General features: G+C 69.6%; 101 protein-coding genes and 7 pseudogenes (1 of these 108 cut by a window edge). 45 read left to right on the top strand and 63 right to left on the bottom strand.

Going from position 1 to position 112159, the window contains the following annotated elements; all coding sequences use genetic code 11:
• The 6 genes from ACZ5DS_RS12360 to ACZ5DS_RS12335 all read right to left on the bottom strand — a co-directional run.
• Nucleotides 1-516, bottom strand: partial view of an ABC transporter permease gene (locus tag ACZ5DS_RS12360; RefSeq protein WP_468236690.1) — the 5' portion only. The gene continues 225 nt to the left of window position 1, outside the view; 516 of the gene's 741 nt are visible here — the first part of the coding sequence; the start codon lies at nucleotides 514-516; the stop codon falls past the left edge of the window.
• Entirely contained in the window at nucleotides 513-1442 is a 930-nt protein-coding gene (locus ACZ5DS_RS12355) for an ABC transporter ATP-binding protein (protein ID WP_468236688.1), read from the bottom strand. Before ACZ5DS_RS12355 ends, ACZ5DS_RS12360 begins: the two co-directional genes overlap by 4 nt.
• A gap of 139 nt (nucleotides 1443-1581) precedes the next feature.
• Nucleotides 1582-3855 (bottom strand): hypothetical protein, encoded by a 2274-nt coding sequence (locus ACZ5DS_RS12350; protein ID WP_468236685.1) that lies wholly within the window; start codon nucleotides 3853-3855, stop codon nucleotides 1582-1584.
• A 155-nt stretch (nucleotides 3856-4010) separates the two neighbouring features.
• Nucleotides 4011-4427 (bottom strand): DUF6113 family protein, encoded by a 417-nt coding sequence (locus ACZ5DS_RS12345; protein WP_468236682.1) that lies wholly within the window; start codon nucleotides 4425-4427, stop codon nucleotides 4011-4013.
• Entirely contained in the window at nucleotides 4424-5290 is an 867-nt protein-coding gene (gene mshB / locus ACZ5DS_RS12340) for an N-acetyl-1-D-myo-inositol-2-amino-2-deoxy-alpha-D-glucopyranoside deacetylase (protein ID WP_468236679.1), read from the bottom strand. The genes ACZ5DS_RS12345 and mshB overlap by 4 nt, the downstream gene beginning before the upstream one ends.
• A 35-nt stretch (nucleotides 5291-5325) precedes the next feature.
• Nucleotides 5326-5520: a hypothetical protein gene (locus tag ACZ5DS_RS12335; RefSeq protein WP_030649813.1), complete on the bottom strand. Its 195-nt coding sequence runs from the start codon at nucleotides 5518-5520 to the stop codon at nucleotides 5326-5328.
• A gap of 201 nt (nucleotides 5521-5721) precedes the next feature.
• On the opposite strand from ACZ5DS_RS12335, the gene ACZ5DS_RS12330 reads away from it, so the two are divergent.
• Nucleotides 5722-7863 carry a S9 family peptidase gene (locus ACZ5DS_RS12330; RefSeq protein WP_468236677.1) on the top strand — a complete coding sequence of 714 codons (2142 nt, stop codon included), beginning with the start codon at nucleotides 5722-5724 and terminating at the stop codon, nucleotides 7861-7863.
• A 110-nt stretch (nucleotides 7864-7973) separates the two neighbouring features.
• Here the strand turns inward: ACZ5DS_RS12330 and ACZ5DS_RS12325 are convergent, their stop codons facing one another.
• From ACZ5DS_RS12325 to ACZ5DS_RS12300, 6 genes are all read right to left on the bottom strand, one after another.
• Nucleotides 7974-9032, bottom strand: coding sequence for an ABC transporter ATP-binding protein (locus ACZ5DS_RS12325; RefSeq protein WP_468236674.1), 1059 nt, complete (start codon nucleotides 9030-9032; stop codon nucleotides 7974-7976).
• Entirely contained in the window at nucleotides 9025-9999 is a 975-nt protein-coding gene (locus tag ACZ5DS_RS12320) for an ABC transporter ATP-binding protein (RefSeq protein ID WP_468236671.1), read from the bottom strand. The genes ACZ5DS_RS12325 and ACZ5DS_RS12320 overlap by 8 nt, the downstream gene beginning before the upstream one ends.
• 7 nt (nucleotides 10000-10006) lie before the next feature.
• Entirely contained in the window at nucleotides 10007-10987 is a 981-nt protein-coding gene (locus tag ACZ5DS_RS12315; RefSeq protein ID WP_468236668.1) for an ABC transporter permease, read from the bottom strand.
• Complete coding sequence (locus tag ACZ5DS_RS12310; RefSeq protein ID WP_468236666.1) at nucleotides 10980-11903, bottom strand: ABC transporter permease; 924 nt, start codon at nucleotides 11901-11903, stop codon at nucleotides 10980-10982. The genes ACZ5DS_RS12315 and ACZ5DS_RS12310 overlap by 8 nt, the downstream gene beginning before the upstream one ends.
• Before the next feature lie 6 nt (nucleotides 11904-11909).
• Nucleotides 11910-13538 (bottom strand): peptide ABC transporter substrate-binding protein, encoded by a 1629-nt coding sequence (locus ACZ5DS_RS12305; protein ID WP_468236663.1) that lies wholly within the window; start codon nucleotides 13536-13538, stop codon nucleotides 11910-11912.
• Nucleotides 13539-13666: 128 nt separating this feature from the next.
• Entirely contained in the window at nucleotides 13667-14029 is a 363-nt protein-coding gene (locus tag ACZ5DS_RS12300; RefSeq protein ID WP_468236661.1) for a helix-turn-helix domain-containing protein, read from the bottom strand.
• A 576-nt stretch (nucleotides 14030-14605) separates the two neighbouring features.
• Here ACZ5DS_RS12300 and ACZ5DS_RS12295 point away from each other — a divergent pair.
• From ACZ5DS_RS12295 to ACZ5DS_RS12270, 6 genes are all read left to right on the top strand, one after another.
• Nucleotides 14606-15148 carry a hypothetical protein gene (locus ACZ5DS_RS12295; RefSeq protein ID WP_468236659.1) on the top strand — a complete coding sequence of 181 codons (543 nt, stop codon included), beginning with the start codon at nucleotides 14606-14608 and terminating at the stop codon, nucleotides 15146-15148.
• Between the two features lie 316 nt (nucleotides 15149-15464).
• The gene (locus ACZ5DS_RS12290; protein ID WP_468236657.1) at nucleotides 15465-17339 is read left to right on the top strand and encodes an ABC transporter substrate-binding protein; all 1875 of its coding nucleotides are present in this window, start codon (nucleotides 15465-15467) and stop codon (nucleotides 17337-17339) included.
• A 3-nt stretch (nucleotides 17340-17342) separates the two neighbouring features.
• Nucleotides 17343-18380: an ABC transporter permease gene (locus ACZ5DS_RS12285; protein WP_468236654.1), complete on the top strand. Its 1038-nt coding sequence runs from the start codon at nucleotides 17343-17345 to the stop codon at nucleotides 18378-18380.
• Nucleotides 18377-19318 (top strand): ABC transporter permease, encoded by a 942-nt coding sequence (locus ACZ5DS_RS12280; protein WP_468236651.1) that lies wholly within the window; start codon nucleotides 18377-18379, stop codon nucleotides 19316-19318. The genes ACZ5DS_RS12285 and ACZ5DS_RS12280 overlap by 4 nt, the downstream gene beginning before the upstream one ends.
• Nucleotides 19315-20319, top strand: a complete 1005-nt coding sequence (locus ACZ5DS_RS12275; RefSeq protein WP_468236649.1) for an ABC transporter ATP-binding protein — start codon at nucleotides 19315-19317, stop codon at nucleotides 20317-20319. The genes ACZ5DS_RS12280 and ACZ5DS_RS12275 overlap by 4 nt, the downstream gene beginning before the upstream one ends.
• Nucleotides 20316-21311, top strand: a complete 996-nt coding sequence (locus ACZ5DS_RS12270) for an ABC transporter ATP-binding protein (RefSeq protein WP_468236647.1) — start codon at nucleotides 20316-20318, stop codon at nucleotides 21309-21311. Before ACZ5DS_RS12275 ends, ACZ5DS_RS12270 begins: the two co-directional genes overlap by 4 nt.
• A 109-nt stretch (nucleotides 21312-21420) precedes the next feature.
• On the opposite strand, the gene ACZ5DS_RS12265 is transcribed toward ACZ5DS_RS12270, so the two are convergent.
• The 8 genes from ACZ5DS_RS12265 to ACZ5DS_RS12230 all read right to left on the bottom strand — a co-directional run bounded on the left by ACZ5DS_RS12265 (nucleotide 21421) and on the right by ACZ5DS_RS12230 (nucleotide 32865).
• Nucleotides 21421-22569, bottom strand: a complete 1149-nt coding sequence (locus ACZ5DS_RS12265) for an ABC transporter ATP-binding protein (RefSeq protein WP_468236644.1) — start codon at nucleotides 22567-22569, stop codon at nucleotides 21421-21423.
• Nucleotides 22562-23614 carry an ABC transporter ATP-binding protein gene (locus ACZ5DS_RS12260; protein ID WP_468236642.1) on the bottom strand — a complete coding sequence of 351 codons (1053 nt, stop codon included), beginning with the start codon at nucleotides 23612-23614 and terminating at the stop codon, nucleotides 22562-22564. The genes ACZ5DS_RS12265 and ACZ5DS_RS12260 overlap by 8 nt, the downstream gene beginning before the upstream one ends.
• Before the next feature lie 11 nt (nucleotides 23615-23625).
• Nucleotides 23626-24567 carry an ABC transporter permease gene (locus tag ACZ5DS_RS12255; RefSeq protein ID WP_468236639.1) on the bottom strand — a complete coding sequence of 314 codons (942 nt, stop codon included), beginning with the start codon at nucleotides 24565-24567 and terminating at the stop codon, nucleotides 23626-23628.
• Nucleotides 24560-25489 (bottom strand): ABC transporter permease, encoded by a 930-nt coding sequence (locus ACZ5DS_RS12250; protein ID WP_468236637.1) that lies wholly within the window; start codon nucleotides 25487-25489, stop codon nucleotides 24560-24562. Before ACZ5DS_RS12250 ends, ACZ5DS_RS12255 begins: the two co-directional genes overlap by 8 nt.
• A gap of 139 nt (nucleotides 25490-25628) precedes the next feature.
• Nucleotides 25629-27257: a peptide ABC transporter substrate-binding protein gene (locus ACZ5DS_RS12245; RefSeq protein ID WP_468236635.1), complete on the bottom strand. Its 1629-nt coding sequence runs from the start codon at nucleotides 27255-27257 to the stop codon at nucleotides 25629-25631.
• 552 nt (nucleotides 27258-27809) lie between these two features.
• A complete protein-coding gene (gene typA, locus ACZ5DS_RS12240; RefSeq protein ID WP_468236632.1) occupies nucleotides 27810-29717 on the bottom strand; it encodes a translational GTPase TypA in 1908 nt (635 codons plus the stop codon).
• Between the two features lie 144 nt (nucleotides 29718-29861).
• Nucleotides 29862-30554, bottom strand: coding sequence for a hypothetical protein (locus tag ACZ5DS_RS12235; RefSeq protein WP_468236630.1), 693 nt, complete (start codon nucleotides 30552-30554; stop codon nucleotides 29862-29864).
• 127 nt (nucleotides 30555-30681) lie between these two features.
• The gene (locus tag ACZ5DS_RS12230) at nucleotides 30682-32865 is read right to left on the bottom strand and encodes an ABC transporter family substrate-binding protein (RefSeq protein ID WP_468236627.1); all 2184 of its coding nucleotides are present in this window, start codon (nucleotides 32863-32865) and stop codon (nucleotides 30682-30684) included.
• Between the two features lie 314 nt (nucleotides 32866-33179).
• On the opposite strand from ACZ5DS_RS12230, the gene ACZ5DS_RS12225 reads away from it, so the two are divergent.
• Genes ACZ5DS_RS12225 through ACZ5DS_RS12210 form a run of 4 tightly spaced genes read left to right on the top strand, consistent with a single transcriptional unit; the run spans nucleotide 33180 to nucleotide 37052 of the window.
• A complete protein-coding gene (locus ACZ5DS_RS12225; RefSeq protein ID WP_468236624.1) occupies nucleotides 33180-33470 on the top strand; it encodes a hypothetical protein in 291 nt (96 codons plus the stop codon).
• 18 nt (nucleotides 33471-33488) lie between these two features.
• Entirely contained in the window at nucleotides 33489-34310 is an 822-nt protein-coding gene (locus ACZ5DS_RS12220; RefSeq protein ID WP_468236621.1) for a hypothetical protein, read from the top strand.
• Nucleotides 34311-34332: 22 nt separating this feature from the next.
• Complete coding sequence (locus tag ACZ5DS_RS12215) at nucleotides 34333-36285, top strand: fumarate reductase/succinate dehydrogenase flavoprotein subunit (RefSeq protein WP_468236619.1); 1953 nt, start codon at nucleotides 34333-34335, stop codon at nucleotides 36283-36285.
• Complete coding sequence (locus ACZ5DS_RS12210) at nucleotides 36282-37052, top strand: succinate dehydrogenase/fumarate reductase iron-sulfur subunit (RefSeq protein ID WP_468236616.1); 771 nt, start codon at nucleotides 36282-36284, stop codon at nucleotides 37050-37052. Before ACZ5DS_RS12215 ends, ACZ5DS_RS12210 begins: the two co-directional genes overlap by 4 nt.
• Nucleotides 37053-37383: 331 nt before the next feature.
• Here ACZ5DS_RS12210 and ACZ5DS_RS12205 read toward each other — a convergent pair.
• Nucleotides 37384-38460 (bottom strand): annotated as a pseudogene (locus ACZ5DS_RS12205) (glycoside hydrolase family 18 protein); the annotation flags it as partial.
• Nucleotides 38461-38540: 80 nt separating this feature from the next.
• On the opposite strand from ACZ5DS_RS12205, the gene ACZ5DS_RS12200 reads away from it, so the two are divergent.
• Nucleotides 38541-40091 (top strand): hypothetical protein, encoded by a 1551-nt coding sequence (locus ACZ5DS_RS12200; protein WP_468236614.1) that lies wholly within the window; start codon nucleotides 38541-38543, stop codon nucleotides 40089-40091.
• Between the two features lie 599 nt (nucleotides 40092-40690).
• On the opposite strand, the gene ACZ5DS_RS12195 is transcribed toward ACZ5DS_RS12200, so the two are convergent.
• From ACZ5DS_RS12195 to ACZ5DS_RS12170, 6 genes are all read right to left on the bottom strand, one after another.
• Nucleotides 40691-43279 (bottom strand): SpoIIE family protein phosphatase, encoded by a 2589-nt coding sequence (locus ACZ5DS_RS12195; RefSeq protein WP_468236611.1) that lies wholly within the window; start codon nucleotides 43277-43279, stop codon nucleotides 40691-40693.
• Between the two features lie 250 nt (nucleotides 43280-43529).
• Nucleotides 43530-43958: an ATP-binding protein gene (locus ACZ5DS_RS12190; RefSeq protein WP_468236609.1), complete on the bottom strand. Its 429-nt coding sequence runs from the start codon at nucleotides 43956-43958 to the stop codon at nucleotides 43530-43532.
• Nucleotides 43959-44091: 133 nt separating this feature from the next.
• On the bottom strand, nucleotides 44092-44520 hold the full coding sequence (locus ACZ5DS_RS12185) for a (deoxy)nucleoside triphosphate pyrophosphohydrolase (protein ID WP_468236606.1): 429 nt from the start codon (nucleotides 44518-44520) through the stop codon (nucleotides 44092-44094).
• A gap of 50 nt (nucleotides 44521-44570) precedes the next feature.
• Nucleotides 44571-44762, bottom strand: a complete 192-nt coding sequence (locus ACZ5DS_RS12180; protein WP_468236603.1) for an SPOR domain-containing protein — start codon at nucleotides 44760-44762, stop codon at nucleotides 44571-44573.
• Between the two features lie 380 nt (nucleotides 44763-45142).
• Complete coding sequence (locus ACZ5DS_RS12175; protein WP_468236600.1) at nucleotides 45143-45895, bottom strand: GntR family transcriptional regulator; 753 nt, start codon at nucleotides 45893-45895, stop codon at nucleotides 45143-45145.
• A 187-nt stretch (nucleotides 45896-46082) separates the two neighbouring features.
• Nucleotides 46083-47306: a DUF4190 domain-containing protein gene (locus ACZ5DS_RS12170; RefSeq protein ID WP_468236598.1), complete on the bottom strand. Its 1224-nt coding sequence runs from the start codon at nucleotides 47304-47306 to the stop codon at nucleotides 46083-46085.
• A gap of 109 nt (nucleotides 47307-47415) precedes the next feature.
• On the opposite strand from ACZ5DS_RS12170, the gene ACZ5DS_RS12165 reads away from it, so the two are divergent.
• On the top strand, nucleotides 47416-48663 hold the full coding sequence (locus ACZ5DS_RS12165) for a serpin family protein (protein ID WP_468236595.1): 1248 nt from the start codon (nucleotides 47416-47418) through the stop codon (nucleotides 48661-48663).
• A 66-nt stretch (nucleotides 48664-48729) separates the two neighbouring features.
• Here the strand turns inward: ACZ5DS_RS12165 and ACZ5DS_RS12160 are convergent, their stop codons facing one another.
• Nucleotides 48730-49170 carry a transposase family protein gene (locus ACZ5DS_RS12160; RefSeq protein ID WP_468238174.1) on the bottom strand — a complete coding sequence of 147 codons (441 nt, stop codon included), beginning with the start codon at nucleotides 49168-49170 and terminating at the stop codon, nucleotides 48730-48732.
• A gap of 310 nt (nucleotides 49171-49480) precedes the next feature.
• Here ACZ5DS_RS12160 and ACZ5DS_RS12155 point away from each other — a divergent pair, with 310 nt between their 5' ends.
• The 4 genes from ACZ5DS_RS12155 (at nucleotide 49481) to ACZ5DS_RS12140 (ending at nucleotide 52716) form a co-directional block, all read left to right on the top strand.
• Nucleotides 49481-49801 carry a PadR family transcriptional regulator gene (locus ACZ5DS_RS12155; RefSeq protein ID WP_361237119.1) on the top strand — a complete coding sequence of 107 codons (321 nt, stop codon included), beginning with the start codon at nucleotides 49481-49483 and terminating at the stop codon, nucleotides 49799-49801.
• Nucleotides 49798-50643: a hypothetical protein gene (locus ACZ5DS_RS12150; RefSeq protein WP_468236593.1), complete on the top strand. Its 846-nt coding sequence runs from the start codon at nucleotides 49798-49800 to the stop codon at nucleotides 50641-50643. Before ACZ5DS_RS12155 ends, ACZ5DS_RS12150 begins: the two co-directional genes overlap by 4 nt.
• 460 nt (nucleotides 50644-51103) lie before the next feature.
• Entirely contained in the window at nucleotides 51104-51841 is a 738-nt protein-coding gene (locus tag ACZ5DS_RS12145; RefSeq protein WP_468236591.1) for a VOC family protein, read from the top strand.
• 293 nt (nucleotides 51842-52134) lie between these two features.
• The gene (locus tag ACZ5DS_RS12140; protein WP_390685159.1) at nucleotides 52135-52716 is read left to right on the top strand and encodes a Uma2 family endonuclease; all 582 of its coding nucleotides are present in this window, start codon (nucleotides 52135-52137) and stop codon (nucleotides 52714-52716) included.
• Nucleotides 52717-52825: 109 nt separating this feature from the next.
• Here the strand turns inward: ACZ5DS_RS12140 and ychF are convergent, their stop codons facing one another.
• Nucleotides 52826-53914, bottom strand: a complete 1089-nt coding sequence (gene ychF / locus ACZ5DS_RS12135; protein ID WP_468236588.1) for a redox-regulated ATPase YchF — start codon at nucleotides 53912-53914, stop codon at nucleotides 52826-52828.
• Nucleotides 53915-54094: 180 nt separating this feature from the next.
• Here ychF and ACZ5DS_RS12130 point away from each other — a divergent pair, with 180 nt between their 5' ends.
• Nucleotides 54095-54640 (top strand): DUF6542 domain-containing protein, encoded by a 546-nt coding sequence (locus ACZ5DS_RS12130; protein WP_468236586.1) that lies wholly within the window; start codon nucleotides 54095-54097, stop codon nucleotides 54638-54640.
• 11 nt (nucleotides 54641-54651) lie between these two features.
• On the opposite strand, the gene ppgK is transcribed toward ACZ5DS_RS12130, so the two are convergent.
• Complete coding sequence (ppgK, locus tag ACZ5DS_RS12125; protein WP_468236584.1) at nucleotides 54652-55404, bottom strand: polyphosphate--glucose phosphotransferase; 753 nt, start codon at nucleotides 55402-55404, stop codon at nucleotides 54652-54654.
• Nucleotides 55405-55468: 64 nt separating this feature from the next.
• Entirely contained in the window at nucleotides 55469-56494 is a 1026-nt protein-coding gene (locus tag ACZ5DS_RS12120; protein WP_468236582.1) for a 4-hydroxy-3-methylbut-2-enyl diphosphate reductase, read from the bottom strand.
• Between the two features lie 216 nt (nucleotides 56495-56710).
• On the opposite strand from ACZ5DS_RS12120, the gene xseA reads away from it, so the two are divergent.
• The 3 genes from xseA (at nucleotide 56711) to ACZ5DS_RS12105 (ending at nucleotide 58877) form a co-directional block, all read left to right on the top strand.
• Nucleotides 56711-57919 (top strand): exodeoxyribonuclease VII large subunit, encoded by a 1209-nt coding sequence (gene xseA, locus ACZ5DS_RS12115; RefSeq protein ID WP_468236579.1) that lies wholly within the window; start codon nucleotides 56711-56713, stop codon nucleotides 57917-57919.
• A 10-nt stretch (nucleotides 57920-57929) separates the two neighbouring features.
• Complete coding sequence (locus tag ACZ5DS_RS12110) at nucleotides 57930-58154, top strand: exodeoxyribonuclease VII small subunit (RefSeq protein ID WP_468236577.1); 225 nt, start codon at nucleotides 57930-57932, stop codon at nucleotides 58152-58154.
• A 132-nt stretch (nucleotides 58155-58286) separates the two neighbouring features.
• Nucleotides 58287-58877 (top strand): malonic semialdehyde reductase, encoded by a 591-nt coding sequence (locus ACZ5DS_RS12105; RefSeq protein ID WP_468236575.1) that lies wholly within the window; start codon nucleotides 58287-58289, stop codon nucleotides 58875-58877.
• A 101-nt stretch (nucleotides 58878-58978) separates the two neighbouring features.
• On the opposite strand, the gene ACZ5DS_RS12100 is transcribed toward ACZ5DS_RS12105, so the two are convergent.
• Nucleotides 58979-59503, bottom strand: a complete 525-nt coding sequence (locus ACZ5DS_RS12100) for a DUF4245 domain-containing protein (protein ID WP_468236573.1) — start codon at nucleotides 59501-59503, stop codon at nucleotides 58979-58981.
• A 127-nt stretch (nucleotides 59504-59630) separates the two neighbouring features.
• Here ACZ5DS_RS12100 and glpX point away from each other — a divergent pair, with 127 nt between their 5' ends.
• The gene (gene glpX / locus ACZ5DS_RS12095; RefSeq protein ID WP_468236570.1) at nucleotides 59631-60665 is read left to right on the top strand and encodes a class II fructose-bisphosphatase; all 1035 of its coding nucleotides are present in this window, start codon (nucleotides 59631-59633) and stop codon (nucleotides 60663-60665) included.
• A 288-nt stretch (nucleotides 60666-60953) separates the two neighbouring features.
• On the opposite strand, the gene ACZ5DS_RS12090 is transcribed toward glpX, so the two are convergent.
• A complete protein-coding gene (locus ACZ5DS_RS12090) occupies nucleotides 60954-61328 on the bottom strand; it encodes a WhiB family transcriptional regulator (protein ID WP_319147745.1) in 375 nt (124 codons plus the stop codon).
• A gap of 175 nt (nucleotides 61329-61503) precedes the next feature.
• Complete coding sequence (locus ACZ5DS_RS12085; protein ID WP_468236567.1) at nucleotides 61504-62226, bottom strand: DUF1707 SHOCT-like domain-containing protein; 723 nt, start codon at nucleotides 62224-62226, stop codon at nucleotides 61504-61506.
• 168 nt (nucleotides 62227-62394) lie between these two features.
• On the opposite strand from ACZ5DS_RS12085, the gene ACZ5DS_RS12080 reads away from it, so the two are divergent.
• The 4 genes from ACZ5DS_RS12080 (at nucleotide 62395) to ACZ5DS_RS12065 (ending at nucleotide 68738) form a co-directional block, all read left to right on the top strand.
• Nucleotides 62395-64065 carry a fumarate hydratase gene (locus ACZ5DS_RS12080; protein WP_468236564.1) on the top strand — a complete coding sequence of 557 codons (1671 nt, stop codon included), beginning with the start codon at nucleotides 62395-62397 and terminating at the stop codon, nucleotides 64063-64065.
• A 131-nt stretch (nucleotides 64066-64196) separates the two neighbouring features.
• Entirely contained in the window at nucleotides 64197-65585 is a 1389-nt protein-coding gene (locus ACZ5DS_RS12075) for a class II fumarate hydratase (protein WP_468236561.1), read from the top strand.
• Nucleotides 65586-65658: 73 nt separating this feature from the next.
• A complete protein-coding gene (gene fomD, locus ACZ5DS_RS12070) occupies nucleotides 65659-66348 on the top strand; it encodes a cytidylyl-2-hydroxypropylphosphonate hydrolase (RefSeq protein WP_468236559.1) in 690 nt (229 codons plus the stop codon).
• 281 nt (nucleotides 66349-66629) lie between these two features.
• Nucleotides 66630-68738 (top strand): SpoIIE family protein phosphatase, encoded by a 2109-nt coding sequence (locus ACZ5DS_RS12065; protein ID WP_468236556.1) that lies wholly within the window; start codon nucleotides 66630-66632, stop codon nucleotides 68736-68738.
• A 66-nt stretch (nucleotides 68739-68804) separates the two neighbouring features.
• Here ACZ5DS_RS12065 and ACZ5DS_RS12060 read toward each other — a convergent pair whose 3' ends face one another.
• Nucleotides 68805-71192 carry a transglycosylase domain-containing protein gene (locus tag ACZ5DS_RS12060; protein ID WP_468236554.1) on the bottom strand — a complete coding sequence of 796 codons (2388 nt, stop codon included), beginning with the start codon at nucleotides 71190-71192 and terminating at the stop codon, nucleotides 68805-68807.
• Between the two features lie 218 nt (nucleotides 71193-71410).
• On the opposite strand from ACZ5DS_RS12060, the gene ACZ5DS_RS12055 reads away from it, so the two are divergent.
• From ACZ5DS_RS12055 to ACZ5DS_RS12035, 5 genes are all read left to right on the top strand, one after another.
• On the top strand, nucleotides 71411-72346 hold the full coding sequence (locus ACZ5DS_RS12055) for an SPFH domain-containing protein (protein WP_468236551.1): 936 nt from the start codon (nucleotides 71411-71413) through the stop codon (nucleotides 72344-72346).
• Nucleotides 72343-72579, top strand: coding sequence for a type II toxin-antitoxin system antitoxin (locus ACZ5DS_RS12050; RefSeq protein WP_468236549.1), 237 nt, complete (start codon nucleotides 72343-72345; stop codon nucleotides 72577-72579). The genes ACZ5DS_RS12055 and ACZ5DS_RS12050 overlap by 4 nt, the downstream gene beginning before the upstream one ends.
• A gap of 93 nt (nucleotides 72580-72672) precedes the next feature.
• Nucleotides 72673-73197, top strand: coding sequence for a PadR family transcriptional regulator (locus ACZ5DS_RS12045; protein ID WP_468236546.1), 525 nt, complete (start codon nucleotides 72673-72675; stop codon nucleotides 73195-73197).
• Nucleotides 73194-73892, top strand: coding sequence for an ABC transporter ATP-binding protein (locus ACZ5DS_RS12040; protein ID WP_468236543.1), 699 nt, complete (start codon nucleotides 73194-73196; stop codon nucleotides 73890-73892). Before ACZ5DS_RS12045 ends, ACZ5DS_RS12040 begins: the two co-directional genes overlap by 4 nt.
• Nucleotides 73889-76222: an ABC transporter permease gene (locus tag ACZ5DS_RS12035; RefSeq protein WP_468236540.1), complete on the top strand. Its 2334-nt coding sequence runs from the start codon at nucleotides 73889-73891 to the stop codon at nucleotides 76220-76222. Before ACZ5DS_RS12040 ends, ACZ5DS_RS12035 begins: the two co-directional genes overlap by 4 nt.
• A 52-nt stretch (nucleotides 76223-76274) precedes the next feature.
• Here ACZ5DS_RS12035 and ACZ5DS_RS12030 read toward each other — a convergent pair whose 3' ends face one another.
• From ACZ5DS_RS12030 to ACZ5DS_RS12015, 4 genes are all read right to left on the bottom strand, one after another.
• Nucleotides 76275-76703: a hypothetical protein gene (locus ACZ5DS_RS12030; RefSeq protein ID WP_468236537.1), complete on the bottom strand. Its 429-nt coding sequence runs from the start codon at nucleotides 76701-76703 to the stop codon at nucleotides 76275-76277.
• Nucleotides 76704-76707: 4 nt separating this feature from the next.
• Nucleotides 76708-77094, bottom strand: coding sequence for a roadblock/LC7 domain-containing protein (locus ACZ5DS_RS12025; RefSeq protein ID WP_468236535.1), 387 nt, complete (start codon nucleotides 77092-77094; stop codon nucleotides 76708-76710).
• A 61-nt stretch (nucleotides 77095-77155) separates the two neighbouring features.
• On the bottom strand, nucleotides 77156-78049 hold the full coding sequence (locus ACZ5DS_RS12020) for a MarR family transcriptional regulator (protein WP_468236532.1): 894 nt from the start codon (nucleotides 78047-78049) through the stop codon (nucleotides 77156-77158).
• A gap of 190 nt (nucleotides 78050-78239) precedes the next feature.
• Nucleotides 78240-79193 carry a LysR substrate-binding domain-containing protein gene (locus ACZ5DS_RS12015; RefSeq protein WP_468236529.1) on the bottom strand — a complete coding sequence of 318 codons (954 nt, stop codon included), beginning with the start codon at nucleotides 79191-79193 and terminating at the stop codon, nucleotides 78240-78242.
• Nucleotides 79194-79329: 136 nt separating this feature from the next.
• Between ACZ5DS_RS12015 and ACZ5DS_RS12010 the strand changes: the two genes are divergently transcribed.
• On the top strand, nucleotides 79330-79884 hold the full coding sequence (locus tag ACZ5DS_RS12010) for a peroxiredoxin (protein ID WP_468236526.1): 555 nt from the start codon (nucleotides 79330-79332) through the stop codon (nucleotides 79882-79884).
• A gap of 3 nt (nucleotides 79885-79887) precedes the next feature.
• A complete protein-coding gene (locus tag ACZ5DS_RS12005; protein WP_468236523.1) occupies nucleotides 79888-80421 on the top strand; it encodes an alkyl hydroperoxide reductase in 534 nt (177 codons plus the stop codon).
• Between the two features lie 27 nt (nucleotides 80422-80448).
• Here the strand turns inward: ACZ5DS_RS12005 and ACZ5DS_RS12000 are convergent, their stop codons facing one another.
• From ACZ5DS_RS12000 to ACZ5DS_RS11980, 5 genes are all read right to left on the bottom strand, one after another.
• Nucleotides 80449-81759 (bottom strand): AI-2E family transporter, encoded by a 1311-nt coding sequence (locus tag ACZ5DS_RS12000; RefSeq protein ID WP_468236520.1) that lies wholly within the window; start codon nucleotides 81757-81759, stop codon nucleotides 80449-80451.
• A gap of 140 nt (nucleotides 81760-81899) precedes the next feature.
• Complete coding sequence (locus tag ACZ5DS_RS11995) at nucleotides 81900-82592, bottom strand: aggregation-promoting factor C-terminal-like domain-containing protein (protein ID WP_468236517.1); 693 nt, start codon at nucleotides 82590-82592, stop codon at nucleotides 81900-81902.
• 410 nt (nucleotides 82593-83002) lie between these two features.
• Entirely contained in the window at nucleotides 83003-84328 is a 1326-nt protein-coding gene (locus ACZ5DS_RS11990; protein WP_468236514.1) for a PhoH family protein, read from the bottom strand.
• A gap of 372 nt (nucleotides 84329-84700) precedes the next feature.
• A complete protein-coding gene (locus ACZ5DS_RS11985; protein WP_468236511.1) occupies nucleotides 84701-85474 on the bottom strand; it encodes an isoprenyl transferase in 774 nt (257 codons plus the stop codon).
• Between the two features lie 640 nt (nucleotides 85475-86114).
• On the bottom strand, nucleotides 86115-86936 hold the full coding sequence (locus ACZ5DS_RS11980; protein ID WP_468236508.1) for a methyltransferase domain-containing protein: 822 nt from the start codon (nucleotides 86934-86936) through the stop codon (nucleotides 86115-86117).
• Here ACZ5DS_RS11980 and ACZ5DS_RS11975 point away from each other — a divergent pair.
• Nucleotides 86818-87141 (top strand): annotated as a pseudogene (locus ACZ5DS_RS11975) (mycothiol transferase); the annotation flags it as partial. The gene ACZ5DS_RS11980 and the pseudogene ACZ5DS_RS11975 overlap by 119 nt on opposite strands.
• Before the next feature lie 93 nt (nucleotides 87142-87234).
• Here ACZ5DS_RS11975 and ACZ5DS_RS11970 read toward each other — a convergent pair.
• Nucleotides 87235-87714 (bottom strand): GNAT family N-acetyltransferase, encoded by a 480-nt coding sequence (locus ACZ5DS_RS11970; protein ID WP_468236506.1) that lies wholly within the window; start codon nucleotides 87712-87714, stop codon nucleotides 87235-87237.
• 55 nt (nucleotides 87715-87769) lie between these two features.
• A complete protein-coding gene (locus tag ACZ5DS_RS11965) occupies nucleotides 87770-88645 on the bottom strand; it encodes an LLM class flavin-dependent oxidoreductase (protein ID WP_468236503.1) in 876 nt (291 codons plus the stop codon).
• 139 nt (nucleotides 88646-88784) lie between these two features.
• On the opposite strand from ACZ5DS_RS11965, the gene ACZ5DS_RS11960 reads away from it, so the two are divergent.
• Nucleotides 88785-89177: a DUF192 domain-containing protein gene (locus ACZ5DS_RS11960; protein WP_468236500.1), complete on the top strand. Its 393-nt coding sequence runs from the start codon at nucleotides 88785-88787 to the stop codon at nucleotides 89175-89177.
• Nucleotides 89178-89239: 62 nt separating this feature from the next.
• On the opposite strand, the gene ACZ5DS_RS11955 is transcribed toward ACZ5DS_RS11960, so the two are convergent.
• The gene (locus ACZ5DS_RS11955) at nucleotides 89240-89563 is read right to left on the bottom strand and encodes a hypothetical protein (RefSeq protein ID WP_468236498.1); all 324 of its coding nucleotides are present in this window, start codon (nucleotides 89561-89563) and stop codon (nucleotides 89240-89242) included.
• Between the two features lie 92 nt (nucleotides 89564-89655).
• Between ACZ5DS_RS11955 and ACZ5DS_RS11950 the strand changes: the two genes are divergently transcribed.
• Nucleotides 89656-90063 carry a DUF3224 domain-containing protein gene (locus ACZ5DS_RS11950; protein ID WP_468236496.1) on the top strand — a complete coding sequence of 136 codons (408 nt, stop codon included), beginning with the start codon at nucleotides 89656-89658 and terminating at the stop codon, nucleotides 90061-90063.
• A 29-nt stretch (nucleotides 90064-90092) separates the two neighbouring features.
• Here the strand turns inward: ACZ5DS_RS11950 and ACZ5DS_RS11945 are convergent, their stop codons facing one another.
• From ACZ5DS_RS11945 to ACZ5DS_RS11880, 14 genes are all read right to left on the bottom strand, one after another.
• Nucleotides 90093-90716, bottom strand: a complete 624-nt coding sequence (locus ACZ5DS_RS11945) for an OmpA family protein (protein ID WP_468236493.1) — start codon at nucleotides 90714-90716, stop codon at nucleotides 90093-90095.
• A 7-nt stretch (nucleotides 90717-90723) separates the two neighbouring features.
• Nucleotides 90724-91305: a hypothetical protein gene (locus ACZ5DS_RS11940; RefSeq protein ID WP_468236491.1), complete on the bottom strand. Its 582-nt coding sequence runs from the start codon at nucleotides 91303-91305 to the stop codon at nucleotides 90724-90726.
• A gap of 16 nt (nucleotides 91306-91321) precedes the next feature.
• The gene (locus ACZ5DS_RS11935; RefSeq protein ID WP_468238171.1) at nucleotides 91322-91912 is read right to left on the bottom strand and encodes a pilus assembly protein TadG-related protein; all 591 of its coding nucleotides are present in this window, start codon (nucleotides 91910-91912) and stop codon (nucleotides 91322-91324) included.
• Complete coding sequence (locus ACZ5DS_RS11930; protein WP_468238248.1) at nucleotides 91909-92094, bottom strand: hypothetical protein; 186 nt, start codon at nucleotides 92092-92094, stop codon at nucleotides 91909-91911. The genes ACZ5DS_RS11935 and ACZ5DS_RS11930 overlap by 4 nt, the downstream gene beginning before the upstream one ends.
• Before the next feature lie 113 nt (nucleotides 92095-92207).
• The gene (locus ACZ5DS_RS11925; RefSeq protein ID WP_468236488.1) at nucleotides 92208-92966 is read right to left on the bottom strand and encodes a response regulator; all 759 of its coding nucleotides are present in this window, start codon (nucleotides 92964-92966) and stop codon (nucleotides 92208-92210) included.
• A 13-nt stretch (nucleotides 92967-92979) separates the two neighbouring features.
• Complete coding sequence (locus ACZ5DS_RS11920; RefSeq protein WP_468238168.1) at nucleotides 92980-94398, bottom strand: sensor histidine kinase; 1419 nt, start codon at nucleotides 94396-94398, stop codon at nucleotides 92980-92982.
• 16 nt (nucleotides 94399-94414) lie between these two features.
• Nucleotides 94415-95302, bottom strand: a complete 888-nt coding sequence (locus ACZ5DS_RS11915; protein ID WP_468238164.1) for a DUF5936 domain-containing protein — start codon at nucleotides 95300-95302, stop codon at nucleotides 94415-94417.
• 16 nt (nucleotides 95303-95318) lie between these two features.
• Nucleotides 95319-96263, bottom strand: a complete 945-nt coding sequence (locus ACZ5DS_RS11910) for a type II secretion system F family protein (RefSeq protein WP_468236485.1) — start codon at nucleotides 96261-96263, stop codon at nucleotides 95319-95321.
• Nucleotides 96264-96275: 12 nt separating this feature from the next.
• On the bottom strand, nucleotides 96276-97613 hold the full coding sequence (locus ACZ5DS_RS11905) for a CpaF family protein (protein WP_468236483.1): 1338 nt from the start codon (nucleotides 97611-97613) through the stop codon (nucleotides 96276-96278).
• Nucleotides 97614-97631: 18 nt separating this feature from the next.
• Nucleotides 97632-97982: a TadE/TadG family type IV pilus assembly protein gene (locus ACZ5DS_RS11900; protein ID WP_468236481.1), complete on the bottom strand. Its 351-nt coding sequence runs from the start codon at nucleotides 97980-97982 to the stop codon at nucleotides 97632-97634.
• A gap of 1 nt (nucleotide 97983) precedes the next feature.
• On the bottom strand, nucleotides 97984-98367 hold the full coding sequence (locus ACZ5DS_RS11895) for a TadE/TadG family type IV pilus assembly protein (RefSeq protein ID WP_468236478.1): 384 nt from the start codon (nucleotides 98365-98367) through the stop codon (nucleotides 97984-97986).
• Nucleotides 98368-98374: 7 nt separating this feature from the next.
• Nucleotides 98375-99610, bottom strand: coding sequence for an AAA family ATPase (locus ACZ5DS_RS11890; RefSeq protein ID WP_468236476.1), 1236 nt, complete (start codon nucleotides 99608-99610; stop codon nucleotides 98375-98377).
• 12 nt (nucleotides 99611-99622) lie between these two features.
• The gene (gene cpaB / locus ACZ5DS_RS11885) at nucleotides 99623-100327 is read right to left on the bottom strand and encodes a Flp pilus assembly protein CpaB (RefSeq protein ID WP_468236473.1); all 705 of its coding nucleotides are present in this window, start codon (nucleotides 100325-100327) and stop codon (nucleotides 99623-99625) included.
• 90 nt (nucleotides 100328-100417) lie between these two features.
• Nucleotides 100418-101245 carry a hypothetical protein gene (locus ACZ5DS_RS11880; RefSeq protein ID WP_468238161.1) on the bottom strand — a complete coding sequence of 276 codons (828 nt, stop codon included), beginning with the start codon at nucleotides 101243-101245 and terminating at the stop codon, nucleotides 100418-100420.
• Between the two features lie 384 nt (nucleotides 101246-101629).
• On the opposite strand from ACZ5DS_RS11880, the gene ACZ5DS_RS11875 reads away from it, so the two are divergent.
• The 6 genes and pseudogenes from ACZ5DS_RS11875 to ACZ5DS_RS11850 all read left to right on the top strand — a co-directional run bounded on the left by ACZ5DS_RS11875 (nucleotide 101630) and on the right by ACZ5DS_RS11850 (nucleotide 109828).
• Nucleotides 101630-103294, top strand: coding sequence for a chitinase (locus tag ACZ5DS_RS11875; RefSeq protein WP_468236471.1), 1665 nt, complete (start codon nucleotides 101630-101632; stop codon nucleotides 103292-103294).
• A gap of 206 nt (nucleotides 103295-103500) precedes the next feature.
• On the top strand, nucleotides 103501-104010 hold the full coding sequence (locus ACZ5DS_RS11870; protein WP_468236468.1) for a hypothetical protein: 510 nt from the start codon (nucleotides 103501-103503) through the stop codon (nucleotides 104008-104010).
• Nucleotides 104007-104675, top strand: a complete 669-nt coding sequence (locus tag ACZ5DS_RS11865) for a hypothetical protein (RefSeq protein WP_468236466.1) — start codon at nucleotides 104007-104009, stop codon at nucleotides 104673-104675. Before ACZ5DS_RS11870 ends, ACZ5DS_RS11865 begins: the two co-directional genes overlap by 4 nt.
• Nucleotides 104675-106093, top strand: a pseudogene (locus ACZ5DS_RS11860) (putative T7SS-secreted protein); the annotation flags it as partial. The gene ACZ5DS_RS11865 and the pseudogene ACZ5DS_RS11860, both read left to right, overlap by 1 nt.
• A gap of 550 nt (nucleotides 106094-106643) precedes the next feature.
• A complete protein-coding gene (locus ACZ5DS_RS11855; protein WP_468236464.1) occupies nucleotides 106644-109334 on the top strand; it encodes an RHS repeat-associated core domain-containing protein in 2691 nt (896 codons plus the stop codon).
• An 8-nt stretch (nucleotides 109335-109342) separates the two neighbouring features.
• Nucleotides 109343-109828 (top strand): hypothetical protein, encoded by a 486-nt coding sequence (locus ACZ5DS_RS11850; protein WP_468236461.1) that lies wholly within the window; start codon nucleotides 109343-109345, stop codon nucleotides 109826-109828.
• A gap of 328 nt (nucleotides 109829-110156) precedes the next feature.
• Here the strand turns inward: ACZ5DS_RS11850 and ACZ5DS_RS11845 are convergent.
• Nucleotides 110157-110576, bottom strand: a pseudogene (locus ACZ5DS_RS11845) (hypothetical protein); the annotation flags it as partial.
• Nucleotides 110576-110674: pseudogene (locus ACZ5DS_RS11840) on the bottom strand (ATP-binding protein); the annotation flags it as partial. The pseudogenes ACZ5DS_RS11840 and ACZ5DS_RS11845, both read right to left, overlap by 1 nt.
• Between ACZ5DS_RS11840 and ACZ5DS_RS11835 the strand changes: the two are divergent.
• From ACZ5DS_RS11835 to ACZ5DS_RS11825, 3 genes and pseudogenes are all read left to right on the top strand, one after another.
• Nucleotides 110661-110837, top strand: a pseudogene (locus ACZ5DS_RS11835) (RHS repeat-associated core domain-containing protein); the annotation flags it as partial. The pseudogenes ACZ5DS_RS11840 and ACZ5DS_RS11835 sit on opposite strands and share 14 nt — an antisense overlap.
• Nucleotides 110811-111599, top strand: coding sequence for a hypothetical protein (locus ACZ5DS_RS11830; protein WP_468236459.1), 789 nt, complete (start codon nucleotides 110811-110813; stop codon nucleotides 111597-111599). The pseudogene ACZ5DS_RS11835 and the gene ACZ5DS_RS11830, both read left to right, overlap by 27 nt.
• Before the next feature lie 150 nt (nucleotides 111600-111749).
• Nucleotides 111750-112159, top strand: a pseudogene (locus ACZ5DS_RS11825) (DUF1266 domain-containing protein); the annotation flags it as partial.

Here is a 112159-nt window from a genome sequence, read left to right as displayed (position 1 = left end):
GAAGTAGATGATCATCGTGATGGGCCGTACCGCGTCCCCGGTGGCGAGGTAGCCGATGGCGACGCCGAGCGCGGCGAAGACGAGGCTGCCGGCCCAGATGACCCCGGTGAGCGCGAGCCACTGCCAGGCGTCCAGGCGTACGTCCTTCACGACGGCGGCGACGAGGAACACCATGATGATCGACGGCAGGCTGACCACGGCCGCGCCGGCGGTCTTGGCGAGGACGTAGCCGCGCCCGGGCAGCGTGGTGAGGCGCAGCTGCCGTACCCAGCCGCTCTCGCGTTCCTTGGCGATGCGTTCGCTGTTGCCCATCAGGACGGCCGTCAGGGCGCCGAAGGAGGCCATGGAGACCATCAGGTAGGTGGCGACGGTCAGGCCGCTGCCGGTGACCTTCTCGTTCGCCCCGGCGCTGCCGCCGAAGATCAGGAAGAGGAGCGAGGGGTAGAGCACCGAGAAGAACAGGAACTTCTTGTTGCGCAGGGCGCGGGTCAGTTCGAGCTTGATGAGCGCGTTCATGACTGCTTGGCCTCCTCGGCCTCCGTGATGGCGACGAAGGCCTGCTCAAGGCCCAGACCGGCGACTTCGAGGTTGCGGGGGTAGACGCCGAGGCCGTACAGGGCGTGGACGGTCGCGTCGGCGTCGGACGACTGGATGCGGACGGTCTGGCCGGATACGTCGATCGAGGTCAGGAAGGGCAGGCCGCGCAGGGCCGCCTCGTCGATCCCGCCCTCCAGGTCGAAGGAGACACGGCGGGCGCCCGCCTTGGCCTTGATCTCGGCGGCGGTGCCGTCGGCGAGCAGGCGGCCGCGGTGCAGTACCAGCACCCGGTCGGCGATGGCGTCGGCCTCTTCGAGGTAGTGGGTGGCGAAGAGGACCGTACGGCCCTGGTCGGCCTGTTCCCGCATGGTGGCCCAGAAGGCCTGGCGGGCGGAGACGTCCATGCCGGTGGTCGGCTCGTCCAGGACGATCAGGTCGCTGTCGCCGGCGGTGGCGAGTGCGAAGCGGACGCGCTGGGCCTGGCCGCCGGAGAGCTTGTTGACCTTGCGGTCGGCGATCTGCGCGATGCCGGCGCGGGTGAGGACGTCGTCGACCTTGTACGGCTTCGGGTGCAGGGAGCAGGCCAGCTTCACCAGCTCGGTGACGGTGACCTCGTCCATCAGGCCGCCGCTCTGCAGCATGGCCCCGACCCGCCCGGCGACGATCGCCTCGCGCGGGCTGGTGCCGAACACACCGACCGTGCCGCTGTCGGGGTGCTTGAGCCCGAGCAGGAGGTCGAGGGTGGTGGACTTGCCGGCGCCGTTCGGGCCGAGGAGGGCGACGGTCTCCCCCGGGTACAGCCGGAGCGAGAGCCCGTCGACGGCCCGCACGCTCCCGTACGTCTTGGTCACCTGGTCGAACCCGACCACCGGGGTGGTGGTGGCCGGTGCCGCTGTTGTTGTCATGCCCACCATGCTCACCGAGGGGGCCCGGGGGCCGGCAGTGTCGGAGGTCCTGAGTGCCGGATGACAGATGTCATGGGCAGAAGGTGACAGAAGGAAAAGGGGCGCCCGGCGGACACCGGACGCCCCTTTCCGGGTGGCGCTAGCTCGGGTTGGTCTTGATGACGGCGACCCGGTTGGTCTTGCTCATGAGCGCCTCGCGGAGGGCGACGTAGACGTCCTGGGGCGTGACCGGCGTCTTCTTGCCGTTGCCCCGGGTGATGAGCACCCCGTCGAACGCCTGACCGTACAGCTGCTTCAGAGCGGCCAGGTCGGGCTTGTCGACCAGCTTGCCGTCGACAGCCGTCACCCTGAGGAACTTCCACAGCGAGTTCTGCGGGCTCATCGGGACCGAGTGCGCGGCGTCCGTCTGGACCGTCACCTTGGCCGACATCGCCGGCTCCGCGAACTCCTTCATCTCCCGGTCGACCTCGGCGTTCGTCACCGTCGGCTGCTTGGTGGTCGTCGGGACCGTGACCGGGTTCGCCGTGTCCGTCTCCACCAGCGTGCGGTAGGCCTGTTCGACCGCCTGGGTCGACTGGGCCGCGTCGACGCCCTTGCCCGCCTTGCCGTAGACGGCCACGGCCTTGCCGGACTCGAACTTGATGGTGCCGTCGGTGACCGAGCCGGAGCCGCCGCCCACCTGCTCGAGCGCGGCCTGGAGCTTCTCCTCGTCCACCGGCATGACCGGTTCGACCTCCCGCTTCTGCCCGAAGAGGGAGCCGATCACGGAGACCGGGTTGTAGTCGCTCTTGGCGGCCTCGCCGACCGTGCTCGGGAAGTCGAACTGCAGGCCCGCGTTGTCCGGCGTGAGGGACACCGTCCTGCCGCCGACGGACAGCTTCAGCGGCTTGTTCACCCGGCTGCCGAAGGCGTCGTCGAGCTTCTTGACGGCCTCGTCGCGGGTGCCGCCGCCGATGTCGACGCCGAGGACGGTGGTGCCCTTGGGCACGTCGGTGTGGTTCATCAGCAGCCCGGCGCCGTAGGCACCGCCCGCGAGGACGAACACGCCGGCGCCGAGCAGCACGAGCTTGCTGCGGCCCTTCTTCTTCGGTTTGGCCTGGGACTTGGGCTGCGGGGACGGGTCGGGCAGCTTGGGCGGCGTGTGCGGCACCGGGCCGTCCGGGTGGGCGCCGGAGCCGAACGGGGAGTTCCCCGCGGCCGGGATGACCGGGATGCCGCTGGTGACCGTGTGCCCGGAGACGTTGTCCGGGGAGCGGTATCCGGGCGTGCCCGGTTCGGGGGCCGGCTTCTGCGGGGTGAGGATCGCGGTGTCGTCGCTGAGTCCGCCGCCGGGTGCCGTGCCGGGTCCGGCGGAGGCACCGGGGGCGAACGGACCGCCGGGCAGGCGGTGGCTGCCGGTGTCGCCGTAGCCGCCCGGGCCGTCGAAGGATTCGCCCAGATCCCTGTCCAGGTCGCTGAGCACGCTCCTCGGAGCGGCCGGCGGGACGAACGATCCGTCGCCGGTCACCGGACCGCCGGTGGGGCCCGCCGGGCCCTGCGGGCCGCGGCCGCCCTGGCCGCTCGGCCCGTTGAAGCCGCTGGGCCCGCCGGGGCCGCTCGTACCGTTCGCGCCGGCGGTGCCGTCGAACGCGCTCTGGCCGTTCTCCGAGAAGTACGGCAGGTCGTCGCGGCTCGGTTCGCCGCCGTTCGCGCCGGAGCGGGAGCCGCCCAGCGGACCCGCGGCCAGCGCCTCGGTCACGTCGAAGGAACCGGTGCCGCCGCCGTGCCCCGGGGCCACGGGGCCGCCGGTGGCGCCGGGCAGGCCCGAGCCCTTGCCGGCGCCGGAGCGGCCGCCGCCCGGCGCGCTCATGGAACCGACCACGCCACCGGGCCGACCGCCGCCGGGGCGCGTACCCGTGGCACCGGCGCCGGAGGCACCCGGCCCGCCCGCAGCGCTCGGCGCGGCGGCCGACGCGCCCGCGGCGGTGGAACCGCCGGGGATTCCGGCCCCGTTCGTGCCGCCGCCGCCCGGACCGCCCTTGGGCGTGCCGGACTTGCGGGGCGCGAACCAGTCGCTGGTCTTCTCGGCGGCCTGCGCTGCGGGCTCGGCGGGGGGTTCGGCGGGACCGGCGGGCGGCGCGGCGGCGGGAGCCGGCTTCGGGTCGGCGCCCCGGTCCTCCGTGGCGCTCTCGGCGTCCCCGACGGGTTTGCGCACGACGACCGGCGGGATGGGCCGCGATCCGGGGATGTTGATCCGGATCCGGGTCGTCAGCGTGGTCTCGGTCTTGCGTTCCTCGGGCTGGGTGGCCGAACGGCCCGCGTCCGCACCGGCGTCGGGAGCCATGGGGGTCCCGTACGGCGGCGTCCCCGAGGGGTATGCGGCTCCGCCGGTCCCGCTGGACCCGGAGGACGGAGTGTCAGTTTCACGACTCAAGGCAGGTTCTCCCGGTTGGCTCCGCCGCCCGTTACGACCTCAGCGGGCAGCTCGGCGGCGCGCACCACCATACTGGCCACGTCTGGCGCGTATCCCATGACCGCCGAGGAAACCCACACGGGACTCGCACGTGCGCCGCACGGCGAAGTGGTACGTCACTTGCCAAGTCGGGCGGGGCCGCCCTCGGGTTGCCGTCCGGGGCCAAGGGTGGCGCAGATCACAGCGAGGGCCATGCCGCCGAGCAGGAAGAGGTAGGAGCCCCCTCCGGCGCCGAACAGGAAGTCGCCTTCCGGGCGGCTGGCGGTGAGCAGGATGACGGCGACGATCCAGCCGGCCACCGGCGCGACCGCCCCGGCCCGGCCGCCGAGCGCGTACGCCCCGCCGAGGAACAGCCCGGCGGCGCCCGCGAGGGCGAGCAGCAGCCCGCCGGGGAACCAGGCGGCCTGGACCAGGGTTCCGGCGAACCCGACGATCGCGCCGAGCAGGAACAGCCCGAGGTAGGCGGCCATGCGTCCGGCCGAGGGGCGGTGCAGGGGCTGGGCGAGCGCCGAGCCGCGTCCGGCGTTGCTCATGACGCCTCCTCGTCGCCGGTGCCGACACCGGCGAACAGGTCGGTCTCCCCGAGCTGCGCCGGGCCGCGCACCAACTCGTAGTACTCGGTGGTGAGCAGCGGCTGGGCCAGCTCGTTGGAGAGCGCGAAGTACGGCTCGGCCACCTCGATCTGGGTGGCGTGGGCGCGCATGGCGGCGGCCTTGGCCGAGGCATGGGCGCTGCCGTCGATCGCGGTGGTGATCCGGTCGTCGTCGACCACGCCCGGCACGTCGGCCAGGGTGGCGCTCTTTGCGAACGGGAGCGTGGGAAGGTCGTCCTGGAGGCGGGCGAAGGCGGCCTCGGCGACGGAACGCGGCACGCGGTTCCAGTAGACCTTCTCGATCCGGTGTCCCTCTTCGTCCGCCAGTTCGACGGCCCGCATGGCGACGTGGTGGGCCTGGATGTGGTCCGGGTGGCCGTACCCGCCGTTGTCGTCGTAGGTGACGAGGACCTGCGGGCGGATCTCCAGGATCACCTCCACGAGCGACCGGGCGGCCTCGTCGAGGTCGGCCTGCCAGAAGCAGTCGGGGTCCTCGTTGTCGGGAATGCCCATCATGCCGGAGTCGCCGTAGCGGCCCGCGCCGCCGAGCAGCCGGGAATCCGAGACGCCCAGCTCGCGCAGGGCGGCGGTCAGCTCGCCGCGGCGGTGTGCGCCGAGCGCGGGGCCGGTCAGATGCCGCAGCCCGGGCGGAATGACCTCCCCCCGCTCACCCAGGGTGCAGGTGACCAGGGTCACGTGGGCACCCTCGGCGGCGTACCTGGCCATGGTCGCGCCGTTGTTGATCGACTCGTCGTCCGGGTGCGCGTGCACCAGCAGCAGACGCCGCTCGGGCAGTACCGTCATGGGAACACCCTACGAGGTCCGCGCCGGGCCGGCCGTCAGAACTTGATGCTGCCGATCATGCTGGCGACGTTCGTCGTCAGCTCGCTGATCGTCGGCGCGACGGTCGAGGAGGCGAGGTAGAAGCCGAGCAGGATGCAGACCACCGCATGGCCTCCCTTCAGCCCTGACTTCTTGATCAGCAGGAAGACGATGATCGCCAGCAGCACCACCGCCGAAATCGAGAGTGCCACGGCGGCTCACCTCCAAAGATCCCAGGGACGCGGGGGGTTCGGACTATGGGGGTTGTGACCCGGTTGTAGATCGATAGAGCAAATCCATGCAGACGCCAGCAGGTTCATACCCACACAGCGGTAGTGATCATAACTATCCGTGCTCGCGCATCGCTCGGCGCACGGCCGCACAAGGGGGCGCATGGCCAATATGGTCGGGGTATGACGACCGAGGCTGACTCCTTCCCCCGTCGGCACGCCCGCACGCAGCGCTTCACGCTCGGCGCGCCGCGTGCGTTCACCGTGGCTCCCGACGGTTCGCGTGTCGCGTTCCTGCGCTCCAACTCCGGCACGGACCGGGCCAATTCCCTGTGGATCATGGATCCGGCGGACGGCACCGAGCGCCTGGCCGCCGACCCGCGCACCCTGCTCGGGGGCGCCTCGGAACAGCTCTCTCCCGAGGAACGGGCACGCCGGGAGCGCAGCCGGGAGGGCGGGGCCGGCATCGTCGACTACGCCACCGACGCGGCCGTGGAGTTGGCGGCTTTCGCCTTGTCAGGGCGGCTTTTCACGGCCGAGCTGCGGGCCGGTACGGCGCGTGAACTCCGCGTTCCCGGCCCGGTGATCGACCCGCGTCCGTCGCCGGACGGGCGGCACATCGCGTACGTCGCCCAGGGCGCGCTGCGGGTGACGGGCGCCGGGGGCGAGGGCGACCGGGCGCTGGCGGAGCCGGAGGCCACGGCGGGGGCCGGCCAGGTCACTTATGGGCTCGCCGAGTTCGTCGCGGCCGAGGAGATGGCGCGTTCGCAGGGTTTCTGGTGGGCGCCGGAGTCGGACCGGCTGCTGGTGGCGCGCGTGGACGACACGCCGGTGCGGCGGTGGTGGATCGCCGACCCCGCCCGCCCGGAGCGTGAGCCAGACCACGTCGCCTACCCGGCGGCGGGTACGGACAACGCGGACGTACGGCTGTTCGTGATGGGCCTCGACGGGGGGCGTACGGAGGTCGTCTGGGACCGCGCGCGCCACCCCTATCTGGCGCGTGTGCACTGGTCAGAGGCGGGTGCGCCGCTGCTGCTGGTGCAGACCCGGGACCAGCGCAGCCAGGTGTTCCTGGCGGTGGACCCGGACTCCGGGGCGACCCGGATGGTGCACGCCGACGAAGATCCAACATGGCTGGAACTTTTCGCCGGTGTGCCCTGCTGGAGCCCGTCCGGGCGGCTTGTCCGGATCGCGGACGAGGGGGGTGCGCGGGTGCTGGCCGTGGGTGAACGGCCGCTGACCGGCCCGCAGTTGCACATCCGTGCGGTACTCGACGTCACGGCCGACGACGTGCTGGTCTCGGCCTCGGCGGGCGAGGAGGCGGAGGACCCGGAGATTGGCGAGGTTCATGTCTATCGGGTGAACGAACTCGGCGTGGAGCGCGTGTCGCAGGCGCCGGGGGTGCACTCGGCGGTGCGCGCCGGGGGTGTGACGGTGCTGGCGTCCGCGACGCTCGACGGCCCGGGCACCCGTGTCCAGGTGCTGCGCGACGGAAAACAGACAGCAACTGTCACGTCATACGCCGAAGTTCCCGGCTTGTCCCCCCGGGTGACGCTCACCGAAGGGGGCGCACGCCGAATTCCGTGCGCCGTGCTTATGCCTACGGACTACCCCGGAGACACTCCTCTGCCGGTCCTCCTCGACCCCTACGGGGGCCCGCACGGACCGCGCGTGGTGGCCTCCCACAACGCGCATCTGACCTCGCAGTGGTTCGCGGACCAGGGCTTCGCGGTGATCGTCGCCGACGGCCGGGGCACCCCCGGCCGCTCCCCGGCCTGGGAGAAGGCGGTCCACCGCGATTTCACGCTCACCCTGGACGACCAGATCGAGGCCCTGCAGGACCTGGCGAAGCGCTACCCCCTGGACCTGTCCCGGGTGGCCGTCCGCGGCTGGTCCTACGGCGGCTATCTGGCGGCGCTCGCCGTCCTGCGCCGCCCCGACGTCGTCCACGCGGGCATCGCGGGCGCCCCGGTGACGGACTGGCGTCTCTACGACACCCACTACACCGAGCGCTACCTCGGCGACCCGGCCGAGGAGCCCGAGACCTACGCCCGTAACTCCCTCGTCACCGACGACGGCCTGTCCTCCCCCGCCGAGCCGCACCGCCCGCTGATGATCATCCACGGCCTGGCCGACGACAACGTGGTGGCCGCCCACACCCTGCGGCTGTCCTCGGCGCTCCTGGCGGCCGGCCGCCCCCACGAGGTGCTCCCGCTGTCCGGCGTGACCCACATGACCCCCCAGGAACAGGTCGCGGAGAACCTGCTCCTGCTCCAGGTGGACTTCCTGCGGCGTTCGCTGGCACAACCGCGCAAATCCTCGTGAACCGCGTTTACACACAGGCAACTTCACGGAAGCGGCACCGATATACGGACGCGCGAGGCTGAACAGCGTACGGCCGTGCGGGTGCCGTGAACGGGCCGGGGTGCGCCATGTCATCCCGGCCCGTTGCCTTGCCCCTGGGCCTCCTCCGGGGGCACGACCACCTTCTCCTCGGCGAAGTGGCACGCCGAGTCATGTGCCGCGGGGCCGGTCGTACCGCGGAACGCCTCGGGGACCGCCAGCAGCGGGACCTCGACGACGCAGCGCTGCTGTGCCTTCCAGCAGCGGGTGCGGAAGCGGCAGCCGGAGGGGATGTTCGTCGGGGACGGGACGTCGCCGACGAGGATGATCCGCTCGCGGTGCTCCCGGGCGTCGGGGTCGGGGACGGGGACGGCGGAGAGGAGCGCCTGCGTGTAGGGGTGGGTGGGGTGGTCGTAGATCTCGGCGTCGCTGCCGATCTCGACGATGCGGCCCAGGTACATCACCCCGACCCGGTCCGAGATGTGCCGGACGATCGACAGGTCGTGGGCGATGAAGACGTAGGAGAGGTCGAACTCCGACTGGAGGCGGTCCAGGAGGTTGATCACCTGGGCCTGGACCGAGACGTCCAGAGCGGAGACCGGTTCGTCGGCGACGATCACCTCCGGGCGCAGCGCCAACCCCCGTGCGATGCCGATGCGTTGGCGCTGTCCGCCGGAGAACTGGTGCGGGTAGCGGTTGATGTACTCGGGGTTGAGGCCGACCACGTCCAGGAGCTCCTGCACCCGGCGCCGGCGGTCGCCCTTGGGGGCCGCCTCGGGGTGGATCTCGTAGGGCTCCCCGATGATGTCCCCCACCGTCATCCGGGGGTTGAGGGAGGTGTACGGGTCCTGGAACACCATCTGGATGTTGCGGCGTACGGCTCTCAGGGCCCGGCCGGACAGCTTGGTGATGTCCTCGCCCTTGAACTTGATCGAACCCGCCGTCGGCCGCTCCAGGCTGCACAGCATCTTCGCCACCGTCGACTTGCCGCAGCCGGACTCGCCGACGATGCCGAGGGTCTCGCCCTTGGCCAGCGTGAAGTCGACACCGTCGACGGCCTTCACCGAGCCGACCTGCTTCTTGAACAGGATCCCCTGCATGAGCGGGTAGTGCTTGACGAGGCCGCTGACCTCCAGGATCGGCTCAGCCATGCAGGCACTCCCTCCAGAAGTGGCAGGCGCTGCCGCGCTCTTCGGAGACCTCGTAGAGCGGGGGCACGTCCGTACGGCACACGTCCTGAGCCATCGGGCAGCGGGGGTGGAAGGCGCAGCCGGGCGGGATGTGCATCAGGTTCGGCGGCAGGCCCTTGATCGCGTACAGCTCCTGGCCCTTCTGGTGCAGGCGCGGGATGGAGTCCAGCAGGCCGCGGGTGTAGGGGTGCGCGGGCGCCTTGTAGATGTCGTGGACCGGGGCCGACTCGACGATCCTGCCCGCGTACATCACGGCGATCCGGTCGGCCACGTCCGCGACGACGCCGAGGTCGTGCGTGATCAGGATCAGGCCCATGTGGTACTCGCGCTGCAGCTCCGCGAGCAGGTCCATGACCTGGGCCTGGACGGTGACGTCCAGGGCGGTGGTCGGCTCGTCGGCGATGATGAGGGCCGGCTCCAGCGCCAGCGCCATGGCGATCATGATGCGCTGGCGCATGCCGCCGGAGAACTGGTGGGGATAGTCCCGCACCCGCTGGGCCGCGCCCGGGATGCGCACCCGGTCCATCAGCTCGACGGCCCTGGCCCGCGCGTCCTTCTTCGACATCCCCCGGTGCACGACGAACATCTCGCCGAGCTGGTCGCCCACGGACAGCACGGGGTTGAGGGCGGACAGCGCGTCCTGGAAGATCATCGCCATCCCGGCGCCCCGGACCTTCCGCCGCTCCTCCTCCTTGAGCTTCAGCAGGTCCTTGCCCTGGAAGAGGATCTCCCCGCCGGTGATCCGCCCGGGCGGCATGTCGAGGATCCCCATGACGGCCTGCGCGGTCACCGACTTCCCGGAGCCCGACTCGCCGAGCACGGCCAGGGTCTCCCCCGCGTCGACGGCGTACGACACCCCGTTGACGGCGCGCGCGATCCCGTCCCGCATGCGGAACTCCACGTGCAGGTCACGCACTTCGAGCAGCATGACGCCGTCACCTCAGCTTCGGGTCCAGGGCGTCGCGGACCGCGTCGCCGAGCATGATGAAGGCCAGGACCGTGACGGCGAGGGCTCCCGAGGGCCACAGCAGTGCGTGTGGGGCGTTGCGGATGTAGGGGGAGGCGGCGGAGATGTCGATGCCCCAGGACACGTTCGGCGGTTTCAGCCCCACGCCGAGGTACGACAAGGTCGCCTCCAGGGTGATGTAGGTGCCGAGCGCGATGGTCGCCACGACGATCACGGGGGCCACGGCGTTGGGGGCGATGTGCCGGAGCAGGATGCGGGAGTTGGAGGCGCCGAGGGCGCGGGCGGCCTGGACGTAGTCGTTCTGCTTCGCGGTGATGACCGAGCCGCGGGCGATGCGGGCGATCTGCGGCCAGCCCAGCAGCACCATGAACCCGACGACGGGCCACACCGTGTTGCTGGTCACCACGGACAGGAGCACCAGGCCGCCGAGGACGACCGGGATGGCGAAGAAGACGTCGGTGATGCGGGACAGGACCGAGTCCCCGATGCCGCCGAAGAAGCCCGCAAGGGCGCCGAGCACGGACCCGAGGATCGCGACCCCGAGCGTGGCGCACACGCCCACCGTGACGGACGTACGGGCGCCGTAGACGGTCCGTGTGTAGACGTTGCAGCCCTGGCCGTCGTACCCGAAGGGGGCGCCCGGCTGTGAGCCCTGCTGGGCCTTGGACAGGTGGCACGTGAGGGGGCTGCCGGAGGCGATCGCCGAGGGCCACAGGGAGACGAGGACCAGGAAGAGGATGACCAGGGCGGAGAGGAGGAAGACGGGGTTGCGCCGCAGGTCGCGCCAGGCGTCGGACCACAGGGAGCGGGGCTTGCCCGCCGGGCCCGTGCCCTGCGGACCTCCAGGAGTCTTCTCCAGGGTCTCCGCCTCGCTCGCCGCCAGGTCCATCGCGCCGCCCGCGCCGGTGGGGGCGATGGCGCGATCGGGGTCGTACGACTGCTCACGCATAGCGGATCCTCGGGTCGAGTACGGCGTAGAGCAGGTCGACCAGCAGGTTGGCGACGAGGAAGACGAGGACGAGGATCGTCACGAAGCCGACGACGGTCTGGGTGTTCTGCCGGACGATGCCCTGGTAGAGCTGGTAGCCGACGCCGTGGATGTTGAAGATCCGCTCGGTGAGGATGGCGCCGCCCATCAGCGCGCCGATGTCGGCGCCGATGAAGGTGACGACGGGGATGAGGGAGTTGCGCAGCAGGTGCCGGGTGATGACACGGCGCCTGGGCAGGCCTTTGGCGATCGCCGTACGGACGTAGTCGGACCGCTTGTTCTCCGCGACGGAGGTGCGGGTCAGCCGGGTGACGTAGGCGAGGGAGACGGAGGCGAGGACGAGACCGGGCACGATCAGCTCGCCGAGCGTGGCGTCCGGGGAGACCGACGGCTGGATCCAGCCCCACTGGACGCCGAGCAGGAGCTGGAGCAGCAGGCCGGTGACGAAGACGGGGACGGAGATGACGACCAGGGTGCCGAGGAGCACGCCCGTGTCGACGGGCCGGCCTCGGCGCAGGCCCGAGAACACCCCGAGGGTGATCCCGATGACGATCTCGAAGAGGATCGCGACGACGGTCAGCCGGATGGTCGGGGGGAACGCCGTCGCCATCAGCTCGGTGACGGGCTGCCCGTTGAAGGCGGTGCCGAAGTCGCCGGTGAAGAGGTGGCCCATGTAGGTCAGGTACTGCTGCCACACCGGCTTATCGAGGCCGAACTCCCTCTTCAGCTGGGCGGCCGTCGCCGGGTCGCAGGCCCGCTCGCCGCACAGCCCCGCGACGGGGTCGCCCATCACGTTCACCATCAGGAAGATCAGCAGCGTCGCCCCGACGAAGACCGGGATCATCTGGAGCAGCCGCCGGACGACATAGCGTCCCATGGCCGCTCAGCTGACCTTGATCTCGTTGTAGACGGGGACGCTGAAGGGGTTGAGGGCCACGTGGGACAGGCGCTGTGAGTAGCCCGCGCTGCCGTTCTGGTACCAGAGCGGGATGGCGGCCATGTTGTCCCGCACGACCCCCTCGGCCTGCTGGAAGGTGGAGACGGCCTTGGTGGTGTCGGTCTCGGCGTTGGCCTGGTCGACCAGCTTGTCGAAGTCCTTGTTGGACCACTTGCCGTCGTTGGAGGAGGCGTTGGTGTAGTAGAGCGGCTGGAGGAAGTTCTGGATGAGCGGGTAGTCCATCTGCCAGCCCGCGCGGAACGGGCCGCTCATCTTGTGCTGCCCGATCTGGTTGCGAAAGTCGGCGAAGGTGCCGACCGGGTTGCCCACGCACGCCTTGTCGTTGCCGAGCGCGTTGTTGATGGAGTTGCACACGGCGTCCACCCACTCCTTGTGCGAGCCCGTGTCCGCGTTGTACGTGATCCTGACCTGTCCGCCGGGGAGCCCGCCGCCCTCCTTGATCAGCCGTTTGGCCTCGGCGGGGTTGTAGCCGCAGGCCGTACCGCACAGGCCGGCCTTGAAGCCGCCGGCCACGCCGAGGACCGGGGAGGTCCAGTCGGTGGCCGGGGTGCGGGTCTGCTGGAAGATGGTGCCGGTGATCTGCTTGCGGTCGATCGCCATGGACAGTCCGGTGCGGACCTTCTCCGAGCCCGGCTTGTTCCAGGCCGCGTCGTAGTACGGGAAGGCCAGGGTCTGGATGATGCCGGCGGGTGCGTTGATGTAGCGGTCGCCGAGATCTCTCCTGACGTTTTTCAGCTGCGCGGCGGGCACGTCGTCCACGAGGTCGAGGTTGCCGGCCATCAGGTCGGTGTATGCGGTGTTGTTGTCGGTGTAGACCTTCAGGGTCACACCGCCGTTCCGGGCCCTGTCGGCACCGCGGTAGCCGTCCCACTTCCTCAGGGACATCTGCGAGCCCTTCGTGTAGGACTCGATGGCGTAGGGCCCGTTGCCGATGGGCTTGCTCAGCCAGGCCGCGTGGTCGGTGAAGAACGTCCGGGGCAGCGGGTCGAAGGCCGCGTAGCCGAGGGTGTCCGGGAAGCCGGAGAACTTCTGGTTGAGCTTGACGGTGAAGGTGTGGTCGTCGACGACCTTCAGACCGGACAGGGTGTCGGCGCGCTGCGCGCCGCTGTCGGGGTGGACCTTGTCGTAGCCCTCGATGTACCCGAAGAAGTAGGCGTTCTTCTGGTTGTTCTTCAGGCTCGCCCCGTAGTTCCAGGCGTCCACGAAGGACTTGGCGGTCACCTTCTCGCCGTTGGAGAAGGTCCAGCCGTCCTTGACCTTGATCGTGAAGTTCTGCGAGTCCTTGGTGTCGATGCTCGCGGCGAGCATGTCCTTCGCCGCGCCGGTCTTCGGGTCGTACCGCTTCAGGCCCCGGAAGACCATGTCGAGGACCTTGCCGCCCTGCACCTCGTTGGTGTTGGCCGGCTCGAGCGGGTTCTGCGGGTCACCCCAGGAGGAGCTGAGCACCCCGGCGGCGGTGCCGCCGCTGGTGTCCGCACCGCCCCCGCAGGCGGTGGCGGCGAGTGCCACGGCCACCGCGCCGGCGGTCCACCGGGCGTGCGTGGTTCCACGCATCCGTACCTCCTCGCTGATCACCGATCCGTCACGGCCAATATCGCGACAACACGCATACAGCGCATTTCCGGCAACCCGTACGTGGGGCAGTCCACCCGTACGGGGGGAATCCACGGGAGGGACGACGGTCAGCGGGCGACCGCGCCGCCTGCTGCGGTGAGCCGGCTCCGCCCACCGCCCCGCACCAGCCGCGACACCGTCTGCACCCTGAAGGCCACCCGGATCTCACCGTGCGGAGACAGGGAGATCAACAGATTCGCCGCCATGGCCGCGGCCAGCCGTTCCAGCAGGGGCAGCGTCGGCACCCCTTTCCCGCACTCGAGGCGCGACAGCGCCCCTTGGCTCATGCCCGCCTGCGCCGCGAGGCGCTCCTGCGTCAGACCCAACTCCACCCGTCTGGCACGCACTGCCAGCCCGAGCGGCTTTCCGAGCGAGTCCCACGTCCCCCCTCTGTGCGGAATACCGGAAGCCCGTTCCACTGACAGGGCCATGACTCCACCCTCCCCCGTGCCATCACGTCGGTGGCAATGCTCAGCGAAACCCAGGAGACATCGGAGGACACGAAGAAGGTTCCCCATTTGAGGGAATCTTGAGTATCCCCGCGGCGTCATGCCGCGGAACGCATATCACCGTCACGGTGTGATCCACGTCACATTATGCCGCAGAAATATGGACACCATTCGGGCAGAGCGGCTCACACCAAGGAGCCCTTTTCCTCCTTTCATCCCCTTCCTCCGTGCCGGGCGGAAGCCGGCCGACGGCTCGGAATGCCCCGGCGCGCCGGTTTGAAGTTGCCAACGCGCCGGAACCGGGCCAATCTTGGCGACGCCTCGGACGACGGCTCAGATGCCGTACGAACAAGGCCACTTGAAAGATTTGACGGGGGATTTTGATATGTGGTGTGCCTTCTTGTGACCAAGAGTGGCCCACCACATTTCACGGACATGTGGACGTGTCCTCCGCCTGAAGGATTTCTCTTTCCGTGACACCGTGCGCCCGGGTGCGCCCTGACCTCCGCGGAGTACGGCACGGATGTCCTGACCGACCAAGTGAAGGGAATCAGGCCCATGAAGAAAATCGTGAGCTCCGCGATCGCGTCCACCCTGCTGGCCGGCGGTGTGGTGCTGGTTGGTGCCGCCGCCCCCGCCTCCGCCGCGTGCGCCCCGAGCCCGGGGACCGGCTACGAGGTCTACGACAAGCACACGGTGTACCCCGGAACCAACCTCTTCAGCACGTGGGTCTTCGACAACTCCGACCCCACCGTCAGCTACAACCACACCTCGACGGGAACCCTCAGCGCCAGTGGCACCGCGGGCGTCGAGGCCGAGGCAGGGGTGATCTTCGCCAAGGCCAGCACGTCGTTCAGCGTGACCGTGGGCAAGTCGTGGTCGCACTCGGACAGCTGGAACTACTCGCTGCACGCCAGGAACAAGCCGGGCAAGACCAAGGTCCGTATGCGGATGTTCCACGAGGCCAAGAAGTTCAAGGTCCGCAAGTACACGTACTACTACGACGGCCACTGCCAGTTCCACAGCACGACCAAGTGGCGGAAGCAGTTCACCGCACCGGTGAAGAAGAACAGCAACGTCTGGGGCCTCGAGTACAAGTAGTCCCGCCCTCGAGCCCTGCTCGCACGACGGCCCGCCGGTCCATCCGGCGGGCCGTACCGCGTTTCCCGGGGATCGCGTGCTCGCCGGCAGCGGCGCCAGCGCTCCACCAGGCCCCCTTCACCGGTCTGGACCAATATTCGCGACCTCGCACATCAACTCGACATTTCCGCAGGCCACGCAGGCTTCACGCGCCGTTGACGCGTGCAGACAGCCGCTGGTAGACACACTCATCACCCAGCCGGCGTCACCAGCAGAACCCGGCCCCGAAGTCCGAACCAGCCGTCCCTGTGCGAGCGATGACGTGAGGTCACGATTCATGAGCACACCAGACCAGCACGGCAGCAGACGTTCACACCCCAAAGGCCCACGCCTCTTCGCGCCCCGGCTCGTCGCCGCCGCAGGCGCCCTCGCTCTGATGCTCTCGGCGGCTCTCGCGACCCCGCTCAATCCGGCGCCCGGGAAGGCGGAGGCCGCCTCGGGCAAGAAGGTCCTCACCGTCGCCGTCGCGCAGAGCGTCGACTCGCTGAGCCCCTTCCTCGCGGTGCGTCTGCTCAGCACGAGCATCCTGCGGCTGTCCTACGAGTACCTGACCGACTACGACCCCGGGGACGCCCACCCGGTCCCCGGCCTCGCCACCAGCTGGAAGCCGTCCGCCGACAAGCTCACCTGGACGTACACGATCCGCTCCGACGCGAAGTGGTCCGACGGGCAGAAGGTGACCGCGCGGGACGCGGCCTGGACGTTCAACAAGCTGATGACCGACGAGGCCGCCGCCACCGCCAACGGCAGCTTCGTCACCAACTTCCGCAAGGTGACGGCCCCAAGCCCCACCGAGCTGGTCATCGAACTGAAGAAGCCGCAGGCCACGATGACCGCCCTGGACGTGCCGATCGTGCCCGAGCACGTCTGGAAGAAGGTCACGGACTTCTCCAAGTTCAACAACGACAAGACGTTTCCCGTCGTCGGCGACGGGCCGTTCGTCCTCACCGACTACAAGGCCGACAGCTATGTGCGGCTCAGGGCCAACAAGGGCTTCTGGCGCGGGGCGCCCCGGTTCGACGAGCTGGTCTTCCGGTACTACAAGGACCAGGACGCGGCGGTGGCCGCACTGCGCAAGGGCGAGGTCTCCTTCGTCGCGGGCTCACCGTCCCTGACTCCCGCCCAGGCCGCCTCCCTCAAGGGCTCCGACCACATCCACGTCAACGACGCCCCCGGCCGCCGGTTCTACGCCCTCGCCACCAACCCGGGCGCCCGAGCGCGAAACGGCCGGAAGTTCGGCGACGGTGACGCCTCCCTGCTGGACCAGCGGGTGCGGAACGCGCTGTTCCGCGCGGTCGACCGCAAGACCCTGGTCGACAAGGTCTTCCAGGGCCACGCCGTCGAGGGCCAGGGCTACATCCCGCCCCGTTTCTCCACGTACTTCTGGAAGCCGTCCGCGAGCCAGGCCCTCGCCTACGACCCGGCCGAGGCGGGCCGGCTCCTCGACCAGGCGGGTTACCGGAAGAACGCCGACGGCAAGCGGATCGGCAAGGACGGCAGAGCGCTGAACTACCGCGTCCTGTGCCACGCCACCGACCCCAACGACAAGGCCGTCGGGCAGTACCTCAAGGAGTGGTGGGCGAAGCTCGGCATCGGCATGACGCTCGACTGTCTGGACAACGTGAGCGACCCCTGGCTCGCCGGCACGTACGACCTCGCCTTCGACGGCTGGTCCGTCAACCCCGACCCGGACTTCGTCCTCTCCATCCACACCTGCGCGGCCCTGCCCGCGACCCCGAAGGACAGCGGCGCGACTGACAACTTCATCTGCGACAGGGCATACGACGACCTGTACGCCAAGCAGCTCGCGGAGTACGACCCCGCCGAACGGGCGGCCCTCGTCAAACAGATGGAGTCGCGGCTGTACGACCTGGGGTACATGAACGTCATGGCGTACCCGAACGCCGTCGAGGCCTATCGCACCGACCAGATCAAGTCGATCGAGACGATGCCGAAGGCCGCCGGCAACATCTACGGTCAGGACGGCTACTGGAGCTGGTGGTCGGCGGTCCCGGCCGACTCCGGCGACTCCTCCGGGGGCGGCGGCTCCACGGGGGTCGTCATCGGTGCCGTCGCGGGTGTCGTGGTCCTCGCCGGTGCCGGGGTGTTCCTCGCGCGGCGCCGCCGTACCACCGCCGATGACCGCGAGTAGCCGATGGACGCAACCGTGCCACCGGCTCCTGGCGCGCCCACCGGGGGGAGGCACCCCGGCACGACCGCCTATCTGCGGTACGTGGCGGTCAAAGCCGGGGGTGCCGTCGTCTCGCTGATCGCCGTGCTCGTCACCGGATTCTTCCTGTTCCGGCTGATCCCCGGCGATCCGGTCAAGACCATGACCGGGGGTCGGCCGGTCTCGGCACAGCAACTGGCAGAGTATCGCGAGGAGTTCGGACTAGATCTGCCGCTGTGGGAGCAGTTCACCGATTACTGCGGCAAGGCGCTCACCGGCGACCTGGGCACCTCGTACCAGTTCCGCACCCCCGTCATCGACAAGATCGGCGAGGCGCTGCCGAACACGCTGCTGCTCACCGGCACCGCGTTCGTGCTCTACACCGCGCTCGGGCTCGTCCTCGGCATCCGTGCCGCCTGGCACCGGGGCCGGTTCACGGACCGGTTCCACACCGGGGTTGCGCTGACGCTGTACTCGCTACCGTCGTTCTGGCTGGGCCTGCTGCTCATCATCGTGTTCGCCGTGGGCGCGGGCCCGATCCCCGGGCTCTTCCCCACCGGCGGCATGGAGTCCGGGGGCGAGCACGGCCTGACGTACGTCATCGACGTCGCCCACCACCTCGTCCTGCCGGTGATCACGCTGGTCGCGGTCGAGTACGGCCAGACGCTGCTGGTCACCCGCTCCGCGCTGCTCGACGAGATGGACAGCGACTATCTGACGACCGCGCGGGCCAAGGGCCTCAGGGACGACCTGGTGCGGCGCCGGCACGCCGTACCCAACGCGTTGCTGCCCACCGTCACGCTCCTCTTCGTCAATCTGGGCCGAACGGTCGCGGGAGTGATCCTGGTCGAGACCGTCTTCTCCTGGCCCGGCCTGGGCGGTCTGTTCTACCAGGCCCTCAGCGTGCCCGACCTGCCGCTCGTGCAGGGCCTGTTCCTCTTCTTCGCCTCGGCGGTGATCGTCATGAACACCCTGGCCGACCTCGTCTATCCGCTGCTCGACCCGAGGGTGGGCCGCGCATGACCACCGAACCGGACACGAGAGCCGATGCGCCGCTCCCACGGGCGGGGGCCGGGCCACGGACGCTGGCCTGGCAGCGCCGGCGGCGGGCCGCCGTACGGTTCTGGCGGCAGTACCGCACGCACCGCGCCGGGCTGGTGGGCCTGGCCGCGCTCGCCCTGTTCGCGCTGCTCGCGCTGACCGCGCCGGTCACCGTCGGCTCGGACGTGGCGAGCGTGACGGGTGCCCCCGGCCGGCCCCTGCAGGGCCCCGACGGCGATTTCCTCCTGGGCACCGATCGGTTCGGGCGGGATCTGCTGGGGTTGCTGGTGTGGGGGTCCCGGGTCTCCCTGCTGGTGGGGCTGCTGGCGGCGGTGCTGTCGGTGTCGATCGGCGCGGTGGTCGGGATCACCGCCGGGCACTTCAAGGGCGCGTACGCGACCGTGCTGATGCGGGTCACGGACTGGTTCCTGGTGATGCCCACGCTGGTGCTGGCCATCGCCCTGGCCACCGTGATGTCCCGTTCGCTGGGTACGGTCGTGCTGGCGATCGGCGTGACCTCGTGGCCGACGACGGCACGGCTGGTGCGGGCACAGACGCTGGCGGTGGAGTCACGGCCGTACATCGAGCGGGCGAAGGCGCTCGGCGGCGGGCACTGGCACGTCATGACCCGGCATGTGCTGCCCAACGTGATGCCGCTGGTGCTGGCGCAGACGACCCTGATGATCTCCTCCTCCGTCCTCGCCGAGGCGACCCTGGCGTTCCTGGGTCTCGGCGATCCGACGGTGGTGTCGTGGGGCGGGCTGCTGCAGGAGGCGCGGGAGGCGGGCGCGGTCAGCTCCGGCGACTGGTGGTACCTGGTACCGCCCGGCATCGCCATCGCGGGCGTGGCGCTGGCGTTCACCCTGTGCGGGCGAGCGGTGGAGTCCGTGCTCAATCCCAGGCTGGGGGTGGCCCGTTGACGCTGCTGGAGGTCCGGAACCTGGAGGTGACGTACCCAGGCGGGGCGGCCGCCGTGCGGGGCGTGGACCTGTCGCTGGCGGCCGGGCGGAAGCTGGGCATCGCCGGCGAGTCGGGCTGCGGCAAGTCCACCCTGGCGCTGGCGCTGCTGCGGCTGCTGCCGGGCGGCACGCGGACGTCCGGAGAGATCCTGCTGGACGGCGAGGACGTGCTGACCATGCGGTGGGGGCGACTGCGGGCGGTCCGCTGGGCCGGGGCGTCGATCGTCTTCCAGGGAGCCATGCACTCCCTCAACCCCGTGCACCGCATCGGCGAGCAGGTCACCGAGCCGATGCTGGTGCACGGCGGGGCGAGTGGGACGGCGGCGCGCCGACGAGCCGGGGAGCTGCTGGAACAGGTGGGGCTGCCGGCGGCACGGGCGGCGGCCTACCCGCACGAGCTGTCGGGCGGCCAGCGGCAACGCGTGATGATCGCCATGGCGCTGGCCTGTGCACCCCGGCTGATCATCGCGGACGAGCCGACCACCGCGCTGGACGTGATGGTCCAGGCGCAGATCCTGCGTCTGATCCAGCAACTCGTCAGCGAGCAGGACCTGGGCCTGATCATGATCAGCCACGATCTGGCGGTGCTCGCCGACACCTGCGACCGGCTGGCGGTGATGTACGCCGGCCGTGTGGTCGAACAGGGCCCGGCGCGAGCGGTGTACGAGGACGCCCGGCACCCCTACGCGAAGGCACTGTCCGCCGCGTTCCCGCGCATCGGTGACCCCGCCTCCCGCTTCGCCCCACGCGGCCTGCCCGGCGACCCACCGGACCCGGCCGCGTTGCCCACCGGCTGCGCGTTCCACCCGCGCTGTCCGTCGGCCCTGCCCGCCTGCACCACCGAGGACCAGTCCCTGCGGAAGGCGGAAGCGGGCCGGTGGGCGGCGTGCCTGCACGTGGGGTCACCACGCTCGGCGACGGAGCCGACGGGGCCGGCCGAGAACGCGAGGAGCACTCCATGACGAAGACGCCGGAAGCACCCCTGCTCAGCACGCGGGACCTGCACGTGGTCTTCCCCGGCCGGCGGGGTGCGCCGCCCGCCCGCGCCGTGGACGGAGTCGAACTGGACATCCGGCCCGGGGAGATCGTGGCGCTGGTCGGAGAGTCCGGCTGCGGCAAGTCCACGCTCGCACGGGCGCTGCTCGGGCTGGTGAAGCCGACCGAGGGCCGGATCTCCTTCTCCGGTCGGCCGCTGGAGTACTCGGCGCGTGCCCTGCGGACCTACCGCCGCAGGACGCAGCTGGTCCTGCAGGACCCCAGTGGCTCCCTCAACCCCCGGCACACGGTGTACGACGCGGTGGCCGAGGGCCTGCGGATCCACGGGCACGCCGGGGACGAACGGACGGTCGTGGCCGAGGCCCTGTCCCGGGCCGGTCTGCGCCCGCCGGAGCGCTTCTTCCTGCGCTACCCGCATGAGCTGTCCGGCGGCCAGCGGCAACGCGTGGTGATCGCCGGCGCCCTCGTCCTGGAGCCCGAACTCCTCGTCGCGGACGAACCGGTGGCCTCCCTCGACGCCTCGGTACGCGGCGAGATCCTCGCCCTGCTGCTGCGGCTGCGCGGCGAACTGGGCCTCGCCGCGCTGGTGGTGACGCACGATCTGGGCCTGGCCTGGAACATCGCCGACCGGGTGGCGGTGATGTACCTGGGCCGGATCGTGGAGACCGGCACGGTCGAGCACATCCTGACGGCACCCCGGCACCCCTACACCCGGGCGCTGCTTTCGGTCCTTCCTGAGACCACGGGCGACCCGGTGGTCCTGACGGGCGAGCCCCCGGACCCCTCCCGCATCCCCACCGGCTGCCGCTTCCGCGCCCGCTGCCCGGTCCTCGCGGCCGGCGAGGCGGACCGCGCGGGCGTCGCGGAGGCCTGCCGCACCGAGGACCCGGCCGTCCTCGGTCCGGGCCTGGCACCCCAGGTGGCCTGCCACTGGGCCCGGGCACAGGTGACCGCATAGTCCCCGTCGTGAGGTCGGCCGCCACCAGCCCCACGTCTCCGTGAAAACGCCGGTTCCCGGCGCCCTCTCAGGTGAGGGCGCCGGGAACCGGTCGTGACCGCGGAAGACGTCAGGCCGCGTGGACGACGTCCTTCTCCTCGGCGAAGTGGCAGGCCGACTCGTGCGCCGCCGGGGAGTCCGCGCCCTTGAAGCGCTCGGGGACCGCCAGCAGCGGGACCTCCTCGGCGCACTTGTCCTGGGCCTTCCAGCAGCGGGTGCGGAAGCGGCAGCCGGACGGCGGGTTGGCCGGGGAGGGCACGTCGCCGGTGAGGATGATCCGCTCGCGGTTCTCGCGGGCCTCGGGGTCCGGCACCGGGACCGCCGACAGCAGCGCCTGGGTGTAGGGGTGCGTCGGGTGGTCGTAGATCTGCTCGTCCGTGCCGATCTCGGCCATCTTGCCGAGGTACATCACACCCACGCGGTCCGAGATGTGCCGGACGATCGACAGGTCGTGCGCGATGAAGATGTAGGACAGGTTGAACTCGTCCTGCAGGCCCTCCATCAGGTTGATGACCTGCGCCTGGACGGAGACGTCCAGGGCGGAGACCGGCTCGTCGCAGATGATGATCTCGGGGTTGAGTGCCAGGCCGCGGGCGATGCCGATGCGCTGGCGCTGACCGCCGGAGAACTGGTGCGGGTAGCGGTTGATGTACTCCGGGTTGAGACCGACGACGTCCAGCAGCTCCTGCACCTTGCGGCGCCGGTCGCCCTTCGGGGCCACCTCGGGGTGGATGTCGAAGGGCTCACCGATGATGTCGCCCACCGTCATACGGGGGTTCAGCGAGGTGTACGGGTCCTGGAACACCATCTGGATGTTGCGGCGTACGGCCTTCAGCGCGCGCCCGGACAGCTTGGTGATGTCCTGGCCCTTGTAGAAGATCTCGCCGGCCGTCGCCCGCTCCAGGTTCATCAGGAGCTTGGCCACCGTGGACTTGCCGCAGCCGGATTCGCCCACGATGCCGAGGGTCTCGCCCTGGTACAGGTCGAAGGAGACACCGTCGACGGCCTTGACCGCGCCGATCTGGCGCTTGAACAGGATGCCCTGGGTCAGCGGGAAGTGCTTGACCAGGTTGCGCACCTGCAGGATCGGCTCACCGCGCTCCACGGGCGCCTCGATCGCGGCGACCGCCTCCTCGTCGGAGTGCGCGTCCACCACCTCGACCTCGGAGACGTTCGGCGTGGCGTCGGCCGGGGCGTCCTTCTTGATCGGCTCAGCCATGGATCGTCTCCTTCCAGAAGTGGCACGCCGAGCCACGACCGGGCAGCTCGGTGCCGTCCGGTTCGGCGACCGGAAGCAGGGCCGGGATCTCCGTACGGCAGATGTCCTGGGCCTTGGGGCAACGCGGGTTGAAGGCGCACCCGGTGGGGATGCGCAGCAGGTTGGGCGGCAGGCCCTTGATCGCGTACAGCTCCTGGCCCTTCTGGTCCAGGCGCGGGATCGAGTCCAGCAGGCCTCGGGTGTACGGGTGCGCGGGGCGCTTGTACAGCTCGTGGACCGGGGCGGTCTCCACGATCCGGCCCGCGTACATCACCGCGATCTTGTCGGCGACGTCGGCGACGACGCCGAGGTCGTGGGTGATGAGGATCAGGCCCATGTTGAACTCGCGCTGGAGTTCCGCGAGCAGGTCCATGACCTGGGCCTGGACCGTCACGTCGAGGGCCGTGGTCGGCTCGTCGGCGATGATCAGGTCCGGCTCCAGGGCCAGCGCCATGGCGATCATGATGCGCTGGCGCATACCGCCGGAGAACTGGTGCGGGTAGTCGTTCACCCGGGCGGCGGCGGCCGGGATCTTCACCCGGTCCATCAGCTCGATCGCCTTGGCCTTGGCCTCCTTGCGGGACAGGCCGAGGTGGATGCGGAACATCTCGCCGAGCTGGTAGCCGACGGACAGCACCGGGTTCAGGGAGCTGAGCGCGTCCTGGAAGATCATGGCGATGCGCCGGCCGCGGATCTTGCGGCGCTCGTCGGCGGACATCTTGAGCATGTCCTGGCCGTGGAAGAGGATCTCGCCCTTGGGGATCTTCGCGGGCGGCATGTCGAGGATGCCCATGATGGCCTGGGCGGTCACCGACTTGCCGGAGCCGGACTCGCCGAGCACGGCGAGCGTCTCGCCCGCGCTCACGCTGTAGTTGACGCCGTTGACGGCCTTGGCCACGCCGTCGCGGGTGTGGAACTCGACGTGCAGGTCACGCACTTCGAGCAGCGGCCCGCCCTGCGCCTCGCCCGGGGCGGCGGCGGATGCGGTGTCTTCGATGATGGTCACGTACGCCTCCCTCAGCGCAGCTTCGGGTCGAGGGCGTCGCGGACCGCGTCGCCGAGCATGATGAACGCGAGCACGGTGAGGCTCAGCAGGGCGCTGGGGAAGAACAGCACGTGCGGCGCGGTACGGATGACCGTCTGCGCGGACGAGATGTCGTTGCCCCACGAGACGGCGCTGTCCGGAAGACCGATGCCCAGGAAGGACAGGGTCGCCTCGAGCGAGATGTAGCCGCCGAGCGCGATGGTGGAGACCACGATCACCGGAGCGACGGCGTTCGGCAGGATGTGCCGCACCAGGATCCGTCCGGTGCCGGCGCCGAGGGCCCGCGCGGCCTGCACGAAGTCCTGCTGCTTGACGGTGATCACGGAACCGCGCATGACGCGGGTGATCTGGGTCCAGCCGAGGAAGACCATCGCGGCCACCACGGTCCACACCGTGCGGTGGGTGAAGGCGTTCAGGACGACGATGGCGCCCAGCAGCAGCGGGATGCCGAAGAACACGTCGGTGATACGGGACAGCAGCGAGTCGATCCAGCCGCCGTAGTAGCCCGCGAACATGCCCACCACGCTGCCGAGGAGGGCGACACCGAGGGTGGTGAAGGTGCCGGCGATGATCGAGGCGCGGGCGCCGTACATCGTCCGGGAGTACACGCTGCGGCCCTGGCCGTCGTAACCGAACCAGTCGGCCTGGCCGATGTGGGTCCAGTTGGGGCCGGTCAGGTAGTGGTGCACGAGGTCCGCGTGCTTCGGGTCGGTGGAGGTGAACAGACCCGGGAAGGCCGCGATGGCCAGCAGCAGGACGATCAGCAGCGCCGAGATGACGAAGAACGGGTTGCGGCGCAGGTCCCGCCAGGCGTCGGACCAGAGGCTGCGCGGCTTGTCCTGCGCGGGGCCCGGGGCCGCCGTGTTGGCGACCGCGTCCTCAAGGGCCGTTTCGGTCGTGAGTGCCTCAGACATAGCGGATCCTCGGGTCCAGGACGGCGTAGAGCAGGTCGACGACCAGGCTGGAGATCAGGTAGACGATCACCAGGATGACCACGATGCCGACGACCGTGGTGTTGTCGGACTGGTTGATCGACCGGAAGAGCGTGTTGCCGATGCCGTGGACGTTGAAGATGCCCTCGGTGACGATCGCGCCGCCCATGAGGGCGCCGAGGTCGGTGCCGAGGAACGTGACCACCGGGATCAGCGAGTTGCGCAGCAGGTGGACGCCGATGACGCGGCGGCGGGGCAGACCCTTGGCCACGGCGGTGCGCACGTAGTCGGCGCGGAGGTTCTCGGCGATGGAGGTCCGGCTGAGGCGCGCGATGTACGCGAAGGACAGCGAACCGAGCACGGCGCCGGGCAGGATCAACTGGGTGATGTCGTTGGAGTCCTGCACCGTCGGGGTCACCCAGCCGAGATCGTTGCCGAAGACCGTCTGGGCGATGAAGCCGAGGACGAAGATCGGCATGGAGACCAGCAGCAGCGTGATCACCAGCACGAGCTTGTCGTAGAACTTGCCGCGGTTGAGGCCGGACACCAGGCCCAGGGCCAGACCGACCACGATCTCGATGGTGAACGCCACCAGGGCCAGGCGGATCGTCACCGGGAAGACCTCGGAGATGACGTCACTGACCTTGCGTCCGGTGACGAAGCTGGTGCCGAAGTCGCCCGTGAAGACGTTGCTGATGTAGTGCCAGTACTGTTCGAGCACCGGGCGGTCGAGCCAGTACGTGTGCTTCAGCTGAGCCATCGCCTGGGGGTCGGCCGGTCTGTCGCCCCACAGCGCCCGGACGGGGTCACCGGGCAGTGAGTACACCATCAAAAAGATGAGCAGAGTGGTCCCGATGAACACCGGGATCATCTGGAGCAGTCGCCGCGCGACGTAGCGCCCCATCGAGCCTCCATTGTGAGCCGCTCCGGCGGCCGCCCCTGCCGCGCTCTCCTTGTGGGGGGTGCGGGGCGGCCACCGATTGCGAACGGTGGGGCGCCCGCGGCCTGCGCGGGCGCCTCGGTGAATCGACCGTTGCGGCCTCTTACTTCTTGTAGACCTCGACGTCCGAGTAGACCGGCTTGCCGAAGGTGTCGTAGCTGACGTTCGTGACGTTCTCGGAGTAACCCGCGTTCGTCTTGTAGTACCAGAGCGGGATGGCCGGCATGTCCTTGTACAGGGCCGCCTCGGCGTCCTGGTACAGCTTCACCGACTCCTCCAGCGTGGCGGCCTTGTCGGCCTTCGCGGCGAGCTTGTCGAACTCCTTGTTGGAGTAGCCGCCCTCGTTACCCGCGGCGGTGCTGCCGTACAGGTCCTTGAGGAAGTTGGCGTTCAGCGGGTAGTCCTGCACCCAGCCGGAGCGGTAGAGGCTCTGGACCTTCTTCTTCTGGCGCATGTCGAGCGCCGTCTTGAAGTCGGCCTTCGCGTCGCCCTCGCACTTGACGCCGGTGTTCTGGGTGATGTTGGCGCAGACGGCCGTCACCCATTCCTTGTGGCCACCGTCGGCGTTGTACAGGATCGAGACCGAGGCGTTGGCGCCGCCGGCCTCCTGGACCAGCTGCTTGGCCTTCTTCGGGTTGTAGACGCAGGCCTCGCCACAGGCGTTGGCCTTGTAGCCCTCGACGGCCGGCGGGACGAAGCCGGTGGCGGGCTCACGCGAACCGGCCAGCACCGTCTTGGTGATGGTGTTCCGGTCGATGGCCATGGACAGGCCCTGGATGAACTTCCCGCGGTCCTTCAGGCTCTTGATGGTCGGCGCGTACTCGGCGATGGCCACGGTCTGGATCGCGTTCTGCGGGGCGTCGACCGCGCGCTTGCCCAGGTCCTGGTGGTAGCTCTGCATGGCGCTCGGCGCGACCTGGTCCAGCACGTCCAGGTTGTTCGAGGTCGCGTCCTTATAGGCGGCCTCGGAGGTCGTGTAGAACTTGAAGTCGATGCCGCCGTTCTTCGGCTTCGGACCCGCGTACTTGTCGTACGTCTTCACCAGGAAGTCCTGGTTGTGGTTCCACTTGACGAACTTGTACGGGCCGTTGCCGACGGGCTCCTGGCCGTACTTCTTCGGGTCCGAGTAGAACGCCTTGGGCAGCGGGTAGAACGCGCTGTAACCCAGCTTGTAGGTCCAGTAGGGAACCGGCGTGGCCAGCTCGACCTTGATGGTGTAGTCGTCCGGGGTGGTCAGACCGGACATCTTGTCGGTCTTCGGGCTGCCCTTCTCCGGGTGGACATCGGCGTAGCCCTTGATGTCCGAGAACCAGGAGGAGTTCTGCTGGGCGTTCTTCGTGTTGGCGCCCCAGTTCCAGGCGTCGACGAAGGAGTGCGAGGTGACCTTCTCACCGTTGTGGAAGGTCCAGCCCTGCTTCAGCTTGATGGTGTAGTGGCTGGCGTCGTCCTGCTTGATGGACTCGGCGACGAGGTTCTCGAGCTTGCCCGTCTTGGGGTTGTAGTCGGCCAGGCCGCTGAAGAGGGCGTCGGTGATGTGGCCACCGCCGGTCTCCATGACGTTGGCCGGCTGGATCGGGTGCTGCGGCTCGTTGCTCTGGTAGCTGAACACTCCAGCCGGGTCGACCTTCTTCGAGCTGCTACCCGAGTCGCTGTCCCCACCACCACAGGCGGTCGCACCCAGCGCCACAACCGCGGCTATCGCCACCCACTTGGCGCTCTTTGCACCGCGCATGGGTTCCTCCTCATGAGTCCAATGGTTCACCGCATGGGGGAGCACCCGACATGCCACCGTCACCGGTGTCGGAGATAGTCAGATGCCCCCGCGCTCGTGAGTCGGCGCCGGCTGCAGCGCGTGACCCGTGATCCGAGCTCTACGCGCCTAACTATCTGCCATGTGAACCGGAGCGAACCACACCTTCAAGGTCTCGGTTCGATCACACCTGGCGCGAAACTCTTCCAAAATACGGACAAAGGGTTTGCCGAAAGATCCCTGCGAAACGGACTTGTTACACATCTATCGGAACCCGTTGTCCGGATAGCGGACAACTGAGTGGTAAAAGTCAGTTGCGTGACAGGGCATGTCTGTGCTGGCGCACCGGGCGGCACGGCACCTGAGTCGTAGAAGACCCCATGCAAGCAGCAGAGTAGTGCGAATCGGACGCCCAGGACGCTGGTCTCGGCCAGATCTAGGGTTTTCCCTACGCCCTGCGTCGCCTGCCTCCAAAACGACGGTGCCGGGCATCCCGCGGGGGATGCCCGGCACCGTCGTGTGCGTGGAGACCTGTCAGCCGTGCTTGGCGCGGCTCGCGGCGCGGGCGCGCTCACGGGCGTCCAGGTTCACCTTGCGGATGCGAACCGCCTCCGGGGTCACCTCGACGCACTCGTCGTCACGGCAGAACTCCAGCGACTGCTCCAGCGAGAGCTTGCGCGGCGGCACGATCGACTCGGCCACGTCGGCCGTCGAGGACCGCATGTTGGTGAGCTTCTTCTCCTTGGTGATGTTGACGTCCATGTCGTCGGAGCGGGAGTTCTCGCCGACGATCATGCCCTCGTACACCTCGGTGCCCGGCTCCACGAAGAGCACGCCGCGCTCCTGCAGGTTCGTCATCGCGAAGGCGGTGACGGCACCGGCACGGTCGGCGACCAGCGAGCCGTTGTTGCGGGTCTGCAGCGCGCCGAACCAGGGCTCGTGGCCCTCGTGGATCGAGTGGCCGATACCCGTGCCGCGGGTCTGGGTCAGGAACTCGGTACGGAAGCCGATGAGGCCGCGGGAGGGCACCACGAACTCCATGCGCACCCAGCCGGAGCCGTGGTTGGACATGTTGTCCATCCGGCCCTTGCGGACGCCCATGAGCTGCGTGACGGCGCCCATGTGCTCCTCGGGCACGTCGATGGTCATGCGCTCGACCGGCTCGTAGACCTTGCCGTCGACGTCCTTGGTGACGACCTGCGGCTTGCCGACCGTCAGCTCGTAGCCCTCCCGGCGCATGGTCTCGACCAGGATGGCGAGCGCCAGCTCACCACGGCCCTGCACCTCCCAGGCGTCCGGACGCTCGGTCTCCAGGACGCGGAGCGAGACGTTACCGATCAGCTCGCGGTCCAGGCGGTCCTTCACCTGGCGGGCGGTGACCTTGCGGTCCTTGACCGCCGACTTCGCGTCGGCGCCCTTGCCGGTGCCGCCACGACCGACCAGCGGCGAGGTGTTCGTACCGATGACCATGGAGATCGCGGGCTCGTCGACCGTGATCAGCGGGAGCGGGACCGGGTTCTCGGTGTCGGCCAGGGTCTCGCCGATCATGATGTCCGGGATACCGGCGACGGCGCAGATGTCACCCGGGCCGGCCTTCTCGGCGGGCTTGCGGGTGAGCGCCTCGGTCATCATCAGCTCGGAGATGCGGACGTTGCTGATCGAGCCGTCGCGCTTGATCCAAGCGACCGTCTGGCCCTTGCGCAGCTCGCCCTGCTCGACGCGGAGCAGCGCGATACGGCCGAGGAAGTTGTCGGCGTCGAGGTTGGTGACGTGGGCCTGGAGCGGGGCGTCCTCGTCGTAGGTCGGGGCCGGGATGTGCTCCAGGATCGTGGAGAAGAACGGCTCCAGGCTGTCGCTGTCGGCCGGGACCGTGCCGTCGTCCGGCTTGGTCAGCGAGGCGATGCCGTCACGGCCGCAGGCGTAGACGATCGGGAACTCGATCTGCTCCTCGTCGGCGTCCAGGTCGAGGAAGAGGTCGTAGGTCTCGTTGACGACCTCGTCGATGCGGGAGTCCGGGCGGTCCGTCTTGTTGATGCACAGGATGACGGGCAGGCGCTGCTGCAGGGCCTTGCGCAGCACGAAGCGGGTCTGCGGCAGCGGGCCCTCGGAGGCGTCGACCAGCAGCACCACACCGTCGACCATCGACAGACCGCGCTCGACCTCGCCGCCGAAGTCGGCGTGGCCGGGGGTGTCGATGATGTTGATGGTGATCGGCTCGCCGCCGTCCTTGGGGTGGTACTTCACCGCCGTGTTCTTGGCGAGGATCGTGATGCCCTTCTCACGCTCCAGGTCGTTCGAGTCCATCATGCGGTCGTCGACCGAGTCGAGCTGGTGGGCGGCGAACGCGCCGGCCTGCTTCAGCATGCCGTCGACGATGGTGGTCTTGCCGTGGTCGACGTGGGCGACGATGGCGACGTTGCGGATGTCGTGGCGCGTGGCCATGGTGTGGCGTACTCCCGGAGTGTGAGGACGGCCTGCGCGTACGTCTGTGTTACGCGGGCCCTGCCGGGCTTGACACGCCACGGCCTCACCCCATGGTACGGGGCCGGGCGGGAGCCCGCCCGCTCAGCCCGGCCCATGATCCGCTCAGCTGATCTTCTCGGCGGCCTTCTGGGCCCCACAGGAGCGCCGGGCGGCCTGGCGGGCGAGGTCCGAATCGGCCTTCCGGTGGCACTCCAGTACGCCGTCGATGTCGACCGTCCAGTTCCGTGCGTGCCCCGTCGCCCTCTCGCCGTCGGAGCAGGAGTACCGGAAATCGCCGGAGACCTCTCTCACCCCTGCGTACTGCACGAAGTCGCCCCCACCGTCCATTTCGCTGGAGTTCGAGTCGAACTTCGAAGCCCGGTGGTGCACGTCCGTGAACACCCACGTCTGGCCGTCGTCGACCGCCGCCAGGGTGGGCGCGTCGGAGTCGATCTCCCCGATCCTCTTGCCCAGCGAGAACAGGATCTCCGCCGCGCCGGGAGCGTCGCCGGTCCTCACCTGTACGGACGGCTGCGGCGAGTACACCCGCCGGATCGGCTGCCGCAGTGTGCCCCCACTGGCGCCCAGATGCTCCAGCTCGGACACGCCGGCCAGCCGGTCCCGCTTGGTCAGATGCGACCAGGTGAACGTCGCGCCGGAGCAGGCATCCGCCGCGACGGTGTCCTTGCCCTTGCTCCTGCCCGCCGCATGGCCGTCCTTGCCGCCGCCCGAATCCCCGCTGCACGCCGTCTGTCCCGCAACCAGGGCCGCGGTGACCAGTCCCACCGCGCACCATCGCCGTACGTTGCCGTGCATCTGCGCTCTCCTTCCACGTGCCCCCCGTTGAGCGAAGGCCTGGCGTCCACCCACGGACTGTCGTGCTCATGCTATGAACCGGGGGTGGCGGATGCGCGGAATCTGAGCTTGATCTGAGCCGTGGCTCCTAGCCCTTCGACGGACTGGGCGACACCTTCGCCCCCTTCTTCAGGAAGCCCATGTCCTCGTAGACCGGCGTCTGGAAGCCGAAGGCACCCGCGTTGACGAGGTTCCTGCGCGCCCCGACCAGCTGCGGCCGCTGGTAGAGCGGGACGGAGGCGGCCGCCGCCCAGATGCGGGAGTCCGCCTTGCGGATCAGGTCGCGCTCCTCGTCCTCGTCCAGCGTCGCCGCGGCCTGGTCGAAGAGCTGGTCGACCTGGTCGGTGCCGACCCGGGTGAAGTTCTGCTCGACGGTCACCGAGCCGTCGGCGGCCGGGACCGGCTTGGCGTAGATCGGCCGGGCGTCGGTCGCCGGGAAGGCGGAGGACGGCCAGGAGTACAGGGCGAGGTCGTAGTCGCCGGAGGCGATGTGGTCCTTGAAGTAGCTCTCGTCCGAGACCTTGATGATCGTCGTGCGGACGCCGATCTTGTCCAGCATCGCGGAGATCCGCTCGGCGACGGTGTTCAGCGTCTCGGAGCCGGGCCCCGAGGGGAGCACGAAGCGGAGGGCGAGCGCCTTGCCGTCCTTGGCGAGCAGCCCGGTCACGGCACCGGCCGGGGCCGCGGTGCCCTGCGGGGCGTAGGCGCCCGGTGCGCCGCCGGAGCCGGAGTACTGCTTGCCGTCCCCGGAGAGGTGCTTGCCGCCCTCGTCGCCCTTCTCGCGTTTCTCCTCGGCCGACTCGTGGTGCTTGCCCTTGTCGTCCTCGCCGACGATGTACTCGCCGTCCTCGCCGCCGTCGGACTTCTTCTCCTCGGCCCCGCTCCCGCCGCGCTCCGCACCGGCCGCCTTCTCGCCCTTCTTCTCCTCCCTCACCGGTCCCCCGGGCACCCAGCCGGCGTCCGCGAGCAGGGCCTGCGCCTCCTTGGTGTCCTGGCCGCCCAGGGCGCCGCTGTTGTCGGCGTAGGCGTCCTGCCCGGACAGGGCGAGGTGGCTGCCGACCGGCACCGCGGGCAGGCCCAGCGGGGCCAGCACCAGCTTGGCCAGCTCCTCGCGGTCGAGGGCGCGGGCGATGGCCCGGCGGACCCGCTCGTCGGTGAGGGGACCCGCGGCGCCGTTGAGGGCGAGCTGGGTGTAGGCGGGCTCCAGCGACTTGCGGACGTCGAAGGCCTGGAGCAGCTGCTGCTGCTCCAGGTACCGGGTGATGGCCTTGTGCAGCTTCTTCCTGCCGACCTTGACCTCGTCGGCGTCGAAGCCGTGCGCGAGCGCCCAGGAGCGCAGCTTCTTGGCGGAGGTCTTCCCGGCGCCCTGCAGCGGGGTGCCGGTGCCCTTCTCGCGGGAGGCGAGATTGATCCGCTCGGCCTCGGCGGCGTCGATCTCGGCGAGGTCAACGGTGCCGTCGGCGAGCGCGGCCGCCCGCCTGTCACGGGCCACGGCCTGCAGCACGATCTTGTTCAGCTTGGCGGGCCTGCCCCACCAGCGCGGGTTGCGGGTGAGGACGACGTCCTTCTTCACGGCGTCGATCTGCTCGACCTGGAAGGGTCCCGCGGTGACCTTCAGCTTGCGGCGGGCGCCGTCGTTGAAGGTGTCCGGGGTGCCCATGACGTCCTTCGGGTACAGCGGGGAGAACAGCGACTTCCAGTCGGCGTAGGGGCGGGAGAAGGTGACCCGGACCTGGAGGTCGTTCGCGCCCCGCTCGATCTTCTCGATGCGGTCGTAGCCGGCGTTGCGGGCGGTCCAGTAGGCGCTGTCCTTGCCGGACAGGGCGCGCCACTGGGCGACGAAGTCGGCGGCGCCGATCTCCCGGCCGTCGCTCCAGACGGCCTGCTGGTTCAGCTTGTACAGCACGACCTGGCGCGGCTCGGTCTCGATGATCTTGGCGGACTCCAGGTAGGCGGGGTTGGCCACCGGCCGCCCGGAGGCGTCGAGGCGGAACATCGACGGCAGCACGGCCTGGGCGACCCGGGTGGTGCCGGCGTCGGCGTCGGCCTGGAAGGTGTTCAGGGTCTCCGGTACGGCGTCCACGGCCCACTTCAGCGTGCCGCCCGCGGCGACCTGGTCGCGGGCGACGAGGTCGATGTCCTGCCCGGCCAGGGGGCGGCTCGTCTCCTCGTCGGAGCCGCAGCCGGCGAGGAGGGGCACCGCGAGGGCGCCGGCCGTCAGGAAGACGACCGAGCGCATCACCGTGCGCAGGCCGACGCCGTGGTGGGACATCTCTGCTACCTCCGGGAAGCCGCGGGCTTTATGCTCACTTTGGGCGCTATGTGAAGTTGATCACTTTTGGCGGTATATGGAGCTGATCAGATCTATGCGCCCACTGAAGAGGAAAGGATCCGGCAACAGAGGGCGACACGGCGGCAACGGACGGTAAGCCCACCCGTGCGGCGCAATACACCCGAACGTGCATCCGGAGGCGTCGGCCAATCGGTGCACATCTCTTCACAGCGACAGGTGTGACGCGCAACACTCCAAGGCGCATGAGCGTTGCCGCCCAGGGCCCACGGGACCCGTGGAAGTGAGGGCAAGTCATGTCCGTGCACGACGAAATGACAAACGTCCAGCGTTGCCTCGACGACCTGTACCGGTCGATCGGGCGCCTGGAGAAACAGCTCGGCAGCGGAGGTCTGGAGATGCGCCGGGTCCGGATGGACGCCGACCATCTGCGCGAGAGCCTGACGCTGCTGCGGGACGCAGCCCGCACCCCGGCCGCTCCGAGCCGGCCCGACCTCGTCACCATCTCCGACACGCCCTACGACATCAGCCTGTGGACGGACTCGGACGACGAAGGCCTGGGCGCCCGCGACCGGCACGCCCCCTGACCCGACCGGAGTCCTCCCTTGGCGACTGGTACGGAACACCAACAGAACAGCGGCGGCGTGGGCGCCGACACGCGCGCCTCGATCGCCGCACCACATCTGCGGACCGACCGCTGGTGGCTGGCGCCCGCCGTCACCGCGGCCGGTCTGTTCGCCTTCGTCGTCTACTCGACCTGGCGGGCCTTCGCGAACGCCGACTACTACGCGGCGCCGTACGTCTCCCCGTTCTACTCGCCGTGTCTGGCGCAGAACTGCGCGACCATGCACGCGGGGCCGAACGCCGACCTCTTCGGGAGCTGGTGGGCGATCTCGCCCGCGATCATCATCCTGATCTTCCCGCTCGGCTTCCGGCTGACCTGCTACTACTACCGCAAGGCGTACTACCGCAGCTTCTGGGCGTCCCCGCCCGCCTGCGCGGTGGCCGAGCCGCACAAGAAGTACACCGGCGAGACCCGCTTCCCGCTCGTCCTGCAGAACATCCACCGGTACTTCTTCTACGCCGCCCTGCTGGTGGCCGGCGTGCTCACCTACGACACCGTGCTGGCCTTCCGCGACGAGCACTACCGCTGGGGTCACATGGGCCTCGGCACCCTCGTCTTCCTGGTCAACATCGTGCTGATCTGGGCGTACACGATCTCCTGCCATTCCTGCCGGCACATCGTCGGCGGCAAGCTCAAGCACTTCTCGAAGCATCCGGTGCGCTACAAGGCGTGGCAGTTCGTAGGGCGGCTGAACGCCCGCCACATGCAGCTGGCCTGGGCGTCGCTGCTGACCGTGGCGCTCGCCGACTTCTACGTCTATCTCGTCGCGTCCGGTGTCTTCGACGATCCGCGCTTCTTCTAGTGAGTCAAGTGAGGACTGATTGATGTCCGTGGTGGACCGGCAGGAGTGGGACGTCGTCGTGGTCGGCGCGGGCGGCGCCGGGCTGCGGGCCGCGATCGAGGCGCGCGAGCGGGGCGCCCGTACGGCGGTGATCTGCAAGTCGCTGTTCGGCAAGGCACACACGGTGATGGCCGAGGGCGGCATCGCGGCGGCCATGGCCAACGTCAACGAGCACGACAACTGGCAGGTCCACTTCCGCGACACGATGCGCGGCGGCAAGTTCCTCAACCAGTGGCGGATGGCCGAGCTGCACGCGCAGGAGGCCCCGGACCGGGTGTGGGAGCTGGAGACCTGGGGCGCGCTGTTCGACCGTACGAAGGACGGGAAGATCTCCCAGCGCAACTTCGGCGGTCACGAGTACCCGCGGCTCGCCCATGTCGGCGACCGTACGGGCCTTGAGCTGATCCGCACCCTCCAGCAGAAGATCGTCTCCCTGCAACAGGAGGACCATCGCGAAACGGGTGACTACGAGTCCCGGCTCAAGGTCTTCCAGGAGTGCACGGTCACCCGGATCCTCAAGGACACTGCATCCGACAGCGGCTCCGCCGCGGGCCGGGTCTCCGGGGTCTTCGCCTACGACCGCGAGTCCGGCCGGTTCTTCGTCCTCGAGGCCCCTGCGGTGGTCGTGGCGACCGGCGGGATCGGCAAGTCCTTCAAGGTGACGTCGAACTCGTGGGAGTACACGGGCGACGGGCACGCGCTGGCGCTGCTCGCGGGAGCGCCGCTGCTGAACATGGAGTTCGTGCAGTTCCATCCGACCGGCATGGTCTGGCCGCCGTCGGTCAAGGGCATCCTCGTCACCGAGTCGGTGCGCGGTGACGGCGGGGTGCTCAGGAACTCCGAAGGCAAGCGGTTCATGTTCGACTACATCCCGGACGTCTTCAAGGAGAAGTACGCCGAGTCGGAGGAAGAGGGCGACCGGTGGTACGACAACCCCGAGAACAACCGGCGGCCCCCTGAGCTGCTCCCCCGCGACGAGGTGGCGCGCGCGATCAACGCCGAGGTGAAGGCGGGCCGCGGTTCCCCGCACGGCGGGGTCTTCCTGGACGTGTCGACCCGCATGCCCGCCGAGGTGATCAAGCGCCGGCTGCCGTCCATGTACCACCAGTTCAAGGAGCTGGCGGACGTCGACATCACGGCCGAGGCGATGGAGGTCGGACCGACCTGCCACTACGTGATGGGCGGCATCGCGGTCGACTCCGAGACGGCGGCGGCGCGCGGAGTGCCGGGGCTGTTCGCGGCCGGCGAGGTCGCCGGCGGCATGCACGGCTCCAACCGGCTCGGCGGCAACTCGCTCTCCGACCTGCTGGTGTTCGGGCGCCGGGCCGGCTGGCACGCGGCCGAGTACGCGGCGGGCGCGGCCGAACGCCCCGAGGTCGCCGACGCCCAGGTCAACCTGGCGTCCGCGGAGGCCCTGCGGCCCTTCTCCGCGGAGACGGAGGGCGAGGAGGGCCCGCCGGAGAACCCGTACACCCTGCACCAGGAACTCCAGCAGACCATGAACGACCTGGTCGGCATCATCCGCCGCGAGGGCGAGATGGAGCAGGCCCTGCACAAGCTGGCCGAGCTGCGGGTACGGGCCCGGCGGGCGGGGGTCGAGGGACACCGCCAGTTCAACCCGGGCTGGCACCTCGCCCTGGACCTGCGCAACATGCTCCTGGTCAGCGAGTGCGTGGCCCGGGCTGCTCTGGAGCGCACGGAGTCGCGCGGCGGGCACACCCGCGAGGACCACCCGGCGATGGAGCGCACCTGGCGCAACGTGAACCTGCTGTGCGCGCTCGCCGATCCCACCGGACGCCTCGCGGCGTCCGACCCCGCCCGCGGCCAGATCCGGCTGACCCGCGAGACCACCGAACCCATCCGCCCGGACCTGCTCGCCCTCTTCGAGAAGGAGGAGCTGGTCAAGTACCTCGCCGAAGAGGAGCTGTACGAGTGAGCAGCTACGAGGCCCGCTTCAAGGTGTGGCGGGGCGATGTGGAGGGCGGTGGCCTGGAGGACTTCCAGGTCGAGGTCCACGACGGCGAGGTGGTGCTCGACATCATCCACCGGCTCCAGGCGACCCAGGCCCCCGACCTCGCCGTGCGCTGGAACTGCAAGGCGGGCAAGTGCGGTTCGTGCTCGGCGGAGATCAACGGGCGTCCGCGGCTGATGTGCATGACGCGGATGTCGGTGTTCGACCGCGCCGAGACGATCACGGTCACGCCCCTGCGCGCCTTCCCGGTGATCCGTGACCTGGTGACGGACGTCGGCTTCAACTACCAGAAGGCCAGGGAGGTTCCGTCCTTCGTACCGCCCGCCGGGCTCGGCCCCGGCGAGTACCGCATGTTCCAGGAGGACGTGGACCGCTCCCAGGAGTTCCGCAAGTGCATCGAGTGTTTCCTGTGCCAGAACACCTGCCATGTCGTCCGCGACCACGAGGAGAACAAGCAGGCGTTCGCCGGGCCGCGGTTCCTGATGCGGGTGGCCGAGCTGGACATGCACCCGCTGGACGCGGCCGCCGAGACCGGCCTGGACCGGGGGCGCACCGCCCAGGACGAGCACGGCCTCGGCTACTGCAACATCACCAAGTGCTGCACGGAGGTCTGCCCGGAGGGCATCAAGATCACGGACAACGCGCTGATCCCGATGAAGGAGCGTGCGGTCGACCGGAAGTACGACCCGCTGGTGTGGCTCGGCTCGAAGATCAGGAGGAGGTCTTCGTAGGGTTCCGGCCGGGGCTGTGGGAGAGGTACTGGAGGACCGACCCGGCCAGGAAGATCACGATCCACGCGAAGAACCCGATGGTGCCGAACCGGGTGTAGTCGAACGGCCCCGTGAGCAGGAGCACGCCCAGCCCGAGCGTCGTCACCAGGGTGCCGTAGCCCCACAGCCGTGGCCGCATCACCCGGTGGCGCAGCCACGGCGGCACCCAGTCCGCCGTGATCCCCGCGATGCCGCACGCCGCGAGCACCGCCACGGCCAGCCAGGCCGCCCCCATCATGAGCATGCGCATGACGGGGATGGTGCCACCAGCGTCGGAATCGCGCCAGTTGAATACCCAATCGTTCTGGTAGGCCCGCCAGTCCCCCTCCGTGGCCGCGAAGTCGACGTACAGGGCCACGCCGAAGCGGGACCGGTCGGCGTCGGTGCGGGACAGGCCCAGGCGGACACCGCGTACGGCCGCCGGGACGGTCTCCGCGTGGGCCCAGTGGCCGAAACGGTTCTCGTGGTAGAAGGGCAGGCCCATCAGGAGGTCGGTGGCGGCCGGGGTGACCTCCAGGGCGAGGCTCGTCTGCTGGGCCACGTAGCCGCCGTACAGGCTCTCCAGCGGCTGCATGGTGTCGTACGACATGACGGCGATCTGGTCCACACGGCGGGCCACCTGCCCGAAGTAGGCCTGTGACCACCACTTGGGGTGGCCCGTGGTCGCGTTCCAGAAGGAGTGGAACGCGGGCAGCGGGTCGATCTGGTGGGCGGCGACGGAGAGCAGGGCGTGGTCGGCGCGGGTGAGGGCGCGCAGGTCGTCCAGGAGGGAGAGGTAGTCGCGGTCGCCGGAGTGGAGGGGCTCCAGGTCGAAGTGGGCGCCCTCGAAGCCGGTGGCGAGGATCTGGCGGGTCGAGGTGACGATCGCGGTGCGGGTGGCGGGGCGCTCCAGGTGCAGGCCGTCGGGGCTCTCGCCGGCCAGCTTGTCACCGAGCCAGGCCTGGACGCGGATTCCGGGGAGTTCTCGGTGCAGGGCCGATATCAGCCAACGCGCCCTGGGGTACGACGACTTCGGGAGGGTGCCGTCGTGCTCCAGGGGGCCTGCGTGGACGTACAGGTCACGGATGCCGGTGCCGTCCAGGCGGTGGGCGAGGGCCTTGACGTCCTGGTCGGTCCTGCGGCCGTCCAGCCAGGCGTGGCCGAGCCAGAGGGCGTCCTTGTGGCGGGTGTGGGTGCCTGGTGCGGGGGTGCCGGTGTAGTTGAGGCGGAGCGCTGTTTCTGCGCTGAGGACGGGGAGGAGCAGGAGGAGGAGCAGTGCGACGGCGAGGAGGGTGCGGCGGCGCCGGGGGCGCCCGGGGGGCTCCGCGGGGGACTCCTCGGCGTCGGCGGGCCCTGGGGCCGTCGGTTCGTTGCTGTTCTCCTCGTTCATTTCTGCCCCCCGTCTTCCTCGTCCCCCAGCCGTATCCGCCCCACTCGCGAAGGCGCCTACCTGCCCATACGCTCCAAAATGTGACGTCCTCCCTGATCCGGGGCCGGCCCCGGCGCGCCACCGCGCACATACGGGTGCGCGTGACGAGTGCCGTGGTGGGTGCGCTGGTGGGGGCCGGGTGGCTGGTGTCGCCGGTGATGACGGTCGGTGGGCATGATCCGGTTCCCGCGTTTTCCGCCGGGCCGGTCGCGAGTGCCGCCGCGTCGGACCGGGACGAGACGTCGGCCACCGACCTCCTGATGCCGCTCGTCGTCGTGGTCGCGGCCGGGGCACTGGCCGGGTACGGGTACCTGCGGCGCACCCGGCGGGCCCGGACCCGGACCACGCCGGGCGTGGTGTCGGTGGCGCCGCCGGTGCCCACCTCGTGGGAGAGCGAGCGGCAGGCCCGCGCGGCGCTGGTGCTGGCCGACGACTGTGTGCGCGCCGGCAGGGAGGAACTTCCCTTCGTGGAGGAGCTGTTCGGGGCCGGTTCGGTCGAGCCGTTCGTACATGCCCTGCGGGCGGCGGAGACCGAGCTGTCCGCCGCGTTCGCGATATGGCGGCGGTACGAGGAGGGGGTTCCGGGGGACGAGAGCGCCCGGCGGCAGGCGCTGGTGGGGGTGATCGGGCGGTGCGCGGAGGCGGGGCGGCGGCTGGACGCCGAGGCGGAGGAGCTGGACCGGCTGCGGGGCCTGGAGCAGGGGGTGGGCGAGGCGCTGGAGGTCGCCGAGCGGCGGTTCCGGGAGCTGACCGGGCGGACGGCGGCGGCCCAGGCCACGGCGGAGGAACTGCACCGGCGCTACGCGCCCTCGGCCGGGGCTCCCGTCACCGGGTATGTCGAACAGGCCAAGGACCGGCTGGTGTTCGCCACCTCACAGCTCAACGAGTGCCGTCAGGCGGCCGATTCGGGAGAGGGGCGGCGTGCGGCGCGTCATCTGCGCGCGGCCGAGGGCGGTGTCGCCCAGGCCGGTGTCCTCGTCGACGGGGTCGAGCGGCTCGCGGCGGAGCTGCGGAAGGCGGCCGGGCTGGTGCCGGCCGCGCTGACCGGCGGGGAGGCGGAGATCGCCGAGGCGCGCAGGGACGGCGGACGCACCTCCCTGACCGCCGGTGAGCTGCATGCCCGGCTCGCGCATGCCGACGGGGTGCTGGCCGCCGTACGCACGGAGCTGACCGGGGGGCCGTACGACCCGCTGGACGCACTGCGGCGCATCGCACGGGTCGTGGAGCGGCTGCAGGTGGGGCGGCACGGGGTGGTGGAGGCGGCCGCGCTGCTCGTGGCCCGCAGCGCGGTCGGCGGGGCGGAGGACTTCGTCGCCGTGCACCGCGGGGCTGTGGGTGCCGAGGCACGGGCGCGGCTGGCGGAGGCGGAACGGGCCCTCGGCTCGGGTGCGGACGCGGACATACTCGCCAGACAGGCCCGAGACCTGGCCGAACGCGATGTACGGGCCCACGGAAACCCCTACGCCGACGGCCACGCCCTCGGCATCGCCGGAGCAGTCCTCGGCGGAATCCTCCTGGCCGAGGACCCGGACGGCGGCCCCCCGACAAGCTTCGGCGGCCCACAGACCCGAGCCCGCCGCCACCAGCTCTAGCCGCAGCCCCGTCCCGGCACACCAACGCCTCCCGGCGACGACGCCTCCGCAGCCAACCGAGAGGGCCGGCCGGAGACCACCTGCGACAACGCCCCACAGCCACGCGAGACACCCGGCCGCAAACCGCCCGCGACAACGCCCCTGCGGCGAACCGAGACGGCCGGGCGGAGGCCACCCGCGACAACACCCCCGCAGCCAACCGAGACACTCGGCCGCAAACCGCCGACGACGACACACCCCTGCAGCCGACCGAGACCGCCCGGGCGGAGGCCACCCGCGACAACACCCCCGCAGCCAACCGAGACACCCGGCCGCAAACCGCCGACGACGACACACCCCTGCAGCCGACCGAGACCGCCCGGGCGGAGGCCACCCGCGACAACGCCCCACAGCCACGCGAGACACCCAGCGGGAGACCATCCACGACGACGCCCTTGCAGCCGACCGAGACGGCCGACCGCAAACCACCCGCAACAACGCCCCCGCAGCCAACCGAGACCTCCGGCCGGAGGCCACCTGCGAGGGCGCCGTCGTAGCCGACCGAGTCGGGTGGGTGGGTGGGAGACGGGGGTCTGGGGGCGGAGCCCCCAGGGGCGTCGTCAGAAGAGACTGAGCAGCGCCTCCGCCGGGTCCGTCAGGCCGGTTTCGCCGCCGGGAAGCGGGAGTTCGAACCACACCGTCTTGCCCCGCGGGGTCCTGCGGGAGCCCCACGCCGCACTGAGGAGGCCGACCAGTTGCAGACCCCGCCCGCCCTCGTCCGTGTCGCGGGCACGCCGGCGCCGAGGCTGGACCAGACCGGAGTCCCAGACCTCGCACACCAGCGTGCGATCCAGCAGCAGACGCAGCCTGATCTCGCCCTCGCCGTACCGCAGCGCGTTGGTGACCAGCTCGCTGACCAGGAGTTCCGTGGTGTCGACCAGCGGCTCCAGGTCCCAGCTGAGCAGCTGCGCACGGGCGTACTCACGGGCCCGCCCCACACTCCGCGGCTCGCGCGGCAGCGTCCAGTCGCCGACGGACTCGGCGGGCAGCCCCTGGACGCGGGCCATCAGCAGGGCGATGTCGTCCTCGCCGTGATGGGTGTCGAGGGTGTTGAGGACGTGGTCGCAGACGTCCTCCAGGGGGCGGGACGGGTCGGTCAGCGCCCCGACGAAGGCCTGGAGCCCCTCGTCCAGCGGATGGTCACGGGACTCGACCAGCCCGTCCGTGTAGAGGGCGAGCAGCGCACCCTCGGGGAGTTCGACCTCCACCTCCTCGAAGGGCTCGCCCCCGACGCCCAGCGGCATCCCGGGCGGCACGTCGAGCATGAGGGCCGCCTCGCCGGGTTCCACCAGCACCGGGGGCAGATGGCCGGCGTTGGCGAACGTACAGCGTCTGGTGACGGAGTCGTAGACGGCGTACACGCAGGTCGCCAGATACACCTCGGAGAGGTCGGCGTCGCGGGGCTGGCGGGCCGCCCGGGTGGCCTGCTGGACGCCGCCGGGGGTACCGAGGCCACGGGCGATCTCGTCCAACGCGGAGAGCACTTCCGCCGGTTCCAGGTCCAGCAACGCCAACGTACGGACGGCCGTACGGAGTTCGCCCATCGCGACCGCCGCACGCAGGCCGCGGCCCATGACGTCACCGACGACCAACGCCGTGCGGTGGCCGGGGAGTTCGATGACGTCGAACCAGTCGCCGCCGACCTCCGTCGCCGCGTTGCCGGGCAGGTAGCGGCAGGCGATGTCGAGTCCGGACGCCTCGGGGTCACCGGGCGGGAGCAGGGACCGTTGCAGTATCAACGCCCGTTCGTGCTCGCGGCGGTAGAGCCGGGCGTTGTCGATGCAGACGGCGGCCCGCGCGGCCAGTTCGACCGCGAGGTCCCGGTCGCGGTCGCCGAACGGCTCGCTGCCCTTCGTACGGGCGAACTGGGCGAGCCCCACGACGGTGTCGTGGGCGACCATCGGCACCGCCAGCGTGGACTGCACGAGCCCGCCGTCCTCCGCGGGCACGCGCTGCGGGCGGGCGGTGCGCAGGGCGTCCGCGCAGGGCGAGTTGAAGGGGAAGTGGTGAACCGCACCGACCGCGACCGGTTCGCCTGAGCCGCTGAAGGGCGCGTCCGAGACGGCGCTGGCGAAGGCGACACGGCGCAGTTCGGCGCTGCCGTCGGCGAGGCCGGGCGGGGTCTCGTCGCCGGTGAGCAGGCCCTGGTAGAGGTCGACGGTGGCGAGGTCGCAGAATCCGGGGACGACGACGTCGAGGAGTTCGCGGGCCGTGGTCTCCAGGTCCAGGGAGTTCCCTATGCGGGCGCCGGCCTCGTTGAGCAGGGCGAGGTTGCGCCGGGCGGCGGCGGCCTCGCGGGCGGCGGCGCGGCGGGCCGTGATGTCGGTGCCGAGCCAGGCGATCCCGATGGGCCGGCCGCTGCCGCTGTGCACGCGGTAGAGGTTGACGGACCAGTGCCGGCGCTCCTCGGAACCCGGGACGAAACCCGTGACATGCATGTCGGTGATGGACTCGCCGGTCTCCAGCACCCGGCGCAGGGTGGCCGAAACCCGCTCGGCCTCACCCCGCGGCAGATAGTCGTGAACTCCCTTGCCACGGTGGTCGTCCGGGGTTCCGCCGAAGATGGAGGCGAAACGCATGTTGGCGCGGCGGACCCTGAGGTCGATGTCGATCAGCAGGAAGCCGAACGGGGATTGGCCGAAAATCGCCTGCGAGGCGGCGAGGTCGGTCTCGATGCTGCGCAGGGTACGGACGTCCACCACTATGCAGACGGCGGCCTTGTCCGCCTCCGCGGTCCGGGTGGGCATGACGTAGACCTCGGCGAGCCCCTCCTCGCCGCGCCCCCCGTCCGCCGTGTCCGGCATCCGGAAGGGGACGACCCCGGTCCACTCCCGCCCGTCGAGGATCTCGGCCATCTTCCGCTGGCCGCGCTCGCGCAGGTCGGGGTCGATGAAGGCCTCTATGGGGTCCATGCCGACGGCGCGTTCGGCGGGGATGCCGAAGAGCTGCTCGGCACGCAGGCTCCACTGCTCGACCAGCCCGCCTGGACTGATGGAGAAGGAGGCGACCTTGATGTAGTCGTAGATCGAGCCGGGCGGACTGCTCTGCCACATGGTGTCCCCGGGCGCGCCCCCGTGCTGTGCGGCCTGGCTCCTCGCGCCGTCCGACGGGTCCTCGGACTCCGTGGCCTTCGCTGGTATCTCGCTCACGCGAACCGTCCCCTCCAGCTCACCGCGCCCGGCACCGGTCACCGGGGGCGGCTGCCCGCAGTATCCAGCACTACGGCGCCGCACGACACGGTGTTCACGATCACAGCTCGGTCCAGGCGCTTTTCGGACCGTGCCGCGACAACACTTCCAGTCTTCTAACCAGGGAACACGCCCTCGAATCACGCACCCCCGCCTGTGTCCCCGGCGCGCGTCGCAGCATGGACGGCGCACGGCGGTCCGCACACCGGTCTCACCCGGGCACCGCCAGTTCGAACCAGACGGTCTTTCCGGTGTCGTCGGGCCGGGTGCCCCAGCGGCGCGAGGAGCCGGCGACCAGTTGCAGGCCGCGCCCGTTCTCGTCCTCGGGGCGGGCGACGCGTTCGTGCGGCAGGTCCGGAAGCGGGTCGGACACCTCGACCAGCAGCGTGTCACCGAGGCCGGAAGGGCGTACCAGCCGTACGCCGATGGGGCCGGTGGCATGCCGCAGGGAGTTCGTCACCAATTCGCTGACCAGCAGCGCCGTCAGGTCGGCCACGCTGTCGAGGTTCCATCCGTGCAACTGGCCCCGGACCGCGGTGCGGGCGGTGCGCACGGCGCCCGGCTCCGCGGGAAAGGTCCACTCGACACGGTCGCCTTCGGTGTCGATCACACCGATCACTTCCCAGGCCAACGAGCCCACCCATGTCCGGTTTCATGGGGTTAATGGGGACATACCCGGTATCCAGGGAGCATTACCGTGCGACAGGGCGCACTGTGGCACGAACGGCGTACGAGACCCACTCCTCCGGCATGATCCGCCGGACAGACTGCAGCTAGGCCCATCCACCTCCGGACTCGACCGGGAGGGCAGCCAGGGTCTCGATCTCCCGCACCGCTGCGACGTCCTGGTCCAGCCACGCCACGTCCCAGATCTCGGCCGGAGTCAGCCAGCGCACGTCGTCGTGGTCCTGGAGGGGCCGGGGCAGCGCGGAGCCGGGGCGCAGGCGGGCGGTCCACACGTGCAGGACGTACGGGGATCGCAGGGGCCACTCCCCCGGCATGCGCTCGACCGGCTCGCTGTCAACGCCGAGTTCCTCGCGCAGTTCGCGCACCAGGGCGTCCTCGGGCCGCTCTCCGGGCTCGACCTTGCCACCGGGCAGCTCCCAGCGCCCGGCCAGCTCGGGAGGCGCACTTCGGCGCGCGGCGAGCAGTCGGCCGGCATCGAGCAGGGCGGCTCCCACCACCACGATCCGTTCGGTCATGGGGCGGAGCCTACGGGAGCCCTCCGGTGGTCAGTCGTGGGCTTCTGAGGTCAGTTGTGGCTGCCGTCGCCGTTCTGGCCGATGCGCTCGACCCAGTAGAGCTGCTTGTGGCCGCGGTCGCCGAGGCTGTCGGCGATCTTCTGGGCCTCGGCCCGGGTCGCGTACCGTCCCACGCGGTAGCGATTGCCGTTGTCGTCCTGCCGTATCACGATCCAGGGCAGAGAGACCGTGCCCTCACTCATCGCCCCCACCGTTCCTTCTCGCACCGCCCCACCCGCCTTCCCTCCCGGGCCCCCACCGTGCCCCGCCTAAGGAAACCGCAATCCGCATATGCCCGAGCGTACGCCCTACCTTCACGGAGCGAATACGCCTTTTCACAAAGAGATACGCAACCGGCCAGAACGCAGGGGGCGCACGATGCCGAACGCGCCGTCCTGCACGCTGATGTCGTGCGTCGGGGGCATTTCGGGCGGACCCTGGATCACCTGGGAAAACGGCCGGATTGCAGCGGGCCGCCGGGGCCTGCGGTGCGGCCCCGGCGACGGGCGTAACGGCGCTGGGGCGTGCCGGGGAGTGCGCTAGTTCACGGGCGGGAGTGCGCTACTTCACGGGCAGGAGTGCGCTACTTCACGGGCAGGTGGTACGCGACCCGGTAGCGGTCGGCCGGGATCACGACGTCGGCGGTCTCCACCGGGCGGCCGGAGGCGTAGTAGGTGCGCTGGATGACGAGGACCACATGCCCGGGGACCCCGCCCAGGACGTGCAGTTCCTCGGCGAGGCCGGGGCGGGCGCCGACCTCCTCGGTGACGTTGTCCACGATGACGTCGATGGCCCGCATGCGCTCGACGACGCCCATGCCGCCGAGCGGACCCTCCTCGGGCAGCATCACGGGGGTGCGGCCGGTGACGGCGAGGGGCTCCCAGGAGGTGGAGAGCATCATCGGCTCGCCCGCGTCCCGGAACAGGTACCTCGTGCGCATGACCCGGTCGCCCGGCTCGAGGGCGAGTCGCTCGGCGATGGCAGCCCCGGCCTCGGCCTGCTCGCTGCTGGACTCCCAGGTGCCGCGGACCGTGGCGTCGGCCTGCTCCTGCCGGAAGGGGGTGGCGCCCCCGGACGGGCGGAACCCGGAGCGGGCCACCGGCCGGGGCACTGGACGCTCGCGCACATACGTCCCCGAGCCGGAACGCCCCTCGACCAGCCCCTCGGCCATCAGCACCTTGCGGGCTTCCAGCGCGACCGTGTCCGAGACGCCGTACTCCTCGCGGATGCGGGCCTGGGAGGGGAGCCGGGTGTGGGGCGGCAGTGAGCCGTCGACGATCTTCTTGCGGAGATCACCCGCGACACGCAGGTAGGCCGGCTGCTCACCGAAAGTCACTGGCCACTCCCATCAGGTTGTACAGACAGCAACAGCCTGGCAACCCTGGGTTGTGCCATGCAAGCAAAGGCCAGAGAATCACTCGATGTGATGACATGGGGCGGTGGAGGGCTTTACCCAGGCGCTTTCTCCCCGCTATAGCCGCAGCCACACCTCCGGCCGATCACGCCGCCATGTCTCCGGGCGATCACACCGCCATACCGCTGCCGCCATCGCTGCCGGTGCCGGTGCCGTCCGAGCCGCCGTCGTTGCTGTCGTCGGCGGGCGGGGTGGTCTCCAGGCCCAGGGCGTCCCGCGCGGGGACCGACAGCTTCGGGGCGATCAGCCGCAGGCCGGTGTCGTAGTGCTCGTAGAAGGCGTCCGCGTCTCTCGCCGCGGCGGCCTTCGTCCACTCGGCCCGTGCCCGGTCCAGGTCGGCCGCGAGCGCGGTGACCGGCTTGCGGGCGCCGGCGGGCCACGCGTGCCCGCGCAGCATCCGGGCCTGGTCGGCCAGCGCGGCGGACACCCGGCCCGCCCACTGCTTGTGCCCGGGCAGGTCGTCCTCGACGTACTCCGTGTCCGGGGCGGTGGCGAAGGCCGCGTTGAGGACGTGAGCCGCCTTCAGATAGGCGACCTGGTCGGTGTCGAGGACCGTCTCGTCGTTGCGCAGCGAGCCGCTGAGGTTCCCGCCCTCGGTCGTGCTGCCGAACAGACAGGTGACCTCCCGGTCCCCGGCCGACCAACTGTCCTCGGTGGGCGTGAGGTAGTAGACGTCGACGTCGTCGGGCAGGGCCCAGCCGTCCATCGCGTAGCTGTCCTGGAGGCCGTAACAGCGGTCGTCGGCCGTGCCGGTGACGGAGTCGCTGCCGGGGTAGGACCCGTCCTTCAGCCGGAACGAGGCGAACACTTCGCCGTCGTGCTCACCGGAGCAGGGGACCTTGTCGACGTCGTACGTCTCGCCGCTGAGCCGCCCGTCGGGCGTGTCGAAGCACTCCCCGGTGACCAGCGAGATGCTCGCGCGGTCGCGTGCGCCCTCCTTGACCCCCTCCCAGAAGTCGGACGCGCCGCCCGTGGCGATCAGCAGCACCCACAGCGCGAGCCCGATCCCGGAGAGCACCGAGCCCCCGACGGCCAGCCCCTTGCCGCGCTCGCCCCGCCGGCCGATCTGCCGCAGCGCGATCACCCCGAGCAGCAGCCCCACGCCCGGCAGGCAGCACAGCACGCCGAGCACGAGGGAGGCGATGGCGAGACCGTTGACGGGCGCCGGCTGGTTGTAGGGGCTGTAGCCCTGCGCCCACGGCTGGTACGGGCCGTACGGACTCTGCGGGCCCTGCGGGTACGACGGCGGCCCGTACGGCCCCTGCGGGTACTGCCGGGGCGGCTGGTACGGCCCTTGTGACTGGTGGGGGCCGGGGGGCGGGGGTATGGACACCGGTACCGTGCTCCTGGGTCGGGCGGCGGCAGCGCCGGACCGGCGAAGTGCCGGCGGCCGGACTGACGTACGACTGGCGCATGGTAAGCGGGGCGGAAGTGGGGGCGGAATGAGGGTGGAACCCCAGGCGGAAAGCCGGGTGGAGAGTCGGGCGGAAAGCCGGGTGGCGAGCGGCGGCGTACGGGCGGTGAACGGGCTCACCGAGCGGTGGGCGGCGGCGGCCTCGGACGGCACGGTCTTCTCGGCGGCCGGGGTCTGGCCCCTGCTGGCCTTCCTGGCCGACGGCGCGACGGGCGCCGCGCGGGCGGAGCTGGCCCACGCGCTCGGTGTGCCCGCGGAGCAAGCGGCGGCCGCGGCACGGGAGTTGCTGTCCGCGCTGCAGTCGGTGTCCGGTCTGGACGCGGCCCTCGGCCTGTGGACGCACGGCGCGCTGCGCCTGCGGGAGGAGTGGCGGGCCGGGCTGCCGGCCGGGACGCACGGGCTGTTCGGGGACGACCTCGTCACCGCGCAGGAGCGGCTGGACAGGTGGGCGGCCGAGCGGACCGGCGGGCTGGTGGAGCGCATGCCGGTGACGCTGACGCGGGATGCGCGGATGGTGCTGGCCTGCGCCCTCTCCCTGCGCACGGACTGGCGGCAGCCCTTCACGGAGACGATGCTGCGCCCGGACACCGGCCCCTGGCAGGGCCGTTCACTGCTCGGCCTGCACCGCCGCAGTGTCCGGCCGGACCGGGTCGGCGTGACGAGCACTCCGGACGGCTTCGTGACCACGCTGACCGTGCCCGGCGACAACGGCATCGACGTCCAACTGGTCCTCGGCGAGGAGCGGATGACACCGGGCCAGGTACTGGCAGCCGGAGTCGGCATCGTGGAGCGCACGCTCCCGGTCACCGGCGGCGGCCTGCTCCCCCTCGGCCACGTCGGCCCCGGCCTGCATGTGGAGCGGCAGCCCGCCACCGAGCCCGAACCGATCACGCTGGACGTGCGGACGGTGGCGTACGAGGTACGCGCCGACCACGACCTGCTGGCGCTGCACCCCCTGTTCGGCCTCACCACGGCCCAGGACGTCCGGCAGGGCCACTTCGCCGGCATCAGCGACACCCCGCTCGCCGTCGGCGAGGCCCGCCAGTCCGCCCTCGCCCGCTTCGGCGCACTCGGCTTCCGCGCGGCAGCGGTGACGGCGATCATGCCGGCCCCGGCCGGCGCCGCCCCCCAGTTCCGCTACGAGACCACGGTCGTCCGAGCCACCTTCGACCGCCCCTTCGCCTTCCTCGCCGTCGACCGCGGGTCGCGGCTGGTGCTGATGGCGGGGTGGGTGACGGATCCGATGCCGTATCCGGCCCTGGCTTTCCAGGTCTGAAACTGACGGACGTTTTTGCTCGGTGTCGACGACCGCGCGATATCCGGGCCCGTCAGTGAAGCTTTCTCATCCTGATCGCCAGGCGGTTTCGATGGCGTGAACGGCGGCGACGGTCCGGCTGATCCGGTTCGGGCTGCAGCGGGCTTTGCGGAAGATCCACCATTGCTCGAGACGGGCGAAGGCTCGCTCGCCGGGTGCCCGCAGCTGGGCGTGGTCCCGGTTGAACTGGGCGTATTTCTCGGGTAGGTCGCGGCCGTAGTAGGGGGTGCGGACCGTTGCGCCGACCCCGCGGTACGCGCGGTCGGCGAACACCAGGGTCTGCCTGGTCAGGCACGCTCCGAACCCGACTCCCGCCTGCTGCAGTGTCTCGTTCTTGCGCAGGTGCACCAGCACGAGGACGGCCTGCTGGAAGCAGCGCAGCCGCCGCCAGCGCGAGCGCAGTTCACGCCTTCGGGCGTAGATGAGCCAGGAGACGTACTCGACTACCTCATGTGGGACGTCGAGCATGGCTCGATACGGGACCAACAGGGCTCCTTTGTCCGGGCGTTGATGAGTGAGATCACCAACCGAACGACAAGGAGCCCTGCCACGTCACGAACACCACCAGCCCTTCGCCATCGGCCCCGAACCTCAGGACGAGAAGGGTTTCAGTGAGGCGGCACGCCGGGAGCAGGTGGATCTGCCGCTGGTCAGCGTGGCCTCCACGGTGGGCGGGGCGCTGCGAGAGTCATCGTGCCCGGGTGCTGCCGGACTCGACTAGTACTACGTACGACGCAGTATCGTATAACGTAGTAGTCGGGAGGGAAGGAGGTGCCTGATGCCGCGTCAACGAGACCGCGTCGGATGGGCCGAACCCGCGTTGCTGATCCTGGCCAGCCTGGCCGACGGCCCCAAGCACGGCTACGCGATCACCAAGGATGTCGAGGAACAGACGTCCATCAGGCTGGGGCCGGGCACGCTGTATGCCGCCATCGCGCGGCTGGAGGAAAGCGGCCTGATCGCGCCGCTGGACGAGGACGAGCGTCGGCGGCCCTACCGCATCACCGCGGAAGGCCAGACCGTGCTCGACGACAGGCTCCGGGCGATGGCTCGCTTCGCACGCACCGGGTTGACCCGACTGGGGGTGGCAAACGCGTGATCAACATGGCGGCCCGGGTGGCCTTGCGGTCATACCCTCCCTCGTTCCGGGAGCGCTACGGTTGCGAACTTGAAGCACTGGTCGAGGACACCGGCGCCGGCCCGAGCATCGTCGCGGACCTTCTTGTCGGCGCGCTGCGGGCGTGGCTTCGCCCGGTGATGCCCGAAGAGTCCGCCGAACGGCGCCGGCGCCGCATGCAGGCAAGCGTCGCCACCACCTGGGTCACCTGGTGTGCCGCACTGTATGCCCTGCCGATGCTGGACTTCATCCTGTCCGAGGAACCCGGGCTGACACCGGACCTGGTGCGCCGACTGCTCGACATTGCTCAGTACGCCATGTACGGCGCTGGGCTCATCCTGCTGACCGGCGCCCTCGCCCTCCTCGCGGAAACCTCCAGAACCGGCAACCGGGCCGCGTGGCGCCCGCTGGTGGCTCTTGCCCCGACGCTGCCCACGTGGCTGATCGCGCCGATCCTCCTGGCGTACGCCTCCATCGACCCGATCTCCTACTGGGTCGGAGCCTTGGCGGTGCTTGGGCCGGCAGCGTTCCTCATCACCATGGCGGTGGCACCGGCCGTCGCCGTCACCCGGTACCGACCATCTGCCAAGGTCTTGCGGCTGCTTGCCCTGTCCGGGGTCGCGGTGGCGTTCGCCGTGACCACGACAGGCATCGCCTGCGTCGCGGCGTTGACCATGAATACCGATGACGCGGCCCAGCTGGTCACGATGCCCATACTCGCCGTCACCGTTGCCGCTTCCACAGCAGCCCTGGTCAGCTCCGGTCGCGGAGCCAAGGCCGCACTCCATAGGGAGCCCCCGGTGGATCTTGGTGGTGACGTGTGAGTGACGCTGCAATGCTCCCGCTCCAAGGCGTGCTACGAGTCCTGTTCACGTGGCTGGCCTGAGACGCCATCCGCCTATCGATCACGGGATCGTCAGGAGCCTGGCGCTTCCCGGACAAGTGTCTTGCCGATGCGCGACCAACAGGGCCCCTGCGTCCGGGCGTTGATGAGTGAGATCACCAACCGAACGACCAGGAGCCCTGCCGCGTCACGCCCCCCAACCAGCCCATCGTCATCAGCCTCGAACCACAGGCTGAGAAGGGTTCACTGACAGCATCGGAACCCAGTAATTCGTCACCTGCTGCAAACGCGAGGGGCGCGGGGCTTGAGCAGCATCCGGTTCTCGCCTTCGTTCACAAGGACTCGCACAGTCCCGAGGAGGGCGACCATGGCCAGAACCGGGGCGAGCACGTGTCTGATCGCGGCGGCCTGGGTCGGCGGCAGCTTCTAGGATCTGTGGCATGGCAACCAGACTCGTGCAGATCAATATGAAGGCTCGGGACGACTCCGTGCTCGGCCGGTTCTGGGCGGAGGCACTCGGTTGGGGTGTCGACAGCGAGGGACCCGGCATTACCAACCTCGAACCGGTGGGTTTCGCCTACCCCGATCCCGTGGCCGTCTGCATCGACATCGTCGCCCGCCCGGAACCCAAAACGGTGAAGAACCGGGTGCACCTTGATCTGGCCACCACCTCGACCGCCCATCAGGCGGAGTTGGTCGCGCGCTTGAAGGATCTCGGCGCGAGGCTCGCCGACGTGGGTCAGGGCGACGTCCCCTGGACGGTCATGGCCGACCCGGAGGGTAACGAGTTCTGCGTCCTGGAGCCCCGCCCGATCTACCAGGACACCGGGCCGATCGCCGCGGTGGTGGTCGACTGCACCGACCCGCGAGGGATGGCCCGGTTCTGGGGCCAGGCGATGGACTGGACGCTGCACGAGGTCACCGACGACCACGCGGCCATGCGATCCGCCAAAGGCGTCGGCCCCTACCTGGAGTTCCTCCGCACCCCCGACACCAAGAGTGTGTGGAACCGCGTCCACCTGGACGTCTGCCCCTACCCCGGTGACGACCCGGGAGCAGAAGAAGCCAGACTGCGCGCCTTGGGCGCCACCGACCCTGGTATCGACCAGTCCGCAATCTCCTGGACGGTTCTGGCCGACCCGGAAGGCAACGAGTTCTGCCTCCTCTCTCCTCGCTGACCCTTTGTCACCACCCGACCGACGGCTGCCCCGACACCTTCCCCTCCTCGACTAGGAGATCAACAACGTCGGGCAGGTGCAGATTCGTTTTCTTCCTCATCCCATAGCCGCTACACGTTGAAGCGGAACGCCTGCCACAACGCTCTCACCTGCGGAAACGGGCTTCTGAGAGATCCAAGTCAGCACAGAATCAGCACCGGCGGCAGGTCCGGGGTTCTCAGGACAGCCAGGAAGGGCGGTCGCCTCTTGACGATCTCGTGGCCCAGGCCTCGCCGAGTCGCTACGGTTTAGCCATGACCGCACTGCCCGACTGGATGCGCCCGCCGCGCGAGGAAGGCTGGTTCGCGGAGGACCTGGACCGCCTCCCCGAGGCGCCACGCCACACAGAGCTGATCGACGGAGCGCTTGTCTTCATGATGTCGCCGCAGAGGTGGTGGCACGGCCACCTCGTCACCATGCTCACCGTCGCTCTCATGGAGCAGGCGCCCGGCGATGTCAGGGTCGGCCGCGAGATGACCATAAAACTCGACGAGCGAAACCGGCCCGAGCCGGATCTGCTGTTGACGACGGCCGACTACGACGGAGACCGCACCTGGTTCGCGCCGGACGAGGTGCGACTCGTCATCGAGGTCGTCTCACCCGAGTCCGCGCACCGGGACCGCACGGTCAAGCTCCGCAAGTACGCGGAGGCCGGCATCCCGCACTACTGGTGCATCGAGGACGAGGACGGCGCCCCCGTCGTCCACGTCTATGAACTCGACGAACCGACTGGCGCCTACGCGCCCGCCGGCATCTTCCGGGGCACCCTGAAGCGGCCTGTGCCGTTCGAGATCAGCCTGGATCTCGACAAGCTCACCCCGCCGAGGAGCAAGTAGGAGTCAGCACCACGTCAGCACGGGAACGCAGATGGGCCCGGACTCACAGAGCCCGGCCCCATCTGACTTGCACGTTTGACGAACCGTTTAGCTCACGGTAACGAACCACTCACACATTGAACCTGAACTCCACCACATCCCCGTCCTGCATCACATACTCCTTGCCCTCCATCCGTGCCTTGCCCTTGGCGCGGGCGTCGGCGACCGAGCCGGTCTCGAGCAGGTCGGCGAAGGAGATGACCTCGGCCTTGATGAAGCCCTTCTGGAAGTCGGTGTGGATGACACCGGCGGCCTCGGGGGCGGTGGCGCCCTTCTTGATGGTCCAGGCGCGGGACTCCTTGGGGCCGGCCGTGAGGTAGGTCTGCAGGCCGAGGGTGTCGAAGCCGACCCGGGCGAGGGTGGCGAGGCCCGGCTCGTGCTGGCCGACGGACTCCAGGAGCTCCAGGGCCTCCTCCTCGTCCAGCTCGGCGAGGTCGGCCTCCAGCTTCGCGTTCAGGAAGATCGCCTCGGCGGGGGCGACCAGGGCGCGCTGCTCGTCCTTGAACGCGTCGTCCGTCAGCTCGTCCTCGTCGACGTTGAAGACGTAGAGGAAGGGCTTGGTGGTGAGCAGGTGCAGGTCGTGGAGGAGCTCGTTGCGCTCGGTGCCCTGGACGATGCCGTGCGCGAAGAGCGTGTCGCCCTTCTCCAGGATCTCCTTGGCCTCCTCGACCGCCTTGACCTTGGGAGCGACGTCCTTCTTGATCCGAGACTCCTTCTGGAGGCGCGGCAGGACCTTCTCGATGGTCTGGAGGTCGGCGAGGATCAGCTCGGTGTTGATCGTCTCGATGTCGTCCTTGGGCGAGACCTTGCCGTCGACATGGACGACGTTCTCGTCCTTGAAGGCACGGATGACCTGGCAGATCGCGTCGGACTCACGGATGTTCGCGAGGAACTTGTTGCCCAGGCCCTCGCCCTCGGAGGCGCCGCGCACGATGCCGGCGATGTCGACGAAGTCGACCGTGGCCGGAAGGATGCGCTCGGAGCCGAAAATCGAGGCCAGCTGGGCGAGGCGGGCGTCGGGGACGCCGACCACGCCGATGTTCGGCTCGATCGTGGCGAACGGGTAGTTGGCCGCCAGCACGTCGTTCTTGGTCAGGGCGTTGAACAGGGTCGACTTGCCGACATTCGGCAGGCCGACGATTCCGATCGTGAGCGACACGTTGCGACTTCCCGTAGATGAGAGGGCCAGGGGCTGCCAGGGGCCAGAGACACTGGCCGATCCACCAGTCTACGGCGTCTGCGGCGGCAGGCTCGCGGGAGCGTCGAACGCCCGGCCAACCTCTCCTCATCGGCGTGTCTGAGGGGCGATTCGGCACATTAACCGACCTAGGTTGGTCCAGTGGAGCATCACAGGACGCGACCCCCGAACGGCGGACGGCGACGCGGCGCACCGCCCGCGTCGCTGCCGCCGCAGGCACGACGGCCGGCGGGCGAGAACCGGCGCCCACGGGGGGCCAAGCGGGCCGCGCGGCCGGTACGGGCGGCCCGGCCGGTGCCGCGCGGCGAGGTGCCGGGGCCCCGGCTCACCGGGCTCGGCGGGGGGCTGTTCTGCGCGGCCGCGATGTTCCTGCTCGGCTGTCTCGACCAGCTGCTCTTCGGGGCGTCACTGACGCTGTACGGCGTGCTGTTCCTGCCGGTGTGCGTGCTGACCGCGCTGTGGGTGCGCGGCGGGGACCTGCTCACCGCGCCCGTCGTCGTACCGATCGCCTTCGCGGTGGGGCTCTTCTCCGTCGCCGACGGCGGGGGGCTCTTCGGACGGCTGATGGGGCTGGTCACCGGGCTCGCCACGCAGGCGGGCTGGCTGTACGGCGGGACGCTGATCGCGGGAGTGATCGTGCTCGTGCGCCGGGTGCTGTGGGTGCGGACCCGCCGGCGCCGCACCTGAGCACCGACCCGCTAACCGACGTGGTCCTGCGCCGCCCGCATCGCCGCGCCGACGATGCCCGCGTTGTTCTGCAGCTGGGCCGGGACGATCTCGGCCTTGATGCCCTCGATGTGGTGCAGGAACTTGTCCGCCTTGCGGCTGACCCCGCCGCCGAGGATGAACAGCTCGGGTGAGAAGAGCATCTCGACGTGGGCGAGGTACTTCTGGACGCGGTGGGCCCACTGCTGCCAGGACAGCCCGTCGTCGTCCTTCACCTTGCTGGAGGCCCGCTTCTCCGCGTCGTGGCCGTGCAGCTCGAGGTGGCCCAGCTCGGTGTTGGGCACGAGGGCGCCGTCCATGAAGACGGCGCTGCCGATGCCGGTGCCGAAGGTGAGCAGGATGACCGTGCCCCCGCGGTTCCGCCCGGCGCCGAACTGCATCTCGGCGACGCCCGCCGCGTCCGCGTCGTTGACCACGGTCACCGGATGGCCGCCCAGCCGGTCGCTGAACAGGGCGCGGGCGTCCGTGTCGATCCAGCTCTTGTCCACGTTGGCCGCCGTGCGGACCATGGCGCCGCCGGTGACCACTCCGGGGAAGGTCAGGCCCACCGGGCCCGTCCAGCCGAAGTGGTCGATGACCTGCTTGACCCCGTCGGCCACGCCGTCGGGCGTAGCCGGGTGCGGGGTGAGCACCTTGCACCGCTCCTGGGCCAGGTCGCCCTTGTCCAGGTCCACAGGGGCGCCCTTGATCCCGGAACCGCCGATGTCCACGCCGAAGATCTGCATGGCTCCACGTTACGACGGACGACTGACAGTCACTACGGAGTACGGCCCCGCGTGGGGCCGTACATCACTCGGCAGCGGTGTCCGATGCGCCCGATCCGCCGCGCTCGGCGACCAGGGCCGCGGCCTCTTCGCGCAGGTCGCGGCGGAGCTCCTTGGGCAGCGAGAAGGTGATGGACTCCTCGGCCGCCTTGACGAGCTCGACATCGCCGTAGCCGCGCTCGGCGAGCCACTGGAGGACCTCCTCGACCAGGACCTCCGGGACGGAGGCGCCGGAGGTGACGCCGACCGTGGTGACGCCCTCCAGCCAGGCCTCGTCGATCTCGCTGGCGAAGTCCACCAGGTAGGCCGCGCGGGAGCCGGCCAGCTTGGCGACCTCGACGAGCCGCTTGGAGTTGGAGGAGTTGCGCGAGCCGACCACGATGACCAGCTCGGCCTCGGCGCCCATCTGCTTCACGGCGAGCTGCCGGTTCTGGGTGGCGTAGCAGATGTCGTCGCTGGGCGGGGAGACGAGCCCGGGGAACTTCGTCTTCAGGGCGTCGACGGTCTCCATGGTCTCGTCCACGGAGAGGGTGGTCTGGGACAGCCAGACGACCTTCGACTCGTCGCGGACCTCGACCTTGGCAACGTCCTCGGGGCCGTCGACCAGCTGGATGTGGTCGGGGGCCTCGCCGGAGGTGCCGATGACCTCCTCGTGGCCCTCGTGGCCGATCAGGAGGATGTCGTAGTCCTCATCGGCGTACCGGACGGCTTCCTTGTGGACCTTGGTGACCAGCGGGCAGGTCGCGTCGATGGTGGCGAGGCGGCCCTGCCTGGCCTCCTCGTGGACGACCGGGGCGACGCCGTGCGCGGAGAACATCACGATGTTGCCGGGCGGGACCTCCTCCGTCCGCTCGACGAAGATCGCGCCCTTCTTCTCCAGGGTCTGGACGACGTACTTGTTGTGGACGATCTCGTGCCGGACGTAGATCGGGGCCCCGTACTGTTCCAGGGCCTTCTCGACGGCGATCACGGCGCGGTCCACACCCGCGCAGTAGCCTCGGGGGGCGGCGAGCAGGACACGGCGGCCAGGCGAAGCGGTCATGGCACCCATCGTAAGGGTGCGTTCGGGCGGGCCGGAGATCGCGTGCCCATCCCTTTCAGGGGAAAACCGGTCCCTATGTCCGACACCGGGGTGTACGTCGCCGTCACCGGGGCTAGGGGCGCGGGGAACTGTGCGACCAGCCACGACGCGCCCCCAGCCGGCGACGGTCCGCACCCCGGCGGCGCTTCGGAGCCCGGTGTCGGAGGGGACCGTTACGCTCGCCGCATGGCTGTGAACACGTCGCCCGAAGCACCTCTTCCCGTTGGTGAGGTCTCCCGGCTGATCGGGGGCTGGATCGATCGGCTCGGTGCGGTGTGGGTCGAGGGGCAGATCACGCAGTTGTCGCGGCGGCCGGGGGCCGGGGTCGTGTTCCTGACCCTGCGGGATCCCTCGTACGACATCTCCGTCAGCGTGACCTGTTATCGCCAGGTGTTCGATGCCGTCGCCGATGTCGTCGGCGAGGGCGCACGGGTCGTCGTCCTTGCGAAGCCGGAGTGGTACGCCCCGCGCGGGCAGCTGTCGCTGCGGGCCGCCGAGATAAGGCCCGTCGGTGTCGGCGAGCTGCTGGCGCGGCTCGAGCAGCTGAAGAAGGCGCTCGCCGCCGAGGGGCTGTTCGCGCCGGAGCGGAAGAAGCCGCTGCCCTTCCTGCCCCAGCTGATCGGGCTGGTCTGCGGCCGCGCTTCCGCCGCGGAGCGGGACGTGCTGGAGAACGCCCGGCACCGCTGGCCCGCCGTCCGCTTCGAGGTGCGCAACGTCGCGGTCCAGGGCGTGCACGCCGTCCCGCAGGTCGTCCAGGCCGTCAAGGAGCTGGACGTGATGGACGACGTGGACGTCATCATCGTCGCCCGGGGCGGCGGCAGCGTGGAGGATCTGCTGCCGTTCTCCGACGAGCAGCTCGTCCGGGCGGTGGCCCAGTGCCGTACGCCCGTCGTCTCCGCCATCGGGCACGAGCCGGACAATCCGCTCCTCGACCACGTGGCCGACCTGCGCGCGTCGACCCCGACCGACGCGGCCAAGAAGGTCGTGCCGGACGTGGGCGAGGAGTTCGAGCGGGTGCGGATGCTGCGGGACCGGGCCCGGCGGTGTGTGCAGGCGTTCGTGGAGCGTGAGGAGCGGGGCCTGGCGCATGCGCTGGCGCGGCCCTCGATAGAGGATCCGCACCGGATGATCGACGAGCGCGCCGACCACGTGGCCTCCCTGCTCGACCGCGGCCGGCGCACCCTCGGCCACCTCCTGGACCGCGCCGAGTCGGAGCTGACGCACACGCACGCGCGCGTGGTGGCCCTCTCCCCCGCCGCCACGCTCAAGCGCGGCTACGCGGTGCTGCAGAAGAGCGACGGGCATGTGGTCCGGGACCCGGAAGAGGTCACCCAGGGCGAGGCGCTGCGGGCGCGGGTCGCCGGGGGTGAGTTCACCGTTCGAGTCGATGTCTAGGGTTGGTGGGATGACCAGCAAGGTGGATGAGGCGCTCTCGTACGAGCAGGCGCGGGACGAGTTGATCGAGGTCGTACGACGCCTGGAGACCGGCGGTACGACGCTGGAGGAGTCCCTGGCGCTGTGGGAGCGCGGCGAGGAGCTGGCCAAGGTGTGCCGGCGCTGGCTGGAGGGCGCCCGGGCCCGGCTGGACGCGGCGCTCGCCGAGGAAGAGGTCGAGGAAGAGAGCGAGTAGGCGGGAGCCTGACGCTGTGAAGCGGATCACCACGCTCCCGCTTTGGTTGAAGGTTGAACTTCCTTGGCGTACCGTCGTTGCCGTAAGCCGGTCCGGCACCTCGGACCGGACGCGCACCCGAGGAAGTCACGCATGTCTCTCGCCCTTGACCCCGCCGCCCAGGACCTGCTGTTCCGCGAGGCCCGTACCGCGAACACCTTCACCGACGAGCCCGTGACCGAGGAGCAGGTCCAGGCGATCTACGACCTGGTCAAGTACGGCCCCACCGCCTTCAACCAGAGCCCGCTGCGCATCACCCTGGTCCGCTCGGCCGAGGCCCGCGAGCGCCTGGTGCAGCACATGGCCGAGGGCAACCAGGCGAAGACCGCCGCCGCCCCGCTGGTCGCGATCCTCTCCGCGGACAACGAGTTCCACGAGGAGCTGCCGACCCTGTTCCCGCACTTCCCGCAGGCCAAGGACGTGTTCTTCAGCGAGCGTCCGGCCCGTGAGGGTGCCGCCGCGCTGAACGCCGCGCTGCAGGCCGCGTACTTCATCATCGGCGTCCGTGCCGCGGGCCTCGCCGCCGGCCCGATGACCGGCCTCGACTTCGAGGGCGTCCGCAAGGAGTTCCTGGACGACGACCACACCCCGCTGATGGTCGTCAACATCGGCCGACCGGGCCCGGACGCCTGGTTCCCGCGCTCGCCGCGCCTGGCGTACGAGGACGTCATCACGACCGTCTGAGCCGCCCCGAGTACGGCAGGAGGCCCCCAGCAGCGTCGCTGGGGGCCTCCTGCGTATGCGTGTGTACGGGTGCGGTCACCGCAGCTTCCGTACGGCCGCGCTCACCCCGTCTTCAGCGCCGCCGCCATCTTGGTCAGCTGGTCGAAGGAGGCCGTACCGGCGACCACCGTCGTGGAGCCGGGAGTGTCCTCCAGGACCAGGGCGTCGTAGCGGCCGCCGGTGTAGCGGGTCCAGGTGCGGTCGCCGATCTTCTCGGTCCGCTGCGTCGCCGAGGCGCCCTGGCTGGCCTGGTCGATGAACTCGGAGCGCTTCTGAGTGGACTGCTCGACCTGCACGTACTGACCGTCGGGGTCCTGGAAGCCGAGGTGCCAGCGGTCGGACTCCTCGCCCTGGTAGCGCACCGAGGTCGCCTTCCAGGTGCCCGGCAGGCCTTCCGGAGCGGCCACCGGGTAGCTCGCCGCGCGGCGCGCCGTGGCCAGCTCGACCGCGTAGTCGACCCGCTTGAGGTCGGGAGCGTGATCGTTGTGCGGGACGAAGAGATAGATGACCGCCGCCGCGACCCCGATGAGGGCCAGGGAGAGGATCATGTCCCGGACCGTCTTCTGCTTACCGTTCGAACCTGCCACGCCCCCTATCGTCGCAGGTGCCCGGAGCGCTCATCCGTGGGGTCCCCTGCTCATTTTGTCTGCCTAACGATAGAGTCGAGGCCAACACCCTCATCCGGCCGTCGTCGTATCAGAAAGGTGCGCTCCGATGACCGAGAATCATCACCTCCCGTCCGAGCTGGACGTCCCCTCCGAGGCTCCCGACCGCAACCTCGCCCTGGAACTCGTCCGGGTGACCGAAGCCGCGGCGATGGCCGCGGGCCGCTGGGTCGGGCGCGGCGACAAGAACGGCGCCGACGGCGCCGCGGTGCGCGCCATGCGAACCCTCGTCTCCACCGTGTCGATGAACGGCATCGTCGTCATCGGCGAGGGCGAGAAGGACGAGGCCCCGATGCTCTTCAACGGGGAGCGTGTCGGCGACGGCACCGGACCCGAGGTCGACATCGCGGTCGACCCGATCGACGGCACCACCTTGACGGCCAAGGGCATGCCCAACGCGATCGCCGTCCTCGCCGCCACCGAGCGCGGCGCCATGTTCGACCCGTCCGCCGTGTTCTACATGGACAAGCTGGTCACCGGCCCCGAGGCCGCGGACTTCGTCGACATCGACGCGCCCGTGGCCGTGAACATCCGCCGGATCGCCAAGGCCAAGCGGTCCGCCCCCGAGGACGTCACGGTCTGCATCCTGGACCGGCCGCGCCACGAGGGCATCATCAAGGAGGTCCGGGAAGCCGGCGCGCGCATCAAGCTGATCTCCGACGGCGACGTGGCCGGCTCGATCCTGGCGCTGCGCGAGGGCACGGGCATCGACCTGCTGCTCGGCGTCGGCGGTACGCCGGAGGGCATCATCTCGGCCTGCGCCGTGAAGTGCCTGGGTGGCACGATCCAGGGCAAGCTGTGGCCGAAGGACGACGAGGAGCGTGCGCGGGCCATCGACGCCGGGCACGACCTGGACCGGGTGCTGACGACCGAGGACCTGGTCACCGGCGAGAACGTGTTCTTCGTCGCCACCGGCATCACCGATGGTGAGCTGCTGCGCGGGGTCCGCTACCGGTCGGAGACCGCGACCACCGACTCGATCGTGATGCGGTCGAAGTCCGGGACGGTGCGGCGGATCGACTCCGAGCACCGCTTGAGCAAGCTGCGGGCTTACAGCGCGATCGACTTCGACCGGGCCAAGTAGCACCCCTGAAAGACCTTGGGCGCCCTCTGTGCGGAGAGGGCGCCCATACTCATGCCCTGAGAGCCTGTGTCATATCCCCGGCCGGGCGCGCGACGCCTGGCACGCACTCCCCCACTGCCTTAAGGGCGTGGGGGGACCCCCAGCCGCGTTGCCGAACCACCCACGTGGCTCCTCCCCCACGCTCGGCTTCGCTCGCGCGGGGGCACCCCCATCGAGGGCGCTCCGGCGCCTTGCGATCGCACGCACCAGACGCCGCGCGCTGATCCGACCGGGGATATGACACAGGCTCTAACCCGCTATGCGGTTCGCCGTCGCTCGTGCCGCCTTCTTCAGTTCCACCTCGCGCCTGCGGCGCCTCGCCAGGACCACGCGGCGTTCCGCTGCCGTCAGGCCGCCCCAGACGCCGTACGGCTCGGGCTGGAGGAGGGCGTGTTCGCGGCACTCGACCATGACGGGACAGCGCGCGCAGACCCGCTTGGCCGCCTCCTCACGGGACAGCCGGGCGGCCGTCGGCTCCTTGGAGGGGGCGAAGAACAGGCCGGCCTCGTCGCGCCGGCACACCGCCTCGGTGTGCCAGGGTGCGTCTTGGTCCCTGTCTCGCGCTGGCACCCGCTGGGCCGGAACGGCAGCTACCTGCAGGGACGAATGCGGCGGTTGCAGCACGGGTCTACTCCTGACGACGGCTTCGCGAGTGAGCGACGATGCAGCAAGGCCTACCCGCTGTGCGCGCGCCTATGCACAGCGTTTCCAACCGCAGGCGCGCGGCGGCTTGTTCACGCCCCCAGGCACCCGCCGCGGCGGAGCCGCGGCCCACGTGCCGGCGGCGGATTCGCGACCGTCAACGGTCCAGGTGTTTGCGCATCTTCCGGTCGACCTTGTCCTGGACACGGTCGAGTCTGCCCTGGACCCGGTCGAGGATGTCCGCCACGCGCCTGCCGCGCTTGGGCCGCGCCTCGACGTTGCCGAGTACGGCCCACCCGTCGACGTAGACCACCGGCGCGTCGGAATCGACGGAGTCCAGCGTGTCCACCTCGAAGTTGCCGAGCACACCGCCGCCCGTGCCGCGCAGCGAGACGTTCTCCGGGACGCGGATCTGGACGTCGCCGAAGACCGAGACGGCCTTGATCACCACCTGCTGGTACTCGAAGATCGCCTCGCTCAGGTCGATCTCGACCGTGCCGAAGACCGCGTACGCGTGGAGCCGGCGTCCGGGGCGCCAGCGACCCCTGCGCATGGCGGCGCTGAAGACGGCCACCACGTTGGCGTCGGCCTCGGCCGGTACGGCGCCGGGGGTGGGGCGGGGCGGTACGGGCGTGTAGGCGGGGGCCGCGGGCCGCTGGTGGGCGGCCGGGAGGTCGCGGATGAAGACGTCCAGCTCGCCGACCGTCTTGGCGTGCAGCACCCCCTCCACGCGCTCGGCGTGCTCGTCGGCGGTCAGCCGGCCCTCGGCCAGGGCCTCGCGGAGGATGTCGGCGACGCGGTCACGGTCGGCGTCCGAGGCGCGCAGTTCGGACACGCGCGGCGCGCCGGCCTGGGGCTGGGCATGCTTCTGAAGGTCCACGACAGCAGCGTACCGAAACGCGATAGATCGCGACTAGGGGTGGGGACAAGCCGCGTGTCCGGGAACTGAGCCTTACCTCACAGGTTCCGTGTCGGTGGCAGGTTCTACGCTGGTGAGGCCCGCCAGCGTCGGCGGGCGGCCGTCCGTCAGAGTGAGGAATGGGCTGAGATGCCTGAGTTCGCGTACACCGATCTGCTCCCCCAGGGCGAGGACACCACCCCGTACCGGCTGGTGACCTCGGAGGGTGTGTCCACCGTCGAGGGGCCGGACGGGCGGACGTTCCTCAAGGTGGAGCCGGAGGCGCTGCGCAAGCTGGCCGAGGAGGCCATCCATGACATCCAGCACTATCTGCGCCCGGCCCACCTCGCCCAGCTGCGCCGCATCATCGACGACCCCGAGGCGTCGAGCAACGACAAGTTCGTGGCGCTGGACCTGCTGAAGAACGCGAACATCGCGGCGGCCGGCGTGCTCCCGATGTGCCAGGACACCGGCACGGCGATCGTGATGGGCAAGCGCGGGCAGAACGTCCTCACCGAAGGTGAGGACGAGAAGAACCTGTCGCACGGCATCTACGACGCCTACACCAAGCTGAACCTGCGCTACTCGCAGATGGCTCCGCTCACCATGTGGGAGGAGAAGAACACCGGCTCCAACCTGCCGGCCCAGATCGAGCTGTACGCGACCGACGGCGGCGCCTACAAGTTCCTGTTCATGGCGAAGGGCGGCGGCAGCGCCAACAAGAGCTTCCTCTACCAGGAGACGAAGGCCGTCCTCAACGAGGGCTCCATGATGAAGTTCCTGGAGCAGAAGATCCGTTCGCTCGGTACGGCCGCCTGCCCGCCGTACCACCTGGCGATCGTGGTCGGCGGTACCAGCGCCGAGTACGCGCTGAAGACCGCGAAGTACGCCTCCGCGCACTACCTGGACGAGATCCCGGCGGAGGGCTCGGAGCTCGGCCACGGCTTCCGTGACAAGGACCTCGAGCAGAAGGTCTTCGAGCTGACGCAGAAGATCGGCATCGGCGCGCAGTTCGGCGGCAAGTACTTCTGCCACGACGTCCGGGTCATCCGCCTGCCGCGGCACGGCGCGTCCTGCCCGGTGGCGATCGCCGTCTCCTGCTCGGCCGACCGCCAGGCCGTCGCCAAGATCACGGCCGAGGGCGTGTTCCTGGAGCAGCTGGAGAAGGACCCGGCGCGCTTCCTGCCGGAGACGACGGACGAGCACCTCGACGAGTCGTCGGACGTCGTGAAGATCGACCTCAACCAGCCGATGGACACGATCCTCGCCGAGCTGACGAAGTACCCGGTCAAGACCCGCCTGTCGCTGACCGGCCCGCTGGTCGTGGCCCGCGACATCGCGCACGCCAAGATCAAGGAGCGGCTGGACGCGGGCGAGGAGATGCCGCAGTACCTGAAGGACCACCCGGTGTACTACGCGGGCCCGGCGAAGACGCCCGAGGGTTACGCCTCCGGTTCCTTCGGCCCGACGACGGCCGGCCGCATGGACTCCTACGTGGAGCAGTTCCAGGCGGCCGGCGGCTCCAAGGTCATGCTCGCCAAGGGCAACCGCAGCAAGCAGGTCACCGACGCCTGCGGCACGCACGGCGGCTTCTACCTCGGCTCCATCGGCGGCCCCGCCGCCCGCCTCGCCCAGGACTGCATCAAGAAGGTCGAGGTCGTCGAGTACGAGGAACTCGGCATGGAGGCCGTCTGGAAGATCGAGGTCGAGGACTTCCCGGCGTTCATCGTCGTGGACGACAAGGGCAACGACTTCTTCCAGGATCCTGCCCCGGCGCCGACGTTCACGTCGATCCCGGTGCGTGGGCCCGGCCTGGCGTAGTGCCTCCGGGGCGGCGGGGATGGATCTCGCCCCGGCCGCCCCTGCCGGTCCCATCCCCAGGGGCTCAGCCCTTCGGCCACGTTCGGGTCAACACCAGGAACATTGCCGCCGCCCCGGTCGCTGTACCCGGCATGAGCGATGAATACCGCATCGAGCACGACTCCATGGGCGAGGTCCGCGTCCCCGCCCACGCCAAGTGGCGGGCGCAGACCCAGCGTGCCGTCGAGAACTTCCCCGTGTCCGGGCAGCGGATCGAGCGGGCGCACATCGCGGCGCTGGCCAGGATCAAGGCGGCCGCGGCGAAGGTGAACGCCGAGCTGGGCGTGCTGGACAAGGCTGTCGCGGAGGCGATCCAGGAGGCGGCGGCGGAGGTCGCCGAGGGGACGTGGGACGAGCACTTCCCGGTCGACGTGTTCCAGACCGGGTCCGGGACCTCGTCCAACATGAACACCAACGAGGTCCTCGCCACCCTCGCCAGTGAGCGGCTGGGCCGGGACGTGCATCCGAACGACCACGTCAACGCCTCGCAGTCGTCCAACGACGTGTTCCCGTCCTCCATCCACATCGCGGCCACCGGTGCGGTCACGCACGACCTGATCCCGGCCCTTGAGCACCTCGCCGACTCCCTCACCCGCAAGTCCGAGGAGTTCGCGGACGTCGTGAAGTCCGGGCGGACGCACCTGATGGACGCGACGCCGGTGACGCTGGGTCAGGAGTTCGGCGGGTACGCGGCCCAGGTGCGGTACGGCGTCGAGCGGTTGCGCGCCTCGCTGCCCCGGCTGGCCGAACTGCCGCTGGGCGGGACGGCCGTGGGCACCGGGATCAACACGCCGCCCGGGTTCTCCGCCGCGGTGATCAGGGAGGTCGCGCGAGCCACCGGGCTGCCGCTCACCGAGGCACGGGACCACTTCGAGGCGCAGGGCGCCCGGGACGGGATCGTGGAGACCAGCGGCCAGCTGCGGACGATCGCGGTGGGGCTGACGAAGATCGCCAATGATCTGAGGTGGATGGCGTCCGGGCCGCGCACCGGTCTCGCCGAGATCCGGCTGCCCGACCTCCAGCCGGGCTCGTCGATCATGCCGGGGAAGGTCAACCCGGTGCTCCCCGAGGCCGTGCTGATGGTGGCGGCCCAGGTGATCGGCAACGACGCGACCATCGCCACCGCGGGCGCCTCCGGGAACTTCGAGCTGAACGTGATGCTCCCGGTCATCGCCAAGAACGTGCTGGAGTCGATCCGGCTGCTCGCGAACGTCTCCCGGCTGCTGGCCGACCGTACGGTCGACGGTATCGAGGCCGACCGGGACCGGGCCCGCGAGTACGCCGAGTCCTCGCCCTCGGTGGTGACCCCGTTGAACAAGTACATCGGGTACGAGGAGGCCGCGAAGGTCGCCAAGAAGTCCCTGGCCGAGCGGAAGACGATCCGGGAGGTCGTCCTGGAGGGCGGGTACGTGGAGCGCGGCCTGCTCACCCTGGAGCAGCTGGACGAGGCACTGGATGTCCTGCGGATGACGCACCCGTGACAAGGGGCGCCGGTCAGTTGAACCCGTGACGTTCGCCGCAGCGTCGTATGCCTCCGGCACCTAATATCTGTGCATGACAGACGACGGAGCGGTGCGACGAGTGGCAGGCGGACCTGCGGCCTACTGGACCCCAGGGACCCCGATCCTGTGGCGGTACCGGGAGAACGCCGGCCCGCACTTCCACATCGCGCGGCCCGTCACCGTCGTCCGCGACGACGAGGAGCTGCTCGCGGTGTGGCTGGCGCCGGGCACCGAGTGCGTGAAGCCGGTGCTGGCCGACGGCACGCCCGTCCACGGGGAGCCGCTGGAGACCCGCTACACCAAGCCGCGCACGGTGCAGCGGGACCGGTGGTTCGGCACGGGCGTGCTGAAGCTGGCCCGGCCCGGCGAGCCCTGGTCGGTGTGGCTGTTCTGGGATCCGGGCTGGCGGTTCAAGAACTGGTACGTCAACCTTGAGCAACCGCTGGTCCGTTGGAAGGGCGGTGTGGACTCCGAGGACCACTTCCTGGACATCTCGGTGCACCCGGACCGCAGTTGGCACTGGCGGGACGAGGACGAGTTCGCACAGGCCCAGCGGGACGGGCTGATGGACGAGGCGACCGCCGCACGGGTGCGGGCGGCCGGACGGGCCGCGGTGGCGGCGATCGGCGCCTGGCACCCGCCGTTCTCGGACGGCTGGCAGCACTGGCGCCCGGACCCCTCCTGGGCGGTACCGTCACTCCCCGAGGACTGGGACCGTACGCCCGCGTACGTGTCCTCATGAGACCCTTGATGCGCCCCCGGTCCACAACCGTAGGATCGTCCTCCGCAAGGGGGCGCTACAGCAACTACCGGAACATGCGCTGGGCTTGACCGAACGTCACCGAGGGGGCGGCAGGACGTGAGCGAGGGGTACGAAGGCGGCACCACCGCGGTCGGTGGCGGCTTCGCCAACGGCACAGGAACAACCTCTGACCACGCGGGAATTCCGTTCCTGGGGCACGTATTCCGGGTATCGGGATTTCGGCGGGACCTTCTGCGCGCCCGGCGCGCAGCCCCGGACGGATGGATTCGACACGCGTGACGGAGCAGCCCACCTCCTCCTACGAGCGCCCGAAGCCGGGCGCCGACCCCGCGGAGGCCCGCGGGGCGCTCCTGCGTACCCCGAAGCCGCTGGGCGGTTCCGCCTTACCGGCACAGGCTCGGGCGGACGGACCGCCCTCCGGCCCGGGGACGACCGCACCCTGCGGCAAGGGGAACAAGGGGAAGGAGCCCCCAGTCAACGGCCCGGAGCACTCCCAGCCCGCCACTGCCGAGACGGACACGCACCGGCCGCGTCCCGCGCCGGAAGCCATTCCGCCGCAGCCGGGCGCCGAGGAGGAGAAGGCGCCGGGCGGCCAGGAGCGCCGTACCGGGCGGGGACTGCCGCCGGGGCGGCCGATGCCGATGCGGCGCGACGGGGACCGGCTGAGGTTCGTGGGCGCGGCGACCCGGCGGATCGCCCGTGGCATCGATCTGGACGAGATCGTGATGGGGCTGTGCCGCGCCACCGTGCCGACGTTCTCGGACGCGATCCTGGTCTATCTCCGCGACCCGCTGCCGGTCGGCGACGAGCGGCCCACCGGCCCGGTGGTGCTACGGCTGCGCCGGACCGACCGCATACCGGACGAACGGGACACCGACGGCGGCCTGATGCTGCCGCCGTTCCCCGAGCCGGAGCCCGAGCCGTCGCCGCTCTCGGAGCTGTCGTCGCTGACCACCGAGCTGTGCGAGGTGCGCCCCGGTGGCGCCCTGAACGAGGTGCTGCGCGGGGTGCGGCCGGTGTTCGCCGACGCGCCCGCCGCCCGGGCCGCGCTGCCCGAGCTGCTCGGTGAGGGCGGCGAGGCGGTCGTACCGGGCGGGCAGCACGCGATCCTCGCGCCGCTGCGCGGCCGGCGCCGGGTGATCGGCGCGGCGCTGTTCCTGCGCCGCCCGGAGCGGCTCGCGTTCGAGGCGGACGACCTGCTGGTGGCCGCCCAGCTCGCCACGCACAGCGCGCTCGGCATCGACAAGGCGGTGCTGTACGGCCGCGAGGCCTACATCGCCGACGAGTTGCAGCGCACCATGCTGCCCGAGACCCTGCCCCGCCCGACCGGTGTGCGGCTGGCCTCGCGCTATCTGCCGGCCGCGGAGACCGCGCGGGTGGGCGGCGACTGGTACGACGCGATCCCGCTGCCCGGCAGCCGGGTGGCGCTGGTGGTCGGTGACGTCATGGGGCACTCCATGACCTCGGCGGCGATCATGGGCCAGCTGCGCACGACGGCGCAGACCCTGGCCGGGCTCGACCTGCCCCCGCAGGAGGTGCTGCACCACCTGGACGAGCAGGCGCAGCGCCTGGGCACCGACCGCATGGCGACCTGTCTGTACGCCGTCTACGACCCGGTCACGCACCGCATCACCATCGCCAACGCCGGCCATCCGCCGCCCGTGCTGCTGCACCTGGGCGGCCGCGCGGAGGTGCTTCGGGTGCCGCCGGGCGCGCCGATCGGCGTCGGCGGGGTGGACTTCGAGGCGGTCGAGCTGGACGCGCCGGCCGGGGCCACGCTGCTGCTGTACACCGACGGTCTGGTGGAGTCCCGGCTGCGGGACGTGTGGACCGGCATAGAGCAGCTGCGTGAACGGCTCGCCGCGACCGCCCAGTTGACCGGGCCGGACCATCCGCCGCCGCTGGAGGCGCTGTGTGACGAGGTGCTGGACATGCTCGGCCCGGGCGACCGGGACGACGACATCGCGCTGCTCGCGGCCCGCTTCGACGGGATCGCGCCGAGCGATGTGGCGTACTGGACCCTGGAGCCGGAGGAGACGGCTCCCGGCCAGGCCCGCCGGCTGGCCCGGCGCGCGCTGGCCCGCTGGGGTCTGGACGAGCTGACGGACTCGGTGGAGCTGCTGGTCAGCGAGGTGGTCACGAACGCCGTGCGGTACGCCTCCCGCCCGGTCACGCTCCGGCTGCTGCGCACGGACGTGCTGCGCTGCGAGGTCGGCGACGACGTGCCCCAGCTGCCGCGCCTTCGGCAGGCCCGGGCCACCGACGAGGGCGGCCGCGGCCTGTACCTGGTCAACCGGCTGGCCCGGCGGTGGGGCGCGACCCGGCTGAGCACCGGCAAGGTGGTCTGGTTCGAGCTGAACCGGGTCTGACCCCCGCTCCGGTACGACGCGAAGGGCGCCCGGGGAGGAATCCCCGGGCGCCCTTTCGTGCGCCGTCTACTGGCCGAAGCCCTGGCTGTTGTCCGGATTGAGCGGATCCTCCGAGGCACCGCCCGTCGGCAGACCGGTGGTCGGGGTTCCGGTGGGCGGGGTCTGGGTGGGTGTCTGCGTCGGCGTCTGGCTCGGCGTCTGCGACGGCGTCCTGGACGGGGTCGAGGACGACGGCGGCGCACTGCTCGGCGTGTTCGACGGGGTCCGGGACGGCGTCTGGCTGACCGTCGGGGTGTCCGTCGGCTCGACGGCGGCGCCCTGGGTGGTGTCCAGGTCGAACGTGGACTTCTTGGTGACTCCGAAGGTGTACGCGGCCCAGATCTTCGCCGGGTAGGTGCCTCCGTTGACGCGGCCGGGGGGCGGGAGCAGGCCGGTGGCGCCCACCATGGAGACGTGGGACTTGGTCTTCTGGTCCTCGCCGAACAGGCCGACCGAGGTGACCAGGTCGGGCGTGTAGCCGGTGAACCAGGCGGACTTGTTCTCGTCGGAGGTACCGGTCTTGCCGGCGACCTGCTGGCCGTCGCGCAGCTCGTTGTTCGCCACCGACTTGTTGGCCGTACCGTCGTCGACCACGCCGGTCAGCACGGAGGTCACCGTGTCGGCGGCGGTGCGGCTGATGACCGATCCGCCGACCGACTTGGGCATGTCGGGCGAACGGTCCCGCTGCTCCGCCGACTTGAGGATGGACGGCGTCACCTTGTTGCCGTGGTTGGCGAACGTGGCGTAGATCCCCGCCATCTCCAGCGGGCTCGCACCCATCGAGCCGAGCGTCTGCGCGGGCACCGCCTGCATGCCCTCGGTGTCCATGCCGAGCTTCTTGGCCGTGTCCATGACCTTGCCCATGCCCACGTCGACGCCCATCTGCGCGAAGACGGAGTTGACGGACTGGTTCATGGCCGTCTGAACGGTGATGGGCCCGTAGTTCTGGTGGTCCTCGTTCGGCGGTCCGAAGCCGACCTTGCTGCCGTGGTCCACGACCTGGCGGCCACTGGTGCCGTCGTAGATCGTGTTCGCGTTGATCGGCTTGCCGCTCTGGGTCGTGGCGTTCTGCTCCAGCGCGGCGGCGAGGATGACCGGCTTGAAGGTCGAGGCGGGCTGGTAGTCGCGGCGGGTGGCATTGCTGAAGAAGTGCTTGAAGTAGTCCTCACCGCCGTACAGGGCGACGATCTTGCCCGTCCTGGGGTCCACCGACACGGCGCCGGCCTGGACGCTGCCGTCGACCTTGCGCTTCTTCGGGTTCAGCTTGCTGGTCAGCTGCGCCTTGACCGCCTTCTCCAGCGCGGCCTGCTTCTTCCTGTCGATGTTCAGGGTGATGGTCCAGCCGCGTTCAACCACCTTCTGCTCGGCGTCCTTGCGGCTGATGCCCTCCGTCTTCATCAACTGGTCCTCGAGCTGCTGGTTGGCGAGCTGAACCAGGTAACCCTTCTGGCCCTCTTCACCGGGCGCGCCCTTGGGCTCCTTGGGAATCGCGTCCTTGTCGAACGACATCGCCCGCCGCTTGCCGGCGTCGAGCCAGTGCTGCTCGACCATGTTGTCGAGGACGTAGTTCCACCGTTGCTTGACCAGCCTCTTGCCCACGGGGCCCGCGACCGCCCAGTCGTACTGGCTGGGCGCCTGGAGCAGCGCGGCGAGGTAGGCGCCCTGCTGGACGGTGAGGTTGCTCGCGTCGGTGTGGTAGTAGGCCTGGGCGGCGGCCTGGATGCCGTAGGCGTTGCGGCCGTAGTAGCTGGTGTTGATGTAGCCCGCGAGGATGTCGTCCTTGGACAGCCGCCGGTCCACCTTCAGGGAGATGACCATCTCCCTGAGCTTGCGGGTGACGGTCTGGTCCTGGTTGAGGTAGTAGTTCTTGACGTACTGCTGGGTGATCGTCGAGCCGCCCTGGGTGCCGTGGCCGGTCACCGTGTTGAGCAGGCCTCGGGCCAGGCCTCTCACGTCGATTCCGGAGTCGTGGTAGAAGCTCTTGTTCTCCGCCGCGACGAAGGTGTGCTGGACCTCCTTGGGCACCTTGGACAGGTCCACGCTCTCCCGGTTGGTCTTGCCCACGCGGGCCAGGACCTTGCCGTCGCTGAACTTGTAGACGTTGCTCTCCTGCAGGGCGACGGCGTTGCCTTCGGGCACGTCGACGTAGAGGTACAGCGCGATGAAGCCGCCGATGCCCAGCAGGCATGCGCCGAGGAACGTGCCGAGCATCTTCTTCCAGGTGAAGAGCCGGCGTATGCGGCCCTTGGGAGGCCCCGCGGCCTTGGCGGAACGGCCGGCGGCCCGGCCGCCGGGCGCCGTCGTGGTGCCGGCCGCCGTCGCCGGAGTGCCGGTCGCGGACTGCGAGCGGTGGCGCTTGGGCGCCGCGCGGCGGCCACCGCGCTGTCGCGCTCGTCTCTCTTCCGCTCGTCCCATGGGTCCCTACACTCCGCTTCCGTCTCGGGGTCAGCTTCGAAAGCTAACACCCCCCTATATGACAAAGGGCGTCCGATCCGTTCTTTTACGGACGTGACAATCAGCACCCGCCCCAAAGAGAACCGACGAATATCGCTGGCGCAGGGTTGCTTCGGCCGCTAAAAGTGATATCACTTAGCTAGACCGAAGTGAGCACCACCGAAACGGGGGAACCCACCATGTCCGCACACGACGCATCCGCGACCGCCGACGTACCCGAGATGCCCGCGCCACGCGTGCGGGAGTTCCAGGCCCACAGCATCGGCGGCGGGCTCGCCCTGCTCCTCGGCCTGGTCGGCCTCGCCGCCGCCGTCGCCCTGTTCGCCGGTGCCTCGGCGGTCTCCGCCGCCGGCGCCAAGGGCGGGCTCATCGTCGGCGGCGTCCTCGTCTTCCTCGCCGCGATCATCGCGATGCGCGGCCTGAACACGGTCGCGCCCGGCGAGGCGCGGGTCGTCCAGCTCTTCGGCCGGTACCGCGGCACGATCCGGCAGGACGGCCTGCGCTGGGTGAACCCCCTCACCTCGCGGACCCGGATCTCCACGCGGGTGCGCAACCACGAGACCGCCGTCCTGAAGGTCAACGACGCCTACGGCAACCCCATCGAGCTGGCCGCGGTCGTGGTCTGGAAGGTCCGGGACACCGCCCAGGCGGTGTTCGAGGTGGACGACTACGCCGAGTTCGTCGCCACGCAGACCGAGACGGCCGTACGGCACATCGCCATCGAGTACCCGTACGACGCCCACGAGGAGGACGGTCTCTCGCTGCGCGGCAACGCCGAGGAGATCACCGAGAAGCTGGCCGTCGAACTCCAGGTGCGTGTGGAGGCGGCCGGTGTGCGGATCATCGAGTCACGCTTCACGCATCTCGCGTACGCTCCCGAGATCGCCTCGGCGATGCTCCAGCGGCAGCAGGCCGGCGCGGTCGTGGCCGCCCGGCGGCAGATCGTGGACGGCGCGGTCGGCATGGTGGAGGCGGCGCTCGCCCGGATAGCGGAGCGGGACATCGTGGAGCTGGACGAGGAGCGGAAGGCGGCGATGGTGTCCAACCTGATGGTGGTGCTGTGCGGGGACCGGGCCCCGCAGCCCGTCCTGAACACGGGGACCCTCTACCAGTGACGGACTCTCCCGAGGAGACTCCACGGCGCCGGCCGCAGCAGCGCAAGCAGGTGCTGCTGCGGCTCGACCCGTCCGTGTACGAGGCGCTCGCGCGGTGGGCCGGGGACGAGTTGCGGTCCGCCAACGCGCAGATCGAGTTCCTGCTGCGCAAGGCGCTGGCCGATGCGGGGAGACTGCCGAAGGACACGGGGCCGCTGCCCCGCAGGGGCCGTCCCCCTGTTTCGGAACCGTGACAATCACCCCCCACCTGCACCTCCATACCCCCCGCCATGATCTACACACTCCGCGTATACATGCCGCGTATACACCGTGTGTAGAGTGCTGCCATGTCCATCGCTCACACCCTCCTAGGGCTCCTGGAGTCCGGCCCCCGGCACGGCTACGACCTGAAGCGGGCCTTCGACGAGAAGTTCGGTCACGACCGGCCGCTGCACTACGGCCAGGTCTACTCGACGATGTCCCGCCTGCTGAAGAACGGGCTCGTGGAAGTCGACGGCATCGAGGCGGGCGGCGGGCCCGAGCGCAAGCGGTACGCCATCACGGACGCCGGCGTCACCGACGTCGAGCGGTGGCTCGCGTCCCCGGAGAAGCCGGAGGAGTACCTCCAGTCGACCCTCTACACCAAGGTCGTCCTGGCGCTGCTGACCCACCGCGACGCGGCCGACGTCCTCGACGTCCAGCGCGCCGAGCACCTGCGCAGCATGCGGATCCTGACCGACCGCAAGCGCAGGGGCGACCTCGCGGACCAGCTGATCTGCGACCACGCCCTGTTCCATCTGGAGGCCGACCTGCGCTGGCTGGAATTGACCGCCGCGCGGCTCGACAAGCTCCGTGCGGAGGTGGCCGCATGACCAGCGCTCCCCCTCCCCCCGGCTCCCTGCTCGCCGCCGAGAACCTGCGCAAGGCCTACGGCCCGACGCTCGCCCTCGACGGCGCCGGGTTCTCCATCCACCCCGGTGAGGTCGTCGCCGTCATGGGCCCCTCCGGGTCCGGCAAGTCCACGCTGCTGCACTGCCTCGCCGGGATCGTGCCGCCCGACTCGGGCTCGATCACCTACGCCGGGCGCGAGCTGGCCACCATGACCGACGCCCAGCGCAGTGCGCTGCGGCGCAGCGAGTTCGGTTTCGTCTTCCAGTTCGGGCAGCTCGTACCGGAGCTGACGTGCGTGGAGAACGTGGCGCTGCCGCTCAGGCTGAACGGCACCTCCCGCAAGGAGGCCGAGCGGACCGCGCTCTCCTGGATGGAGCGGCTCGAGGTCGACGACCTGAAGGGCAAGCGTCCCGGCGAGGTCTCCGGCGGCCAGGGTCAGCGCGTCGCGGTGGCGCGGGCGCTGGTGACCGGGCCCCGGGTGCTGTTCGCCGACGAGCCGACCGGCGCGCTGGACTCCCTCAACGGCGAGCGCGTGATGGAGCTGCTCACCGACGCGGCCCGTTCGACCAACGCGGCCGTCGTCCTCGTCACGCACGAGGCCCGGGTGGCCGCCTACTCCGACCGCGAGATCGTCGTACGCGACGGCAAGTCCCGGGACATGGAGCGCGCCATATGAGCGTGCGGCAGTGGTCCAGGGATCTGGCCATGGGGGCCCGGTTCGCCGTCACGGGCGGGCGCGAGGGATGGGTCCGGATGACCCTGACAGCGGTCGGCGTCGGCCTGGGCGTCGCACTGCTGCTGCTGACGACCGCGCTGCCGAACGTGATAGCCATGCGCGACCGGGTCGGAGAGGCCCGTTACGACTACACGTTCTCCACCACCGTCCGCCCCAAGGCCGACAACACCGTGCTGGTCGCGGCGACCGACACCAGGTGGCACTCGAAGGACGTCCGGGGCAGGCTCCTCGAGCCCGAAGGCTCACGGTCTCCGTTGCCGCCGGGTCTCGACCGCTTCCCGGCCAAGGGCGAGATGGTGGTCTCTCCCGCGCTGAAGGAACTGCTCTCCTCGGACGACGCGAAGCTGCTGCGCGAACGGCTGCCGTACCGGATCACCGGGACGATCGCCGACAGCGGGCTCATCGGCTCGCAGGAGCTGGCGTACTACGCGGGCGCCAAGGGCATGGTGCCCGCGCAGAACGGCGTGCGCGTGGACCGGCTGGCCGCGTTCGGTGATCCGAACCCGACGAGCGAGAAGACCGACCCGGTGCTGATCATGATGGTCCTGGTCGTGTTCGTGGCGCTGCTGATGCCGGTCGCCGTGTTCATCGCCGCGGCCGTACGCTTCGGCGGCGAGCGGCGCGACCGCAGGCTGGCCGCGCTGCGGCTGGTGGGCTCCGACAGCTGGATGACCCGGCGGATCGCGGCCGGCGAGGCGCTGGCCGGTGCCCTGCTCGGGCTGATCGTCGGTACGGGGTTCTTCCTGATCGGACGCCAGATGGCGGGCTCGGTGGAGGTGCTGGACTGGAGCGTGTTCCCCAGCTACCTCGACCCCTCCCCCGTGCTCGCCCTGCTGGTCGCGGTGGCGGTCCCGGCCTCCGCCGTGCTGGTCACCCTGTTCGCGATGCGCGGGGTGGTCGTCGAGCCGCTCGGCGTGGTCCGCGCGGCCAAGCAGGCGCGCCGGCGCCTGTGGTGGCGGCTGCTGCTGCCCCTGGCCGGCCTGGCGATGCTCTACCCGATGATCGGCAAGGGCCGGAGCAACGGGGACTTCAACCAGTACCTGGTCATCGGCGGTGTGATGCTGCTGCTGGTCGGTGTGACCGCGCTGCTGCCGTGGTTCGTGGAGCAGGTCGTCGCCCGGCTCGGTTCGGGCTCGGTGTCCTGGCAACTGGCCGTCCGACGGCTGCAGCTGAGCAGCGGCACGGCGGCCCGCATGGTCAACGGCATCGCGGTGGCGGTGGCCGGGGCGATCGCGCTGCAGATGCTGTTCGCGGGCGTGCAGAGCCAGTACACCAAGGACACCGGCCGGAACCCCGACCGGGCCCAGTTGCAGGTCAACCTGGCCGATGGGAGCCGGCTGGCCGGCGCGGAGAAGCAGTTCGACAGCACCAAGGGCGTGCGGGCCTCGGTGGCCCTGGCCGGGGGGACGTACGCGGAAAAGCGCCGCGACCCCGAAAGCGGCGTCTCACTGACCGTGGGCAACTGCGCCGCCCTGCGCGAGGTGGCCCACCTGCCGTCCTGCCACGACGGCGACGCGTTCGCGCTGCGCAGCACGTCGTACGACGCCGCCACACGCGCCCTGATGCAGTCCGGCCGCCATGTCTACATCGACTCCTCCTACACGGACGGCGTGCACGGTCGCGAGATCGCCTGGACCGTGCCGGCCGGCCTGCGACAGGTCAGCGTCCGCAAGGACTCCCTGCTGCTCGGCGGCGACGGCCTGCTGGTCACTCCGGCCGCGCTGCCCGCCAAGGCCATGCCGACACTGTCCAACCAGGTCTACGTCCGCCTCGATCCGTCGGTGCCGGACGCGGAGGAGTACGTGCGGAACACGGCCGTGCGGGTGGACCCGCTCTCCGACGTGTGGCGCTGGTCGTCGTCGGAGCTGTCCACGAAGTACGCCTCCCTGCGCACCGGTCTGTTCGTCGGCGCGGTCTGCGTGCTGGCGTTGATCGGCGCGAGCCTGCTGGTCTCCCAGCTGGAACAGCTGCGTGAGCGGCGGAAGTTGCTGTCGTCGCTGGTCGCCTTCGGCACCCGGCGCCGCACGCTGGGCCTGTCGGTGCTGTGGCAGACGGCGATCCCGATCGCCCTCGGCCTGCTGCTGGCGTCGGCGGTGGGCCTGACCCTCGGCTCGGTGCTGCTGCAGATGACGGCCACGCCGGTGACCGTCGACTGGGCGAGCGTCCTGTCGATGACCGGCGCGGGCGCGGTGGTGGTCCTCGTGGTCACCCTGGTCAGCCTGCCCCCGCTGGTGCGGCTGATACGCCCGGAGGGCCTGCGCACCGAGTAGCGGACCCGCCGCATGGGCCCTTCCCGCACGGGAGGGGCCCATGCCCGGTTCCTCACAGGCTGTGCTCGCGCACCGCCCTGCGCGCCTGGGCGAACAGCATTCCGACGTTCACCGACTTGCGGCAGACCACGACCGCGACGACGTCCTGCTGCTCGTTCATCCGCAGGAACAGGTGGGTGAGGTTCTCGCTGTTGACGAGGATCTCCTGGAAGAAGTGGGTGTCGTCAGTGACCCCGCGGCGCTCCTTGAAGATGTCCTCGATCATCACGACCGTACGCCCCTGGAACAGGTCGAGCGTGGCCCCGGCCAGCAGGTCGAGGACCTCGGGCGGGTGGTTGTCCACGGTCTCGTACGACAGCAGCATGCCGGTGGACATGTCGACCACGCCGGCCGCGACGCAGTCGGGTGCGTTCGAACGCAGCGACTTGACCAGGCTCATCACCTGGTCGGAGAAACCGGGGGTCATACGCTTCGTCGCCATCCCTTCACACTCCTTCGGTGGTCTGCTCGGTGAGGATCGAGCCGATGCGGTCGAGGGCCGGCCGGGTCGCCCGGTGCAGGCTCTCCAGGTCGAGTCCCTCGTCGCCGAGCACGACCATCAGCGCCGTGTCGCCGACGGCGTAGAACGCGGCACAGCCGTGGCTGCCGTAGGCCACCGTCTGCCGCAGCACTCCGCGCGCGGTGGCCTGGGTGGTACGGCGGGCAAGGCCGAGACCGGCCGCGGCCAGGGCGGCGAGACCCTCCGGGTCGATCGACTCGGCGGTGTCGGACGCTATGAGCAGTCCGTCGGCGGCCGCGACGGCGGTGTCGGTGATGCCGGTCACCTGTTCCCGCAGCCCGCGCATCTCCAGCGCCAGCGCTTCGCGATTCATCTGGTGGAACTCCCTCTTTCTCTGTTCGGGTTCGGCCGGTGCGGCGGGCTGTCCGCCCTTCTCACTCGGCGGTTCCGTGCCGGAGCCGGAAGAACCCCTTCCAGCTCGTCCCGCTCTTGGGCGGGGCGAGGGCTTCGGTGATGCCGCTGGCGCCGGGCGCGCGGCGCGGCAGGACGGTGGGCGCGGGGGGCGGCTCGGGCGGCGGCTCGCGGTGCTGCACGGCCCGTACCTCCGGTGGCAGCCGGACGGGGATCTCTGCGGGCGCGACCGCGCACTCCAGGAAGCCCTCGGCCAGCATCCGCGCGACCTCCACCGTGACGCCGTAGACGCCCCGGCCGACGCGGAAGGCCAGGTCCCGCGCTGTGCGGCGGCCGTCGGCGTGGGTGAGCAGCTCCTGTTGCACGGGCGTGAGCGGGCGGCCCGTCGGCGGGGCGGGCAGCGGGCGTTCCCGCTCGGGGCTCACCGGGTACGGCAGCCTGGCGAGGGCGGCGAGCCTGCGGGCCGCGTCCTGCATCAACCGGGCGGGAGCCTCGCCGACGGCCACCGGGGCGTGCGGCTCGGTACCGACGACACGTTCGCAGCCGTCCACCCGGCCCGCGGCGATGGCGAACGCGGCGTCCTGGAGCGCCATCACACACACCACCCTGAGCTGGGCGGCTCCCGCGTAGCCGCCGGCGGCCAGCGCCGCGGCCGGCCAGCGCGCCCCGTCGGACTCCCGTACCAGCTCGGCCCACCGCTCGGCGTCGATGCGGTCGGTGCGCAGCAGCAGCACGTCCGGGCCCGGGGCGCCGGGGCTCTCGGCCGCGACCACGAGTCCGTCCCGGAGGTGGAAGGTGCCACCGGGCCGGCCGGACACCCGCAGCTCCCCGGTGAACTCCGCGTGCCCGCAGGCCGTCAGGGCGTGCGCCAGCCGCTCGTACCCGACGCGGCCCAGGGCGTCCCGAACGTCCGACATCACTCCCCTTGACTCATCGCACAGACGCCTGAGGCGTCGCACTGAGGGGGTATGTGTATCAGTTCGGAGGCATATTTCAGCCAGGTCTTTCCGACCTGTCCCCAGCTGACGGAAGTTGGCGGTTGATGCCGTTCAACGCGCTTTGCGAGGAACTCATTTGAACGTTTCCGGCGCTGGGGACGCCTGGTCCTCAGCCGCCCCCGCCCCACACCCGTACGGGCAGCGGGCGCATGGCTTCCCGCAGGGCGGCCGCCAGCTCCTCGTACTCCGCGCCGCGCGCCGCGCCGGTCCGCATCGCGAGGGCGATCCGGCGGCTCGGGGCGGGCTCGGCGAAGGAGCCGGTGAGGAGCTGGCTGCTGCGGGTCGTCTCCAGCTTGAGGGCGGTGCGGGGCAGCAGGGTGCAGCCGAGGCCACCCGCGACGAGCTGGACCAGGGTGGACAGTCCGGCCGCCGTGGTGGTGACCGGCGCGTCCTCGCGCCCGGCCTCACGGCAGATGTCCAGCGCCTGGTCGCGCAGGCAGTGGCCCTCGTCCAGGAGCAGCAGGTTGAGTTCCTTCAGGGCCTCGCGGGGGATGCCCTCGCGCCCGCCGAGCCGGTGGTCCAGCGGGGTGACGAGCACGAAGTCCTCGTCGAAGAGCGGGAGTTCCACGACTCCGGGGACACCGAGCGGGACGGCCAGCAACAGCAGGTCCAGCCGGCCGGAGTTCAGGCCGTCGATGAGGCTCGCGGTCTGCTCCTCGTGCACCTGGAGGTCGAGGTGCGGATACCGCTCGTGGACGAGCCGCAGCACGGTGGGCAGCAGGTACGGCGCGACGGTCGGGATGACCCCGAGCCGCAGCGCACCGGTGAACGGCGCCCGGACCGCCTCGGCCTCCTCCAGCAGCGCCCCGACCTCCGCCAGCACCGCCTTCGCCCGTACGGCCAGACGCTCGCCGGCGGGCGAGAGCAGCACCTTGCGGGTCGTACGCTCGAGAAGGGTCACCCCCAGGGTCTCCTCCAGTGCCGAGACGGCACCCGACAGGGCGGGCTGGCTCATCCCGATGGCGGCCGCCGCATCCCGGAAGTGCAGATGTTCGGCGACGGCGGCGAAGGCACGCAGCTGCGCGAGGCTCGGCTGCCTCCGCTTGCCGTTACTGATGGTCACTGATAGCTACCTCCGATCAACACGACCGAGTGTAGCTATTTCCCTAATCAATGCACCCTGTGCCACCATCAACCGTGTCCAACCCATGATGAGAAACGCCCTCAAAAGGGGTATTTCTTCGCTGCAAGGAGAGCGTGTGCTCACTGTCGGTGACAAGTTCCCCGAGTTCGAACTGACCGCCTGCGTCTCGCTGGAGAAGGGCAAGGAGTTCGAGACGATCAACCACAAGACCTACGAGGGCAAGTGGAAGATCATCTTTGCGTGGCCCAAGGACTTCACCTTCGTGTGCCCGACCGAGATCGCCGCGTTCGGCAAGCTGAACGACGAGTTCGCCGACCGTGACGCCCAGGTCCTCGGCTTCTCCGGTGACTCCGAGTTCGTCCACCACGCCTGGCGCAAGGACCACGACGACCTGCGCGACCTGCCGTTCCCGATGCTGGCCGACTCCAAGCACGAGCTGATGCGCGACCTGGGCATCGAGGGCGAGGACGGCTTCGCCAAGCGTGCCGTCTTCATCGTCGACCAGAACAACGAGATCCAGTTCTCCATGGTGACCGCCGGCTCCGTCGGCCGTAACCCCAAGGAGGTCCTGCGGGTCCTGGACGCCCTGCAGACCGACGAGCTGTGCCCCTGCAACTGGACCAAGGGCGACGAGACGCTCGACCCGGTCGCGCTGCTGGCCGGTGAGTGACCCATGTCGCTCGACTCGCTGAAGTCCCGCGTCCCGGACTACGCCAAGGACCTGAAGCTCAACCTGGGCTCGGTCATCGGCAACTCCGACCTGCCGGCGCAGGCGCTGTGGGGCACGGTGCTGGCGACCGCCATCGCCTCCCGCTCCCCGATCGTGCTGCGGGAGCTGGAGCCGGAGGCGAAGGCCAACCTCACGCCCGAGGCGTACACCGCGGCGAAGTCCGCGGCCGCGATCATGGCGATGAACAACGTCTTCTACCGCACCCGGCACCTGCTGTCCGACCACGAGTACGGCACCCTGCGCGCGGGTCTGCGGATGAACGTCATCGGCAACCCCGGTGTCGACAAGGTCGACTTCGAGCTGTGGTCGTTCGCGGTCTCCGCGATCAACGGCTGCGGCATGTGCCTGGACTCGCACGAGCAGGTGCTGCGCAAGGCCGGGGTCGAGCGTGAGGTGATCCAGGAGGCGTTCAAGATCGCCTCGGTGATCCAGGCGGTCGGCGTGACGCTGGACGCAGAGGCTGTGCTGGCCGAGTAGTCCGGCCGGTGTTCCGGCAGACCCCGCTCACACCTGGTGGGCGGGGTCTGCCGCGTTCTCCTCGACAGCCTCTTCCGCAGGGACCGCAGGAGCCTGTCGGGTCTGAATTTCCAGCGAGTACTGCCGTAGATACCCGACCACCGTGTTCGTCACCGCCACCAGCGGTACGGCCACCACCGCGCCGCCGATGCCCGCCACCATGCCGCCGGCGGCCACCGTGAGGACCACGGCGAGCGGGTGGACGCGGACCGCGCGGCCGAGGATGAACGGCTGCAGGACGTGACCCTCGATCTGCTGGACGGCGAGGACCACGATCAGGGTCATCACAGCCGTGAACACACCCTGGGTCACGAGCGCCACGATCACCGCCAGCGCGCCGGAGGCGACCGCGCCGACCAGGGGGATGAAGGAGAACAGGAAGATGAAGACCGCCAGCGGGACGGCCATGGGCACGTCGAGGAAGTAGATGCCCATGCCGATGAAGATGGCGTCGATGAGGGCGACCAGGACCGTGCCCCGGACGTAGGCCGTCAGGGTGCGCCAGGCGCGCGGGCCGGCGCCGGCCACACCGGGGCGGGCCGCGGCGGGCACCAGCTTCAGGAACCACTGCCAGATGCGTTCGCCGTCGTAGAGCAGGAACAGCGTCGAGAAGAACACCAGCAGGATGCCGGTCAGCGCCTCGACGATGACCTGGACGCCCTCCAGGCCCGCGGACGTTATCTGGTCGGCGTTCGCGCCGATCGCCTCGCGGAGGTTCTTGGCGATCTGGTTGATCTGCTTGTCGGTGACGTGGAAGGGGCTCTTCAGCAGCCAGTTGCGCAGGTCGTCGATGCCGCTCTGGATCTGGGTGGAGAGCGTGTCGATGTTCTCCATGACCTGCCAGGTCACGAACCACCCCATCAGGCCGATGACGACGAAGCCGAGGATGGCGGTCATCGCGGTGGCCGGGCCGCGCGGCACCCCACGGCGCCGGAGGCGGGCGACCGTCGGCTGGAGCAGGGCGGTGATCAGCAGGGCGATGACGAAGGCGAACACCACCAGCTGGATGGCGCTGATGACCCGCATCAGGACCCACACGGTGCCGGCGAGGACCAGCAGGCGCCAGCCGGCCTCGGCCGCGACCCGTACGCCCCAGGGCACGGCCTCGGCGGGGTCGGGGCGGCGACCGGCGGGTACGGCGGGCCGGGGGGCGGGCGGTACGGGGTCGACGGGCCGGTCGGCGGGGGGCGGTTCGGGCGCGGTCTCCTTCTCCACCTCCGCGCGGCGCTCGTCCAGGCGCTCGCCCATCTCGGTCAGCCCGGCGCCGAGCCGGCCGAGCCACCCTGGCACTCGCGACATGATCCGTCCTCTTCCCCCGCGTCCCCGGGTGTTCGCCACCACTCCCCCCTGGAGTCGTTCGCGTACGACCGTACAGGGCAACAGCCCCTCCCCCTAGGACGGGGGAGGGGCTGCGCAGGGTTGAGCGAACGCCGGGAGGCCTAGTACCAGTGGTTGGCCTGCCAGAACGACCAGGCCGCGCAGGGGCTGCCGTAGCGGCTGTTCATGTAGTTGAGGCCCCACTTGATCTGGGTGGCCGGGTTCGTCTGCCAGTCGGCGCCGGCGGACGCGTACTTGCCGGCGGGCAGGGCCTGGAAGAGGCCGTAGGCGCCGGAGGAGGCGTTGGTCGCGTGGTAGTTCCAGCTGGACTCGTGGTCCACGATGTTGCTGAAGCACTGGAACTGGCCGCTCGCCACCATCTGGCGCGCCATCGCCTGGATCTGCGCGACGGTGTAGCTGCTCTGCACGGGGAAGCTGGAGGAGTCGCGGGCCGACCGGGTGGCCGCCTTCTGCGCCTCCGCGCGGGCCTTGGCTTCCTTCTCCGCCTTCTCGGCGGCTTCCTTCTTGGCGACCGCGGTCTCGGCTGCGGCCTTGCGGGCGGCTGCCTCGGCGTCCTTCTTGGCGCTCGCGTCCGCGGCGATGGCCTGTGCGTCGGCCTGCTGCGCCAGGGACGCGGTCTGCACCTGGGCCTGCTGACCCGCGGGTATGTCCGCGAGGAGCGTGGTGTCGGCTGCCGTCGCCTCGGCGTCGTTGGGCTGCGCGGTGCTGCCCGAGGCAACGCCGACGACGCTTCCGACAGCGGTGACCGCGGTGGCCGAGGCCACTGCGAATCCCCGGACCGAAATCCGGCTCACACGGTTTCCTTCCAGCATCGCCCGCTTCGGTGACCCTGGCGGACGCAATCGTGCCCCTGACACTGGCCTCCCAACTGCGGGGTCACGGGAGGCGCGGGCCCGGTGGGCAACTCCCGCGAGGGGAGCGCCGCGTGGTGCTCGGGCGGCATACGACGACTCTATGGAGTTGAAGGTGGTGCTTCTGTGGTGCCGTACCGCTGGGGGTACAGGTGTGTCGTATGCGGGGCCTGACAGGAGTGAGACTCTGCCGTAACCGGCCTGCGCGTGGCAATTCTGCGTTGCGTGTGAAAGCTCACATCCCGTTTGCCCCGGGGGATTTCAGGAAACCGCCACACGCGAAGGCGCCGCCCGGCTAGGCTCTGAGCCTTTGCCGGACGGCGCCAACGAGCGTCAGACGCACGCCAGATGTGTCAGATGTGGCCGTCCTCCAGCATTTCGGTCACAAGCGCCGCAATCTGGGACCTCTCGGAACGCGTCAGCGTGACGTGGGCGAAGAGCGGATGCCCCTTCAGCTTCTCCACGACGGCGACCACACCGTCGTAGCGCCCCACGCGCAGATTGTCCCGCTGTGCCACGTCATGGGTCAGAACGACCCGGGAGTTCGCGCCGATTCGGGACAGAACGGTCAGCAGGACGTTCCGTTCGAGCGACTGCGCCTCGTCGACGATCACGAACGCGTCGTGCAGGGACCGGCCCCGGATGTGGGTCAGGGGCAGGACCTCCAGCATCCCGCGCGCGGTGACCTCCTCGATGACCTCGCGGCTGGTGACCGCGGAGAGCGTGTCGAAGACGGCCTGCGCCCAGGGGCTCATCTTCTCCGCCTCGGAGCCCGGCAGATACCCCAGCTCCTGCCCGCCCACCGCGTACAGCGGCCGGAAGACCATCACCTTCTGGTGCTGGCGGCGCTCCAGGACCGCCTCCAGGCCGGCGCACAGCGCGAGCGCCGACTTGCCGGTGCCGGCCCGGCCGCCCATCGAGACGATCCCGACGTCCGGGTCGAGCAGCAGGTCGAGCGCGATGCGCTGCTCGGCGCTGCGGCCCTTGATGCCGAACGCCTCCCGGTCGCCGCGCACCAGGCGGACGTTGCCCTCGGCGGAGATCCGGCCGAGGGCCTTGCCGCGCTCGGACTGGATGGTCAGGCCAGTGTGCACCGGGAAGTCGGCGGCCTCCGGGACGTACACATGACCTTCCTCGAAGAGTATGTCCACCTGCTCGCCGGAGAGCGTCAGTTCGGACATTCCGGTCCAGCCGGAGTTCTCCGTGATGGCGAGTTCGGCGCGGTACTCCTCGGCGAGCAGGCCGACGGAGGACGCCTTGATCCGCAGCGGCAGATCCTTCGAGACGACGGTGACGTCGTACCCCTCGGCCTGCAGGTTGCGGGCCACCGCGAGGATGCGGGAGTCGTTGTCCCCCAGGCGGTAGCCGGTCGGCAGAACGCTGGGGTCCGAGTGGTTGAGCTCGACACGGACGGTCCCGCCGAGTTCCCCGATCGGGATGGGGGCGTCGAGGCGACCGTGCTTCACCCGGTAGTCGTCGAGCAGGCGCAGGGCCTGCCTGGCGAAGTAGCCGAGTTCGGGATGGTGCCGCTTGGCCTCCAGCTCCGTGACCACGACGATGGGGAGCACGACCTCGTGCTCGTCGAAGCGGGTCAGGGCGTTCGGGTCGGCCAGCAGGACGCTGGTGTCGAGAACATACGTGCGCCGGTCTGGCTTGTGGCGCTTTGTGCTGGTCACCACGGAAGGACGTACCCCCTCGGATGAGGTCGGGGAGCGACGAAGTGGAAGCCGGGCCGGGAGGGAGGGAGCATTGCGGCCGGTCCCTGGCCCCCGCGCAGGGCGGGCCGGACACCGGACCTCCGCGGCTGCTTCCGTGCAGTGACCGCACGGTCGGGCTGGTGCAAAGGGCCTCCCGGGCGGACGGCCCCGTGCCGCCCGCTGAGATGCGACGCCCGGGGTTCGGGTGTCGACCTGTTTGGCTTATGCCCTCGAACATGCGCCGCCATGCAGAAGCAGCCAACAGCGCGCCGGTGAACACCTGGTGACTTCCGCCCCAACAGGGGTATACGGGGCGCCCGCCGCGGTGGTGTCCGGCGGGGCGTCCAGAGTGGCTCAGCCGCCGTAACGGCGGTGGCGTGCCGCGTAGTCGCGCAGCGCACGCAGGAAGTCGACCTTGCGGAAGGCCGGCCAGAAGACCTCGCAGAAGTAATACTCCGAGTGGGCCGTCTGCCACAGCATGAATCCGGACAACCGCTGCTCGCCGCTGGTGCGGATCACCAGGTCCGGGTCGGGCTGGTCACCGGTGTAGAGGTGACGGCCGATCATGTCGATGTCGACGGACTCGGCGAGGTCCTCCATCGACACGCCCTTCTCCCGGGCGTCGACGAGCATGGAGCGCACGGCGTCGGCGATCTCCTGCCGGCCGCCGTAGCCGATGGCCACGTTGACCACTATGCCGTCGACGTGGGCGGTGGTCTCCTCGGCCTCCTTGAGGGTGTGCTGCATCCCGGGCGGCAGCAGGTCGAGGGTGCCGACGTGGTGCACGCGCCAACGGCCGTCGGCGGCGAGGGTGCGGACGACGTCCTCGATGATCCCGAGGAGGGGACCCAGCTCGTCCTGCGGGCGGTCGAAGTTGTCCGTGGACAGCAGCCACAGCGTGACGACCTCGACGTCCGTCTCGGTGCACCAGCCGAGGAACTCCTCGATCTTCTCGGCGCCGGCGCGGTGGCCGTGGACCGTGGTGGAGCCGGCGGCCTTCGCCCAGCGGCGGTTGCCGTCCATGATGACGCCGATGTGCTTGGGCACCTGAGCGTGGTCCAGGTGGCCTTCCACCCGGCGTGCGTAGAGCCTGACCAGCAGGCTGCGCAGGGTGTCGCGCAGGTTCACGGGACCCTCCGGGGGTTGGACGGGGTTTGAGGGTACCCCTGGTGTCGGCTTCGTCGGGCTCGGGGTTCGGGGAGTTCCCCGCACCCCTTGAGGTGGGGACGCTGATTCCTTGCCTCGAAGTTCCCGAATGAGGGGGACGAAAAAACGGGCCGGTCCGTGGGGGGGAGACGGACCGGCCCGAGGGGGGGTTTCCACCATAACCCTTCGTAAGGGATGGTGGGTGCATCGGCGTGAGACAACTACTCTCCGGAATCACCCGGCGACGCCCCGGTGGGCGCGGAATGATGGATTCAGGGGCGTTTCATGGCTGATTCACAGCGGATTCCCAGGGAATCCGGCCCCATACGGAGTGATCAAGAGGGTTTGAGCCGTCTTGGGGACACGTCGGCGAGTTGTCCGGGGTCCCCCCGACGGGCTACTCGACCAGCGAACGGCGACTTGACGATTCCGCTACGCGTTTCCCAGGCATCACAGCACCGCGCAGCCCCCTCCACTGCGCGGTGCCGCCCGCGCAGCTTTGCTCACGCGAATTACCTTGGTCTGAACTTACGTGACCAGTGGGGCGGATGTGAACCGCAGCGGATAACGATGTGGGAACCATGGGGAAACGCCGAGTGAACCGGGTAGAAAAATGCCCCTTTTATTCACTTCGTCGGTGGGTCGGCTTCCGGACGTCGAAGAGATGCCGGGCGCTGTGCGCGACGAACGGCCCCTCCTTCTCGATCCGCTCGTGCAGGGCGCGCAGTTGGGGTGCGTACGCCTCGGCCGTGAAGCCGGGAACCATCCAGACGACTTTGCGCAGGAAGTGCACGACGGCCGCGATGTCATGGAACTCCATCCGCAGCCGCTCGGCCCGCAGATCCACGACCGCCAAGCCCGCCGCCTCCGCTGCGGCCCGCTCCCCCTGAGGATCACGGCCGCTGCGCACGGCGTCGGGCTGGGGCCCGAGGAAGTACTCGACCAGCTCGAACGCGCTGGCGGGCCCGACATGCTGGGCGAAGTACGTACCGCCCGGCCGCAGCACCCGTGCGATCTCCTCCCAGTCCGGCCGCACGGGATGCCGGCTGAGCACCAGGTCGAAGGCCTCGTCGGCGAACGGCAGCGGCGCGTCGTCCGGTGCGGCAACGACCACGACCCCGCGTGGCCGCAGCAGCGCGGTCGCCTTGGCAACGTTCGGCGGCCACCCCTCCGTGGCCGCGACCAGCAGCGGGCGACCCGGCTCGGCCCGGCCCAGGGCGAAGTCGAGCACCTCCCCGCCCCCGGTCTGGATGTCGAGCGCGGCCTCGGCCCGGGCGAGTCGCTCCCCCGCCGACCGGGCGTACCCCCAGGAGGGCCGCGCCTCGGTGGCTCGCCCCTCGAACCACGAGAAGTCCCAGCCCTCGGTGGGCACGGCCACGCCCTCGGCCACGAGAGCCTCGAAGGAAGGGGACGAGGAGTGGTGCTGGGAGGGGTTGTCTGCCATGGAACAGATCATCGCCTTCTACGGCCGAGCCCGCGCCGCCGCCGACCGCACGATCACCGAGCTGCCCCTGGACACACCCGGTCACCCGGCCTGGCGGGACCACACCGTCTCCCTGCGCTGGACCCTGGTCCACATGACCGAGGAGACGGCCCGGCACGCCGGCCACATGGACATCCTGCGGAAGCTGATCGACGGGGCGACGGGGCGACGGGGCGACGGGGCGACGGGGCGACGGGGCGACGGGGCGACGGGGCGACGGGGCGACGGGGCGACGGGGCGACGGGGGATCATCGTCGGGTCACGGAGGCGGGGAAGGGCTGAGCACGAGCAGAAGATGCTCGTCCTCCCCGTGGCGGACCGTGCCGGCGCGTTCGAAGCCGTGCTTCTCCAGGAGGCGTACGGAGGCGGTGTTGCCGGAGAAGGGGTCGGCGTACAGGGGCCGTACCCGGTCCAGCTCCAGGAAGAGGGCGAGGGCCCGGGTGCCGATGCCACGGGCCCAGTACGGCCGCCCGAGCCAGTAGCCGACGAATCTCCGCTCGTCCTCCCCCGTCCAGGAGACGACGCACCCGGCCACCTCGCCGTCGACGGTCACCGTCCGCACCAGGCAGTCGGGATCGCCGAGCACGCGCTCCCGCCAGTGCTTGAGGAAGGCGTCCCGCGGCCGGGGGGTGAACCTCGACCGCCGGACGGCTTCCGGGTCGTGCTCGTAGGCGAGGAGGACGAGGAGGTCGTCGTCCGTGACCTCCCGCAGACGCACATCGCTGTGTTCGTCGATCATGCGAGGCAGTCTGGCAGGCCCCACTGACAACGCCCCGCGTCTCCTGCATCCTCCGCTACGGCACCAGGGGCCGGACCTCCTCCGCCACGAAGCGCACGAAGCCCTCCGGGTCGGGTTCGTCCGCCGTCGGCTGCAGGACGACGGTGTCGGCACCGGCCTCGGCCATCCGCTGCACCGCCTTGGCCACGGCACCGGCGTCCCCCGCGACACCGACCTCCGGGACGGACTCCAGCCCCTCGGCCACGAGTTCGGCACGCAGCCGGGCATCGGCGTCCGGTCCGGTGGCGGCAAGGAGATAGACGACGATCTTGTGCGGTTCGCTGGTACGACCCGCCTCCCGCCGCGCCTCCTCGATGATCCGCCGGGCCTGCCGTACGCCGTCCGGTGAGGTGGAGGCGGTGAGCAGGGTGCCGTCCGCCTTGGCGCCGGAGAGGCTGAGCGTTCGGGGTCCGGTCGCGCCGGCGAAGACATCGATGGGCTGCTGCGGGGGCCAGTCGAGGGCGACGTCGTCCAGCTTGACGTACCGCCCGCTCACGCTGAGCCGCTCCCCGCGCAGCAGGGCACGCAGGGCGTCGAGTTGCTCACCGAGGAGGGTGAGGGGCGAGGCCGCCCGCGCACCGACCTGCCCCATCCAGTCCTGCACCCCGTGCCCCACGGTCAGCATGGCCCGGCCGGGGAACATGCGCTCCAGCGAGGCGGCTTCCATGGCGGTGACGGCAACGTTCCGCAGGGCCACGGGCAACAGCCCGATACCGACCCGCACCCGCTCGGTCCAGGCGAGAGCGGCGGCAGCCGTGGACACCCCGCCCTCCAGGAAACAGTCCTCCCACAGCCAGAGTTCTTCGAGCCCTGTGGAATCGGCGAGTTGGGCCACTGCTCGGAGGCGCTCGGGAGGGAGCTGAGGACGGAATACGGCACCGAGTCCAGTCATGAAGCCTTCCTAGTGGCTGGTGCCGGGTGAGACAACTTCTTTACTCCCGCGGGATTTACCGGCCGGAAGCCTCCAAGCCCACCCCGCAAGGCGTTCACCGCAGCCTCATGGGTACGGTCACTGCGGAGGTGGCCTGACGATGGGACGTTGGCGGGACGGACAAGGGAAGCTGATCGTCCACGGAAGTCGCAGCGAGGCTGCGGTCTCCGTTCCGCTGGAGATTCCAATGGAGATTCCGCTGGAGATCGCGACTTCCTATCGTGCCCGCACCAAAGGGCTGCTGGGCCGAGTCTCGGTGGACGGAGCCATCCTGCTCTCCCCCGCCAACGGCATACACACCTTCCGTATGCGCATCCCCATCGACGTCGCCTACCTCGACCGCACCCTCACCGTCCTGGCCGTACGCACGATGAAGCCCGGCCGTCTGGGCCTCCCCCGGCTCCGTTCTCGACATGTACTGGAAGCGGAGGCCGGGGCCATGGCGGGGTGGGGACTGGAGGTCGGGGCGCGGGTCACCGTCGAACCGGAGTAGTTGTCGGGTCCCGGCTCGTCTCCGCTCCTCCTCACTCGGGCACTAACTACCGGGCGGTGGTTTCAGACCGCCCAGGACGAAGTTTCCCCTTTCGTAAGCCGCTTGTCGGCTTCGTTGTGGAGGTCGTTCTCCGGCAGCTGAACCAGGTTCCCCATCGGGTAGTAGCCCTTGTGCCATGTCTCGGCGGCCTTGGAGCCGTCCCAGGCATCGGCGACCTGGCGGGCGCGGTCCTTCACCTGGGATGGCACTGAGCGGGTGCGGTGGCCCTCGCCGCGGCCGCCGGCCTTCTCGCTGCCGCAGCCGGCGAGGGCACCGGTCCCCGCGGCGAACAGGGCAAGCGCGAGGAGCAGATGGGCAAAGGCAGTGCGCGTGGTGTTCGTGCGCATGGGTCCCTCCGGGACTGACCCTGGCCGGTGAGGCTGGTGGAGGCTGTGAGGTGTCGACCGGCGTTGTCAGTGGGGCGCCATAGCATCCGGGCATGCGAGCATCTGGGACGTTCAAGGTTGCGGAGTTCACCCCGGCGGAGGTTCCGGGACCGGTGGTCGAGACGGCGGTGCCCGTCGGGATGGCCACCATGAGGAAGCAGTACGAGGGTGAGATCAGCGGAGTGTCGGCCACGCTGTTCACCGCCGCGTACGACCAGGGCAGTGGGACCGGTACGTATGTCGCCATGGAGTCCTTCGAGGGGTCCCTCCACGGCTTGAAGGGGTCCTTCAACTTCGCACACTCGGCGACGACGCTCGGAGAGGGCCGCGAGTCCGAGTTCTTCGTCATCGTGCCGGGCAGCGGGACCGGCGCGCTGGCCGGGATCCGAGGGGCCGGCGGCCTGGCGATCGACGCGGACGGCACCCATCGGATCTGGTTCGACTACGAGGTGGGTGAGTAGCGGGCTCTGGTTTCCTTCGCCCGGGCTGTTCACTGCCCGGTGCGCGGGAAGGTGACCTCGACCCGTCGGTTCTTCTTCCTGCCCGCCTCGGTGGAGTTGTCGGCGATCGGGTACTGCTCGCCGTAGCCGCGTACGTCGAAGGTGACGTTCGGGTCGTTCAGGTCCTGGTCCAGGACCGCCTGTACGGCGTTGGCTCGCTGCTTGGACAGGATGTCGCCGTGGGCGGAGGTGCCGAGGTTGTCGGTGAAGCCGAAGACGCGGACCTGGGTCGCGTTCTGCTTCTTGATCTCCTCGGCGATGGTCGCGATGCGGGCCTTCGCCTCCTCGCCGAGCTTCGCGCTGTCCTTGCTGAAGAGGACTTCTGCCTGTAGGGCGAAGGTCACGTCGGCGTTGGTGTCCTCGCGGCGCTCGTCCCCGCTTTGATCTTCTACGACCGACTTGATGTCCAGCACCTTGGGCTGAGCGAGGGTGGCGCCCTCGGGCAGCTTGAGGTCCGGGTCGGTGGGGTCGATCTTCACCGGGGCGGTGGCGGAGGGTGCCGTGCCCGGGGGTTCGCTGGGGTCCGTGTCGTCGGCGTGGGCGAGGGTGAGGTTGGTGGCGGCGAGGAGGGCTGCGGTGGTGAGGGTGAGAGTGAGGCGGGGTGTGGTGGTCACTTTGGCCTCACCCTGAGATCTGGATGGTGGCCGTGGGGAAGCCGGGCAGCTGGAAGTTGACTTCGGAAATGGTGGCTGGAGGGGAGGGGAACTGCATGAACACCGGCAACACTTCACCAGCCTTGAGGGCTGGCAGACCAGTCGTGGTGAGTGGCCGTCCGTCCGTGTCACGCAGGACGTAATAGCGCTTCTTGCCCTTGGAGTCGACGAGAGTGGCACCACCAAGTGAGCTGCCGTTTCTGATGATCTCTGTCTCGTTCCCGCTGAGATTGGACGGGATGACCGCTGTGCTGCCGCTGTCGTTCTTCAGATTTCCGTTCACCGTGACGAAGCCGCCCGAGTCACGCGTGGCAGACGTGATCTGAAGGAGTAGCCCACTCGGTCCTTTCAGTTCGGCCAACGGCTCCTCGGACTGGCCCTCCTGAGTACTCGGCTTGGAGCCGCCACTCTTGGAGGCAGAGGCCGACCCCCGCGGCTTCTTGCCTTCGCCACCTCCACTGCCACAGCCGGCTGCACCGACGGCCAGGCAACCCGCAACGGTCAATGCGACCATCCCCCTGCGGGCCTTCGCAGTGAACCGAATGCTCATCGCTCCGCTTCCTTCATCATTGGTCGTTCGCCAAGTGGACGTCGAAGAGGTCATCTGGGCCAGGAAGACCAGCGTCGTCCTCCGGGTTCAGGTCCCAGACCCTGTCCTTGCAGGTGAGTTGAGGCAGCACGTCGTCCCCGGCGTCCTCGCCGGGGGGCTCGCAGAGCGGCTCGATCACGGCGGTCGCGGACTGGGTCGACTTGATGTCCTCGGTCCCGGGTACGACGGAGTCGCCAACGGGCTTGTTGGTCTGCACTTCCACCGTGTACTTCAGCAGATCAGGGTTGCAGAAGTTCAGTCGGGCATCATTCTGAACGGCCAGTTGCTCCGCACGCCAGCAGGCGTTGTCGGCGTCTTTGCCTTCGAAGATGTCCTGCCACTTGGTGGGGTCGAGCAAGTCCGCCAACCATCTGTCCGCAAGCTGGTCGCGCGTCTTCTGAGCCGCTGCGAGGGCAGATGCGTCAGCCGCCGTCTGGGCACCACTCCGGTTCACCGCTGCTTGGCCGACCGCGAGGTACGCGAACGCAAGAAAGAGCAGGCCCGCCACCACCGTGATGTAGATGGGGAAGGCCTGCCCTGCGTCGCTGGAGCTACGCCGATGCCTCAGGTGATTTCGGCGATCTTCGCCTTGATCTTGTCGAGGATCGTCTGACCGATGTCCGTACCTGTGATCGCCAGCACGATCGCCACCACCACCGCGATGATCCCCAGGTACTCGACGGCGGTCTGCCCCTTGTCGTTGGCCCGACGCTGCATGGAAACCAGCATCTTCAACCACAGATCGCTCACGGTGCTCCCCTCCGCCTTCGCTTCCGACGCCCGAACCGTAAGGCGGTATCCCACACCCCCCAGAGGGCCCCAGGACCCATTCCCGGGCCCATCCCCTCCCCCAGCGGGCCATTTCACGCCACCCCCAACCACTTAGCAGCCGCCTGCGACCTGCTCGTGCTCTGGAGCTTGGCGAAGATGCGGTTGATGTGGTTCTTGACCGTCTTCTCGCTGATGAAGCAGGTGGCGGCGATCTGCTGGTTGGTCATGCCGGACGCGATGAGGTCCATGATCTCCGCCTCCCTGGTGCTCAGTTGGAACCGCGACCGGAACGACTGTCCCACATCGGATTGCAGTTGCGAAAGGTTTTGAGAGGGAATTTTCCCCAGGGGAGCTGAGAGTTCCAGCCCGATGTGTGCAGGTGCACTTGGCTGAAGATGTTTCAGCAACGCCCTCGCCGCCCCCGGAGTCACATGCGGCCTGCCCTCCCGGACATCCCGTACCGCCCTCACCAGCTGCTCCGTCGTGAACTCCCCGTGCACCAGATAGCCCCCCGCCCCCAGCCGCAGCGCCTCCTGGACCGTCTCGGTCTCGTGGCTGTAGGTGAGCATCATGACGGGGGCCAGCCGGACCAGGTGGGGCAACGCCGAGATTCCGTCGACTCCGGGCATGCGGACGTCGAGGAGGATGACGTCGGGCCGGTGCCGCAGTGCCGCCTCGTACGCCTCGCGGCCGTCCGTCGCCTCCGCCACCACCGTGGTGTCCTCCCGGTCGGAGAGGAGGGCCGTGAGGCCCGCCCGGATCACGGGGTTGTCGTCGGCCACGACGAGGCGGAGAGGGGCCGTGGCGGTGGGCGCCGGGAAGTCCTGGCCCGGCGGGTTCCGGTACTGCATCGGGTGCCTCCTCTCAGGATTCCTGGGTCGTGACATCGCTTGCCAGAGCCCGCAGCGGCAGCTCCACCCGGACCTCCGTGCCCCACTCGTGGTCACCCCGTCCGATACGGATGCGGGCCCCGGTCGAGGCCGCCCGTTCGACCATGCCCAGCAGGCCGAAGTGGCCGGAGTGGCGGAGGTGTTCGAGGGTGGTGCCGGGGGGCAGGCCGCTGCCGTCGTCGTGGATCGTCAGGCGGAGCAGGTCGCCGTCCACCCCCGCGGTCAGCTCCACCTGGGTCGCGGACGCGTGGCGGTGGGTGTTCTCCAGCGCCTCCGTGGCGATGGCGAGAAGGTCGCGGGCGAGGGGCGGGGGGACGGGTGGGAGGGGGGTTCCCGGGGTCAGGCTGCACACCGTCCTCAGGCCTGTGCGGGAGCTGAAGTCGGCTGTGCGTGCCGTCAGTTCCGTCCAGAGGTTCGTCGGGGTCGCCGCCGTCGGGGTCTCCTCCCTGCGCAGGTCCTCCAGCAGTTCCCGGGACTCCGCCGCCGCCCTGCGGGCCGACCGGGACACCAGTTCCGCCTGCTGCCGGATGCGGGCCGGGTCGGGGGCGTCGGCCGATGCCGTGGCCGCAAGTCCGTCGGCCGCCAGGGCCACGCCGTACAGGGTCTTGGCCACCGAGTCGTGCATCTCGCGGGCCAGGCGCGCCCGTTCCGTGTGCACCGCCTCCGTCGCCGCCAGGCGGGCCTGCACCGCCGTCAGGGCCTGGGTGGCCGCGCCGAAGCGGAGCATCAGGTTGCGCAGGGTCGAGCCCATCGCGCCCGAGACGACGCACAGGCCGGGCAGCAGGAGCGACTCGGCCACGCCCGCCTGGCCGCCGTGCTTCAGGGTGGCGTGGACGAGCAGCAGGATCAGGGACTGCAGCGAGGCGAAGCAGGCCGCGCCGCGCCAGCTGTAGACCAGGCCCGCCAGGAGAGGGGTGCAGACGCTGACGTAGGCGAGGGTGGTGTCCGGGCCGGCCGAGATGAGGAGGAGGGAGCCGAAGAGGGTGTCGGCCGCGAGGAGGCTGGGGTGGCGCAGCAGGAGGGGTCCGAAGCGTTCCCAGTCGCGGAAGAGGACGTAGGACACCATGAAGGTGACGACCACGGCCGCGCCGACCAGGCGGACGCCCAGTCCGGGGGCCGCGTTGAGGAGGGCCGCGGGGGCCGCCAGGACGATCATCGCCAGCCGGAAGCCGAAGACCTGGCGGCACATCGCCTGCAGGGCTCGTATCTGGATCTTCTCGGAGGGCTCGGGGAGAGCCGCATCCGCGGTCGTCTCCGACTCCGGCGCAGTCCTCCCGGGCTGCTTCCTACGGCCCGTGGTCAGCCCTTTCAGGCGGAGGCGCTGAAGAACAGCGAACCATCCCCTCACCGCGACCCGCAGGGACGGGCCCCGGCCCGACTCCATCGCTCCCATCGCCGTCACCCGCCGCTCACTTCCCCGTGAGCGAGCCGAAGTCCACGCCGGAGCCCAGCAGCAGGCCCGCGCCCAGCAGGAGCATCGTCGCCGGGACCATGAACGTGGTGATCATCAGCGTGGCCTTGGGGACCGCGCGGGCGGCCTTGCGGCGGGCGTTCTGGGCGTCCGTGCGGCGCATGTCCTTGGCGAGGGAGACCAGCGTGTCCACGATGGGGGCGCCCAGTTCCTCCCCCTGCTGCAGTGCCGTCACGAACATCGCCACCTGTTCCGAGTCGTTGCGGCGCCGTAGTTCCGCGAACGCCTGGCGGCGGCTCATGCCGAGGTCCATCTGGCGGAGGGTGATGCGGAGTTCGTCCGCCCACGGGCCCTCGTAGCGCGAAGCCACCCGGTCCAGGGCCTGGCGGAAGCCCAGTCCCGCGCTCACCACCACCGCCAGCACGTCCAGGAAGTCCGGCAGGGTCCGCTCGATCACGTCCTTGCGCAGCCGGATCGCCGACCAGATGCCGACCTCCGTCCAGAAGGCGCCGAAGAGCAGCAGGAGAAGGGCCACGAACCACTGGCCGCGCACCAGGAACACCAGGAAGCCGACGCCGCCGAGCGCGCCGTACACCGCGCGTCGGGCCGCGTAGCGGTCTATGGTCAGGCCGCCGGGGTTGCCCGCGAGGTCGATGCGGCGGCGGTACTTGGCGACCAGGCGCGGGCCCATCAGGCGCAGCACCGCGGGGGCGTAGCGCATGCCCATGCGGTCGATCACGGAGTCCACCGCGCCGGTGCGGGTGGCACCGACCTCCAGGGCGACGGCCAGGTCACCGGGGAGTTTGGCGTCCGCGCGGTACATCCGGATGCCGGCGAAGACGCCCCAGACGCCGAGGCCCATCAGCAGTGCGAGCAGGATTCCCACCATCAGGCCAGCCCCCTCACACGTCGATCCGGCTCATCCGGCGGATGAGCACGAAGCCGACGGCATACATCGCGAACGCGATGACCACGCAGGCCTGGCCGACCGCCGAGCCGGTCATCCGCTCCAGGGCGCCGTCCTTGACCCCGTTCATCAGGAACAGGGCGCCGATGCCGAGGACGGGGACGGCGTACGACGTCATGGTCACCTGGGAGAGCTGGGTGCGGATCTCGCGCCGGGTCTCCTTGCGTTCCTCCAGGGTCTCGGTCAGGTTGCGGAGCGCGCTGACCACCTGGCCGCCTGCGCGGTTGGAGAGGACCAGGGTGGTGACGAGGACGACCAGTTCGCGGGAGGGGAGCCGGTCGGCGAGTTCACCGAGCGCGTCCTCCAGGGAATGGCCGATCGCCAACTGGTCGGCCACCTTGGCCAGTTCCTCGCCCGCCGGGGCCTCCAGCTCCTCGGCCGCCATGCCGATCGCGGTGCGCAGGGCCAGGCCCGCCTGGGTCGCGTTGGCCAGGATGCGGGCCAGTTCGGGGAGTTGGTTGATGAAGCGCTCGATGCGTTTCTGGCGTTGCCAGTTGAGGAACTGGACCGCCGCCCAGATGCCGAGCAGTCCCGCGAGCGGGCCGAAGAAGGGGGCCAGGGTGGCCTGGCCGATCAGCCAGAGCGCGGACACCGCGGCGAGCATGTAGACGAAGAACTCGCCCGGGGTGACGTCCAGCCCGGTCGCCGCCAGCTTCAGCTCCAGCTTCCGGCCCAGTGCCGTACGGCGCAGCCGGCGGTCCAGGTCGCGGAAGCGGCGCCGACGGCCGGAGGCCGTAACGGGACCCGTCTGCGAGAGGCGGTCGATCAGGGCGGCGCGCTGGGCCCGGCCCGAGGCGTAGGTGTGCACACCGACCACGGCCAGGACGCAGGTCAGCAGGGCGACACCGGTGGTGAGCTGGACGAGGGCGTGGAGTTCCATGGGGTGGCCTACCTACCTGGCTTCTCGGGTGGTGAGCTGGGCCGCGGAGTGGGCGACGCCGAAGGCCTGCGGGAGGGGCTGGCCCGCCATGTAGAGGCGGTCGGCGGTACGGCGCGGGAGCGGGAAGTACTCGAACGTGCCGTACACGCGGCCGTCGGGGGTCATGGGCTGTGCGTCGAAGCGGGCCACGGTCGCAAGGCGGTACGGCTCTCCGCCGTGGCTGTCGAGCAGCGCGATCTCGGTGATGCGGCGGGCGCCGTCGGCGAACCGGGTGAGCTGGACGAGGACGTCGACGGCGCTGTTGATCTGGTCGTGCAGGGCCACGAAGGGCACCTCCACGTCGGACATGGAGGCGAGGGTCTGCAGCCGGGTGAGCGCGTCCTCGGCGCTGTTGGCGTGGACGGTGGCGAGGGAGCCGTCGTGGCCCGTCGACATCGCCTGGAGCATGTCGAGCGATTCGCCGCCGCGGACCTCACCGACCACGATCCGGTCGGGCCGCATGCGCAGCGAGTTGCGGACCAGGTCGCGGATGGTGACCTGGCCCTTGCCCTCGACGTTCGGCGGCCGCGACTCCAGCCGGACGACATGGGTCTGCTGGAGCTGGAGTTCGGCCGAGTCCTCGATGGTGATGATGCGTTCGTGCGCCGGGATCAGCCCGGAGAGGGCGTTGAGCAGCGTCGTCTTGCCGGTGCCGGTGGCCCCGGAGACGATGATGTTGAACTTCGCCTGCACCAGCCCGGCCAGCAGGAACACCATGTGTTCGTCGAGCGAGCCGAAGCCGATCAGCTCCTGGAGGGTGAAGGAGCGCGGGAAGCGGCGGATGGTGAGGGTGGGGCCGGTCAGCGAGAGCGGCGGGATGATGACGTTGACGCGCTCGCCGGAGGGGAGACGGGCGTCCACCATCGGGTTCGACTCGTCCACCCGGCGGTTGACCGTCGACACGATCCGCTCGATGGTCTGCATCAGCTGGTCCGAGGAGACGAACCGGAGCGGCAGCTGCTCGACGCGGCCGCCGCGCTCGACGAAGATCGCGTCCGGGCCGTTCACCATGATCTCGGTGATCGACGCGTCCTCGAGGAGCGGTTCCAGGATGCCGAGGCCCAGTGCCTCGTCCACCACCCGGCGGATCAGCTGGGAGCGTTCGACCGTCGACAGCACCGGGCCCTCGCGGCTGATGATGTGCCCGAGCACCCGCTCGAGCCGGGCCCGGCGCTCGGCGGCCGCCAGCGAACTCATCTCCGCGAGGTCGATCTCCTCCAGCAGCTTGGCCCGGTAGGAGGCGACCAGATGCCCGTCCTCGCCCCGGCTGCCGTGCTCCTCCGGAGTGTTGATGCGTGCCCGCAGGCTCATGGGTTCGCGTCTCCTCGGTCAGTGGTCGCGGGGCATGGTGGCCCTCTTCACAGCGGGGTCGAAGTGCCAGCCGGGGACGATCTGGGGGATGTCGACGGACGCAGTGACGGTGACCGTGTCGCCCCCTCCCCCGGTCTCGCCGCACTGCACAGTGAGCCCCCCGCTGACCGCACCGGCACACGCCTGCTGCGGATCCTCCCGTAGCGACGCCGCCCGCGCCCCCGCTCTGGCCGCCGTACCGGCCTGCTCGGCCGCATAGGCGACCGCGCCGATCTGGAAGCCGGCCAGCCCGACGATCAGCAGGATCGGAATGAACCCGAGGTATTCGATGGCGACTTGACCCGCATCGCGTCTGCGGCGGTACGACATCTCAGTCCTTCACCTCCTCCACGGCGCCGGCGTGGCCGTGCACCGTGACGGGGAAGTCGATCGAGCCGGGGAACAGGACAGGGACTTTCAGCGAGATGTCCGCGGTCACATAGCCGGTCCCGCCGCACTGTTCCACGCCGGCACCCCCTCGCCACGCTCCCGACAGATGCTTCAGCGCAGCCTGCTCGCACGCACCGAACCGGTCCCCCCGATGCGCCGCCGTCCCCGCCCGCACCCCCTCGTCCGCAGCATTCCCCGCAAGCGTGTACGCGTACCCCACGAGCACGCACTGCCACATGAGCACCAAGGTCAGAATGATCAGCGGAGTCATCCCGAGGAACTCGATGCTGACCTGCCCCCGGTCGTCCCCTCGCAGGCGTCTCATCGCCCTCTCACTCCTTCCGCCGCCGAAGGCCGACCGCCCCACGGCCACCCCCGCGATGGGATCCCTCGGGCGCCTTCGCCAGCCCCAGCTCCCCGGCGAGGCTCCACAGGGCCTGCTTCACCATGCTCTTGGCGTCCAGTTCGTGCAGCCGCCCCGCGTCCACGACCCCCTGCAGCTCCTTGAAGTTGGCGGGGACGGTCGTACGCGCCATCGCCGTACCGGTGATGCGTTGCACGAGTGCCGGCTGGATCTCCGTACCGCGGTTGTGCCGGTTGACGACGACGGTGGTCTCCTCGGCCTTGCGGATCTGCAGCCGGTCCCACATGCGCACGGTCCGTTTGGCGGCGCGTACGGCGACCACGTCCGGGGTGGTCAGCAGCAGCGCGGTGTCGGCCATCTCCACGGCCGCCGCGCTCGCCCCGCCGAGCTGGGCGCCGCAGTCCACCACGACGACCTCGTAGCGGGAGCGCAGGGCGCCGATGATCTGGCGGGCGGCGCGGTCCGTGACCTCCTCGCCGCGTTCGCCCTCCCCGGGGGCGAGGAGCAGGGCGAGACCGGTGTCGTGGCGGAAGACGGCGTCGGCGAGGACGCGCGGGGAGATGTCGGTGATGGCGGCGAGGTCCACGACCGAGCGGCGGAACTGGACGTCCAGGTAGGAGGCGATGTCGCCGGCCTGGAGGTCGAGGTCGACCAGGGCGGCGGAGCGGCCGGAGGCCTGGGCGGCGAGCGCGAGCTGGATCGCGGCGAGGGTCGCGCCGACGCCTCCCTTGGCGCCGCTGACCGTGACGACCGTACCGCCGACGCCGCCGAGGACGTCGGAGCCGCCGTGTCCGAGATGGCGCCGTACCCCCGTCGACCACTGGGCGACCGCCTGGACGCGGCTGGCGAGTTCCTCGTACGACAGCGGGAGCGCGACCAGGCCGCGGGCGCCGGAGTCCATGGCGGCGGCGAACAGGCCGGGACCCGCGTCGGTGGTGACGAGGATGACGCCGACGGCGGGGAAGCGCAGGGCGACCTCGCGGATCAGTTCCAGGGCCGGCACCGGCCCGATCCGCTCATGTACGACGACGACCTCGGGCAGTTCGTCGACCGACTCGGCGGCGAGGCGGGCGAGGGTGTCGACCAGCTGGGTGGAGTCACCGACGGGCGGCTGTGGTTCGGCGTCGGGGAGCTGGCTGAGCAGCGTGACGAGGGAGCGGACGGCGTCCGGGTCCGCGCCGGCCGGCAGGATCCTGGTGGGCATGCGGGCCGCCTCTCACTTGTCCGTCGCGAGTTGGTAGGTGCGGTCCTTGTCGGGGACGCTGGTCTCGCTGCCGGGTGCCACCAGCGCGAGCCGGACCCGCTGGGCGAAGGACTCGGCGTAGGTGATCCGCTGGGCGTCGAGGGTGGACAGCGCGAAGGTGATGGGGACGGCCTCGGTGGGCTGCTGGTCCTTGTTCCTGTCGGGGTCGAGGGCGGTGATCTGGCCGACGTCGAGGACCCGGGCGTTGGTGACGATGATCTTCGACTGGTCGGGATCGCCCTGCTTCTTCCCCTCGAAGGTGGCGTACACGTTGACCCGCGAGCCCGGGGTGATCTTGCCCGCGACGCCCGTCGCCGCGTCGATCATGATGGCGACCTCCTGCTGGCCGGGCTGGAGGGCGGGCTGGTCGACGATCATGTCGGTCTGCAGCAGGGAGCCGGCGCGCAGGGTGGTCACGGCGATCTTGCCCTGGATCTGCCGGAGGTCGGTGACGGCGTTGCCGGACAGCCATCGCTTGGGCATCGTGATCTTCTCGAACTGGCCCGTACTCAGCGCCGTGTACGGCTGCACGTTGGACCTGACCCGATAGGCGCTGACCTCGGGCCCGACCTTGGACTGGACGTCGTCTACGACGGAGAGCACGCCGGCGAACGCGCCGAGAGCGCACAGAACCGAGAGGATCAGGAGTATCACGCCGCGGCGCTGACGGGAGTTCATGAACCGTGCAACCTCATTGGGGGAATCGGTCGAGCGGGATGGTCGAGCAGAAGGGGAGATACGGCAGGGTGCGAGTAACGTCTGTGCAGGTCAGGCGGGCGTTCGTGATTCCAGCGCGCGGGGGGCCGAGGGCTCGTACACGGGCGGGGTGGCGCAGCAGAAGACGCATCGGTCGCCGATGACGTCGATTCCGCACCAGTGACAGCGGGACTGCCGTACCGACGTCACCAGTTGGTACAGGACGGACAGATCGGCGAGATAGCTGCAGAACTCGACCATGCGGCCGGTCCCCCACCATCGCGGGGACTCGGCGGGCAGCGGGATCTCGCGCAGCCCGTGCGCGCTCCACGCCTCGGCGAGCCCGGCGATCCAGTCGGTCTGCAACTGCCCCTTGGCGACCAGCATCCAGGTGCTGAACTCGGGCCCCTTGAGCGTCACACCGGGGGCGACCTTGACGAGCTGCGGCTCGGGATGGGCGACGACGGCGAACTGGCTGCCCGGCACCCAGGACTTGGCGTGCGCCTTGAGCCCGACGGGTACCCGGTCGAGCCGGGCGACCGATCCGAGGACGGCGCCGGCGTGGATGTAATGGGTGAGTAGCCGCCCGGCGGAGGCGACCACCCCCGGACTCAGATCGCAGGAGGCGAGCTGCCGCAACTGGCGGGCGAGGACAGCTATGCCGAGCGGGGGCAGCTCGGGCCGGAAGAGGGCGATGCGATCGCTCTCCAGCAGCGACCGCAGCATGTACAGCCGCCGTACGACGGACTCCGGCGTCGCCTGCGAACACACCACCACCACATACCCGTACTGCTCGGTCAGGGCGTGGAGTTCGGTGAGGGCGTGCTCCAGCGGGCGCTGGTCGAGGTCGCGCAGCACGACGGCCGGCATGGTCCGCTCGTCCTGCGCCGGCAGCGCCATGTCGGCACTGGTCACGGCAATGGCAGTTGGCACGCGCAGCTCCCCGCTCTTCACACCCTCGGCCCACCGGTGTAACTCCAATGCGCCAGGACGACTTCACTGCGTGACTACCTGAGCACTGTATCCACGGCCCAATGACCGGAGAACAGCGTTTGTGTAGCTCGTGTGGAACTCTCTGGGCACAAGTCCCGCCAAAACCGGACAGGTTGAGCAACTGACTGGAGATGGTTTTGGTCTGGACCTCTTGACAGCGCAATTGGTCTGGACCAACTTGTAGGCCAGCGGTGGCCACCGTCCCTCACCCCTCTCTCCCCGCCATCTCCCCCACCGGAGGCCCCAGTGGACCGCGTATCAGGTATGCCCAGACGCAGAGGACGTATAGCCATGTGGTCCTCCGCCACCGCCCTCGCCCTCTCGGTGGCGGGCCTCGCCACCACCCCCGCGTCCGCCGCGGACGTCAACAACGTCAAGAACGCCGGCTTCGAGTCGGGCCTGGCCAACTGGACGTGCACGGCGAGCAGCGGCACGACGGTCTCGTCCCCGGTCCACGGCGGCGCATCGGCCCTGAAGGCGACCCCGGCCGGCCAGGACAACGCCAAGTGCACCCAGTCGGTGGCGGTGAAGCCCAACTCCACGTACACGCTGAGCGCGTGGGTGCAGGGCGGCTACTCCTACCTCGGCGTGACGGGCACGGGCACGACGGACGTCTCCACCTGGACCCCCGACTCCTCCGCCTGGAAGCAGCTGTCGACAACGTTCACCACCGGCGCGTCGACGACGTCCGTCACGATCTACACCCACGGCTGGTACGGCCAGACCGCCTACTACGCGGACGACGTCTCGGTCTACGGCCCCGACGGGGGCGGGGGCGGCGACCCGGCCCCCACTGTGCCGTCCGCCCCTTCCGGCCTTTCGGTCTCCGGTACGACCTCCTCCTCGGTGTCGCTGTCGTGGTCGGCGGTGTCGGGAGCGACGGGGTACAACGTCTACCGTGACGGCACGAAGGTGAGTGCGGTGACGGGAGCGTCCGCGACGGTGACCGGTCTTGCGGCCTCGACGTCGTACTCCTTCCAGGTCACGGCCACGAACTCGGCGGGTGAGTCGGCGAAGTCGGCGGCGGTGACGGGCACGACGGCCGCCTCCGGGGGTGGCGGCGGAGGAGCCCTCCCCAAGCACGCGGTGACGGGCTACTGGCAGAACTTCAACAACGGCGCGACGGTCCAGAAGCTCTCGGACGTCCCGTCCGCTTACGACATCATCGCGGTGGCCTTCGCGGACGCGACCTCGACGCCAGGAGCCGTCTCCTTCAACCTGGACTCGGCCGGCCTCGGCGGCTACACGGTCGACCAGTTCAAGGCCGACATCAAGGCCAAGCAGGCGGCCGGCAAGAAGGTCATCATCTCGATCGGCGGCCAGAACGGCACGGTGTCGATCAACGACTCGGCATCGGCGACGAACTTCGCGAACTCCGTCTACTCGTTGATGCAGACGTACGGCTTCGACGGCGTCGACATCGACCTGGAGAACGGCCTCAACGCGACGTACATGACGCAGGCGCTGCGCTCCCTGTCCTCGAAGGCGGGCTCGTCCCTCGTCATCACGATGGCCCCCCAGACGATCGACATGCAGTCGACGTCCAACTCCTACTTCCAGACGGCCCTGAACATCAAGGACATCCTCACCGTCGTCAACATGCAGTACTACAACAGCGGTTCCATGCTGGGCTGCGACGGCAAGGTGTATTCGCAGGGCTCGGTGGACTTCCTCACCGCTCTGGCCTGCATCCAGCTGGAGGGCGGCCTGTCCCCGTCCCAGGTGGGCCTGGGCCTGCCGGCCTCCACGAGCGCGGCGGGCAGCGGCTACGTGTCGCCCTCCGTGGTGAACAACGCCCTGGACTGCCTGGCGAAGGGCACGGGGTGCGGCACCTTCAAGCCGTCGAAGACGTATCCCGACCTGCGGGGTGCGATGACGTGGTCGACGAACTGGGACGCGGCTTCGGGGAATGCGTGGTCCAACTCGGTGGGGGCGCATGTGCATGCGATGCCGTAGCGGGAGGTTCGTGAGCTCTCCCGAGCTCTTCTGAACTGGCCTTCGCTTCCTGACCTCTCGGCGTGAGGACGCCCGGGCTCCACGGTATGGGGCCCGGGCAGCTTTGTATGCGCGCCACCTTCACAGGGATAGATCCGGCCAAAGGTCCTGTGCCGTGCCGGGTACCGCGTTGTGTTCGGTAATGCACCGATGTGATGATCCCGGACATGGCTGATCACGGGGGTGGCGCCGACGCGTCGGGGCTGGTACGCAGGTCGCGGCTGGCGGAGTATGCGGAGCCGGCCGACGCGGACGTATCTCCTGTGGCTCCTGCTCCCTCCGAGGCGGAGGGGGTCGCGGGCAGGTGCCGTGAGTTCGCTGCTGTGCTGGGTGAGTTCCGCCGTACGGCAGTACTGCTCCCTCTCGACGCGGACGAGAATCCGCTGACGGCCGACTTTGGCGGTATCCGCTGGATCCTGGCGTTCTCGAACGAGTCGGCGCTGGCGCGGTTTGCGGTGGCGAGGGGTGAGGGGGAGCGGGAGTGGGGGTACCGGCGGGTGCTGGGGGCCCGGTTGCTGGATGTGGGGGTTCCGGCTGTGGGGGTGCCGTGTGGGGTGGCGTTGGATGCGGCCGATGGGGATGAGGGGGTGCTGTTTCCGCCGGTGGTGGGGATTGTGCCGGATGGGGCGGCCGTTGACCGGGCCGTCGTGCTGAATGAGGGGGAGGCGCCGCGGTGAGCGGAGCCGGCGAGGGTATCGACTACAGGGGTCTGGGTGAGATCGCGAAGGGCATCACCCAGACCCTCAGCGAGCTGAGGGAGCTGGGGGTTGACAGCCTGGCGGGGGTGGGCCGGGGTTTTTCGAACCTGGAGCTGTCCGGGCTCCAGCTGGGGCATGGGGATTTGACGTCGACGTTCAAGTCTTTCTGTGAGCGCTGGGAGTGGGGTGTGCGTGCCCTGGTGGCGGAGGGCAACACGTTCGCGGGGGGTGTGGGTCTGTCGGCGGGCACGATGCACGAGAGGGACCAGTACATCGAGGGCGCGTTGAAGGTCGGCTACAACTCGGTGGTGGGCAACCCGTACGCGTCCGAGGACGACGTGACGAAGATGAGCTGGGACCAGCTGCAGCAGGGCAGTGCGGACGCCCTGACCCACCCCGATTACAGCGGGAAGTCCTTTGAGGAGGCGTGGGAGAAGAGCAAGCAGGGTTTCAAGGACGCCGGGCGGGATGTGATGACCGGATCGGTGGGGATGCCGCCGGGCGTGAGTGTGGACAGCCTCGTCCAGGGGGCCGGATACGGCGACGGCTACGACAGCCTGCTGGAGGACATGTGGGGTCCGTCCCCCGAGGAACGTGCGCGAGCGGCTGAACAGCAGCGGAAGCAGAACGGGAGTGCCGGCTGATGGGGCTCGGTGATCTGACCAACGACCTCCTCGGTGGTGCCGGGCATGTCATCGACTCCGGTAAGAAGTTCGTCGGTGAGGGCATCGACAAGGGCACCGATCTCGTCGGGGCGGGCCTGGACAAGGCCGGTGCGCACGGCTGGGCGGACAAGGTCGAGCACCACGGCGACAGGGCCGCATCCGCGCTGGGTGCCACCCCGGGTGAGAAGCAGCTCGGCGAGAGCGATGACCCGGCCGACCTCGTCCACGGCAGCGCGAAGGACATCCAGTCCACCGCCAAGCACTTGAAGGACTTCCACACGGCTTTCGACAACGTGGGCCAGGGCATGCGGAAGCTGGACTCCTCGCAGTGGCAGGGCGAGGCGGCCGAAGCGTTCCGCAGGAAGTTCACGATGCACCCGGTGAAGTGGCTGCACGCGGCGGACGCCTGCTCCAAGGCCGCAGCAGCGCTGGAGGCGTACGCGGAGACGGTCACCTGGGCACAGAAACAGGCCCAGGACGCGATCGACCTGCACAAGGCGGGCAAGGAGACCTCCCAGAAGGCGAAGGCCGACTACGAGAAGCGTGCCGACGCCTACAAGGCCGCTGTTGCTTCGGGCGACAAGGACCCGGGCCCGGCCCCCGGCGATTTCGACGACCCTGGTACGGCAGACCTCGCTCGGGCCGAGGAGATCCTGAACGAGGCCCGCAAGCAGCGCAACACCGCCGCGGACAGTGCCGCCAAGGCCGTCGATGCGGCGCTCGCCCACGCCCCGGCCGAGCCGCCCCCGCTGGCCCAGCTCAAATCGGACTGGTCGGACGGCCTCGGCGCCGCCCACACGGAGATCCTGCATGTCGGCGGCGGCGTCATCAAGGGCATGGCGGGCTTGATGAGCATGGCCCGCGGCGCCAACCCACTGGACCCGTACAACCTGACCCACCCCGCCGAGGCCCTCAAGCACCAGGCCATGACCCTGGCCGGCCTCGTCTCCAGCGCCACGCATCCGGAACGGGCCCTGAAGCAGAACTTGGGCGACTTCCTCAGGGATCCTGCCGAGTTCGGGGGACGGTTCGCTCCGCAGGTGGCTCTGACCGACGGAGTGGGGGCGGAGATCAACGGGGTGCGGGCTGCGGCCGGGGAGAAGCTGGCGGCGGCAGCCGAGCGCAAGGGAGCAGCGGGGGCCGAGAAGGCGGGCGAGAACTCCGCGGCAGAAACCGCCAGAACCCGCCCCCACGAGCACGACAGCGCTGAACCCGGCAAGAAGGTCGAGGAGGACCCGTCGGATCCAATCGATCTCACCACCGGCAAGATGTACCTGCCGCAGACGGACGTGACGCTGCCCGGCGTCCTGCCACTCGTCTTCAAGCGGCGCGTGGAGTCGGGTTACCACTTCGGCCGCTGGTTCGGCCCGTCCTGGTCGTCGACGATCGACCAGCGCCTGGAGATCGATTCCGCGGGGGTCGTGTTCGTCACCGAGGACGGCATGCTCCTCGCCTACCCCCACCCCGCACCCGGCCTGCCCACACTCCCCAGTCACGGCCCGCGCTGGCCCCTGGACCGCGTGGACGGCGGCTACACGATCACCGACCCGAGCACCCGCCGCACCTGGCACTTCGCCGACAGAGGCGAAAACCTGGCGGTCCTGGAACAGCTCGACGACCGCAACGGCAACTGGATCACCTTCGAGTACGACACCGACGGCACCCCCCCTCGGGATCGTGTCCAGCGCGGGCCACGACGTGCGCATATCGACGGATGCGGACCGAGTCACGGCGCTGCACCTGGCGGCCACCGGCCAGGAACTGAAGCGCTACAGCTACACCGAAGGGAACTTGACGGAGGTCATCAACTCCTCCGGCCTGCCCCTGCGCTTCACGTACGACGAGGCGGGCCGCGTCACCTCGTGGACGGACACGAACGACCGTGGCTACTCCTACGAGTACGACGACCAGGACCGCTGCACAGCCGAGGGCGGCACGCACGGCCACATGACCCTGCGTCTGTCCTACGACGAGACCGACCCAGAGACTGGCCTGCGCGTCACCACCGCGACCACCGCCGAGGGCCACAGCCGCCGCTACGTGGTCGACGACGACTGCCAGGTGGTCGCGGAGATCGACCCGCTCGGCGCGGTGACGCGCTTCGAACGCGACCGCTACCGCCGCCTCCTCTCCCACACCGACCCCTTGGGCCACCGGACCACCTTCCGCTACGACGAGGCCGGCAATCCCACAGCGGTCGTACGCCCGGACGGCCGCGAGTCGAGAGCCGAGTACAACGAACTCGGCCTGCCGGTGAAGGTGGTCAACCCCGACGGCACGGTGGTCCGCCAGACGTACGACGAGCGTGGCAACCGCACGTCGGTGACGGACCCGGCGGGCCAGACCACCCGCTTCACCTATACGGAGGCCGGCCACCTGGCCTCAGTGACCGATCCTCTGGGCAACACGACAACGGTCGTGTGCGATCGCGCGGGCCTCCCGGTCGAGATAGCGGACCCGCTGGGCGCGATGACCCGCTACGAACGGGACGCCCTCGGCCGCCCGACCGCAATCACGGACCCTACTGGCGCCACAACGCGCCTGGAATGGACAGTGGAAGGCCGTCTCACCCGCCATACGGCTCCCGACGGCACGACGGAGACCTGGACGTACGACGGCGAGGGCAACTGCACCACCCACACCGACCCCATCGGTGGGGTCTCCCACTTCGAGTACACCCACTTCGACCTGCTGACGGCACGCACGGGCCCGGACGGGGTTCGCTACGAGTTCGACCACGACAGCGAACTGCGCCTGACGAAGGTCACCAACCCACAGGGTCTGACCTGGACGTACGAGTACGACGCGGCCGGCCAGCTGGTGACGGAGACGGACTTCGACGACCGCACCCTCACCTACACGCATGATGCGGCAGGTCGCCTCACCTCGCGCAGAAACGCTCTTGGCGAGGTGGTGTCCTTCGAGCGCAACGAACTGGGCCAGGTGACCCGCAAGGACGCGGCCGGCCGGGTCACGACCTACGCCTACGACCTCACCGGCCAACTCGCCCAGGCAACCGGCCCGGACGGTACGACGCTCATGCTTCTACGCGACCGCTACGGTCGCCTGCGCTCGGAAACGGTCAATGGCCGCACCCTGAGCTACACGTACGACGCACTGGGCCGCAGTACCGGCCGCACGACCCCCACCGGGGCCACGACCACCTGGTCGTACGACGCCGCGGGCCGCCGCACCGGCATGGTGGCCTCGGGTCGCGCCATCGACTTCACGTATGACGAAGCAGGCCGTGAACTGACCCGCCACATCGGCGGAACGATCGCCCTGGAGCACAGCTTCGACGCGCTTGGCCGCCTGACGACCCAGTCGGTGACCAGCGCCACAGGCCGCACAGTGCAACATCGGACGTACACCTACCGCGCGGACGGCAACCTGATAGGCATCGACGATCAGCTGTCCGGCTCCCGCCGCTTCGACTTGGATGCGACAGGCCGGGTAACGGCGGTCCACGCGGCCGGCTGGACGGAGCAGTATGCCTACGACGAGGCAGGCAACCAAACCCAGGCGTCCTGGCCGACGGACCACCCAGGTCAGGAGGCAGTCGGCCCCCGCACCTACACCGGCACCCGCATCACCCGAGCGGGCAACGTCCGCTATGAACACGATGCCCTCGGCCGTATCACCCTGCGCCAGAAGACCCGCCTGTCCCGCAAGCCGGACACCTGGCACTACGAATGGGACACCGAGGACCGCCTCACCTCGGTGACAACCCCGGATGGCACTCGCTGGCGCTATACCTACGACCCCCTGGGCCGCCGCACGGCGAAACTCCGCATGGCGGAGAACGGCGAGACGGCCGCGGAGAGAGTGGACTTCACCTGGGACGGCACCACTCTCTGCGAACAGACGACGACGTCTGCCGACCTCCCGAACCCGGTCACCCTCACCTGGGACCACGAGGGCCTGCGCCCCCTCACTCAAACGGAACGCATCACCGCGACCGACGCACCCCAGGACGAGATCGACTCCCGATTCTTCGCCATCGTCACCGACCTCGTCGGCACCCCGAGTGAACTCATCGACGAGCACGGCGACATCGCCTGGCACACTCGAAGCACCCTGTGGGGAACGACGGCATGGGCGGCCAACAGCACCGCCTACACACCCCTACGCTTCCCCGGCCAGTACTACGACCCCGAAACCGGCCTCCACTACAACTACTTCCGCCACTACGACCCCGAAACCGCCCGATACCTGTCCGCTGATCCGCTCGGCCTCGATCCCGCGCCTAACCCAGCAGCCTATGTCCACAACCCGCATACATGGGTCGACCCTAACGGTCTCAGTCCGTATAACATCCATGCATCGGTGGCTTACCAAGACTGGGGAACCAAGGGCGCGCACATCCATATCAATGACATGGAAGTTCGGATATTCCCCGACAAAGACGGCGGCATCAGCGCTGAGCCCATCAGGCTCAAACACGGCACGGCCAGCGAACGCCAGGTACAGAAAGTACTCGACGAAGTCCATTCAAGCAGGGAGCTAAGGAACGACATCATTGATAAAGCCACAGCCGTACGAGCCGCCATGAATAAGGGCGAGTACGGAATGGCCAAGAATCGGGCAGCAGAAATGCACTTTTTGATCAAGGCTCTTGAAAAGATGAACAGAGCATAGGGAAAGTAATGTCAGAGCTTGAGTTTTACTCCAAAGCTGCACTCCAAGGCGAAATTTTGGGAGTGCAGCTCGGAACCGGCCCCGAGGTCTGGGAAGAAAATCTTGGCAGCGACTTTCTGGATGACGCGAGGAAGTCGCTGATGCGCCGGGATTACGGCCTCATCGAAGTTACGTTTGCCAAGTCGCAGGACTCCTGGGAGTCGGTGGCGGTCTCTCTGCAAATTCACCGACTGGCCCATCGGTTGGAGGGAATGATCCCACCCCCGGTCGCATTCGTTCACGGCGTATTCTCTACGCATGTCCGGATTGACGAATTTCGAAGAGAGCTAGAAATGCAGGGTGGGACCTTGCGTGAGGTCACAGATTCCTCTCGCCCAAACTTCGTTCACTATCAAGAACCGAGCATCGGATCCTCCGTGTATGTCGTCAATCATCTCGCGCATAATTCACTGGAAGAGGGTGACATTTGGTCGATCGCCCTTTCCAGGCACTAACCGCATCTATGACGGTGGACATCTCCCTCGGCGTTTCCGATCAGGACCTCTTCGCCACCCAAAATCCACAGTGCGCGCAGGATCCACACTGCATCCCCTCGCTCAGGAAGCTGGGCGCCGCTCTCGCCGAGAGAGCAAATTAACCCCTCAGGAGACACGCGACGCCCTAAGCCTGCTGGCTGGAGCACACGTCTATGGGGTGACTGTGATGTACAGCCACTCTGGCCTCACGCCTGGCGAGCAGCTCCGCCGCATCCGTGGCGTGCACAGCTCGTTGGGCCCAGACTTCAAGTCGGTCCAGGTCGGTGCAGGACTCGACCCGCTCCCGCAAGGGGGCGTCCCGTTCGGCCTGCCGTTCAGTCGTGATCACCGGTACGTTCTCCAAGCATCAGCGAGTGCCAGTCACGGAAACCGGGCCGGATCGGGAGCGATGCCCAGCGTGCCGTGACACTGCTCTGCATGATCACGATCAGCACTGGCTCCCAGAGGTACTTCTCGTACAGGTGCGGTTGTCCACCTTCCCCTGCGACTCGACCACGAGGAGATACACCCCCTCGTCAGTCTCCGCCCGCAGCAAGGTGTCCACCCGACGCTCGACCGGTTCGATCTCCGTGAGGTCCACGTTCAGCGCGGCAATCTCCCGGGGTTCGGGAAACGACACGTGCAGCACCCGCTGTAACGCCTGAGTCAGCAGCGGCGGATCCTTCTGGAAGATCCGATGCAGCGCCTCATGCGACGAGTCCGCCATCACGCCGCCCCCAGCTCACACCACACGTACTTCCCCCGGTTCCCGAACCTGGCCGACGGCTGCCAGCCCCAATAGTCCGCGGCGGCCAACAGCACGGCATACACACCTCTCCGCTTCCCGGGCCAGTACTACGACCCCGAAACCGCCCGGTACCTCACATCCGACCCGCTCGGACTCGCACCCGCACCCAACACCGCCACCTACGTCCACAGCCCTTACACGTGGCTGGATCCGTTGGGCCTTGCAGGATGCACCCCGGGTGAGGGTGGTACAGAAATCAATCCACGAAAGCTCGACTATCTATTCAATAAGGACATCAAGGCGGATTCGCACAATTCCCCTCGTGCACTTCAGAATGAATTGCAACTCAAACGCATAGGCATCGACGACACCCCAGAGATGCGCCAATACGTGACGGACCATTTTCAAAGCGCGTCACATCAACCCTTCGAGCGCACATTCACCAACACATGGAAGAACGGCAGCGGTGAATTTGGCGTTACGAGATCCGTTCTATACGGGCCACGCGGCGCCCTGGAGGCCGAAAGCACATGGCAGATACTTCCCGATGGTACACATATCTACTGTAATTTTCCGTGGCAGCGGCCCGGGTGTGAGCATTCATGGAAGCCTGAAACACTGGCCTCCCTACGTCGAAAGGTAAGTTGGAAGATGTACCGAGAATTCGCCGTCCCTGACGACGAGGAGGTTCTCAACGCCATCGGAGAATGGCCAGAAACGGATGAGAGTGGCGCACGTATGCTCGCATGGCAAGGAAACCGGGATGACGCACTCGTCCTGTCATACGATACCCTTTCCAGGTCGGTCAGGGTGCGCTGGACATTCAGCAACGGGGATGAACTGCTGGACGTCTATCGCGAGGGTGCCACCCGATTGACCATCTCCTCCGAACCGTCAGCAGCGCATATCTCCGTTGAATTTCAGATGGGTGAATGCGCTGGCGTAATGGAAATCCAGGTTGCCCCCAATCTATCCGTGCGGGACCGGCTGCTATACGTATAGAGAGCTCCGCATATGCATGCTGGTACTCTATAACGTTCTCCTCTCCTGGCCGGGCTTATGCGTGGCCTCATGTCGTTCGCTCCGCCACCCGCAGACCTGAGGCCCGTAATACCCCTTGCCTGGACACCGCCGTCAGAGATCGAGCAGGCGTTGTTCGAGACCAAGGGGTGTGGAGACTGGGCCTCATACTTGGGAACGCTTGCACAGGGCCGGCTGTTCTTCGAGATACAGAAGGACAAGGAGGATGCCACACCCCCTGCCACGTACTCCGTCTTCGGACACGATCCGCGTGTAGTCGGCGGGCGGATCTGGGCCGTGTACACCGAGGGAATGCTGCCCACGCCGGAGCCCCATCGGGTGTTCGACTGGAACCACCTGGAATGGTTCGCCAAGGTGTGGCGGCCGGCCGATCCGACGATGATCGTCATCAATCCCGGGAGCCCTTGCGAGGCCTTCCTTCCTTCAGCGCCGCCGCATTCGGCGACTTGGGCGCAGTACGGCGAGCGGGCTCCCGCTCGGAAACGGTCCCTGCGGCTGCGTACCCTCCGCGTCGGTGGGCC

It is taken from the genome of Streptomyces sp. NPDC031100 (genome assembly GCF_055570785.1).
The sequence above is the reverse complement of the archived record's forward strand: the minus strand, read 5'-3'. Positions and strand labels throughout refer to the sequence as shown.

What these genes read in the sequence shown, in the direction of transcription:
- ACZ5DS_RS11870 (WP_468236468.1), top strand. Translation starts at nt 103,501, where the DNA reads ATGGCTGATCACGGGGGTGGCGCCGACGCGTCGGGGCTGGTACGCAGG.
- ACZ5DS_RS12250 (WP_468236637.1), bottom strand. Translation starts at nt 25,489, where the DNA reads ATGGGGCGCTACGTCGCGCGGCGACTGCTCCAGATGATCCCGGTGTTC.
- ACZ5DS_RS12310 (WP_468236666.1), bottom strand. Translation starts at nt 11,903, where the DNA reads ATGGGACGCTATGTCGTCCGGCGGCTGCTCCAGATGATCCCGGTCTTC.
- ACZ5DS_RS11855 (WP_468236464.1), top strand. Translation starts at nt 106,644, where the DNA reads ATGACCCTGCGTCTGTCCTACGACGAGACCGACCCAGAGACTGGCCTG.
- ACZ5DS_RS11955 (WP_468236498.1), bottom strand. Translation starts at nt 89,563, where the DNA reads ATGCGCACGAACACCACGCGCACTGCCTTTGCCCATCTGCTCCTCGCG.
- ACZ5DS_RS11950 (WP_468236496.1), top strand. Translation starts at nt 89,656, where the DNA reads ATGCGAGCATCTGGGACGTTCAAGGTTGCGGAGTTCACCCCGGCGGAG.
- fomD (WP_468236559.1), top strand. Translation starts at nt 65,659, where the DNA reads ATGACAGACGACGGAGCGGTGCGACGAGTGGCAGGCGGACCTGCGGCC.
- ACZ5DS_RS11890 (WP_468236476.1), bottom strand. Translation starts at nt 99,610, where the DNA reads ATGCCCACCAGGATCCTGCCGGCCGGCGCGGACCCGGACGCCGTCCGC.
- ACZ5DS_RS12230 (WP_468236627.1), bottom strand. Translation starts at nt 32,865, where the DNA reads ATGTCCCACCACGGCGTCGGCCTGCGCACGGTGATGCGCTCGGTCGTC.
- ACZ5DS_RS12005 (WP_468236523.1), top strand. Translation starts at nt 79,888, where the DNA reads ATGTCGCTCGACTCGCTGAAGTCCCGCGTCCCGGACTACGCCAAGGAC.
- ACZ5DS_RS12065 (WP_468236556.1), top strand. Translation starts at nt 66,630, where the DNA reads ATGGATTCGACACGCGTGACGGAGCAGCCCACCTCCTCCTACGAGCGC.
- ACZ5DS_RS12325 (WP_468236674.1), bottom strand. Translation starts at nt 9,032, where the DNA reads ATGGCTGAGCCGATCCTGGAGGTCAGCGGCCTCGTCAAGCACTACCCG.
- ACZ5DS_RS11900 (WP_468236481.1), bottom strand. Translation starts at nt 97,982, where the DNA reads ATGTCGTACCGCCGCAGACGCGATGCGGGTCAAGTCGCCATCGAATAC.
- ACZ5DS_RS11960 (WP_468236500.1), top strand. Translation starts at nt 88,785, where the DNA reads ATGGGACGTTGGCGGGACGGACAAGGGAAGCTGATCGTCCACGGAAGT.
- cpaB (WP_468236473.1), bottom strand. Translation starts at nt 100,327, where the DNA reads ATGAACTCCCGTCAGCGCCGCGGCGTGATACTCCTGATCCTCTCGGTT.
- ACZ5DS_RS12245 (WP_468236635.1), bottom strand. Translation starts at nt 27,257, where the DNA reads ATGCGCGGTGCAAAGAGCGCCAAGTGGGTGGCGATAGCCGCGGTTGTG.
- ACZ5DS_RS12060 (WP_468236554.1), bottom strand. Translation starts at nt 71,192, where the DNA reads ATGGGACGAGCGGAAGAGAGACGAGCGCGACAGCGCGGTGGCCGCCGC.
- ACZ5DS_RS12235 (WP_468236630.1), bottom strand. Translation starts at nt 30,554, where the DNA reads ATGCACGGCAACGTACGGCGATGGTGCGCGGTGGGACTGGTCACCGCG.
- ACZ5DS_RS11895 (WP_468236478.1), bottom strand. Translation starts at nt 98,367, where the DNA reads ATGAGACGCCTGCGAGGGGACGACCGGGGGCAGGTCAGCATCGAGTTC.
- ACZ5DS_RS11850 (WP_468236461.1), top strand. Translation starts at nt 109,343, where the DNA reads ATGTCAGAGCTTGAGTTTTACTCCAAAGCTGCACTCCAAGGCGAAATT.
- ACZ5DS_RS11980 (WP_468236508.1), bottom strand. Translation starts at nt 86,936, where the DNA reads ATGGCAGACAACCCCTCCCAGCACCACTCCTCGTCCCCTTCCTTCGAG.
- ACZ5DS_RS11875 (WP_468236471.1), top strand. Translation starts at nt 101,630, where the DNA reads ATGTGGTCCTCCGCCACCGCCCTCGCCCTCTCGGTGGCGGGCCTCGCC.
- ACZ5DS_RS12320 (WP_468236671.1), bottom strand. Translation starts at nt 9,999, where the DNA reads ATGCTGCTCGAAGTGCGTGACCTGCACGTGGAGTTCCGCATGCGGGAC.
- ACZ5DS_RS12295 (WP_468236659.1), top strand. Translation starts at nt 14,606, where the DNA reads ATGAAGAAAATCGTGAGCTCCGCGATCGCGTCCACCCTGCTGGCCGGC.
- ACZ5DS_RS12185 (WP_468236606.1), bottom strand. Translation starts at nt 44,520, where the DNA reads ATGACCGAACGGATCGTGGTGGTGGGAGCCGCCCTGCTCGATGCCGGC.
- ACZ5DS_RS12215 (WP_468236619.1), top strand. Translation starts at nt 34,333, where the DNA reads ATGTCCGTGGTGGACCGGCAGGAGTGGGACGTCGTCGTGGTCGGCGCG.
- ppgK (WP_468236584.1), bottom strand. Translation starts at nt 55,404, where the DNA reads ATGCAGATCTTCGGCGTGGACATCGGCGGTTCCGGGATCAAGGGCGCC.
- ACZ5DS_RS12290 (WP_468236657.1), top strand. Translation starts at nt 15,465, where the DNA reads ATGAGCACACCAGACCAGCACGGCAGCAGACGTTCACACCCCAAAGGC.
- ACZ5DS_RS12120 (WP_468236582.1), bottom strand. Translation starts at nt 56,494, where the DNA reads ATGGGTGCCATGACCGCTTCGCCTGGCCGCCGTGTCCTGCTCGCCGCC.
- ACZ5DS_RS12040 (WP_468236543.1), top strand. Translation starts at nt 73,194, where the DNA reads ATGACCAGCGCTCCCCCTCCCCCCGGCTCCCTGCTCGCCGCCGAGAAC.
- ACZ5DS_RS12330 (WP_468236677.1), top strand. Translation starts at nt 5,722, where the DNA reads ATGACGACCGAGGCTGACTCCTTCCCCCGTCGGCACGCCCGCACGCAG.
- typA (WP_468236632.1), bottom strand. Translation starts at nt 29,717, where the DNA reads ATGGCCACGCGCCACGACATCCGCAACGTCGCCATCGTCGCCCACGTC.
- ACZ5DS_RS11925 (WP_468236488.1), bottom strand. Translation starts at nt 92,966, where the DNA reads ATGCAGTACCGGAACCCGCCGGGCCAGGACTTCCCGGCGCCCACCGCC.
- ACZ5DS_RS12055 (WP_468236551.1), top strand. Translation starts at nt 71,411, where the DNA reads ATGTCCGCACACGACGCATCCGCGACCGCCGACGTACCCGAGATGCCC.
- ACZ5DS_RS12255 (WP_468236639.1), bottom strand. Translation starts at nt 24,567, where the DNA reads ATGTCTGAGGCACTCACGACCGAAACGGCCCTTGAGGACGCGGTCGCC.
- ACZ5DS_RS12105 (WP_468236575.1), top strand. Translation starts at nt 58,287, where the DNA reads ATGTCTCTCGCCCTTGACCCCGCCGCCCAGGACCTGCTGTTCCGCGAG.
- ACZ5DS_RS12180 (WP_468236603.1), bottom strand. Translation starts at nt 44,762, where the DNA reads ATGAGTGAGGGCACGGTCTCTCTGCCCTGGATCGTGATACGGCAGGAC.
- ACZ5DS_RS12315 (WP_468236668.1), bottom strand. Translation starts at nt 10,987, where the DNA reads ATGCGTGAGCAGTCGTACGACCCCGATCGCGCCATCGCCCCCACCGGC.
- ACZ5DS_RS12305 (WP_468236663.1), bottom strand. Translation starts at nt 13,538, where the DNA reads ATGCGTGGAACCACGCACGCCCGGTGGACCGCCGGCGCGGTGGCCGTG.
- ACZ5DS_RS12345 (WP_468236682.1), bottom strand. Translation starts at nt 4,427, where the DNA reads ATGAGCAACGCCGGACGCGGCTCGGCGCTCGCCCAGCCCCTGCACCGC.
- ACZ5DS_RS11910 (WP_468236485.1), bottom strand. Translation starts at nt 96,263, where the DNA reads ATGGAACTCCACGCCCTCGTCCAGCTCACCACCGGTGTCGCCCTGCTG.
- ACZ5DS_RS12020 (WP_468236532.1), bottom strand. Translation starts at nt 78,049, where the DNA reads ATGTCGGACGTTCGGGACGCCCTGGGCCGCGTCGGGTACGAGCGGCTG.
- ACZ5DS_RS12280 (WP_468236651.1), top strand. Translation starts at nt 18,377, where the DNA reads ATGACCACCGAACCGGACACGAGAGCCGATGCGCCGCTCCCACGGGCG.
- ACZ5DS_RS12285 (WP_468236654.1), top strand. Translation starts at nt 17,343, where the DNA reads ATGGACGCAACCGTGCCACCGGCTCCTGGCGCGCCCACCGGGGGGAGG.
- ACZ5DS_RS12270 (WP_468236647.1), top strand. Translation starts at nt 20,316, where the DNA reads ATGACGAAGACGCCGGAAGCACCCCTGCTCAGCACGCGGGACCTGCAC.
- ACZ5DS_RS12145 (WP_468236591.1), top strand. Translation starts at nt 51,104, where the DNA reads ATGGCAACCAGACTCGTGCAGATCAATATGAAGGCTCGGGACGACTCC.
- ACZ5DS_RS12025 (WP_468236535.1), bottom strand. Translation starts at nt 77,094, where the DNA reads ATGAATCGCGAAGCGCTGGCGCTGGAGATGCGCGGGCTGCGGGAACAG.
- ACZ5DS_RS12355 (WP_468236688.1), bottom strand. Translation starts at nt 1,442, where the DNA reads ATGACAACAACAGCGGCACCGGCCACCACCACCCCGGTGGTCGGGTTC.
- ACZ5DS_RS12110 (WP_468236577.1), top strand. Translation starts at nt 57,930, where the DNA reads ATGACCAGCAAGGTGGATGAGGCGCTCTCGTACGAGCAGGCGCGGGAC.
- ACZ5DS_RS12165 (WP_468236595.1), top strand. Translation starts at nt 47,416, where the DNA reads ATGAGGGTGGAACCCCAGGCGGAAAGCCGGGTGGAGAGTCGGGCGGAA.
- xseA (WP_468236579.1), top strand. Translation starts at nt 56,711, where the DNA reads ATGGCTGTGAACACGTCGCCCGAAGCACCTCTTCCCGTTGGTGAGGTC.
- ACZ5DS_RS12035 (WP_468236540.1), top strand. Translation starts at nt 73,889, where the DNA reads ATGAGCGTGCGGCAGTGGTCCAGGGATCTGGCCATGGGGGCCCGGTTC.
- ACZ5DS_RS11880 (WP_468238161.1), bottom strand. Translation starts at nt 101,245, where the DNA reads ATGGCGCTGCCGGCGCAGGACGAGCGGACCATGCCGGCCGTCGTGCTG.
- ACZ5DS_RS12300 (WP_468236661.1), bottom strand. Translation starts at nt 14,029, where the DNA reads ATGGCCCTGTCAGTGGAACGGGCTTCCGGTATTCCGCACAGAGGGGGG.
- ACZ5DS_RS11970 (WP_468236506.1), bottom strand. Translation starts at nt 87,714, where the DNA reads ATGATCGACGAACACAGCGATGTGCGTCTGCGGGAGGTCACGGACGAC.
- ACZ5DS_RS11905 (WP_468236483.1), bottom strand. Translation starts at nt 97,613, where the DNA reads ATGAGCCTGCGGGCACGCATCAACACTCCGGAGGAGCACGGCAGCCGG.
- ACZ5DS_RS12265 (WP_468236644.1), bottom strand. Translation starts at nt 22,569, where the DNA reads ATGGCTGAGCCGATCAAGAAGGACGCCCCGGCCGACGCCACGCCGAAC.
- ACZ5DS_RS12000 (WP_468236520.1), bottom strand. Translation starts at nt 81,759, where the DNA reads ATGTCGCGAGTGCCAGGGTGGCTCGGCCGGCTCGGCGCCGGGCTGACC.
- ACZ5DS_RS11940 (WP_468236491.1), bottom strand. Translation starts at nt 91,305, where the DNA reads ATGAGCATTCGGTTCACTGCGAAGGCCCGCAGGGGGATGGTCGCATTG.
- ACZ5DS_RS12140 (WP_390685159.1), top strand. Translation starts at nt 52,135, where the DNA reads ATGACCGCACTGCCCGACTGGATGCGCCCGCCGCGCGAGGAAGGCTGG.
- ACZ5DS_RS12080 (WP_468236564.1), top strand. Translation starts at nt 62,395, where the DNA reads ATGCCTGAGTTCGCGTACACCGATCTGCTCCCCCAGGGCGAGGACACC.
- ACZ5DS_RS11965 (WP_468236503.1), bottom strand. Translation starts at nt 88,645, where the DNA reads ATGACTGGACTCGGTGCCGTATTCCGTCCTCAGCTCCCTCCCGAGCGC.
- glpX (WP_468236570.1), top strand. Translation starts at nt 59,631, where the DNA reads ATGACCGAGAATCATCACCTCCCGTCCGAGCTGGACGTCCCCTCCGAG.
- ACZ5DS_RS12160 (WP_468238174.1), bottom strand. Translation starts at nt 49,170, where the DNA reads ATGCTCGACGTCCCACATGAGGTAGTCGAGTACGTCTCCTGGCTCATC.
- ACZ5DS_RS12030 (WP_468236537.1), bottom strand. Translation starts at nt 76,703, where the DNA reads ATGGCGACGAAGCGTATGACCCCCGGTTTCTCCGACCAGGTGATGAGC.
- ACZ5DS_RS12225 (WP_468236624.1), top strand. Translation starts at nt 33,180, where the DNA reads ATGTCCGTGCACGACGAAATGACAAACGTCCAGCGTTGCCTCGACGAC.
- ACZ5DS_RS11920 (WP_468238168.1), bottom strand. Translation starts at nt 94,398, where the DNA reads ATGGGAGCGATGGAGTCGGGCCGGGGCCCGTCCCTGCGGGTCGCGGTG.
- mshB (WP_468236679.1), bottom strand. Translation starts at nt 5,290, where the DNA reads ATGACGGTACTGCCCGAGCGGCGTCTGCTGCTGGTGCACGCGCACCCG.
- ACZ5DS_RS12155 (WP_361237119.1), top strand. Translation starts at nt 49,481, where the DNA reads ATGCCGCGTCAACGAGACCGCGTCGGATGGGCCGAACCCGCGTTGCTG.
- ACZ5DS_RS12075 (WP_468236561.1), top strand. Translation starts at nt 64,197, where the DNA reads ATGAGCGATGAATACCGCATCGAGCACGACTCCATGGGCGAGGTCCGC.
- ACZ5DS_RS12045 (WP_468236546.1), top strand. Translation starts at nt 72,673, where the DNA reads ATGTCCATCGCTCACACCCTCCTAGGGCTCCTGGAGTCCGGCCCCCGG.